Genomic DNA, 113264 nt, shown 5'->3' with positions numbered 1-113264 from the left:
CGTACCCCTTGAGCGCGTTCCAGGAGCAGGTGCGGCGCAGCTCCGAGTCCGTGGACGGGATCTCCTTGCCGGCCGTCTTGGCGCCCGGCACCAGCGACTCGATCGTCTTCTTGGCGACGCTCTCGCACGGGGCGGGCGCGGCCGAGTACGCCTTCGACACCGTCGACGTCGACGGGGCGGACGCGGACTGGGTCTCGGTCTTCTCCTCGGCCGGCTTGTGCTCGGCGGCCTGCGGCGCGGCGAACGGGCCGGACGACAGGGCCCAGCCCGCCGCGGCGAGCACCACCACCGGGGACAGACGGGCGGTCAGGGCGAGGGGCAGAGGTAGGGAACGCACGGCGCCCTTCTCGTGGGGGACGGAAGGTGCGGAGCGGGTCCGCACGGCGGACGGAACGACAGTGTCACACGAGTGTCTGTGGTGCGGAAGTGCGAACTCGCTCCGTGGCCGCGCGGTGACGGGGGCCCACCGTTCACCGTCCGGATTCGGCCAGTTGGGTGTCCGGTGGGTGGTTTGCGGCAGGTGCGCCCGTAGTCGCGGGGCTGGGATGGTTCCTGCCGAGAAGTGACCGCCCACCTGCGATCTTGCGAGGTTTTGCCAGACCTCCGGCAGGGGGAGGGGACGGGTGGCGTGCCCATGAGCGCATACGGCGACGAGAGATGAGAGGGCCGTATGTTCACGTCCCGCCCGACCCTCCAGGGCACCTTCGGCATGGAGGCCCCGGGGTCGGGTCGCTGACCTGGGCATTTGTTGCCCATTGAGTCCCTGACCTGCGGTGACCCTTCTTTCAGCGTCTTTCGGTGGGGTGCCGGCTTATGCCGCCGGAACTCCCCAGAGCCTCCCCCGGCGGCGACGAAAAACTCCCCAGCCGCTCCCCACGCGGAGCGGCGGGGAGTGCCAGCGGAAGGCCACTCACCTGGGGTCTCGGAGTTGGCAGGGGACATAGGTGAAGCAAAGTTCGTGGGCCATGACAGAGACCGATGCCAGGGCGGAACAGAATAAGTGAGGGGAGAAGCCGCGAGGATGTTCTTCGTCTGCTGGTGGTATGTCGACGGTCTCTGAACCCTGACCTCTCTGGGGTTGGTGAGCGGGGCGGGGGTGCACGGGGTGGGGAGCAGCGGCATGGCAGCGGGGGCCGGCCGGCCTGCGTTCGTGCTTGTGGAACAGGGGTCAGTCGTTCCAGTGCTCCAGGACACGTGCCTGGACTTCCTGCGGGAAGGCGAAGCGGAAGGAGCTGCGGGACTCGCGGCCTTCCTCGAGGGAGGGAAGCAGAGCGTCGTAGGTGACCTTCGGGCCTGCCCAGCCATGCCGTTCCTCGGGCGTGTAAACGGACAGTAGCGGGAGTACCTTGCCCTCGCGGACGATCCGTCGGCCGGTGGGATGCACCCGGGTGGCCAGCGCCCACGTCAGCTCCCCGGTGTCCGAGGTGTCCACGTCGTCGTCGAGGACGAAGATGCGAGGCACGACGAACTCGAAGCGCTGGGCGTCGATGACGTCGGTGATGCGCTGGGTGAGCTCGCCGGTGGACAGGCCCGGGAGCTTGTCGCGCCAGTCGGCGGCGACGCTGATCACCAGCACGTGCGAGGCGGCGTCGAACGGTTCCCACGCGGAGGTGACCGGCAGGCCCACTGAGCGCAGTGCGGTCAGGGCCTCGGCGGCGAGGGTGAGGCCGGTCGCGGTGTGGTACTCGTCGACGGGCTCGCCTTCGACCACGGTCGGCCAGATCGGGTCGTCGCGGTGGGTGATGGCCTCGATGGTGTAGACGGGCTGCAGTGAGGTCTCGCTCGGCTGGTAGCCGGCGAACTCGCCCATCGGGCCCTCGACGCCGGTGCGCTCGACGGACAGGTGCCCCTCGATGACGATCTCGGCGCTCGCCGGCACCTGGAGGTCGACGGTCTCGCACTGGACCAGCTCCAGTGGTTCGCCGAGCAGGGCGCCGAGGTAGCCGGCCTCCTCCACGCCGTCCGGCAGTGGCATGCCGGAGATGAAGGGAAGGGCCGGTTCGCCGCCCTGGACCAGGGCGAAGGGCATCGGCTCGCCGCGGTCGGCCCACTGCTGCCACACGTACGCGATGTGCTGGGGGTGCAGCACCAGGCCGGTCATGTGCTTGCCGTCGATCATCATGATCCGGGCGATCGACCAGTTGGTGAACGATCCGTCCGGGGTGCGGGCGATGATGGTGCCCCAGGTGTTGACATACGGGCCGCCGTCGCCGTCGTGCAGCAGCGGAGTCGGGAAGCGGTCCAGCGAGGCGTCCTCGCCCAGCAGGATGTTCTGCTTGCACGGCGCGCTTTCCACCAGCACGGGCGGGACCGGCTCGCGGGTGCGGGCGTCGGCGAGGGCGTCGACTATGTCGCGGGCGCTCGCGCCGGAGTCGAGACCGAGAGAGAGCGCGATGCGGGCCAGCGGCCGGCCGGGAGCGGAACTCAGGGCGCCGGGAGCGCCGAGCAGCCGGTGACCGGGTGCCGTGCCCTTGATATTGGTGAACAGCGGCGCGGGGGCGACGGTCTCGTAGGAGCGGCGGATGATCGCGCCCAGCTCCAGGTGGGGGTCGACGAACCGGTCCACGGTGTGCAGGTCGCCGAGTTCGGCGAGGGCGTCGAGGTAGGCGCGCAGGTCCTTGATACGGGCCATGGGGGTTCCTTTCCTTCAGGCCCGTCGGGGCACGCGGATGGGGCGCCCCGGCGGGAGTGCGTGGTTCAGCCCGCCGCTCGGTCGGCGGGGGAGAGGGGGAGGGGGCGGCTGGTGCGGGCGGTGGCGGGGCCTTCCCAGCGGACCGCGCGCTGGCTGTCCAGGCCGAACTGGTCCATCACGCGGGCGATGATGTGGTTGACGATGTCGTCCACGCTCGCGGGCCGGTTGTAGAAGGCCGGCATGGGAGGCAACAGCGTGACACCCATGCGCGACAGGGCCAGCATGTTCTCCAGGTGGATGGTCGACAGTGGGGTCTCCCGTACGACCAGCACCAGCCGCCGCTGCTCCTTCAGATGGACGTCGGCCGCACGCGCGATCAGATCGCTGCCGTAGCCGGCCCGGATTGCGGCGAGGGTCTTCGCGCTGCACGGGGTGACGATCATGCCGTCGGTGCGGAAGGATCCGCTGGAGATCGACGCCGCCTGGTCCTCCGGTCCGTGCACGACATCGGCGAGCCGGGCCACCTCGCGGGCCGTCCAGGTGGTCTCCAGCTCGACGGTGGCGCGGGCCCAGCGACTCATCACCAGGTGTGTCTCCACGTCGGGCTGCCGCTGAAGCTCCGCGAGCAGCCGGATACCCAGAACGGCCCCGGTGGCACCCGTCATTCCCACGACCAGTCGCCGCATGATTTCTCCCTTCGTGTACGAACCGTTCGTGTACGAAGATATGCGATGGGCTGGCAGAATCAAAAATCCACGCACGCGCCACTCAGTCCGGAGGTCTCCATCGCTACGCCGCAGACACCGCAGTACCTCGCGGACTCGCCTTTGCATCTGCTGCGGCGGGCCCTGCAGAGTTACACCGCCAAGTGGCAGGAGGCCGTCGGCGATGTCACGCCGCCCCAGTACGCCGTGCTGCTGACCGTCCACGCGTACCCGGGCATCGACCAGTCCCGGCTCGGCGAGACCACCGGCATCGACCAGGCCACCCTCGCGCCTCTCGTGCAGCGCCTCGAACTGCGGGGGCTGCTCGCGCGTGAGGTGGATCCCGTGAACCGCCGCCGCAAGCTGCTGACGCTCACCGAGGACGGCATGGTCACCGTGGACCGGATTCGGCCGCTTGCCGACGTGGTCGACGGCGACGTTCTCGGTGGCCTGCCCGGCGCGCAACGCGCCGCACTGATGGAGGCCCTGCGCTGGATCAGCGGCACCGGTCGGACTTCGGACTGAATGATCGGCGGGGGCGTGCACGTGGGCGGGCGGATCGGGCGGAATGCGGGCTATGGCCGGAGCCGGCGGCTCCGGCCTGCGCTTGAGGTGGTGACACGCCCTCGACCCCGACCAGTGCCTGATCGTCTGGGCCGCCCAGGGTTCTCCCGTGCGTGAACGGCTGGGGTTTTGGTGTCATGTTCCAATTTCGGCAACGGCTGTTTGGCCAACCGTGCCTGTTGGGCCAGCTCGGCCAGGGACAGGCCACTTCTCCGGGGTCGCGGCCGGCACCCCGTCCGGTACCGCCTGCCGTCCGCTCCGACCAGCCAGTCCCGGAACTCCGACAGCACCGAGAAGTCGAAGCCCGGATCGTCGAGCTGGGGTCCGAGCGCGTAGGCGAAGTTGAGTCCGGGCATCGTGCCTCCGCGGCTGGCGGTCGGTCAGCCCCTCCACGAACTGAAGCACCTCTACCGGTGCGAGCCCGGCGGGAGATCATGCAGGCCGGCACCGGGCAGCGAACAGATCCGCGAAGTCCTCGTCCCGCAAGAGCACCTCCGGTTCGTCCCTGACCCGGATAGCCAGACCTGCCTTCGGGGACTCCGCACGACGACCCGCACGTTCCTGTCGGAATCTCCCGCGGCCTCTTGGGCTGAATCGACATCGTCACCCGCCCCACACGACAACGTCGGTTCCACGACCACAACCAGGTCATGGAGACCGACGTCACGCGGGGGACCGGATTGCCAACAGCGTTCCGAGGTGGGCTCGGTCCCTTCCGCGAGTCAGTGGGTCAGTGACGGTCCATCACGGTGCGGGATGCGTCGGCGAGGTCAGCAGGGACCCTGGTCTGTGTTCGGCAGCCGGCGCCGGCGCCAGCCGCCCTGGCGGTGTCGGGGTAGGCGCAGATGGTCCGCTGGGCGCCCGCGGCCGTGTCGTTCTGGTCGAAGGACTTGGGTGCCTTTGCGTGTTCGGTCCAGGCTTCGAGAGCGTCAAGGAGCTGGGACATGGCGGGGGCTGAGCCGGTCAGAGCCGGGGGCTCATGGCCGACGTTGGGGAAGTAGAAGGTTCGTACGAAGGATCGGGTGCCTTCGACGCCGTACCGGTCGAACAGGCGCTGTTGGTAGTTGTAGGAGCCGAAGGGCACGATCAGAGGGTCGTTCGTGGGGACGTAGTAGAGGATCTTGCCTTTGTTGTTGCGGACGTCCGACAAGTCGGTGCTGTCGGTCGAGGCGGTTCCCGCGAACTTGCGGTAGGCGGCTTCGAATGTCTGGGGGAAGTTCTTGATAGTCAGGTGGGAGCGCCAGTCGTAGTCGGCGTCACCGACAGCTTGTCGAACGGGATCAGATCCGTCCTGTCGTACAGGTCCACGTGTCCGGCGTTCGGGACCACGTGGAATTCCTTGGGCTCCGCCGCCAGTTCATAGGCGTCCTCGCTGAAGTACCGCGAGTGAGCGTGCTCTCCCACAACGAACAGGATGGGGCGCGGCGAGATCGTCTCGATGTGGGTGAGCAGCGGGAAGTTCATGAACGACATCATGCTCGTCACGGTGAACTGGGTGATCGAGTTCGGATGGTATCCCCGCGGTGTGGAGTAGAACTCGCCGAACTCGCGACCGATGGGATCGGTGGTGTCGTCGAACCCGATCGGCGCCCCACGCGGGGTCAGCGCGGGGGCATAGCCCTCGAAGTCCACGTACCGCTGTTGTGCGATCGCATCGAGCATGCCGTTTCGTGCCTCATCGGTGAGCGAGTCCTGCCAGCCCTTCGAGGCGGCCCGGGAGATGTCGTACATGACGACGGTGGCGACTGCCTTGAGACGCCGGTCGACCTGTGCGGCGCTGAGCAGGAATCCGCCGCTGCCGCACATGCCGATCCCGCCGATGCCCTCCCGGTCGACGAAAGGACGCGTTCCGAGGTAATCCACGGCTGCGCTGAAGTCCTCGACGAAGAGCTCAGGGGAGGAGAGGTGGCGCGGCTCGCCACCGCTGTAGCCGTTGTACGAAGGGTCGAAGGTGAGAGCGACGAACCCGCGCAGGGCCAGGTTCTGGGCGTAGATGCCGGGGCCCTGCTCCTTGACGCCACCGTACGGTGCGCCGACGACGACCGCCTTGTGCTGCTGGGACTCGTCGAAGTTCTTCGGCCGGTAGAGGTCTGCCGCGATGGTGATCCCGAACCTGTTCTGGTACGACACCGACATGCGCGCGACGTTCTCGTCCAGGTCGAAGATGTAGTTGTCCGGCACTGGCATTTCCTGATCCTTCTTCCTGCGCTTGCTTATAGCCGTGGGGCGCTGCTGGCGGGCTCGGTGAGCCGGTGGTGCCGGCCGTGTCGGCCCCGTGCTCACAGGCGTGTGCGCCACACTGTTCAGGTAACCGGCGCTCCTTGTTGGCGGGGAGTCTCTGACAAGGGGTGTACTGGCAGTACATCCCTGCCGGCAGACGTCGGGCGTACCGTGCAGTGGTGGACCATCGTGAAGAGATCCGCGAGTTTCTGGTCTCGCGGCGAGCCAAGATCACACCCCAGCAGGCAGGGCTGCCCGTCGGCGGCAAGCGCCGCGTTCCCGGGTTGCGTCGCAGTGAGGTCGCCGCACTGGCCGACGTCAGTGTCGAGTACTACGCCAAGGTGGAGCGCGGCAACCTCGCCGGCGTATCCCCAGGTGTGCTGGAAGCGATCGCCCGTGCGCTCCAGCTCGACGACGCCGAACGCGCCCACCTCCTCCACCTGGCCCAGGTAGCCGGCGGCTCTGACACCCTCGCACGGCCCCGCCGCCGCGCCGCCAGGCAGTGGACCGCGCACCCGAGCCTGCAGTGGACCCTGGACGCCGTCACCGCGGGACCCTCCTTCGTCGGCAACCGGCGTATGGACCTGCTCGCCATGAACCAGCTCGCCCGCGCCTTCTACTGCGACCTGGCCACCCCCGGTCAGCGGCCACCGAACCTCGCCCGGTACGCCTTCCTCGACCCCGCCGCGCAGCGCTTCTATGCGGACTGGGAGCAGATCGCCGACCAAACCGTCGCCATCCTGCGCATCCAGGCCGGCCGGGACCCTTACGACAGGGGCCTTCACGACCTGGTCGGTGAACTGTCCACCCGTAGCGACGCATTCCGCACCCGCTGGGCTGGTCACAACGTTCGCCTGCACGGCACCGGAGCGAAGCGGTACCACCACCCGGTCGTCGGCGACCTCACCCTCTCCTGGGAGGGCCTGGAGATGATCGCCGCACCCGGCCTCGCCCTCACGATCTACACTGCCGAGCCGGGCTCACCCTCCGAGGAAGGGCTGCGTCTGCTCTCCTCGTGGGGCGCCACCCAAGAAGCCGCCTCCCCGACGCCACCGCCCACGGCAGGCTGACACGCCGCCCAGGCTGGCACCCGGGGCTCGATGCGGGCGCCGGCACTGTGGACCACCAGTGGGCGGTCGCCTCGAATCCTGCGGGTGGCTTCACCCTCGTCAACCCGCTGACCGGCGATTGCGTGCAGATCCCGGGAGCCTCCACCACCGGGCCCATGGGACAGCCTGAGCTGTGCCTGGGCTGGTGAAGATGCCGTTCCTGACGGTGCTCGATGCGGGTGGACGTCACAGGACGACCACGGAGCGGAGCACGTCACCCTTCTGCATCCGGGCGAAAGCGTCCTCGACGCCGTCCAAGGCGATCGTCTCGCTGACGAACGCGTCCAGGTCCAGGCGGCCCTGGAGGTACAGGTCGATCAGCATGGGGAAGTCGCGCGAGGGCAGGCAGTCGCCGTACCAGCTCGACTTCAGTGTGCCGCCGCGGCCGAAGACGTCCAGCAGTGGCAGCTCGAGCCGCGCCTGCGGGGCCGGCACCCCGACGAGGACGACTGTTCCGGCCAGGTCACGGGCATAGAACGCCTGCCGGTAGGTCTCCGGGTGGCCGACCGAGTCGATGACCACGTCCGCGCCGAAGCCGCCCGTCAGTCCGCGTACGGCCTCCACCGGGTCCGTCTCGCGGGAGTTCACGGTGTGTGTGGCGCCCAGCGACGCGGCTGTGGCGAGCTTACGGTCGTCGATGTCCACCGCGATGATCTTCGCGGCGCCCGCCAGCCGGGAGCCCATCACCGCCGCATCGCCGACACCGCCGCAGCCGATGACAGCCACGGAGTCACCGCGGCCGACCGCACCGGTGTTGATCGCCGCGCCGATGCCCGCCATCACTCCACAGCCCAGCAGCCCCGCGGCGGCCGGCGACGCGGCGGGGTCGACCTTGGTGCACTGTCCTGCCGCGACCAGGGTCTTCTCGGCGAAGGCACCGATGCCCAGTGCCGGAGACAGTTCGGTGCCGTCGATCAGCGTCATCTTCTGCCGGGCGTTGTGGGTGTCGAAGCAGTACCAGGGGCGGCCGCGCAGGCAGGCCCTGCACCGGCCGCACACCGCACGCCAGTTGAGGACAACGAAGTCGCCAGGTACCACTTCGCTCACGTCCGCGCCCACCGACTCGACCACCCCGGCCGCCTCATGTCCGAGCAGGAAGGGAAAGGCGTCGTTGATGCCGCCCTCACGGTAGTGCAGGTCGGTGTGGCACACCCCGCATGCCTGGATGCGCACCACGGCCTCCTGCGGGCCCGGGTCGGGGATCACGATCGTCTCGATGCCGACCGGCTCGCCCTTGGTCCGCGCGACGACGCCTCGTACCTGCTGGGACATTGCTGCGGTTCCTCTCCACAGGGCTGCGGATACATGAAGATCAGGCGGCCGGCTGCACGCGCACGGGCAGGGATGCCCACGAGCGCAGGGTGTTATTGGGGTGGCGGCGCGGTGTGCCGGTGAGGTGGATCCGCTTGACACGGCGGGCCAGAGCGGTCAGCAGGGCCTCGGCCTCCAGGCGTGCGACGTGCTGGCCGATGCACTGGTGGATGCCCATGCCGAAGCCGACGTGGCCGGAGGGGTCGCGGTAGGGATCGAAGTGGTCGGGCTCGTGCCAGCGGTCGGGGTCGCGGTTGGCCGCGCCGAGGAACATGAGGATCTTCGTGTCCGCCGGGATGAGCGTGCCGGCGATCGTGACGTCGGTGGTGGCGGTGCGGAAGAAGGTCTGCACCGGTGACTGCCAGCGGACCGCCTCGTCGAACGCTGTGCGCGCCATCTCTGGTCGTTCCCGCAGTTGTTGCCACTCCTCGGGGTGGGTGGCGAAGGCGTAGAGGCAGGCAGCCAGGCCATGCACGGTGGTGTCGACGCCGGCCGTGAGCAGCGAACGCACCACCAACGGCGCCTGCTCGTACGTCAGATCTCCGCGGTCGGCGGCCGCCCAGATCCGGGCACCGAAGCCGTCCTCGCTCAGCGCCCCCCGGGCGCATTGGGCGTTCACCCACACCGACAGCTCCGCCACCCGGTGCGCGTCCGCCTCGACAAGGTCGTTGCGTGGACCGAAGGAGTTGAAGGCCATCGTGCCGTACGGCAGAAGATTCTCCCGGCCGTCCGGGCCCAGACCCACCGCGTCCGGGAAGGCCCGCAGCGGGAACGCCTCCGCCAGTGCTGTCAGTCCGTCGAACTCGGTGCCCCCCGCGAGGACTTGATCGACGAGTTCCTCGGCGAGGGCGCCCCACGTCGTGCGCAGGCGGCGCAACGCGGGCGGAGCCAGGATCTCGCGCAGCACCCGGCGCGGGGCGTCGTGCAGCGGCGGGTCGGCCTCCAGCAGCACGCTCGGCGGACGCCACGACTTCTCGTGCCGGAAGTTGGCCAGACCCACGCCCGCCCCGGACTCGAATTTCTGCCAGTCCACCAGAGCGGCATGCACGTGCTCGTAGCGAGCCAGCGCGTGGACGTCGTAGCGCGACAGGTACACGACCGGACCAGCCTCGCGCAGGGCCTGGTGCAGCGGTTCGGGGTCCAGGAGGATTTCGTGGGCGAACGGGTCGGCGTCACTGACAGGCGGCACGACGGCACGCTCGAGTGCCTCGGTCATCACGGCTCCTTGGGGAAGTGAAGAGAGCTCCGAGATCGATGCGTCTCAGGGAGCGAAGTGAAGCGGTCTCAGAGATCGAGGATCAGACGGTCGCCGCAGGACCGTGACACGCACAGGAGCATGCAGTCGTTCGCCGCCCGTTCGTGGTCGGCCAGCACCGCATCCCGGTGGTCCGGCTGCCCTTCGAGCACAGGTGTCATGCAGGTCCCGCAGCTGCCCTGCTCACAGGAGGACAGCACGTCCGCACCGGCGCTTCGCACCGCGTCCAGTACCGAGACGTCCGGGGTGACGGTGACGGTGCGGCCCGTGCGCCGCAGCTCGACTTCGAAGGGCGCCTCCCGTACCGGTGCCGCCTGCGCTGTGGCGGTGAAGCGCTCGACGCGCAGTGCGTACGGCGGCCACGGCGTGCAGACCCTTTCGACGGCGGCGACCAGCGGGGCGGGGCCGCAGCAGTACACCTTGGTGTCCGCGCGCGGGGTGCCCAGCCAGGCGGCGAGGTCCAGAAGACCGAGCTCGTCCTGTGGGACGACGTGCACCCGCTCGCCGTACGCCGCAGTCAACTCCTCACGGAACGCCATCGACGCTCGGGTGCGGCCTCCGTACAGCAACTGCCATTCCGTGCCGAGCAGTTCGGCTTGGCGCACCATGGGCAGCAGTGGGGTGATGCCGATGCCGCCCGCGATGAAGAGGTACTTCTCCGACGGCACGAGGGGGAAGTGGTTGCGCGGGCCGCCGACGCCGACGCGGTCCCCGGGACTCAGCCGGTCGTGCACATAAGCGGATCCTCCCCGGCCTGAGGGCTCTCTCAGCACCGCGATCCGGTAGGTGTGCGCGTCCCACCGGTCGCCGCACAGGGAGTACTGCCGGGTCGTCCCGTCCGGCAGCACAAGGTCGATGTGAGATCCCGGCGTCCAGTCCGGCAGCCGGGCACCGTCGGGGTGCGCGAGCGTGAGTGACACGACACCCTCGGCCACCGGATCCTTGGCGGCGACCGTCAAAGTCGCCGCGTTCGCCACGATCAATGGGGTCTGCTGTCCCGCGCTGACACCCGACATGGCATCCGCAACTGCACTGGTTCCGACCACGTCGTCGCCTCCCGTCATTGGGTTGTAGGCAGGTTGCGCGGTCACCAGGTGCAGTCGCGACAGCATTCTCAATGAGTGAGAGACGAACTTCGGGCGCCTGTCATACGGCCGTCGCGCTGCCGTCACGGGCGTCACCCGTATCCTGAGGCCGACCCGAAGCGCCCGGGGCTCCCAGCGCATGGGAGACACCTCGTGCCGCGGTCCGAACCACCGGGACGACTGACGACGCCTCCGTCTCGTTGGGGACGATCACCGCCAGCGCGGCCACCACCTCACCCCGCGCGTCACGCACCGGTGCCGCGATGCCCAGGGCGTCCGGGTGCACGTACCCCGGGCAGTAGGCGTAGCCCTGTCTGCGGATCTCCGCCAGCTCAGCCCGCAGTCGCGTGGCGGTGGCGGGTGCGGTGGGCGTGTAGTGGTACAGGGGCCCGTCGAGCACCCGCTCGCGCAGGTCGGCGGGGCCGTGGGCGAGCAGGACCAGGCCGCTGGAGGAGACGTGCAGGGGCAGACGGCCCGCGATGCGCGTGTAGTTGATGACCGCGCCTGGTGCGGTCAGCCGCTCCAGGAACAGCACTTCACTGCCGTCCAGCACGCCGAGCTGCACGTGATGGCCGACGACGTCGTGGACGCCCTCCATGAACGGCATGGCCGCATTGCGCAGTGACAGGGTGGGCGAGGCCCGGGTGGCCAGCTCCCACAACCGCGTGCCGATACGGACCCGGCGATCGGCGGCCCGGGCCAGGAATCCGTGCGAGACCAGCTCGGTCACCAGTCGCGACGTGGTCGCCACGTGCAGCCCCGTACGACGGGCAATCTGCGAGACGGTCAGGGTCGGCTCTTCCGGTGTGAACGCATCGAAGATCCGGACGGCCCGCGCGAGAACCGACTCGCCGTTCTGTGTCCTCACCTCGCCATCATCGGATTCCGTCCTGGCACGTCAAGCCCTCGCGGCCCGGCACCGTGCCTGTACCTGGGCCGCTCAACAGCCGACCGCACCGAACTTGCGAGCGCAAAGTCGGATTTTGCTCGAACGTGACTGTCTTGTCGATGCGACCGTCTCTTTCCGGGAATCGGCCGGTCTCCGCCCAGCAGACCGAGGCTTGGCCTCGCGTGATCCCCGGCCGTCCAGGCGAGCAGTGACCGTCCGCCCTCACCAGCCGCGAGCAGGCCGGTGACCTGAACCGGGATACCGGCCGAGCAGGGTCCGACCGTCAGGGTGTGGAGGGACAGCTCGTGAGGTGGAGCAGGATGAGCTGTTCGGGGTGGAGGGTGGGGATCTGGATGCCGACGCGTTCCAGGACGCTGCCGGGCAGGGTGATGCCGCTCTTTGTGCACCAGGCGGGGGTTCCGCGTTCCATGCCGGGGGCCCTGTCGGCCGGGGACAGCGGGCGCAGGTGATAGGTGGCGTCGGGATCGAGGCCGCGCAGCCGTAGCGTGCCGGGGTGGGCGGTGACGGGCGTGGCCACTGCGGTCAACGCGAAGACGGCTTCAGTCCGGTCGTGGGAGACGACGCCGTGGGCCCATAGGGCCGGGTCGGGGTGGTCGACGCGGACGACGCGGCCGGTGTGCAGCAGGCCGCGGAGTTGCTTGTGGAGGGAGACCCAGCGGGCGAGTTCGGAGCGTTCGCTCTCGCTCGCGCGGGTGAGGTCCCATTCGATGCCGAGGTGGCCGAAGAGCGCGGTGCCGGCCTGGAAGGCGAGGTCGTGGGTGCGGCTGGTGGTGTGGGAGCGGGCGGCGCCGATGTGGGAGCCGACGAGTTCGGGCGGCAGGAGCAGACCGGTCCAACGGTTGATCGACTGGCGTTCCAGGGCGTCGTTGCAGTCGCTGGCCCAGACGCGGTCGGTGCGCTCCAGGATGGCGAGGTCGACGCGTCCGCCGCCGCTGGAGCAGGATTCGATCTCCAGGCCCGGGTGGCGTGCGCGCAGTTCGTCGAGCAGGGCGTAGACGGCGAGGGTCTGGGCGTGGACGGCGGGTTCGCCACCCGGTGAGTGGCCGGCGTCGACCAGTTCACGGTTGTGGTCCCACTTGAGGTAGGCGATGTCGTACTCGGTGAGCAGGGCGTCGAGCCGCCCAAGGATGTACGCGTACGCCTCGGGGTGGGTGAGGTCCAGGACCTGCTGGGAGCGGCGGTCGGCGGGAGTGCGGCCACCGGTGGCCATGATCCATTCGGGGTGGGCGCGGGCCAGGTCGGAGTCGGGGTTGACCATTTCCGGTTCGACCCACAGGCCGAACACCATCCCGAGGGCGCGGACATGGTCGATGAGGGGGTGGAGGCCGCTGGGCCAGAGGGTCTCGTCGACGTACCAGTCGCCGAGCCCCGCCCGGTCGTCGCGGCGGTGGCGGAACCAGCCGTCGTCCAGGACGAAGCGTTCCACGCCCACCTCCGCACCGAGGTCGGCGAGGTGGGTGAGCTTGTCGAGGTCGTGGTCGAAGTAGACGGCTTCCCAGGTGTTGAGCACCACCGGGCGGGGCCGGTGCGGATGCCCGGGCCGGGCGCGCAGGTGGTCGTGGAAGCGGGCGGACAGACCGTCCAGGCCCTGGTCGCTGTGGGAGCCGTAGAGCCACGGGCCGGTGTACTGCTCGCCGGGGCCGAGGACGGCCTCGCCCGGAAGCAGCAGTTCACCGGCGGCGACGACCGGGCGGCCGGTGGGCAGCCGCTCGGCCAGGATCCGGTGGTTGCCGCTCCAGGCGATGTGCAGCCCCCACACCTCCCCATGGCCGAAACCGAAGCCCGGCGTGCCGGCCGTCAGGACCAGGGCGGCGTCGGGACCGGTGCGCCCACTGCGGGTCTCGCGCAGCCAGGTGCCGGCGTTGAACGGATGGCGCTGCGGCGCGCGTTCACGGCACCAGCGACCGGTGAGGTCGAGCAGTTCGGTGGCGGCATCGGGGACCGGCAACGCGAGCATCAACCCGTCGAGCGTGTACGGCCGCACCGTGTCGTCGTTGCGTACGGCGGCCCGCATCCGCACCAGCCCGGACGGCGTGAGCCCGGCTTCCAGGACGAGACCGAGCCGGGCGGTGTTGTCGGCGGCCCGGATCCGTACCGAGAGGCCGTCCGTCTCGGCTGAGTCGGTGGCGAACAGGGGTGACCAGTCCGCACCCTGCCGGTGCCCGGTCAGACCGGGCCGGCCCGGCCATCCGGTGCCGTGCTCGGGCAGCAACGCGACACGTGGTACGACATCGTCGAACCCAGGCATGCTCGGCATGGTGACGGCCTGGGCCAGCTGCGACAGCTCCTCCTGGGTGAGGTCGCCGAGGTCGGCGCCCCAGTGGAGCACGGTGGGCAGGCCGCTGCCCCGCAGGTCCAGCACCAGGCTCACGCCTGCTGCCCGGAGATGGACGAGTCTTTCGGCTGCGGCATCGGTGGGGGTCTTCATGGCACGGATCGTCCTCAGCGTGTCAGGGGGATCAGGAGGTAGCCCGCGGCAGTTCGCGGGTCTGTGGGCCGTGGTACTGCTCGTCGGTGAACGGTCCGGCCCAGGTGGTTTCGGTGCAGCCGTCGTCCTTGGACTCCCACAGGGCGAGGTGCTCCATAAACCGGTCGGAGACGGCGCCGTGCCAGTGCTCCTCGCCGGGCAGGCAGGTGATCGTCTCGCCCGGGCGGGCCTCGGCGATCGTGCCGTCCCGGTTGCCGATCAGGGCGACACCGAAGACGACGTGCAGGGCCTGGCCCAGCACATGCGAGTGCCAGTTGGTGCGCGAGCCAGGTGAGAAACGGACCATGTCGACGCGCATCCGGGACGGCTCCTGGTCGGCGTGGATGACGTCCCACCACACGTCACCGGTGAACCAGTCCGACGGGGCCTTGCTGCTGGGCTGCTGCTGGACGAACCTCATGGCGCCTCACACATCCTTGCCTACGAGCGGGGTTCGGGGTGCTGGCCCGATGCCGACGTCGGGGCCGGTCCTTATCGGGCGACGTAGCCGCCGTCGATGGGGAGGGCGACGCCGACGACGAAGCCGGCTCCGGGGCTGCACAGCCACAGGACGGCCTGGGCGATCTCGTCGGCGGTGCCGAGCCGGTTGATGGGCTGGTCGGCCTCGGCTTCGGCGCGGTCGAGTTCTCCCTTGGCGATCATGTCGCTGACCATGGGGGTGTCGATGGTGCCGGGGCAGACGGCGTTGACGCGGATGCCGCGCGGGGCGTACTCCAGGGCCGCGCTGCTGGTCAGGCCGATCACGCCGTGCTTGGAGGCGTGGTAGGAGGCGCGGCCGGGCAGCCCGACCAGGCCGCCGAGCGAGGAGCAGTTGACGATGGCGCCGCTGCCCTGGGCGCGCATGTGCCGCAGCTCGTGCTTCATGCAGGCCCAGATGCCACGGAGGTTGATCGCGTTGACGCGGTCGAAGCGTTCGGCGGGTTCCTCGGCGGCGTCGCTGGGCGGGATCTGGATGCCGGCGTTGTTGTAGGCCATGTCGAGGCGGCCGAAGGTCTCAACCGTGCGGTCGACCGCGGCGGCGACCTGGTCCTCGTCGCTGACGTCGCAGGTCAGGGCGAGCACCCGGTGGCCTGCATCGGTGAGGCTCTTCGCGGCGGTGTTGAGGGCGGCTTCGTCGACGTCGGTGAGGGCGACGGCGGCCCCGGACTCGGCGAAGGCGCGGGAGGTCGCCAGGCCCATGCCGGCGCCAGCCCCCGTGACGAAGGCAACCTTGCCGGTGAAGTCGTAGGTGGGGTTCACGTCGTGCTCTCCGATCAAGGGCTGTTCTGTGGTCTGGGTCTCGTCTTGGGGTCGTGGCGCGGTTGGTGCGCGCGTTCGCGCATCCTGTCTGTGGTCGTGCTGCGGAGGATCCGCACGGCGTCGGTGCGGGCTCCTCGGGCGTACAGGGGCCGTGCGCCGGACCACGATCCACCCGAGTTGATGGAATGGGAGGCCGATGGGGCGCAGCCACCTTCAGATGGTTTGTCCGCCGTCGACGACCAGGGCGTGGCCGGTGGTGAAGGAGGCGGCGTCCGAGCAGAGCCAGAGCACGGCGGCGGCGATCTCCTCCGGTGTGCCGAGACGTCCGATCGGCTCGTCCGCGATGAGGGCCTCGCGGCCTCCGGGGGTGCTCTGTGCGAAGCGTTCGATCATCGCGGTATCGATGATGCCGGGGCAGATGGCGTTGATGCGGATGCCCGAGGCCGCATAGTCGAGGGCGGCCGAACGGGTCAAGCCGATGACGCCGTGCTTGGCCGCGGTGTAGGCCGCCGAGCCCTTGAAGCCCTTGACGCCTGCACCCGAGGAGGCGTTGACGATGGCGCCGGACTGCTGCTGTTGCATCAGGAGGATCTGGTGCTTCATACAGAGGAACGTGCCGGTGAGACTGACGCCGAGGACTCGGTCCCATTCGTCCTTGGTGACATCGACGGCGGGTTTCACCGGCTGCTCGATCCCGGCGCTGTTGAAGGCGGCATCGAGGCGGCCGAATGCCCGGACGGTCTCGTCCAAGGCGGAATTCACCGCGGCCTCGTCGGTGACGTCACACGTCAGTGCCAGGGCCTGGCCGCCCACTTCCCTGATCAGCCGTGCGCTCTCCTCGAGCCCTTCTGTGGACAGGTCGGCGAGTGCGACGCGGGCGCCCGCGCGGGCGAAGGCGAGGGCCGTGGCGCGGCCGATGCCGGACGCGGCTCCGGTCACGAAGGCCGCCTTGCCGGTGAACGCGTGGTCGTTGGCGCTCATGATCGATCCTCTCGTTCGGTACGGCGGGACACGGCGCCAGCTCGTGGCGGACGCTGGCGGACTCAGTGATGCGACGGCGTCCGTGCGGGTTGGTCACTCGGCGCGTGGGCCGGAGCGGTGCGCTGAGCTACGATGCGGCTCTTGCCGGAGGCGCCGCGGACGGCGAGGGCGATGAGTGGGAGCAGGGTGAGGGTGGCGATGACGGCGCCGACCAGGGGCGGTCCGGTCACGCCGAGGGAGGAGTCCAGGGCCGTACCCGCGATCCAGGACCCGCCGGCCACACCGACGTTGAAGGCGGAGGTGGTCAGCGCGGACGTCAGGGTCGGGGCGTCACCGGCGAAACGCATGGCGAGCGCCGTGACGACGGGGTTCACCGCGAAACCGGTCAGGCCCATGAGAAAGACCAGGATCGTGGCCGTGACCGCGCCGGCGGACAGCGGGATCATCAAGAACAGCACCAGAGCGGTGGCCGCGGCTGCGGTGAGGGTGGTGGCCATCGGACGGTGCTCGCCCAGCCGACCACCGGTGGTGGTGCCGCCCAGGGCACCGACGCCGAAAGCGATGAGGACGAACGGCACGGCGCCCGCCGGGATGCCGGCGCGGTCGGTCAGCAGCGGGGTGACGTAGCTGTACGTCGCCAGGACACCGCCCATGATGAACACGGCGGCGCTCAGCGCCAGCCACAGCCGACCCTGACGCAGGGCGCCGAACTCCGCGCGCAGCGAGACGGTCGCGCGCTCTTCCCGGGCGGGGATGAAACGGCCGATGAAGACGGCGGCGAGCGCGGAGAGAGCGGCCAGTGCCCAGAACGGGCCGCGCCAGCCCACGAACTGGCCGGCGAAGGAGCCGATGGGCACGCCGACGACGTTGGCCAGGGTCAGCCCACCGATCATGACGCCGGTCGCGCGGGTGGCCCTCTGTGGGCCCGCGGCGGCGGTGGCGACGACGAAACCGACGGACCAGAACGCTCCGGTCGCCAGCGCGGTGACGACGCGGGCGGCCAGGACGACGGTGAAGGAGGTGCTGAGGGCCGCCACCACGTGACCGAGGCTGAAGACCGACAGGGCCAGGATCAGCGTCTGGCGCTGGGGCAGGCGCAGGGTCGCCATCGCCATGGTCGGCGCCCCGATGATCATGCCGACGGCGAAGGCGGTGATCAGCAGCCCTGCCTGGGAGGTGCTCACACCCAGGCCGGTGGACAGTTCGGTCAGCAGTCCGGCGATGACGAACTCAGTGGTGCCCATCAGGAACGTCCCGGCGGCGAGCACCCAGACGACAATGGGGAGCTTGCCGGGGGTGGTCCCGGATGCGGAAGACATACGTGCGGTCTCTCCTTGAGCGAAATGGCGGATAGGGCGGGCCGGGGTGGGTGACGCGGAGGCCGCCGGAGCGGACGGCGGCCACGACTTTCACGGTTCCACGGCCGGAGGGTAGGAAAAGGGGAGGACGTTCTCCCCCTATGGGGCGCCGACCGGATGCTTGCAGTGGCTGCGGCCGGGTCAGGGGGCGGCTTCGACGGTGATGCGTGCGGCGTTGGCGAGCCGTTCGGTGTCGATGTCGAGGTGGCCGAGGATGATCAGGTCGGAGGAGGCGGAGCCGCCGTCGCGGTAGAACAGCGCCAGGTTGCCCCAGGGTGCGTAGTAGGCCAGGTTGCCGGCCTTCACTGGGGCCGGGTCCGGGGCGCTGGTGATGTCCAGCTTGCGGGGCAGGTAAGCGATCCGCTCCGTCTGATGGAAGTCCTCCAGATCGAGGCTGAGCGGCAGCAGGGAGGCGAAGTCGCGGGCTACGGCGTTGTCGTTCAGGGTGGCATCGACCGGTTGGCCGTCGATGGTGACCTGGATGTTCATTTCGGTATTCCTGTCGGATGATGCGGTGGCTGCCGCGTGTGTCGGCATCTGTTGCCGTCCGGAAGGGGACGACGCCGAGGGGGCGGAAGATGCGGCGGGTGCGTTGTCGGTGCAGGCGGTGACGGCAAGGAGCAGGGCCGCGGCTGCGGCGCCACGGGCCGCCAGGGTGGAGCGGGCGGTCGGCATCACAGGGCGTCCAGGTATTCAGTCGGGCAGGGGCTCGGAGTAGTGGCGGAAGCCGTCGCGCTCGGTATGGATGTCGTACAGGCGCCGGGCCAGAGCATCGGGGCTGCTGTGTTCAGCGTCGGGCCGAATGGCGCCGGGCACGATCAGCTGCGCGACATGGATGTTCTGCGGAGCGAGCGTGTCGTGGAGCATGCGGGCGTACGCGCTCTCGGCGGCGAAGGCGACTGAGGTGCCGGCCACCTTCGGGTTGGGGCGTACGGCGCTGGAGCCGTTGACGAACAGCACCGTGCCGCGGCCGAGGTCCCGCATGCCGGGCAGGACGGCGTTCACCGCGGCGACGGGGCCCTTGACGGAGAAGGCGAGGGGCGCGTCGAGATCGTCGGCGCCGGTGTCCAGGACCGGCTTCATGAAGTCGGCCCGGGGCACAGGGCTGTACTGGAGAATCTCGACGGTCCCAAGCGAGGTCCCGGCCGCGTACAGGGCGGCGGTGAGGGACTCGATGTCGAGGACGTCGGCGGCGAAGCCGCGTGCCTCGATGCCGTCACGGGCCAGCTCGGCCGTGAGGTCGTCCAGGCGCTGGGTGTTGCGGGCGATGAGAGCGACGCTGTGGCCGGCGGCTCCGAAGCGGCGGGCGGTGGCGAGCCCGAGGCCGGGTCCAGCGCCAATGAGGGCGAACGTGGTCACGGTGAGTCCTTAGTGTCGAGGGGCCGTGCCGGGGTCAGGCGTCGGATGCCCGGGGCCCAGCGGCGGGACGGGTTGTGGTCAGGGCTTCAGGAGGGCCTTGATGGCGCGACGCTCGTCCATCGCCTTGTAGCCCTCGGCGACCTGGTCCAGGGGGAGGGTGAGGTCGAAGACCTTGCCCGGATTGATCCGGCCGTCCAGGACCCGGTCGATCAGGTCGGGCAGGTAGCGGCGCACCGGGGCGGGACCGCCCCGCAGCCCGACCTGGGAGAAGAACAGTTCCTGCCCCTCGACCGAAACGTCGTGCGGGACGCCGACGAAGCCCACATTGCCGCCGGGGCGGGCGGAGTGCAGGGCCTGGCGCATGGACTCGGGGGTGCCGACACACTCCAGTACGGAGTCGGCGCCGATGCCGCCGGTGAGGTCCTTGACGCGGGCGATGCCTTCTTCGCCGCGTTCGGTGACGATGTCGGTGGCGCCGAAGTCGAGGGCCAGCTTCTGCCGAGACTCGTGGCGGCTCATGGCGATGATCCGCTCCGCGCCCAGTTCCCTGGCCGCGATGACACCGCACAGACCGACCGCTCCGTCGCCGACGACCACGGCCGTCGATCCGGGGGTGACCTCGGCGGCGAGGGCGGCGTACCAGCCGGTGCCCATCACATCGGAGACGGCGAGCAGGCTGGGCACGAACTCGGCGTCCGGGTGCTCGTCGGTGGCGACGAGGGTGCCGTGGGCGTTGGGTATGCGTACGTAGTCGGCCTGGCAGGTGCTCATGAACTCGCGGTGCAGGCAGGAGGACTGCCAGCCGTTGCGGCAGTTGGCGCAGGTGTTGTCCGAGGTGGCGAAGGAGCCGACCACGAACTGGCCGGGCTTGACGTGGATGACCTCGGTGCCGACCTCCTCGACGATGCCGACGTATTCGTGCCCCATGGGGTGAGGCTCGTCCACCGGCTCCGCGCCGCGGTAGGGCCACAGGTCCGAGCCGCACACGCAGGTGGCGACCGTGCGGATGATCGCGTCGGTCGGCCGGCTGATCTTCGGGTCGTCCAGGGTCTCGAAGCGCACGTCGCCGGGGGCGTGAATGACTGCTCCGCGCATGATGGGGTGCCTCCTTCGGTACGGGGGTCGGGATCGCAGCCGGTAATCCGGAACGGCTGCACGAAATCGAGCCTCACACGCGAGGGCGGATGCGATAAGCGGAGGAATCTATCCGGGGAGAGGAACATCCAGGGAGGAAATTCTCCCCCCTTCCGCGGGTGCGATCGATGTAATGCTGGGAAGCATGACCAGCAATGTCACCCTGAATGAACTGGGAGAATTCCTCAAGAAGCGCCGCTCACAGCTGAGCCCGCACACGGTCGGACTTCCGTCGACCAGCCGGCCCCGCCGGGTCGAAGGGCTGCGCCGCGAAGAGGTCGCCCAGCTCGCCTCCATCAGTACGGACTACTACACGCGTCTCGAGCAGGGCCGTATGCAGGCGTCGGCTCCAGTGCTGGACATCATCGCCCGCGTCCTCCACCTGGACGACGACGAGCGGGGCTACCTGTTCCAGCTCGCGGGCAAGACCACCGTGCGCACGCGGCGCCGTGGCGCGCAGAAGGTCCAGCCGCAACTGCAGCGGGTGCTGGAGGACCTCACCTCCGTCCCGGCCATCGTGCAGGGGCGGCGCGGGGACATTTTGGCGTGGAATGCGCTGGCTGCCGCGCTGGTCACGGATTTCTCCCGCGTTCCGGAGAAGCACCGCAACTATCCGCGGCTCCTCTTCACCGATCCGGCGATGCGCAGCCTGTTCGCCGACTGGGAGACAACTGCGCAGGTCACCGTGGCGCAGCTGCGGATGGAAGCGGCGAAGTATCCCGAAAGCCCTCGTCTGATCGCACTTGTGGGTGAACTGTCCATGCGGGACCAGCAGTTCGCCCGGTGGTGGGGCGACCACCGGGTTGCCGCCCGCACCGTGGGCACGAAGACCCTGATCCATCCGGTCGTGGGCGAGGTCACCCTCGACTGCGACACCCTCACCGCCAGCACCGACCCCGACCAGTACATGACGGTCTGGACCGCCGCCCCGGGCTCCCCCGCGCACGACCAGCTGCGCATCCTCACCTCCTGGGCCGCCGACCAGAACCTGCCGACCTCGTCAGGATGGGAAGCATGACCAGCAACGTTCCGCTCAATGAGCTGGGCGAGTTCCTCAAGAAGCGCCGCTCCGAACTGAGCCCGCGCACGGTCGGGCTGCCGGAGACCGGGGGTCCCCGCCGGGTGGACGGGCTGCGCCGTGAGGAGGTCGCCCAGCTCGCCTCGATCAGCACGGACTACTACACGCGTCTCGAGCAGGGCCGTATGCAGGCGTCCGCCCCCGTCCTGGACATCATCGCCCGCGTCCTCCACCTGGACGACGACGAGCGGGGCTATCTCTTCCAGCTCGCGGGCAAGACCACCACCCGCACCCGGCGCCACGGCAGGCAGAAGGTACAACCCCAGTTGCAACGCGTACTGGACGACCTCACCGCTACCCCGGCCATCGTGCAGGGCCGGCGCGGGGACATTCTCGCGTGGAACGCACTGGCCGCCGCCCTGGTCACCGACTTCTCCCGTATTGCGGAGAAGCACCGCAACTACCCGCGGCTCATCTTCACCGATCCGGCGATGCGCAGCCTCTACGCCGACTGGGAGGGCTCGGCGCGGATCGCCGTGGCGCAGGTGCGGATGGAGGCGGCGAAGTATCCCGAGGATCCCCGTCTCATCGAGCTGGTCGGTGAACTGTCCACACGGGACAAGCAGTTCGCCCAGTGGTGGGGCGATCACCGGGTCGCGGCCCGCACCGTGGGCACCAAGACCCTCAACCATCCGGTCGTCGGCGAACTCGTCCTGGACTGGGACACCCTCACCGCCAATACCGATCCCGACCAGCACCTGACCGTCTGGACCGCCGCCCCCGGTTCGCCCACCCACGAGCGACTGCGCATCCTCGCCAGCTGGGCCACCGAGCAGAACCTTTCGCCCTCTGCATCCCTCCGCTGACTGGTGCCGTGCCCAACCGAGGGATCCCGACCGGCTGTACCTCAGGCTCTGTCGCTCCGAGCGTGAGGTGCAGCCCGTGGGCGAGCCTTGCGTCAGCCGATGTCCTGAGTGCCGCACCGGATCGCCTGGTCTGCGGCTGTTCCTGGCTGAGGCGGGGGCGTATCGGAGCGGGTGGCGCGCATCAGCGCGAGCGCGGTCAGCGGTAGGAGAGTGAGGGCGGCCGCCACGGTGCCGACGAGCGGGGGCCCTGCCTGCTGCAGCGGTGAGGTCAGGGCGATGCCCGCCGTCCAGGAGCCGATGGCGATGCCCACGTTGGGCGCCGAGCCGCTGAGGCCGGAGACGAGGGTGGGCGCGGAACTGGAGAAGCGCAGGGCCAGTGCGCCGAGCACCGGGGTCGCGGCGAAGCCGGTCATCCCCATGAGTGTCACCAAGATGACGGCCGCCACGGGGTTCGGGGAGAGCAAGGTCAACAACAGCAGGACCAGTGTGGTAAAAGCGGCGGAGGTGATGAGCGTGGCGAGGGGTCGGCGGTCGCCGAGGCGGCCGCCGACCGTGGTGCCCAGCAGGGCGCCCAGGCCGTAGCCGGTCAGGACCATGGGCACGGCTGCGGCGGGGATGCCGGCCCGTTCGGTGAGCAGGGGCGAGATGTAGGTGTACGTAGCCAGGACCCCGCCCATCAGCAGCGTCATGGCACTGAGCGTCAGCCAGACCCGGACATCGCGCAGCGCTGCGAACTCGGCCCGGACGGACGGCGCTTCGCGTCGCTCGTCGGCAGGGATGTACCGGCCGATGACCGCCGCCGCGCCGGCTGACAGTACGGCCAGTACCCAGAACGGCCCGCGCCAGCCCGACAGCTGCCCCAGCCACGCGCCCAGAGGTACGCCGGCCACGGTGGCCACGGTCAGACCTCCCAGGAGCATGCCCAGGGCCCGTGACGTCGCTGCCGGTCCCGCCGCGGTCGTGGCCACGAGCGCGCCGACACACCAGAAGGTCCCGGTGGCCAGTGCGGTCACCACGCGGGCCGCGAGCACGAGCGCGAAGGACGAGCTGAGCGCGGCGACCAGGTGGCCCAGGGCGAAGACGGCGAGCGCGAGGATCAGCGTGGAGCGCCGGGGCAGGTGCAGCGTCGCGATCGCCATCACCGGCGCGCCGACGATCATGCCTGCTGCGAAGGCAGTGATCAGCAGGCCCGCATGGGACACGCTGACATTCAGATCGTCGGCGATCTCGGGCAGCAGGCCCGCGATGACGAATTCGGTGGTGCCCATGAGGAATGTTCCGGCGGACAGCACCAGGACGACGAAGGGCAATCTGTGGGGCCGGCCGTCGTGAATGGGTGACATTCGGTTTCATTCTCTTTTCAGGGCGATGTGCGACCGCTGCGGGGTGGGGACGCTGTAGAGCATCGCACCGCAAGGGCGTTCTGTGAGGGGGAGGAATTTCTCCCTGCTTCGTGAAGGACCGGCGAGTGATCTCCCCGGGGAACGATTCCCGATTTCCCCGCGACACCGCCAGGTTGTACGGGACGACGGTCGCGGGCAGCGTCTGCCTCGCCCCGCCGGCCTGGATCCTCGGACGGTCCACGCCAGCGACGATATGTGCGTTGGTCGTCATTAGGCCGTGGCCGTAGACGAAGTCGGCGACGTTCTCGCCGATTGTGAGCCATGTCGCTCCGTAGGAATTCAAGAAATACAGCGGCGAGCAGTGGGATTCCCCGTCCCGGGAAGGCTCCTATCCGAGGAGGGAATTTCTTACCCTCCGATCGCGGACATGGGGCGGCCCGGCTGGACGAACGTCGGGTCGTCCAGGCCCGCGCCCGCCTTCTTGCCCCACATCGCCTCGCGCCAGATGCGGGCGATCTCCTCGTCGGAGGCGTCGGAGCGCAGGGCCTCGCGCAGGTCGGTCTCCTCGCGAGCGAACAGGCAGGTTCGTACCTGGCCGTCGGCGGTGAGCCGGGTGCGGTCGCAGGCGGCGCAGAACGGACGGGTGACCGAGGCGATGACGCCCACGTTATGCGGGCCGCCGTCCACGAGCCAGCGCTCCGCCGGGGCCGAGCCGCGCTGCTCGGACCCCTCCTCGGTGAGCTCGAAGCGGGTGCGCAGGGAGGTCAGGATGTCCCCGGCGGTGATCATGCCGTCGCGCTTCCAGCCGTGCTGGGCGTCCAGGGGCATCTGCTCGATGAAGCGCAGCTCGTAGTCGTGCTCCACGGCCCAGGCCAGCAGTTCTGGCGCCTCGTCGTCGTTCAGTCCGGGCATCAGGACCGAGTTGGCCTTGACCGGGGTCAGGCCCGCCTCGCGGGCGGCGTACAGGCCCTCGATGACGTCCTTGTGGCGGTCGCGGCGGGTGAGGGTCTTGAAGACGTCCGGGCGGAGGGTGTCGAGGGAGACGTTGACCCGGTCCAGGCCCGCCGCCTTCAGGGCGGCCGCCGTGCGTTTGAGGCCGATGCCGTTGGTCGTGAGGGACATCTGGGGGCGCGGGTCAAGTGCCGCGACCTGCTCGACGATGCCGGCCAGGCCGGGGCGCAGCAAGGGCTCGCCGCCGGTGAAGCGGACCCCTTCGATGCCGAGGGTGGTGACGGCGATGTCGATCAGACGGACGATCTCGTCGTCCGTGAGCAGGTCCGGCTTGGCCAGCCACTCCAGTCCCTCCTCGGGCATGCAGTAGGTGCAGCGCAGATTGCACCGGTCGGTCAGCGAGACCCTCAGGTCGGTGGCCACCCGGCTGTAGGTGTCGATCAGCACGTTCCCGAGACCATTCCTTCCCGGTGCCGCGCTGTCTCCGGTACCGCCTGGGAAACGCGGTGGATCGGGCCGCTGACCCGGACCAGAGGCAAGCCGCTCCCTCGGCCCCGGTGGGCGATGATCTCCGCGGTGATGGAGATGGCCGTCTCCTCGGGGGTGCGGGCGCCGAGGTCGAGGCCGATCGGGGACCGCAGCCGGGCCAACTGCTCCGGTGTGGCGCCTACTTCGCGCAGACGGAGAAGGCGCTCTTTGTGGGTGCGCCGGGAGCCCATCGCGCCGACGTAGCCGACGGGTAGGTCGAGTGCCAGCTGCAGTAGGGGGATGTCGAACTTGGCGTCGTGGGTGAGCACACAGACGGCGGTACGGGCGTCCACGGCCGTCTGTGCCAGGTAGCGGTGGGGCCAGTCGACGACCACCTCGTCGGCGTGCGGGAAGCGTGCCTTGGTGGCGAAGACGGGGCGGGCGTCGCACACGGTGACGTGATAGCCCAGGAACCGGCCGGCTTGGGCGAGGGCGGCGGCGAAGTCGACGGCGCCGAAGATCAGCATGCGGGGGCGGGTGGCGGCCGCGTGGACGAGGACGGAGAGCTGCTCGGGGCAGGTGCCGACGTCTCCGCCGAGCGTGAGGAGTGCGGTGCGGCCGGTGCGCAGTTGGGCGGTGGCCCAGTCCGCCACCGCCCGGCCGGTCGGCCCGTCGCCGAGCGCGCTGTCGGCGATCCAACTGCCGCCGACGACACACAAAGTGGCGCCGAGCAATGCTTCAGGCCCGTCCACGACCTGGGCGACGGCGGCGGGCCGGCCCTCGACCGCCTCGGCGAGCGCCGCGCCGAGATGCGGCTGTGCGGCCGGGTCGATGCACTGGATGAGCACGTCGAGTTCGCCACCGCAGGTCAGTCCCACGGCGAAGGCGTCGTCGTCGGAGTAGCCGAACCGGGCACGCTGTGAAGGGCCTTGCTCTTGGAGCACCTGTTGGCACAGTTCGTACACCGCGCCTTCGACGCACCCGCCGGAGATGCTGCCGATGGCGTTGCCGTCCTCGTCCACCGCTACCGAGGTACCGATGGGCAGGGGTGCGCTGCCGGTGAGGTCGACGACGGTGGCCAGGGCGAAGGGGCGTTCCTCGCGGCACCAGCGGCGCAGTGCGTCCGCGATGTTGAGCATGGGGGACTCCAGAGCAGACGGTCGCTGTCGCAGAAGGCGGGCCGCTGCCGCGTTGACGGGGGCGCATGTGAGGCGGCGGCCCGGGAGGGTCCGGCAGCCGTACGGGGGGTTCGGCTGCCGGACCCGTCTAGGGAGGCGGTGGTGTCAGAGCAACGCCTCGGCGGTGATGGGCAGTTCACGGACCCGTCGGCCGGTGGCGTTGAAGACCGCGTTGCCGATCGCGGCCGCCACACCCACCTGGACGACCTCGCCGAGCCCCTTCACCCCCAATGAGTTGCCCGCGTTGTCCTCGCCGTCCAGGTAGATCGCCCGTACCTGGGGGACGTCGGCGTTGACGGGGACGAGGTAGTCGGCGAGGTTGGCGTTGACGATCCGGCCGTCGCGGTGGTCGGTGACCGTGTGCTCCAGCAGGGCCGTGCCGATGCCGCCCACGATGCCGCCGATGGCCTGGCTCTCGGCGAGCTTGGGGCTGATGATGCGGCCCGCGTCGTACACGCCGAGCATGCGCCGGACCCGCACCAGCCCCAGCGTCGCGTCCACCGCGACCTCGGCGAAGGTGGCGTTGTAGGCGTTGTAGGAGTTCCGTTCGGGAGTCGGCGGACCGGCATAGTTGCCGCGTGCTTCAAGGTGGGAGCGGCTGTGGCGGGCCAAGAGGCTGCGGTACGTCTCTCCGCGGGCCGGTGTGCCACGCACGTGCAGCCGCCCGTTGCGCACGACGACGTCGTCGGCCGGCACTCCGTGCAGAGGCGACTCTTCGTCCTCGACGGCCAGTCTGATCGCCTGCTGCCGCACCTTGTTGCAGGCGTCGACGACGGCGGAGCCGACGCTGGCCATGGTCGACGAGCCGCCGTGCGGGCCGGTCTGCGGATACAGGGAGTCACCGAGCCTGAAGGTCACCGTGCGCATGGTCAGCCCGAGCGCGTCCGCGGCCACCTGGGTCTGCGAGGTGTAGGTGCCCGGACCCATGTCAGTGGCGGCCGCCTCGACCACAGCGGTGCCGTCGGCGTGGAGGCGGGCCCGGGCCTGCGCGGGGAAACGCCCGGGGTCGTAGACGCCGGCCGCCATCCCCAGGCCGACCAGCCAGTCCCCGTCACGGGTGGAACGGGGCCTGGGATTACGGCGATCCCAGCCGAACTCACGGGCGCCGACCGTGTAGCACTCACGCAGCCGCCGGGTGGAGAACGGCAGGTTCTTCGCCTCGTCCTCGGACGGTTCGTTGCGTCGGCGCAGCTCGATCGGGTCGACGCCGAGCTTGTGGGCGAGCTCGTCCATCGCCGACTCGATGACGAACGAGGCCGACGCGAAGCCGGGGCCGCGCATCCAGATCGGCGTGTTCACATCCAGCGGCACCGTCCGGTAGGTCTGGCTGACGTGGGGCATGCTGTAGAGCATCTGCCCGGGCGCCATGACCCCTTCGGTGAACGTCTCGTACGACGAGGTCTCCGCGTCGATGTCGTGGGTCGCGGCGGTCAGCCGGCCGCGCCGGTCGCTGCCCAGTCGCAGCCGGTACTCGTAGGTGGGCCGGAAGCCGGTGCCGAAGTACATCTGCCGACGGCTGAGCACCAGCTTGACCGGCCGCTTCGTCTCCCGCGCGGCCACAGCGGCGACGATCGTGTGCGGCCAGCAGCGCAGCCCGCTGCCGAAGCCGCCCCCGACAAACGGATTGATCACCCGCACCGCATCCGCGGGCAGGTCGAACACGGCGGCGATCTCGTCGCGGGTGCCCATCACCCACTGCGTCTTGTCCCACACGGTGACCTTGTTGCCGTCCCAGCGGGCGATGGTGGCGTGCGGCTCCATCGGGTTGTGGTGGTTGCGCGCCAACCGGTACCTCAGGTCCAGGCGCACGGCCGAGGAGGCCAGCCCGGCGTCCGCGTCGCCGCGTGCGTAGTTCGTCGGCTTGTCCGGCTTGCCCTCGTGAAGGTCGGTCGAGGGCTGCTCGGCGTCGTACTCGACCTTGACCAGGCTGGCGCCGTGCTGGGCGGCCTCCAGGGTCGTGGCGACGACGACGGCGACGGGCTGGCCGTGGAAGAGCACCCGGTCGTCCTGGAACACCCGTAGCCTGCGCCCGGGCAGGTTGTTCGAGCCGGAGTTGTCGCGGTACGGCAGCTTCGGCGCGTTGCGGTGGCTGATCACCCGCAGCACGCCCGGGTGCTTTTCGGCGTCACGGGTGTCGAGGGAGGTGATGCGGCCGCGGCCGATACTCGCATCGACGATGACCGCGTGCACCGCGCCGTCGACATCGAACTCGGCGGCGTACCGCGCCTTGCCCGTGACTTTGAGCCGGCCATCCACACGGGACAGCGGAGCGCCCACGGCTGCCTGCGGCTGGGGACTCACTTGCTACCTCCTACGACGCGCAGCTGACGTTCCACGGTCCGCTTGAGCAACTCGACTTTGAACCGGTTGTGCCGAAGGGGCCGGGCGCCGTCCCGGGCTCGCTCGGCGGCGGCCGCCCACAGCGCATCCGAGGGACGCTGACCGACGAGGTGCCGTTCCACGGCGGGCAGCTTCCACGGCACGGTGCCCACTCCACCGGCGGCGACCTTCGCCTCCCGGATCACCCCGCCCCGCACGTGCAGCGCCACGGCCGCCGACGTCAGGGCGAACTCGTAGGACTGCCGGTCGCGTACCTTCAGATAGCCGGACTTCAGCGGGCGCGGAAGCGCGGGAACCTCCAGTCCGGTGATCAACTCGCCCCGCCTCAGGGCCTGTTCACGATTCGGTGTGTTGCCCGGACGCAGCAGGAAGTCGGCGAAGGGGACCTGGCGTTCCCCGTCCGGGCCCAGCAGATGCACCCGCGCTTCCAGTGCGGCGAACGCAACGGCCGCGTCGGAGGGGTGGGTGGCCACGCAGGCGTCGGAGGTTCCGAGGATGGCGTGCGTACGGTTGAAGCCCTTCAGCGCGGCGCAACCCGAGCCGGGCTCGCGCTTGTTGCAGTCGGCGGTGACGTCGCGGAAGTAGGTGCAGCGGGTGCGCTGCATGATGTTGCCGCCGATGGTGGCCATGTTCCGCAGCTGGGCGGAAGCGCTCAGTTCCAGCGCCTGGGAGATGACGGGGTACAGCGAGCGCACCTTGGGATGGGCGGCGGCCTCGGACATGGTCACCAGCGCGCCGATGCGCAAGCCGCCGCGCTCGGCGACCGTGACGTCGCGCAGCGGCAGGTCGCTGATGTCGACCAGGGTCTCGGGGCGCTCCACGGTCTCGCGCATCAGGTCGACGAGGGTGGTGCCGCCGGCGATGTAACGGCCGCCGTGGCGGCCCGCGTCGAGGGCGTCACGGGTGTTCGCGGCCTTCGTGAACGAGAAGGGATGCATGTCAGCGGCTCCTTACTTCCGGCCGGCGGTCTGCTCGAGGGCCCGCACGATTTTCACGTAGCAGCCGCAGCGGCAGATGTTGCCGCTCATCCACTCCCGGATCTCCTCCGGCGAACCGGTGTGCCCCTCCTTGATGCAGCCCACCCCGGACATGATCTGGCCGGGGGTGCAGTAGCCGCACTGGAAGGCGTCCTGGTCGACGAACGCCTGCTGCAGCGGGTGCAGTCGGTCACCGTCGGCCAGGCCCTCGATCGTGGTGACCTCGGCGCCCTCCAGGCGTGCCGCGAGCGTCAGGCAGGAGTTCACGCGCTGCCCGTCGACCAGGACCGTGCACGCCCCGCAGGCCCCGGCGTTGCAGCCCTTCTTGGAGCCGGTCAGCTCCAAGTGCTCGCGCAGCAGATCCAGCAACGAGGTGCGGTTGTCGACCGTGACCGTCCGCCGGGTGCCGTTCACCGTCAGGGACACACGGCTGGAAGGGGCCGTCCCCGTAGCGGGCGCTTCCTCGGCGCCTGCCAGGAGCGTTCCTCCAGCCACCACGACACCACCCACCGCGACACCGGTGGCGATGACGGTGCGCCGGCTGGGCCCCGAGGTGGACTCGCCGGCTCCGGAAGGCGGAGAAACAGCGGAATCAGGGAGTTCAGAGGACATACATTCGCCTTTGCATCACGGACGGATCAGTCGTGTACACCAGCGGGAGACCAGGCACGAGATCGACGTCACCGCGGGAAACTGGGTGACCGCTCGCCTCGACAGGGCGGCTGATCACGCGAAAGTCTTGCACCACAGGCGTCACTCATGGCAGGGAGAGTTTTGTCCCCCCTTGCTTTTCCTTGGCCTTCCCTTGGTTTTTTCGCCCACAAGTAAGCGCTAGGTGAAGGAGGGAGGGCCGTCGAAGGCGCGGCACGTCGCCGTCCCCGCGAGTTCACCGCAGAGATAACAACAGCAGGTCGGCGAGAGCCCCTGTTCCGGGCGAGAGGGCGCGTGCTGATCTCACAGGGCGTCGGTGTCTCGACCGGCCGTCGTGGCGTCGCTTGAGGTCTTCACGGCCTGCGTGTCCACCGTTGACGAAGCCCGGCGCTGCGGCCGCGTGCACAGGCGGCCTCGTCGCCCCGCATGTTGTGGAACCAGCGGGAGGTCGAGACCCGGTGCGGCGTCGGTGGCCGGGGTCGTAGGGAACATCCCCGCCAGATACCGGTGATGATCCAGGGCTTAAAAAGCACGGGTGCTTGAGTTTTTTTCTTTGGCTGCCACGCTCGCACCACACTGGCCGGGGAGCGATGACTAGCCGTACCGGACCGGCTTCCGCCGTGCGCATGCCGGTGTTCCCGGGAACGGACGTGGAGAGGAACGCCCATGGAGCTGGCCACCACCCTGGAGTACGCCGAGAACGACCCCCGCAAGGCCGTCGAGGAGATCGTGCGGCTGGAGAAGGCCGGGCTCGACGCCGTCTGGGTGGCCGAGGCATACGGCCGCGACAACCGCGTCACCGACAACTGACTTGCCTGGTGAACCGTCCATTCCGGCCGCGTCGAGGTCAGCGGCGATGTCTGTGAAGGACGTTGTCAGCGCCTCGGGGTATCGCGATCCTGGGCAACTTGCAGCTCCTCCACCTGCGGTACCCGGTTCGCGATCCTGGGGCGTCGTGAGTCGGCGAGAACGACGTGTTCGCGTAACGGAGCGGCAGCGTGCAACAGGAGATTTTGGCGCCCACCAAGGTGACCTGTTTCGCCAGGTGAGACGGGCTGCCGCTGATCCGTTGGGCACGTTGACTCCGCGAGCGCAACAGTTTCGGGCCGGAACAGACTGGCCAGGAAAGAGGAGGCAATGGGTCTACTGGAGCAGATGACCTCGCGGCTCATTCTCCCCAGCTTCTCCCCACGGCCCATTCTGGGCCGACCGACACACGTAAACACCGAGGTCAGGTATGCAATTCACGACGCGCCCCACCCTGAGCGGCACCTTCGGCATGGTGTCCTCCACTCACTGGCTCGCCTCGCAGTCGGCGATGGCCGTCCTGGAGAGCGGCGGCAACGCCTACGACGCGGCCGTGGCGGGCGCCTTCGTGCTGCACGTCGTCGAGCCGCACCTCAACGGCCCGGCCGGTGAGGTGCCGATCCTGCTCGCCCCGTCCGGCGGCGAGGTGCGGGTGCTGTGCGGGCAGGGCGTCGCACCGGCCGGCGCGACCGTCGCGCACTACCGGGGCCTCGGCCTGGACCTCGTCTCTGGCACCGGGCCGCTCGCCGCCGCCGTACCGGGCGCGTTCGACGCCTGGATGACGCTGCTGCGCGACCACGGCACACGGTCCCTCGAGGAGGTCCTGAAGTACGCCATCGGATACGCCGAGCACGGGCACGCGCCCGTGGAGCGCGTCGGCGAGACCGTCGAGACCGTGCGCGAGCTGTTCGAGACGGAGTGGACCTCGTCGGCGGACGTCTACCTGCCCGGTGGCAAGGCACCGCGCCCCGGCGAGCTCTTCGCCAACCCCGCACTCGCCGCCACCTGGAAGCGCCTGCTCGCCGAGACCGCCGGCGCGGGCGGCAGGGAGGCGCGGATCGAGGCCGCCCGGCAGGTCTGGCGCACCGGGTTCATCGCCGACGCCCTCGTCCGCCAGGCCGGTCGCCCCACCAGGGACACCAGCGGAGAACGCCACACCGGCACCCTTACGGCCGCCGACCTCGCCACCTGGTCCGCGACCTACGAGACACCGGCGACGTACGACTGGAACGGCTGGACCGTGTGCAAGCCCGGCCCCTGGAGCCAGGGCCCGGTCCTCCTCCAGCAACTCGCCCTGCTCCCGCCCGAACTGCCCCGTTACGGCTCGGCCGACTACGTCCACCTCCTCGTCGAGAACTGCAAGCTCGCCATGGCCGACCGGGAGGCCTGGTACGGCGACGCCTCCGACGTGCCCCTCGACGACCTGCTGTCCGACGCGTACAACACGGCCCGCCGCGCCCTCGTCGGCGAGTGGGCCGAGAACGGCCTGCGGCCCGGCAGCCCCGGCGGACGCATCCCGCGGCTGTGCGCGCACGCGCGCGGGGCGGCCGCCGCCCAGGAGGGCTACGACGCCCTGGGCGCCGGCGAGCCGACCGTCGCCAAGAGTCCGGCGTCCCCCGTGCCGGGCGAACCGGAGATCCTGGCCGACGGGACCACCCGCGGCGACACCTGCCACCTCGACGTCGTCGACCGCTGGGGCAACATGGTCTCGGCCACGCCCAGCGGCGGCTGGCTCCAGTCCAACCCGGTCGTGCCCGAACTCGGCTTCCCGCTCGGCACCCGGCTCCAGATGACCTGGCTGGAGGAAGGCCTGCCCAACACCCTCACCCCCGGCCGGCGCCCCCGCACCACCCTGACGCCCTCGATCGCCCTGCGCGACGGCGTGCCCGTCATGGCCTTCGGCACCCCCGGCGGGGACCAGCAGGACCAGTGGCAGCTGCACTTCCTCCTCGCGGTCGCGCTGCGCGCCCGGGTGCGCGGCGGCCCCGACCTCCAGGGCGCGATCGACGCCCCGAACTGGCACAACGACAGCTTCCCCGGCTCCTTCTACCCGCGCGGCATGCGCCCGGGCAGCGTGACCGTGGAGTCCCGCACCGACCCGGCCGTCGTCGCGGACCTGCGGCGCCGCGGCCACGACGTGACCGTGGGCGGCCCCTGGTCGGAGGGCCGGCTGTGCGCGGTCGCCCGGGACCCGGAGACGGGCGTGCTGTCGGCGGCGGCGAATCCGCGCGGGATGCAGGGGTACGCGGTGGGCAGGTGATCCGGCGGGCCGCTGTTCATCGCGAGGCCACCCGGAGTGCACCCGGCGGGCGGGCGTTGTCAGTGGCACGTGTTGTCATGGAGGAGTGATCGACATCAACGAAACCATCGAAGAGTTTCTCGCAGAGCACGCCTCCGACGTCGAAGAGACGATCCGCAAGGCCGCCGCCACCGAGATCATGCCGCGCTGGCGCCAGCTCGCAGCGCACGAGGTCGACCAGAAGAGCGGCCCGCACGACCTGGTGACCGACGCCGACCGCAAGGCCGAGCTGTACCTGACCGAGGCCCTGGCCGCCCTGCTGCCCGGTTCGGTCGTGGTCGGCGAGGAGGCGGTCCACGCCAACCCCGCGTCGTACGCGGCGATACGCGCGGACGCCCCGGTCTGGATCGTCGACCCGGTCGACGGGACGCGCCAGTTCGTGCGCGGCGAGGCCGGGTTCTGCACCCTGGTCGCGCTGGCCCACCGCGGCACCCTGCTCGCGTCCTGGACGTACGCGCCCGCCCGCGACCGGCTCGCCACCGCCCAGCGGGGCAAGGGCGCTCACCTCGACGGGGAGCGGCTGTTCGCCGGGGTGCCGGAGCCCGGCCGGGACCTGCGCGTGGCCACCTCCCACCCCGACTACACGACGGACGAGGAGAAGCACGCCCTGCTCGGCCTGCGCGCCGACGGGGTGGCACCGCGCCCGTGCGGCTCGGCCGGTCTGGAGTACCTGGCCATCGCCCGGGGCGAGTTGGACGCCGTCGCGTTCTCCTGGGAGGCCGCCTGGGACCACGCGGCCGGGCTGCTCCTGGTCGAGGAGGCCGGCGGCGCCCACCTGACACTCGCGGGGGAGCCGTTCCGTATCGCGGGCGGCAACACCCTGCCCTTCACCGCCGCCCGCGACGCGGCCACGGCCCGCCGGGTGGTGGGCCTGCTGTCGGGCGAGGCATAGACCCGAGGCCATTGCGTGGCGCACACAGTTGATCACCCAACGTGTGCGCGGGCGGATTCCAGCCGCCGCAAAGCGGTCTTCCGCACCGGAAATCACCGGCGGCCGGTGACTGTCAGTCTCCGGGCATATCCTGATCCTCAGTGGCCGTCGGCTGACGAAGGGGTCCGAAGGTGCCGTCGATGCTCGATGCCGTCGTAGTGGGTGCGGGGCCGAACGGACTGACCGCGGCCGTGGAGCTGGCCCGCCGCGGCTTCTCCGTCGCCGTCTTCGAGGCCCGGGGCACCGTGGGCGGTGGTGCCCGCACCGAGGAGCTCACCCTCCCCGGCTTCCGGCACGATCCGTGCGCCGCGGCCCACCCGCTCGCCATCAACTCACCGGCGTTCCGCGCCCTGCCGCTCGAGCGGTACGGCCTGGAGTGGCTGCACGCCGAGCTGCCCATGGCGCATCCCTTCCCGGACGGCACGGCGGCCGTCCTGGCCCGGACGGTCGGCGAGACGGCCGCCTCCTTCGGCCCGCGCGACGCCGGCGCGTACCGCAGGCTCATCGAGCCCTTCCTGCCCAAGTGGGACACCCTCGCCCGGGACTTCATGTCCCTGCCGATGACCGCGCTGCCCCGCGACCCGGTGACCCTCGCCCGCTTCGGCCTGGCCGGGCTGCCCCCGTCGACGCTGCTGATGCGCCGCTTCCGCGACGAACCGGCCAAGGCCTTGTTCTCCGGGCTCGTGGCCCATGTCATGGCACCCCTCGGCGGCTTCGCCACCGGCGCGATCGGCCTGGTCTTCGCCCTCGCGGCGCACGCCCGCGGCTGGCCCGTCGCCCGCGGCGGCTCCCAGTCCCTCTCCGACGCCCTCGCCGCCTACCTGAAGGACCTCGGCGGCAGCGTCCACACCGACTACGAGGTCAAGCGCCTCGACGATCTGCCGCCGGCCCGGGCGTACGTCTTCGACACCTCGCCCACCGCCCTGGCCCGCATCGCCGGCTTCGGCAACCACTACGCCGGCTACCGCTACGGGCCGGGCGTCTTCAAGGTCGACTACGCGCTGGACGGCCCCGTGCCCTGGACCGCGAAGGAGGCCCGCGCCGCCGGCACGGTGCAGGTCGGCGCGAGCAGCGCGGAGATCGGCGCCGCTCTGCGCGCGGCCTCCCGGGAGGGCCGGGCCCCCGACAAGCCGTTCCTGATCACGGTCCAGCCGAGCGTCGTCGACCCCACCCGGGCCCCGGCGGGCAAGCACGTCTTCTGGGCCTACGGGCACGTCCCGCACGGCTGGACCGGCGACCTCACCGACACCATCGAGCGCCAACTGGAGCGCTTCGCCCCGGGGTTCCGCGACCGCGTCCTGGCCCGCGCCACGGCGGGCCCGCCCGAACTCGCCGCCCGCAACGCCAACTACGTCGGCGGGGACATCGCCTCCGGCGCCGCCTCCGGCCTCCAGCTGCTGCTGCGCCCCAGGGCCACCCTGTTCCCCTACAACACCCCGCACCCGGCCGTCTTCATCTGCTCGTCGGCGACCCCGCCGGGCCCCGGAGTGCACGGCATGTCCGGGCACAACGCGGCGAAGGCCGTCTGGAAGCGGCTGAGGCAGACATGACCGCCATCGAACTGGTCCGGGGCGACCTCACCCGCGAGAGCGTCGACGCGATCGTCAACGCGGCCAACTCCTCACTGCTGGGCGGGGGAGGGGTCGACGGGGCGATCCACCGCCGCGGCGGACCCGCGATCCTGGAGGACTGCCGCCGGCTCCGCGCCGCGCACCTCGGCAAGGGCCTGCCCACCGGACAGGCGGTCGCCACCACCGCCGGCGAGCTGGACGCCCGCTGGGTCGTCCACACCGTCGGCCCGGTGTTCAGCGCTACCGAGGACCGCTCCGGCCTCCTCGCGTCCTGCTACCGCGAGTCGCTCCGCGTCGCCGGCGAACTCGGCGCCCGTACGGTCGCGTTCCCCGCGATCTCCACCGGCGTCTACGGCTGGCCGATGGACGACGGAGCCCGCATCGCCGTCGAGACCGTCGCGGCGGACACGACGGTCGAGGAGGTCAGGTTCGTCCTCTTCGACGAACGGGCCTACGAGGCGTTCGCCGCGCAGCTGCGCTGAGCCACGGCACGACGGGGCTCACACGGGCTCCGGCTCGAAGTGCCGCAGCAGGTCCCGGCCGGGCTGGACGACTCCGTAGGTGCTCTCCGGGACGGCGTTCCACACACCGGGGAGATCGCCCAGCGGCTCCGACACGACCAGCCGCGTCTCGTCGGAGACATGGTTCAGGAACCCCAGGTCGGGGTGGAGCGCTCGCACGTCCTCCACCCGGCTGCTGTAGTAGAGCGACCGCGACTTCCCCGCGCTGGAGTAGCGGAAGAACCACACCCGCTCCCCGTCGGTCACCGCGACCGTCATCTGCAGCGGCTGCGGCACCCCGTGCTCGTGGCCCAGGCGCTCGATGAGCCCCGTCATCCGCGCCACCGCACCCGGCGGATCGCCGTCCAGCCCGAAGGTGAGCGCCACGTGGAACATCACCTCCGAGTCCGTCGTGCCCTCCATCGACGGGAACAGCCCCGGGTCCACGGCCAGCATGAGATCCCGGCGCAGCTCGCGGAACCCGTCGATCGCCCCGTTGTGCATCCACATCCACCGCCCGTGGCGGAACGGATGGCAGTTCGTCTGCTGCACGGCCGAGCCGGTCGAGGCGCGCACATGCGCGAAGAACAGCGGCGAGCGGACGTGGTCGGCGATCTCCCGCAGGTTGCGGTTGCTCCAGGCCGGGCCGGTGTCGCGGATGACGGCGGGGGTGCGCAGGTGCCACGCGTACCAGCCGACGCCGAAGCCGTCGCCGTTGGTGGTCTCGACCCCCATCCGCGCGTGCAGGCTCTGGTCGATCAGCGAGTGCTCCGGGCGGTAGAGGACGTCGTCGAGGATCACGGGAGTGCCCGAGTAGGCGAGCCAGCGGCACATGGCCGATACCCCTGTTCCGAGCCGCCCCGGCCGGGCCGCGCGGCTCCGTAGGTGATGTGCGTGGACCCCAGCGAACCTCCCTCGCGCCCGGCACGCATCGCCCGCCGCGGGTGGTTACGGCCCTGGGCCGGGCGTGCGCGGCTGAATGAGCGCGGAGACCCGGAGCGGAGCGAGCGCCACTCGTGGTGGACGGACGCGGGGGTGACGGCTCCCCGGCGGAGGCGCCCCGCGTGGACCGGCGGCGGATGCCGGCCGGCCTCGTGTGGATCGGCGGGGATGCCGGCCGGCCTCGTGTGGATCGGGGGGGTGCCGACCCGCCTCGTGTGGATCGGGGGGATGCCGACCCGCCTCGTGTGGATCGGCGGTGGACGCCGACCCGCCTCGCCGGTCCCGAGGATTCGGGCGGTCACTCCGTCGCCGGGTGGATCCGGCCCGAGCGGGCCGCCGCGCCCAGTGCCTCGAAATCCCGCTCGTTCTGGTCGGCGTACGCCTGGGCGAACACGGTGAGCGCCCGGTCGAAGCGGTCGCCGCCGCCCAGATAGGCCGCGATGGCGATCGGATCGCCGGAACGGGCGTGGGCCCGCGCCAGACTCGCCCCGCACAGCCGCGCGAACAGGCGGAGCAGACCGGGGTCCATGGTCTCCGGCCGGGCGATGCCCTTCCAGTCCCGCAGCTGCCGTACGTAGAAGTCCCGCTCGTGCCCGTCGAGGCCCACCGTGTGTGTCCAGCCCAGCAGGATGTCGCTGGTCGTCTGGATCAGACGCTGCCCCGCCACCACGCGCCGGCCCTGGTTGTCGTAGCGGTCGCCGCCGCAATGGGCGGCGAGGACCGACTCCTGCGCCTCCTTGGCCTGGAGCAGCAGCGGATCGTCGTCGTCCCGGCCGAGCAGCAGCACGATCCAGCAGCGGGTGCCGACACTGCCGACCCCCACCACCTTGCGGGCGATGTCCACCGGGCGGTAGCGGCGCAGCAGGTGCCGCCGCTCGGACGACAGAGTCCTGGCGTAGCCCTCCAGAACGGCCCGCAGCTCCTTCTCCCGGAAGTGCGCGGAGTCGTCCTCCAGCAGGTCCCGCAGCGGGGTGATCAGCGGCGGGTCCGGTGTGATCCGCCGCCCCACGGCCGTGTCCCGGGTGAGCTTCTCGTAAGCCTGCATGTGGGTGCGGGTCCGGGCCTTCGCCGTGGCCTTCGTGGTGCGGCGCCGGGCCTCCTTGGACATCGACGCGGCCATCAGCTCCCGCAAGTGGTCGGTGTCATCCTGGGCGTACCAGATGTCCAGGGTGCGCATCCCGGCGAAGTCCCGCATCCGCCGCCGGTAGGCCTTGACGCACGTCTCCACCGCGCTGTTCTGCTCCGCCACCGAGAAGTCGTTGGCGCGGCCCGCGATGGCGAAGCTGGCCGCGAGCCGTTTGACGTCCCACTCGAACGGCCCGGCCAGCGTCTCGTCGAAGTCGTTGATGTCGAAGACCAGATGGCGCTCCGGCGAAGCCAGCAGCCGGAAGTTCAGCAGATGGGCGTCCCCGCACAGCTGCACCCGCAGCCCGGTGTCGGTGGTGGCCCCGAGATCCGCCGCCATGATCGCCGCCGCACCGCGGTAGAAGCGGAACGGGGACTCCAGCATGCGGCCGTAGCGGATCGGCACCAACTCCGGTACGCGGGTGGCGGACTGGCGCTCCACCACCTCGACGGGGTCGAACCGGTCGGGCCCGGCCTCGAACCCGGCGTGGGAGGAACGCGGCACCCGTCGCCGGGCGTTCCGGCCCGCGGCGGCCCGCTCGGCCGGTGACATGAAGGTGGTGAAGGGACTCGGTACGGTCATGGTTCAGCGCTCCGGCCGCGAGGGGAAGTCGTCCGAGGGCTCCCGGCCCTGCCGGCGCAGCGCCGCCTGCACCGCGCCGGCGAGGATCCGTGCCGCCACGCCCACCAGCAGCAGCCCGCCCGCCATCTGAATCATCGTCAGCACCCGCCCGGTCTGGGAGCGGGCCGTGATGTCGCCGTAGCCGACGGTGGTGAACGTGGTGAGCGTGAAGTACAGGGAGTCCGTCTTGGTCAACGGCTCGCTGAACGAGCCCGGGTTCGTGTGCTCCAGCAGGAAGTAGGCGCCCGCGAAGAGCAGCAGGAACAGCGCCAGCGTCGTGGCCAGGGCCTCGACGGCCTTCAGCCGGGGGTAGGGCGAGGTCACGATGGCCCGCACCTCCCACCAGAAGACCACGACCACCAGCAGCAGACCACAGGCCAGCAGCACCGAATCGCCGCTCGTGCCCCGCCCGTCCAGGGGCAGCACGTAGTAGACCGTGACGAGTCCGGCCGCGATCAGCGCGGCGCGTACGAGGGCCGTGACCGCCGCACGCCGGCGGCGCTCCGGCCGCCGCCGGTCGGGAACCTCCGCTGGATCGTCCATCGCATGTCTTCCGGTCTCGGTCCCGCCCCGGTGCCGGGGCGCCCCACAAGGCCTGCCCTACCACCTCAGCGTCCGGGCGCCTCGCACGGATCACCCGCCACGGGTGAGGCGGCCCGGCTCCGGTCCCGGGCACGCTGGTGCCGACGGGGACGACTGCCGGGCGTGCACCCGGGACGGAGGACTCACATGAGCGCGCAGAACTATCTGGCGTACGACTTTCCGCTGCTGAGCGCCTTCTGGTCGATGCTGTGGTTCTTCCTCTGGATCATGTGGTTCGTCCTGCTCTTCCGGGTGGTCCTCGACATCTTCCGCGACGATTCCCTGAGCGGCGGAGCCAAGGCCGGCTGGCTGGCCTTCTGCGTCCTGCTGCCCTTCCTGGGCGTGTTCGTCTACGTCCTCGCCCGCGGCCGGAACATGGGCCGCCGGGAGACGGACCGGGCCCGTGCCCAGCAGCAGGCCTTCGACAGCTACATCAGGGAGGCCGCCCGGGGCGGCGAGGACCGGTCCGGCAGCGTCGACGAGCTCGCCAGGCTGTCCGAGATCCGTTCCCGCGGCGACATCACGGACGAGGAGTTCCGCAGGGCGAAGGAACTGGTGCTCAGCGGCTCCGGAGCATCGGGCGCCTCGGCCGCCGGTACCCCCACCTCCGGTCGCTGACCGCGCCGGACGCAGCAGAATCGAGGAGCAGGATGACCGCCACACACCCGACGCACGGGACCTCGAGGACGAGGCACGGAACCGCCGCCGCAGGCCTGATGATCTTCGCAGCCGTGATGCTCATGCTCGCCGGGATTCTCGGCATCATGCGCGGCATCTCGGCGATCGCCGAGGACCAGGTCTTCGTCACGACCCCCAACTACGTCTTCGCCTTCGACACCACCGGGTGGGGCTGGATCCACCTCGCCCTGGGCGTGGTCGCCGTGCTCATCAGCCTGGGGCTGTTCCAGGCCTCCACCTGGGCGCGCGTCCTCGGCGTGGGGATCGCCGGACTCGTCCTCATCGCCAACTTCCTTTCCCTGCCGTCCTACCCGGTCTGGTCCGTGGTGATGATCGCGATGTCCGCGTTCATCATCTGGGCCCTGTGCACCGTGAAGAAGGGCGACGTCTGAGAGTCCGTCGGCCGTGTCTCGCCCGAAAGGGCCGGGCACGGCCGCGCCGCGCCCTCGGCTCCGGGCTCAGGCGCGGGTGCGGACCAGCAGCAGGGCGACGTCGTCGTCCGGTTCCGGGCTCAGCGCGCTGAGCAGGCTGTCGCTGGCGCGCTGCAGGCTGGGCCCCGCGTTCCCGAGCAGCCGGGTCAGGGTGTCCAGGCCGGTGTCGATCGACTCCCCGCGGGTCTCGACCAGCCCGTCCGTGTACAGGGCGAGCAGGGAGCCCGGGGCGAGTTCCACCTCCACCGTGCCGAACTCCACGCCGCCGACCCCGAGCGGGACCCCGCCCGGCACGTCGACCAGCTCGGCACGGCCGTCCGCCGCGGCGAGCACCGGCGGCAGATGCCCGGCGCTGGACAGCTCGCAGGTGCCGCGCCGCAGATCGCACACCGCGTACACGCACGTGGCGATCGCGTCGCCGAGGGAGCCGGCGATGTCGTCGAGGTGCCGCAGCAGCTCGGCGGGCGGCAGGTCCAGCCGGGCCAGCGCCCGCGTCGCCGTGCTCAGCTGCCCCATGATCGCCGCGGCCTGGACGCCCTTGCCCATGACGTCCCCGACGACCAGCCCGGTGCGTCCCGGGCCCAGCGGCAGCACGTCGTACCAGTCGCCGCCGACCTCGCTGAGGGCCGGGCGGTAGCGAGCGGCGATGTCCAGCCCCTCCCGCTCGGCGGGCGTGCTCGGCAGCAGGCTGCGCTGCAGGGTGAGGGCGGTGCCGCGCTCACGGCCGTAGAGGCGGGCGTTGTCTATGCAGATCGCGGCACGGGCGGCGAGTTCCGAGGCGAGCACCTGGTCCCGGTCGTCGAAGGGGCGCTCATTGACCGTGCGGTACAGCGAGAGCGTGCCGAGCACCTTGCCCCGGGCCACCAGCGGCAGCGCCAGGTAGGAGTGGGCGCCGGCCTCGTGCAGGGCCAGGGCGGCCCGTGAGTCCCGGGCCAGCCGCCGCAGCATCTTGCCGTCCACGCGCTCGACCAGGACCGGGCGGGCGCTGCGCACACACTGCGTGATGATCCGCGACGAGCCGTACGTGGCCAGCTCGCCCACCGGGTCGGCGGCGTGGATGGCGTCGGTGGGATATCCGGCCGCCACGGCCAGCGCCCGGAACTCGGCCGGGGAGCCGCCCGACACGGGCGTGATGGTGCCACGGGCCACGACCGACTCCAGGACGTCCACCGCGGCCAGGTCCGCGAGGTGCGGCACGACCACGTCGGCCAGCTCCCGGGCGGTCTGCTGGAGGTCCAGCGTGGTGCCGATCTTCATGCCCGCGTCGGCGATCACCGACAGGTGCTGGCGTGCCTGCGCGACCTCGGCCGCGGCCTGCTGGCGCTCGGTGACGTCCAGGACGGCCATCGCGAGCCCGAGCACCCGGCCGTCGGTGTCCTCGATGCGGTGGTAGGACTCCGAGTAGGCGCGCTCCTGCGCGTCCGCCGCCGTCCGCCCGACGGTCTGCTGGTCGAGCAGGGGCGCGCCGGTCTCCAGGACGTGCCGCATCCGGGCCTCGATGGCCTCCACATCGAGGTCGGGCAGCACCTCCCCGACCCGGCGCCCCAGCACCGCCTCCTCGGGCACGCCGTTGATCCGCTCCAGCGCGGGGTTGACCCCGACCCAGCGCAGGTCGTTGTCGAAGACGGCGATGCCGAGCGGGGTCTGGTTGACGAGGCTGTGCGAGAGGGCGAGGTCGCGCTCGACCTGCCGTACGGTCGTCGCGTCCGTGGCGAGTCCCAGCAGGTGGGGCTGCCCCTCGGGGTCGCGGAGGCGCATCGTGCGGAACTCCACGGCGCGTTCCGTGCCGTCGCGGTGCCGCAGCGGGAAGACACCTGCCCAGCGGGCACCCGTACTGACCTGGGCGAACAGCTCCCTGCCCCGGGGCCGGTTCTCGGGGGAGACCAGGAGGGTGTCGGCGCGCTGGCGCAGGGCCTCCTCCGCGGTCCAGCCCAGCAGCTGCTCGATCTCGGGGCTCCACAGCGCGATGTGCCCGCCGGCGTCCAGGACCACCGCCGCGACCTTCAGCAGATCCAGCAGCCCGCCGGGCGCGGCCGTGACGGCGTCGCGGTCCGAGGTCGCATACCCGTTCATGCGAGCCGCTCCTTCCGGCGCGGCAAAGGTACCGCCATGATCTGTTGCGCGGGCTGTCCGATGAGGTCACATTACGGTCGGAGGAGCGGCACTGTCGCGCCGAAATGACAAAAAACCGCGGGTCGGTGCCCGTGGTGGGAGGGAGTGGCGTCTTGGAGGCCTGGACCTTACGGGAGAGCCTGGTCACCGCGTCGGGGAACGTGCGCTGGGACCGGCTGGGCGAGCCGGGTGGCGAGCCGGTCGTGCTGCTGCACGGGACGCCCTTCTCGTCATACGTGTGGCACGAGATCGCACCCGCCCTCGCCGCGGTCGGGTATCAGGTGCACGTCTGGGACATGCCCGGTTACGGCGCCTCCGCCATGCACCCCGGCCAGGACGTCTCACTGGGCGCCCAGGGCGGAATCCTCGCCGAGCTGCTCGCGCACTGGGGGCTTCGGGAGCCGTCCGTGATCGCGCACGACTTCGGTGGGTGCGTGGCACTGCGGGCCCACCTCCTGCACGGGGCCCGCTTCCGGCGGCTCGCTCTGGTCGATCCGGTGGCCCTGCGGCCCTGGGGCTCCCCCTTCTTCCGCCTGGTCGGGGAGCACAGCCGGGTCTTCGAACAGCTCCCGTCGGCGCTCCACGAGGTCCTGGTGCGCGAGTACGTCTCCTCCGCGAGCCATGCCGGTCTGCGCCCCGCCACGCTCGACGCGCTGGTCGGGCCGTGGACGACCGAGGAGGGCCAGGCCGCCTTCTACCGGCAGATCGCGCAGGCCGACCAGCGCTTCACCGACGAGATCCAGCCGCTCTACCCGTCGATCGACCTGCCCGTCACGGTCTGCTGGGGCACCGAGGACACCTGGATCCCGTTCGCCAGGGGACAGGAACTCGCCGCCCTGATCCCGGGGGCGCGGCTGGTGCCCGTTCCAGAGGCCGGGCATCTCGTCCCGCTGGACGCGCCCGCCCGGCTGACGAGCGAGCTGCTCGCCTTCCTCACGGCCTGAGAAACCGTCCGGCATCGGGGAACCCTCAGGACCGCACAAAGTCCGACGGGGTCATTGCTTCGATTGTGTTCGAGTCCTAGGGTGTGCCTGCTCAGCAGTTGCTCAGTCACCGTCAGTTGCACGCGTCCCAACAGAACCGCCCATCACGGATGGGCGGTTGGGGATCCCCTCTGACGTGCCCTCAGTCCGTGCAGCACCCTGTCGAACCGAGGAAGGCCACGGTCATGCCGTACCCGCACCCGCACCCCTCTCCCGCCGACCGGCCGGTCGTCAGCCGTCGCCGACTGCTGGAGGGAGGAGCCGCCGTGCTCGGCGCGCTCGCCCTGTCCGCGTCGCCCGCCGCGGCGCACGCGGCCGGCCGGCGCCCGGCGGCGGACGGCCCGCCCGAGTGGAACGACGGCCTGAGCGTCTACCGGGTCGGCACCGAGCCGCCGCACACCACCCTCATGCCCTACGCGGACCTCGGACAGGCCCTGAAGGGCGACCGCGAACGCTCGCCGTACCGGCTGAGCCTCGACGGCACCTGGAAGTTCGCCTACGCGGACCGCCCCGACGACCGGAACAAGGACTTCCACGGCACCGACGTCGACGACTCCGGCTGGGACACCATCCCCGTGCCCTCGGCCTGGCAGATGCACGGCTACGACTTCCCGATCTACGTCAACATCACCTACCCCTGGTGGGGTCCCAACGGCGGTGGCGAGGACGCCCAGCCGCCGGCCGCCCCGACCCGCTACAACCCCGTCGGCCAGTACCGCCGCACGTTCACCGTGCCCCGCACCTGGTCCGGCCGCCGCACCTTCCTGCACTTCGAGGGCGTCAAGTCCGCCCACTACGTGTGGATCAACGGCGAACTGGTGGGCTACCACGAGGACTCCTACACCTCCGCCGAGTACGACATCACGCCCCATCTCAAGCCGGGCACCAACCAGATCGCCGTCGAGGTGTACCGCTACTCCGACGCGGAGTGGCTGGAGGACCAGGACATGATCCGGCTGAGCGGCATCTTCCGCTCGGTCCACCTCTACTCCACGCCGAGCGTGCACCTGCGCGACTTCCGCCTGGACACCCCACTCGGCGACGGCTACACCACCGCCGAACTCAAGGTCACCGCGCACGTCCGCGACTACGGCGGCAAGGGCGCCGGCCGCTACACCGTCGAGACCCAGCTGTACGACGCGCACGGCCACGCCGTCTGGTCGCGGCCCCTGAACCGGCCCGTCGACGTCCCCGACGGCGACGAGGCCACCGCCGAGGCGTCCAGAGCCGTCCCCTCGCCGAAGCTGTGGTCGGCCGAGCACCCGAACCTCTACACCGCCGTGCTCCGCCTGCGCGACCCGGCCGGCAAGGTCGTCGAGACCCTCTCGCACCGGGTCGGCTTCCGCGAGTTCGCGCTCAAGGACGGCCTGATGCGCATCAACGGAAAACCGGTCTCCTTCCGCGGCACCAACCGGCACGAGATGCACCCCGTCACCGGCTCGGCGCTCACCCGCGCGCAGATGGTCGAGGACATCGGGATCATCAAGCGGCTCAACATCAACAGCGTCCGCACCTCGCACTACCCCAACAACCCGCTCTGGCTCGAACTCGCCGACGAGTACGGCCTGTACCTCGTCGACGAGACCAACCTCGAGACCCATGGCATCCGCGACAAGTTCCCCGGCAGCGGCCACCCGGAGTGGACCGAGGCGTGCGTGGTCCGCGCCCAGAACATGGTCCACCGCGACAAGAACCACGCCTCGGTGGTCATCTGGTCGCTCGGCAACGAGGCGGGCGGCGGCACCACCTTCAACGCCATGCACGACTGGATCCGCTCCTACGACTCCACCCGCGTCATCCAGTACGAGGGCGACGACCGCCCGGGCATCAGCGACATCCGCTCCGAGATGTACGACAGCCCGCAGCGGGTCGAGCAGCGCGCCAAGGACACCGGCGACACCCGGCCGTACGTGATGATCGAGTACTCCCACGCGATGGGGAACTCCAGCGGCAACTTCAAGAAGTACTGGGATGTCGTCCGCCGCCACGACGTCCTCCAGGGCGGCTGGATCTGGGACTTCGTCGACCAGGCTCTGGCCTGGCCCACGCCCACGCGGAAACTGCTCACGGAGACCGGGCCCGGCGGGATCCGCGGTGAGGTCATCAACCCCAGCGGCACCTTCGACCGCGCCAAGGGCGTCTCCGGCGGCACCGTCTTCGCCCGCGACACCGGCCTCGACCTCACCGGTTCCCTCACGCTGGAGGCATGGGTCACCCCGCACGTGACCGGCTTCCACCAGCCGATCCTCGCCAAGGGCGACACTCAGTACGCCCTCAAGCAGACGGACGAGAACCTGGAGTTCTTCATCCACGGCGGCGGCCAGTGGGTCACCGCGAGCTGGGCGCTGCCCGACGGCTGGACCGGCGAGGAGCACCACATCGCCGGCGTCTTCGACGCGGACGCGGGCACGCTCACCCTGTACGTCGACGGCCAGGTGCGCGGCACCAGGACGACCACCCGGCGCCCCGCGAACAACACCGCGTCCCTGTCGCTCGCCACCGACATCGACAACCCGACCCGGGAGTTCAGCGGCACCATCCGCCGGGCCCGCGTGTACGCCCGCGCGCTGGGCGCCGCCGAACTGGCCTCGGTCACCCGCGCGCCGGGCGACGAGGGCGTGCGCTTCTGGTTCGACGCCGCCACCGCCGGCTTCACCGAGAAGCGCCCGCGCGACAAGACGTTCTACGCCTACGGCGGCGACTGGGGCGACAACCCCAACGACGGCGCCTTCTCCGGCGACGGCATCGTCACCGCCGACCGCGGCCTCACCGGCAAGTCCGCCGAGGTCAAGCAGGTCTACCAGGCCGTCAACGCCACGGCGGCCCCGGGCGGCCCCGGCGCCGTCACCCTCACCAACGAGTACCTGTTCACCAACCTCCGCGAGTTCGACGGCCGTTGGTTCCTCGTCGCCGACGGCGAGGTCGTCCAGCGCGGCCGGCTGACCCGCGACCAGCTGAACGTCGCCCCGCTCGGCAGCAAGGACATCAAGATCCCGGTGCGGCTCCCGGCGAAGCCCGCGCCCGGCACGGAGTACTTCCTCCAGCTCTCCTTCACCACCAAGGAAGCCACCCCGTGGGCCAAGGCCGGCTTCGAGGTGGCCAAGCAGCAACTCGCCCTCGACGCGGGCAGCCCGGCCGTGAAGCCCGCGCCCCTGCGCGGCGTGCCCGCCCTGAGCCACACCGACGGGGACAAGACCGTCAGCGTGAAGGGCAGGGGCTTCGCCGTCACCGTCGACAAGGGCACCGGGACCATCACGTCCTACGAGGCGGGCGGCACCCGTCTCCTCACCTCCGGACCCGTCCCGAACTTCTGGCGGGCGCCCACCGACAACGACCGCGGCAACGGCCAGCACACCCGCAACCAGACGTGGCGCGACGCCGGAGCGAAGCGGAAGGTCACCGACGTACGGGTACGGCCCCTCGACGACCGGGCCGTCGAGGTCACCGTCACCGGCACGCTGCCCACCGCCACCGAGTCGACGTACAGCACGACCTACACGGTCTTCGGCAACGGCGAGATCAAGGTCGACAACACCCTGCACCCGGGCGCGGCCGGCCTGCCGTACATCCCGGAGGTCGGCACCCTGCTGTTCCTGCCGCGGAGCCTGGACCGGCTGCACTACTACGGCCGGGGCCCCGAGGAGAACATGTGGGACCGCAACAACGCCACCGACGTGGGCCTGCACTCCGGCACCGTCTCCGGGCAGTGGACCTCCTACCTGCGCCCCCAGGAGAACGGCAACAAGACCGATGTCCGCTGGGCCGCGCTGACCGACGGCCGGGGACGCGGGCTGCTCGTGACCGGTGAGCCGCTGCTGGAGGTCAACGCCTCGCACTTCACCCCCGAGGACCTGTCCGTCGGGACCCGGCACGACTACCAGCTCACCCCCAGGGACGCGGTGGTCCTGCGGCTCAACCACCGCCAGATGGGCGTGGGCGGTGACAACAGCTGGGGCGCGCACACGCACGACGAGTTCAAGCTGCTCGCGAACCGCGACTACGCGTACGGCTACCGGCTGCGTCCGCTGGCGCGCGTGAGCGAGGCGATGGCGGCCTCACGCCGGCCCACCGCCACCGAGTAGCACGAGCGGCGGGTCAGCGGCGCCGCCTCAGTCGGTGGCGTCGCTGATCCCCAGGCGCAGATGCTCCACGTGGTACACGGCCTGGTCGAGCAGCTCGGCGACATGGTGGTCGTGCAGCGCGTAGACCACCGAACGGCCCTGCCGCTCGCCCACGACCAGGCCCAGATTGCGCAGCAGCCGCAGCTGGTGCGAGCAGGCCGACTGCTCCATCCCCACCTCGGCGGCCAACTCCGTGGCCGGCAGCGGGCCTTCGCGCAGCCGCGCCAGGATCAGCAGCCGGGAGGGCGTGGACAGGGCCTGGAGCGTGGTGGCGACCTTCGCGACGTTGTCCGCGTCCAGGCGTACGCGCTCGGCGGCTTCCTGCACGGGGGTGACGGCTCCATGACCCATGGTGTCATCGTACCGGCCCCGTGCGCATACATGAATGAATCTTCATCTATCTCGGTCCGATGGCGGGGCGCGGGCACGTCGATGTCGGATTCTCGCCAGCCCCGCACCGGGCCGGTGCCGGATGCTGGACCCATGCAGATGGGGATGCACACCGACACCGAGCGCTGCGTGCGCGCCGTCCGGTCCAAGGACGCGCGGTTCGACGGCTGGTTCTTCACGGCCGTCCTGACCACCGGCATCTACTGCCGCCCCAGCTGCCCGGTGGTGCCGCCGAAGCCGGAGAACATGGTCTTCCACCCCAGCGCGGCGGCCTGTCAGCAGGCCGGGTTCCGGGCCTGCAAGCGCTGCCGGCCCGACACCAGCCCCGGCTCCCCGGAGTGGAACCAGCGCGCCGACCTCGTGGCCCGCGCCATGCGGCTGATCGCCGACGGCGTCGTGGACCGCGAGGGCGTGCCCGGCCTCGCCGGACGGCTCGGCTACAGCACCCGGCAGGTCGAGCGGCAGCTCCTCGCCGAGCTGGGCGCGGGCCCCCTCGCGCTCGCCCGCGCCCAGCGCGCCCAGACGGCCCGGCTGCTCATCGAGACGACCTCCCTGCCCATGGCGCAGATCGCCTTCGCCGCCGGCTTCGCCTCGATCCGCACCTTCAACGACACGGTCCGCGAGGTCTTCGCCCTGCCCCCGAGCGAGCTGCGCGCCCGCGCCCCGAAACGGCAGGGCGCGAGCACCCCCGGAGCGCTCTCCCTGCGGTTGCCGTTCCGCGCCCCGCTCAACCCCGACAACCTCTTCGGCCACCTCGCCGCGACGGCCGTACCCGGCGTGGAGGAGTGGCGCGACGGCTCCTACCGCCGCACCCTGCGCCTGCCGTACGGCCACGGCATCGTGGCCCTCACCCCGAACCCGGACCACATCGCCTGCCGCCTCACCCTCAGCGACCTGCGCGATCTGACCGTCGCCATCAGCCGCTGCCGCCGCCTGCTCGATCTGGACGCCGACCCCGTCGCCATCGACGACCAGCTCCGCACCGACCCGGTCCTCGCACCACTGGTCGACAAGGCGCCCGGCCGGCGCGTGCCGCGCACGGTCGACGAGGCCGAGTTCGCCGTCCGGGCCGTGCTCGGGCAGCAGGTCTCCACGGCCGCCGCCCGCACCCACGCGGCCCGCCTGGTCACCGCCCACGGCGAACCGGTCGAGGACCCCGAGGGCGGCCTCACCCACCTCTTCCCGGCCCCCGAGGCCCTCGCGGCGCTGGACCCCGAGTCGCTGGCGATGCCCCGCACCCGCCGCGCCACCTTCACCACCCTGGTCCACCGGCTCGCCGACGGCGAGCTGCGCCTCGGCGTCGAGAGCGACTGGCCGCAGACCCGCGCCCAGCTCCTCGCGCTGCCCGGCTTCGGCCCCTGGACGGTGGACGTCATCGCCATGCGCGCCCTGGGCGACCCCGACGCCTTCCTCCCCACCGACCTCGGCATCCGCCGCGCCGCCCGGGAACTGGGCCTGCCGTCCACACCCGCCGCGCTCACCGCACGCGCCGCCGCCTGGCGCCCCTGGCGGGCCTACGCGGTCCAGTACCTCTGGGCGACCGACAGCCACCCGATCAACTTCCTTCCGGTATAGGGACGTCCGATGAAGCAGCACACCGTGACCGACAGCCCGTACGGCCCGCTCACCCTCGTCGCCGAGGACGGCGTCCTGTGCGGCCTCTACATGACCGACCAGCGCCACCGCCCGCAGCAGGAGACCTTCGGCACCCGCGACGACACCCTCTTCGCGGAGACGGAGGAGCAGCTGAAGGCCTACTTCGCGGGTGAGCTGAAGGAGTTCACCGTCGAACTGCGCCTGACCGGCACCCCGTTCCAGCGCGCCGTCTGGGAGGAACTGCGCCGCATCCCCTACGGCGAGACCCGCACCTACGGCCGGCTCGCCGACACCCTCGGCACCCCCACCGCCTCCCGCGCGGTCGGCCTCGCCAACGGCCGCAACCCCATCGGCATCATCGTCCCCTGCCACCGCGTCATCGGCGCGAGCGGCAGCCTGACCGGCTACGGCGGCGGCCTGGAGCGCAAGCAGCGCCTGCTGGACTTCGAGCGGGGCGCGGCCCTGTTCTAGGGGGTGCCCACGAGGCCGCGCAACAGCTCCGGCAGCGCCGTGCCGATGGGATCGCGGACGATCTCGTCGGCGCGGTCGTCGTACGGGGTCGGCTCGGCGTTGACGATGACCAGACGGGCGCCGTGGTCGGCGGCCACACCGGCGAGACCGGCGGCGGGCTGCACCTGAAGGCTCGTGCCGACGGCGACGAAGACCTGGCAGGCCTTGCTGACGGCGGCCGCCTCACCGAGGACGACGGGGTCGAGCCGCTCGCCGAACATCACCGTCGCCGGCTTCAGGATCCCGCCGCACTCGAGGCACGGCGGGTCCTCCTCACCGGCCTCGACCCGGGCCAGCGCGTCCGCCATCGGGCCGCGGGCGTGGCAGCCGGTGCAGACGACACTGCGGGCCGACCCGTGCAGCTCGAACACCTTGCGGGCGGGCATCCCGGCGAGCTGGTGCAGCCCGTCCACGTTCTGCGTGATCACCCGCACCGGCACCCCGGACCGCTCCAGCTCCGCCACCGCCCGGTGCGCGGCGTTGGGCTCGGCCCGCAGCGCCCCCGTCTCGCGCCGCATCAGCCAGGAGCGGCGGCGGATCTCGGCATCGCCCATGTAGTACTCGTACGTGACGAGCTTCTCGGCCTCGGGATCCCGTCGCCACAGCCCGTTGGGCCCGCGGTAGTCAGGGATCCCGGAGTCCGTGCTGATACCGGCGCCGGTGAGCAGCGCGACGAGGGGCTTGGCCATGTCGGCGAGCGTAGGCCGGGCGGCGGGGCGACGGCGAGCGGATATCGGACCGGACGCCGAGGGGTGAGCCGCCGACCGGTCAGAACACCCGCCGGCCGTTCTCCAGCTCCGCCGTCCCCGAGCCGTCCGCCAGGACGTCGAGTGCGGTCAGCACGCGGCCGCCGAGGGCGCCCGGCAGGTAGTCGGCCAGCTCCTCGCGCGGGACCAGACACCAGGACAGCAGCTCCTCCTCCTGGAGGCGGATCGCCTTGAACTCGTCCTCGCTCAGCACCCCGCCGTCGTACAGGTATGCCACCACCGGCGGCCGGCCCGTGCCGTGCACCCAGTCGACGGCCAGCAGCCGACCGGGTTCCCGGTCCAGGCCGGTCTCCTCGGCCGTCTCGCGTCGCGCGCCCTGCCGCGGGGTCTCGCCGGTGTCGGACTCGACGGTGCCGCCGGGCAGCACCCAGCCCTCCCGGTAGTTGGGCTCGACGAGCAGCACACGGCCCTCGCGGTCCCGGAAGAGCGTGGCGGCGCCGGCCAGGACGCGGGGCAGGGAGGCGATGTAGGCGGCGTAGTCAGGAGAGGTGGTCATCGGTGCAGGGTAACCACCGGGGCCCGTCGCATCCCCCACCCGCGCGGTCAGGCCGGCGTGGCCTCCGCCAGCCGCAGCGTCCGTTCCGCCAGCTCGCTGATCCGCACCCCGTCGAAGCCGAACACCGCGCTGCGGACCGTGTCCTCCAGCGGGGTCTTCCACTGGTCGGCTATGGCCGCGGCCCCGCCGAACACACCGGCCACCGAACCGGCCGTCGCTCCGTTGGAGTCGGTGTCCAGGCCGCCGCGGACGGTCAGGGTGATGGTGCGGGTGAAGTCGCCGTCGCCGTAGAGCAGACCGGCGGTGAGGACGGCGGCGTTCGGGACGGTGTGGATCCAGCCCATGCCCGTGGTCTCCTCGGCGACCGTGGTGAGCGTGTCCTCCCAGGACATCCGGGTGTCGTGCAGCGAGACCACCCGCCGCACCGTGCGGGCGAGGCGGCTGCTCGCCGGGATCACCGCCAGGGCCTCGTCGACGGCGTGCCGCACGGTGGGCGCCGTGAACGCGGCCGCGATCAGCGCCGCCGCCCACATCGCCCCGTAGACCCCGTTGCCGGTGTGCGACAGCACCGCGTCGCGGCGGGCCAGGGAGGCGGCCCGGCGCGGGGCGCCCGGGCAGGTCCAGCCGTAGACGTCGGCGCGGATGAGGGCGCCGATCCACTCCTGGTACGGGTTGTCGTACGTCGCCGTCAGCGGCGGCTTCAGTCCGTTGGCGAGATTGCGGTACGCCGCCCGCTCGGCGGTGAACGTCTGCAGATACGGCAGCCGCAGCAGCCACAGGTCGCCGACCTGCTCGGTGCTGAAGCCGAAGCCGTGGGTCTCCAGCAGGTCGAGGCCGAGGATCGCGTAGTCGACGTCGTCGTCACGGCAGCTGCCGTGGATGCGGCCGCGCACGCACTGGCGCCACTCGGGGCGCAGCTCGAACCCGTCGTGCTCGCTGATCGGCTCCGGCAGGTAGTCGGTGAGGGGGAGCGCCGCGGCCTGTCTGAGGTAGCGGTCGATGCGGTCGCGGGTCCATACCTCGCCCTGTTCGACCGGCTTGCCGAGCATGTTTCCCGCGATGCGGCCCGTCCAGCCGCCGAGGATGCGGCCGGCCAGGTCTGTGTCGGTGTACGCAGGGGCCATGGTTACGGTCTACCCGCTCCGGCGGCCGGGGGCGCGTCGTCCGCGGTGTGGGCAGATGCTGACGGCTGGGGCGTCCGCCGGTTAAGGTCGCAGCGGCGCGACTGGCCTTGACATGTGTGAGGGCCCGGAGAGCAAGGGGAGTGCAAGTGGCGGACGCTGCAGTGAGCGGCACCCGGACGACACAGCGGGTGCTCGTCGCCGCGGACAAGTTCAAGGGGTCGCTGACGGCCGTCGAGGTCGCCGAGCGGGTCACGGCCGGACTGCGCCGGGTCCTGCCCGGCCTCGAGGTCGAGGCGCTGCCCGTGGCCGACGGCGGCGACGGGACCGTGGCCGCGGCCGTCGCGGCCGGGTTCGAGCGCCGGGAGGTACGGGTCGCCGGTCCCCTCGGCGACGAGGTGACGGCGGCGTACGCGCTGCGCGAGGGCACCGCGGTCGTGGAGATGGCCGAGGCGAGCGGGCTGCAACGGCTGCCCGCCGGGGTGTTCGCCCCGCTCACGGCGTCCACGTACGGCTCCGGCGAGCTGCTGCGGGCGGCCCTGGACGCGGGCGCCCGCACGATCGTCTTCGGGGTCGGCGGCAGCGCCACCACCGACGGCGGCGCCGGGATGCTGTCCGCGCTGGGCGCCCGGTTCCTGGACGCCGAGGGTGAGCCGGTGCCTCCGGGCGGCGGCGGACTGGCCGAACTGGCCACGGCCGACCTGTCGGGACTGGACCCGCGCCTCAGCGAGGTCGAGCTGGTCCTCGCGAGCGACGTCGACAACCCGCTGACCGGCCCGAAGGGCGCACCCGCGGTCTACGGCCCGCAGAAAGGCGCCGCGCCCGACGACGTGGCGGCCCTGGACACCGCCCTCGCGCACTTCGCGAAGGTGCTGGAGGGCGCGGCCGGCCCCAAGGCCGCCGAGTACGCGGCCTCCCCGGGTGCCGGTGCGGCGGGCGGCATCGGCTACGGCGCCCTGCTGCTGGGCGCCCGGTTCCGCCCCGGCATCGAGGTGATGCTCGACGTCCTGGGCTTCGCACCCGCCCTGGACCGCGCCGACCTGGTCATCACCGGCGAGGGCTCCCTCGACGAGCAGACCCTGCACGGCAAGGCACCGGCCGGCGTCGCCGCGGCGGCCCGTGCCGCGGACAAGGACGTCGTGGCGGTCTGCGGCCGCCTGGCACTGCCGCCCCAGACCCTGGGCCGAGCCGGTTTCCGCCGGGCCTACCCCCTCACGGACGCGGAACCGGACGTGGCGAAGTGCATCGCCGAGGCGGGCCCGATCCTGGAGCGGGTGGCGGAGCGGATCGCCAGGGACTTCCTGACCTGAGCCGCGCGCTCGCGTCGTCCGAGGCACGAAGAAGGCCCCGAGCTCTCGGCTCGGGGCCTTCTTCCTGGTGGTACGGCCGCCACTACGGCAGCTGCGCCGCCCGTGCCTCGCGGCGGTTGCCGCGGAAGTTGTTCACCCGGCGAGCCGTCGCGAACAGCGGAATCACCGCGCCCATGACCAGCTGGAGCGCGCACCCCGTCTGGAGCAGCAGCTGGCCGCTCGGCGCGTCGAAGGCCCAGGCGGCCATCAGGCCCATGCCCAGCACGATCCACGACAGCATCGCCACGGCGAGCCGGCCCCGCGGCTTCGGGTACTCCACGCGGCTCACCATCAGCCACGCCGTCCCCAGGATCGCCAGCAGCGTCGCCACGAAGGGCAGCTCCAGCAGCACGATGGACACGACCGTCAGTGCGCCGAACGGCGACGGCATGCCCTGGAAGGTGCCGTCCTTGACCGTGACGCACGAGAACCGGGCAAGCCGTAGCACCACCGCCAGCAGCACCACGATCGCCCCGACCGCCGCGACCCGCTGGTACGCGCCCTCCGCCACCATGCCGTAGACGAGGACGAAGTACGCCGGCGCCAGGCCGAAGCTGATCAGGTCGGAGAGGTTGTCCAGCTCGGCGCCCATGGGGGAGGAGCGCAGCTTGCGCGCCACCAGGCCGTCGAACAGGTCGAAGACCGCCGCGCACAGCATCAGGATGACCGCCGTGGCCGCGCTGTTGCGCGCCATGCCGGACTCCTGGCTGCCCATGAGGTCGGGGATCAGGATGCCGGTGGTGGTGAAGTACACCGCCATGAAGCCGCACGTGGCGTTGCCGAGCGTCAGCGTGTCCGCTATCGACAGACGAAGAGAGAGGGGCATCTCCTCTTCTTCGTCGACCTCGTCGGCCTCCGGGACCCAGCCGGCCTTGGTATCAGGATCAATCACGGTCAATGCGAGTCACCCCAGCCACGGTCTTCTGACCCACCTCGACCGCGACCTCCACGCCCTCGGGCAGGTAGAGGTCGACACGCGAGCCGAAGCGGATCAGGCCGATCCGCTCGCCCTGCTCGACCTTCGTGCCCTGGGGCAGGTAGGGGACGATGCGACGGGCGACCGCGCCGGCGATCTGGATCATCTCGATGTCGCCGAGCTCGGTGTCGAAGTGCCAGACGACACGCTCGTTGTTCTCGCTCTCCTTGTTGAAGGCGGGAACGAAGCCACCGGGTACGTGCTCGACCGACGTCACCGTGCCCGCGAGGGGCGCGCGGTTGACGTGGACGTTCAGCGGGCTCATGAAGATCGCGACGCGCGTGCGGCCGTCCTTCCACGGCATGATGCTCTGCACCACACCGTCGGCGGGCGAGATGACCCGGCCCTGGGTGATCTCGCGCTCGGGGTCGCGGAAGAACCACAGCATCCCCGCCGCGAGCGCGGTGGCGGGAACGGCGACGGCCTTGGCGGCGCCGGAGCGCCGGGCCCGGGCCAGGCTGAGGGCTGCGGTGGCGACGGTCGGAAGGAGCCACGGCGATGCTCCGCGCGCGAGGCGTACGCCGGCCCGGCTGTCGCGTGGTGCAGAGGTTTGGCTGTGGGGCATGGATGACCTTCGTAGCGGATGATGCCGCACTCTGACGGGGGACGGCGGCTTTCCGGCGATCGTAGCGGCTCGGAGCCGTAACTGGGTAAGCCAGGCTGCCGAGTCGGCGGCAGAAGAGTGTTCACGGGGTGTGATCTTCTTCTCCAAGAAAACACCCCGTATCCGGACATCTAGCCCTGGAATCGATACTCTTCGAGCAGCCGCCTGCCGATGATCATTTTCTGGATCTCGGCGGTACCTTCACCGATGAGCAGCATCGGAGCCTCACGGTAGAGGCGCTCGATCTCGTACTCCTTGGAGAAGCCGTAGCCGCCGTGGATCCGGAAGGCGTCTTCGACGACCTCCTTGCAGTACTCGGAGGCGAGGTACTTCGCCATCCCAGCCTCGAGGTCGTTTCGCTCCCCGGAGTCCTTTTTGCGTGCTGCGTTCACCATCATCGCATGGGCGGCCTCGACCTTGGTAGCCATCTCGGCCAGCTTGAACTGGATCGCCTGGTGCTGGGCGATCGCCTTCCCGAAGGTGTGACGCTGCTGCGCGTACTGGACACCCAGTTCGAACGCACGCTGAGCGACGCCACAGCCACGCGCCGCCACGTTGACGCGGCCGACCTCGACGCCGTCCATCATCTGGTAGAAACCGCGGCCGGTGACCCCGCCGAGCACGCGGTCGGCGGGAATCCGCAGGCCATCCATGATGAGCTCGGTGGTGTCGACCCCCTTGTAGCCCATCTTGTCGATCTTGCCGGGGATCGTGAGGCCGGGACGCACCTCGCCGAATCCGGGCTCCTTCTCGACAAGGAAGGTCGTCATCGACTTGTGGGGCGCCGTACCCTCGGGGTGACCTTCGTCACTCTTGACCAGAACGGCCACCAAAGACGACGTTCCGCCGTTCGTCAGCCACATCTTCTGGCCGTTGAGGACGTACTCCTCACCGTCCTTCACCGCCTTCGACGAGATCGCCGACACGTCCGAGCCGAGCGCCGGCTCGGACATCGAGAACGCGCCCCGGATGTCGCCGGCCGCCATCCTCGGCAGGAAGTGGTCCTTCTGCTCCTGCGTGCCGTGCTGCTTGAGCATGTACGCCACGATGAAGTGGGTGTTGATGATGCCGGACACCGACATCCACCCGCGGGCGATCTCCTCCACGCACAGCGCGTAGGTCAGGAGCGACTCGCCCAGACCCCCGTACTCCTCGGGGATCATCAGGCCGAACAGGCCCAACTCCTTCAGTCCGTCGACGATCTGCTGCGGATACTCGTCGCGGTGCTCCAGCTCCGTGGCGACCGGAAGGATCTCCTTGTCCACGAAGTCCCGGACGGTGGACAGGATCTCCTGCTGGATGTCCGTCAGACCGGCGGTCTGGGCGAGTCGCGCCATGGCTACTTCTCCTGCTCCCTGAGCTCGGGGCGGCCGGGCTGCTCGCCGCCGCGCTCCTTGATGTACGTCTCGGTCGGCACCATCACCTTGCGGCGGAACACGCAGACCAGCGTGCCGTCCTGCTTGTAGCCCTTGGTCTCGACGTAAACGATTCCGCGGTCGTTCTTGGACTTCGACGGCCACTTGTCGAGCACGGTCGTCTGGCCGTAGATCGTGTCGCCGTGGAAGGTCGGCGCCACGTGCTTCAGCGACTCGATCTCCAGGTTGGCGATCGCCTTGCCGGAGATGTCCGGTACGGACATGCCGAGCAGCAGCGAGTAGATGTAGTTCCCGACGACGACGTTCTTGCCGAAGTCCGTCGTCTTCTCCGCATAGTTCGTGTCCATGTGGAGCGGGTGGTGGTTCATGGTGAGGAGACAGAACAGGTGGTCGTCGTACTCGGTGACCGTCTTTCCCGGCCAGTGCTTGTACGTCGCCCCGACCTCGAACTCCTCGTAGGTGCGCCCGAACTGCATCGCGCTCAGCGCCTCTCTAGTCGGTGGGGATCTCGAACTTGCCGGTGCGCTGCATGCCCGCCGCGCGGCCCTTGCCGGAGATGACGAGCGCCATCTTGCGGCTGGCCTCGTCGATCATCTCGTCGCCGAGCATCGCCGAGCCCTTCTTGCCGCCCGCCTCGGACGTGTAGTAGTCGTACGCGTCCAGGATCAGCTCGGCGTGGTCGTAGTCCTCCTGCGACGGCGAGAAGATCTCGTTGGACGCCTCGACCTGGCCCGGGTGCAGCACCCACTTGCCGTCGAAGCCGAGGGCCGCGGCCCGCTGGGCTACCTCGCGGTAGCCGTCGATGTTGCGGATCTGCAGGTAGGGGCCGTCGATCGCCTGGAGGTTGTTGGCGCGGGCGGCCATCAGGATCTTCATGAGGATGTAGTGGTAGGCGTCCGCCGGGTAGCCGGGCGGCTGCTCGCCCACGACCAGCGACTTCATGTTGATGGACGCCATGAAGTCGGCCGGGCCGAAGATGATGGTCTCGACGCGCGGGGAGGCCTGCGCGATCTCGTTGACGTTGTTCAGGCCCTGCGCGTTCTCGATCTGCGCCTCGATGCCGATCTTGCCGACCTCGAAGCCCATCGTCTTCTCGATCTGCGTCAGCAGCAGGTCCAGGGCGACGACCTGCTGGGCCGTCTGCACCTTCGGCAGCATGATGCAGTCGAGGTTCTGGCCGGCGCCCTCGACGACCGTGACGACGTCGCGGTACGTCCACTCGGTCGTCCAGTCGTTGACACGCACGACCCGCGTCTTGCCCGTCCAGTCGCCCTCGTTGAGGAACTTGACGATGGTGTGCCGCGCCTCGGGCTTGGCGAGCGGCGCGCACGCGTCCTCCAGGTCCAGGAAGACCTGGTCCGCCGGGAGGCCCTGCGCCTTCTCCAGGAAGCGGGGGTTGCTTCCCGGCACCGCGAGACACGAGCGGCGGGGACGCAGACGGTTGACGGTCATGCGGGGACCTCCAGGGGGTCGAGCTTGTTCGCTTTCCGGATCTCGTCGACGATGCGGCCGATGATTCCGGTGATGTCGAAGTCCTTCGGGGTGAAGACCGCGGCCACTCCGGCTGCCCTGAGCTGCTCGGCGTCACCATTCGGGATGATGCCACCGGCGATCACGGGTATATCTGTGGCACCGGCCACACGCAGCCGTTCGAGGACGTCCGGCACCAGCTGGGCGTGCGAGCCGGACAGGATGGACAGGCCCACCGCGTGCACGTCCTCGGCGAGGGCCGCGTCCACGATCTGCTCCGGCGTCAGCCGGATGCCCTGGTAGACCACCTCGAAGCCGGCGTCCCTGGCGCGCACCGCGATCTGCTCGGCGCCGTTGGAGTGCCCGTCCAGGCCCGGCTTGCCGACCAGGAAGCGCAGCTTGCCCACGTTCAGGTCCTTGGCCGTGAGGTCGACCTTGCGGCGGACCACGGCGAGGGCGCTGCCCTCCTCGACCGGAACGGCCACCGGCGCCGAGGAGACACCCGTGGGCGCCCGGAACTCGCCGAACACCTCGCGCAGGGCCCCGGCCCACTCGCCGGTCGTCGCCCCGGCGCGCGCGCACTCCAGGGTGGCCTCCATGAGGTTCTCGTCGCCGCGCGCGGCCTCCTTCAGCCGCTCCAGGGCCTTGCAGGGCCGCGGGTGGTTGAAGGGCGGCTGGTAGCGGCTGTCGCGCCACTGCTCCAGCCCGGCGATGACCCGGGCCTCGACCGCCGGGTCCACCGTCTGGATCGCGGTGTCCAGGTCGGCGGTCAGCGGGTTCGGCTCGGTGCCCTCGAAGGCGTTGACACCGATGATCTTCTCCTGGCCCGACTCGATCCGCCCGCGGCGCTCGGCGTGCGAGGCGACCAGTTGCGACTTGAGGTAGCCGGACTCGACGGCCGCCATCGCGCCGCCCATCTCCTGGATGCGGTCGATCTCGGCGAACGACGCCTCGACCAGCTGCTCCACCTTCGCCTCGATCACCTTCGAGCCCTCGAAGATGTCCTCGTACTCCAGCAGGTCGCTCTCGTACGCCAGCACCTGCTGGATGCGCAGCGACCACTGCTGGTCCCAGGGGCGGGGCAGCCCGAGGGCCTCGTTCCAGGCGGGGAGCTGCACGGCGCGCGCGCGGGCGTCCTTGGAGAGGGTGACGGCCAGCATCTCCAGCACGATCCGCTGGACGTTGTTCTCCGGCTGCGCCTCCGTCAGGCCCAGGGAGTTGACCTGGACGCCGTAGCGGAAGCGGCGCTGCTTGGCGTTCTCGATGCCGTAGCGCTCGCGGGTGATGCGGTCCCAGATGCGGCCGAACGCCCGCATCTTGCACATCTCCTCGACGAAGCGGACGCCCGCGTTCACGAAGAACGAGATGCGGGCCACGACGTCGCCCATGCGCTCCTGCGGCACCTGGCCGGAGTCGCGCACGGCGTCGAGGACGGCGATCGCGGTGGACATCGCGTACGCGATCTCCTGGACCGGCGTGGCGCCCGCCTCCTGCAGGTGGTAGCTGCAGATGTTGATCGGGTTCCACTTCGGGATGTGGGAGACCGTGTACGCGATCATGTCCGTCGTCAGGCGGAGGCTCGGCCCCGGCGGGAACACGTGCGTCCCGCGGGACAGGTATTCCTTGACGATGTCGTTCTGGGTCGTGCCCTGAAGCTTGGTGATGTCCGCGCCCTGCTCCTCGGCGACGACCTGGTAGAGCGCCAGCAGCCACATGGCGGTGGCGTTGATCGTCATCGAGGTGTTCATCTGCTCCAGGGGGATGTCCTGGAACAGCCGGCGCATGTCACCGACGTGCGCGATCGGCACGCCGACCCGGCCGACCTCGCCGCGGGCGAGGATGTGGTCGGAGTCGTAGCCGGTCTGCGTCGGCAGGTCGAACGCCACCGACAGACCTGTCTGGCCCTTGGCGAGGTTGCGCCGGTACAGCTCGTTGGACGCCTCGGCCGTGGAGTGACCGGCGTACGTGCGCATGAGCCACGGCCGGTCCTTCTCCCGCACACCTTCGGCGGGCTGACGCTCAGTCATCTATGACCTCGGCTGTCTCAGATGTTGCGGAAGCGGTTGATGGCGTCGATGTGCTTGGCGCGCTTCTCGTGGTCGCGCACGCCCAGGCCCTCCTCGGGGGCCATGCACAGGACGCCGACCTTGCCCTGGTGGAGGTTGCGGTGCACGTCGAACGCGGCCTGGCCGGTGTCCTCGAGGGAGTACACCTTCGACAGGGTGGGGTGGATCTTGCCCTTCGCGATGAGCCGGTTGGCCTCCCAGGCCTCGCGGTAGTTGGCGAAGTGCGAGCCGATGATCCGCTTCAGCGACATCCACAGGTAGCGGTTGTCGTACTCGTGCATGTAGCCCGAGGTCGAGGCGCAGGTGGTGATGGTGCCGCCCTTGCGCGTGACGTAGACGCTCGCGCCGAAGGTCTCGCGGCCGGGGTGCTCGAAGACGATGTCGATGTCCTCGCCGCCGGTGAACTCGCGGATGCGCTTGCCGAAGCGCTTCCACTCCTTCGGGTCCTGGGTGTTCTCGTCCTTCCAGAACTTGTAGCCCTCGGCGCTGCGGTCGATGATCGCCTCGGCGCCCATCGAGCGGCAGATCTCCGCCTTCTGCTCGCTGGAGACGACACAGATCGGGTTGGCGCCGCCGGCCAGCGCGAACTGGGTGGCGTAGCTGCCGAGTCCGCCGCTCGCGCCCCAGATCAGGACGTTGTCGCCCTGCTTCATGCCGGCGCCGTTGCGGGAGACCAGCTGGCGGTAGGCGGTGGAGTTGACCAGGCCGGGGGCGGCGGCCTCCTCCCACGACAGGTGGTCGGGCTTCGGCATCAGCTGGTTGGACTTGACCAGGGCGATCTCGGCGAGGCCGCCGAAGTTGGTCTCGAAACCCCAGATGCGCTGCTCGGGGTCGAGCATCGTGTCGTTGTGGCCGTCGCTGGACTCCAGCTCGACGGACAGACAGTGCGCGACGACCTCGTCACCGGGCTGCCAGGCGTTGACGCCCGGGCCGGTGCGCAGGACGACGCCCGCGAGGTCGGAGCCGATGATGTGGTACGGCAGGTCGTGGCGCTTGGCCAGCTCGTTGGTGCGGCCGTAGCGCTCCAGGAAGCCGAAGGTGGACAGCGGCTCGAAGATCGACGTCCACACGGAGTTGTAGTTCACCGAGGAGGCCATGACGGCCACCAGCGCCTCGCCCGGGCCGAGCTCGGGCAGCGGAACCTCGTCCAGGTGGATCGACTTGCGGGGGTCCTTGTCGCGCGTGGCGAGTCCGGCGAACATCTCCGTCTCGTCCTTGTGCACGGTGATCGCGCGGTACGACTCGGGGATCTGGAGGGCGGCGAAGTCCTCCGACGTGGAGTCGGGCGACTGGATCGCGGCCAGGATGTCCTTAACGGTCACGGTGTTGCCTCCGGCGGTGAGCGCCCTGAGGGAGGGGCGCCGATGGTTACGTCGGTGCTGCTGAGGGTTGAGGGTGTGCCGTCGGTTCGGCGGTGGTGCTGATCGGCAGCGCTGGGTGGCGCGGGAGGTTGCCTGTGACGCAGGCGCCCGGGCGGGCAAGCGGGTGAGCTTGCCGGGACGTCGCTCGGACCTCTTCAACGTATGACACCGCGTGTCACCCCGCAAGGCACTGAGTGCCAGAACTTGATCTCAGATGAAATCTTTACGTAACAAATGAGCGATGATCGATCGAACGGGCTCTTCAAGGGCCTGCAAAACGGCCCCTGACATGCCAAAACGGCCACCCCGAGGGGTGGCCGTCATCACACGGGTGAAGGGGCGCTCAGCGCTCCTTGAGGGCCTGCTCGATCGTCCGCATGACCTCGTCGAGCGGTGCGTCGGTGCGGGCGACGGTCACCAGTACCTCGCCCTGCGTGGAGGCCGTGGCCACGGCCGGCTGCGGCTCCGTCGAGCGGCCGGCCCCGATGCCCGAGCCGAAGGTCTTGCGCACGATCGCGAAGGCGTGGTCCAGCTGCGCCTCCACGTCCCCCTGACCGCCCGCGCGCAGCCAGCGCCGCAGGACGTGGTTGTGGGCGGTGACGACCGCGGACGCGGCGACCTCCGCCAGCAGCGGGTCGTCGTTGGCGTCGTCGGCGTGCGCGCGCTCGTCGAAGTGGCCGAGGAGATAGCGGGTGAAGAGGCGCTCGTAGCGGGCCACCGAGGCGATCTCCGCCTCGCGCAGGGTGGGCACCTCGCGCGTCAGCTTGTAGCGGGCGACGGAGATCTCCGGCCGGGCCGCGTACATCCGCATGACTTCCTTGATGCCGCGGCACACCGTGTCGAGCGGATGCTCGTGCGCGGGCGCGGCGTTGAGCACCGCCTCGGCGCGGATCAGGGTGTCGTCGTGGTCGGGGAAGATCGCCTCTTCCTTGGAGCGGAAGTGGCGGAAGAACGTGCGGCGGGCGACCCCGGCCTGGGCCGCGATCTCGTCGACGGTGGTCGCCTCGTACCCCTTGGTCGCGAACAGCTCCATCGCGGCGGCCGCCAGTTCCCGGCGCATCTTGAGCCGCTGGGCGGCGGCGCGAGAGCCGGCGGCACTCTCCGGCGCGTCGGCCGTGGCGGGTGTACGTGAGGACTTGGCGGGCTGGGGCATGCCCTGAACGTACTGCATGTGCGCAGCTCGCCGCGCGTGGCCCGGTTCTCCCCCGCCGCCGGAGGGCGGGCCGGGGGCGGCCCGGCCGGCCGGGTGGAACCGGTCCGGGCCGAGCAGGCCGCCCCACTCCGCGCCGGACCGGAACCAGTCGCCGGGACGCTCAGCGCTTGGCATATTCGCGGAAGCCACGGCCGGTCTTGCGGCCGAGGCAGCCCGCGGCCACCAGGTGCTCCAGCAGCGGCGCCGGAGCGAGCCCCGGGTCGCGGAACTCGCGGTGCAGGACCTTCTCGATGGCGAGCGAGACATCCAGCCCGACGACGTCCAGCAGCTCGAACGGGCCCATCGGGTAACCGCCGCCCAGCTTCATCGCCGCGTCGATGTCGTCGAGCGACGCGTAGTGCTCCTCGACCATCTTGATCGCGTTGTTCAGGTACGGGAACAGCAGCGCGTTCACGATGAAACCGGCCCGGTCACCGCAGTCGACCGGGTGCTTCCTGATCCGGCCGCACACCTCGCGGACCGTCGCGTGGACGTCGTCGGCGGTCAGCACGGTACGGACGACCTCGACGAGCTTCATGGCCGGCGCCGGGTTGAAGAAGTGCATGCCGATCACGTCCTGCGGGCGCGAGGTGGCCCGGGCGCAGGCGACGACCGGCAGCGACGAGGTCGTGGTGGCCAGGATCGCGCCCGGCTTGCAGACCTTGTCCAGGGCCGCGAACAGCTGCCGCTTGACCTCCAGGTCCTCGGCGACCGCCTCCACGGCCAGGTCGACGCCGGCGAAGTCGTCGTAGGTGCCCGTGGCGGTGATGCGGTCCAGGGTCTCGGCGGCCGCCTCCGCGGTCATCCGGCCCTTGTCGACCGAGCGGGCCAGGGACTTGCCGATCCGGGCCTTCGCGTTCTGCGCCTTCTCCGCGCTGCGGGCGGCGATGACCACCTCGTACCCGCCCTTGGCGAACACCTCGGCGATACCGGAGGCCATGGTGCCCGAGCCCGCGACACCGACCGAGCGGATCTCCCGGCCGGGAACCAGGTCGCCGCCCTCCAGCGGGGTCAGCGCGTCCCGCACGACGACCGGGCTGCCCGGCGCCTCGTAGGTGTAGAAGCCGCGCCCTGCCTTGCGGCCGGTCAGACCCGCCTCGCTCAGCTGCTTGAGGATCGGCGCGGGGGCGTGCAGCCGGTCGCGGGAGGAGGTGTACATGGCCTCCAGGACCGTGCGCGCGGTGTCGACGCCGATCAGGTCGAGCAGCGCCAGCGGGCCCATGGGCAGTCCGCAGCCCAGTCGCATCGCGGCGTCGATGTCCTCGCGGGAGGCGTACTTCGCCTCGTACATCGCTGCGGCCTGGTTGAGGTAGCCGAACAGCAGGCCGTCCGCGACGAAACCGGGCCGGTCGCCGACGGCGACGGGCTCCTTGCCCAGGTCGAGCGCGAGGTCGGTGACCGCGGTGACGGCCGCCGGCGCGGTCAGCACCGAGGAGACCACCTCGACCAGCTTCATGGCCGGCGCGGGATTGAAGAAGTGCAGGCCCAGCACCCGCTCCGGACGGGAGGAGTCGGCGGCCAGCCGGGTCACCGACAGGGCGTTGGTGCCGGTCGCCAGGATCGTCTCCGGGCGCACGATCCCGTCCAGCTCCCGGAAGATCTGGTGCTTGACCTCGTACGACTCCGGGGCCACCTCGATGACCAGGTCGGCGTCGGCCGCGGTGCGCAGGTCGGCGGAGGTGCGGACACGGCCGAGGATCTCGGCGCGCTCCTGCTCGGTCAGCCGGCCGCGCTCGACGCCGCGGGCGGTGGAGGCCTCCAGGGCGGCGACGCACTTCGCGGCCTGGGTCTCGCTGATGTCGATGCCGACGACCGTGCGGCCGGCCTTGGCGAGGACCTCGGCGATGCCGGTGCCCATCGTGCCGAGGCCGACGACGGCGATGGTCTGCAGCGGGGACTGGGACGGGTCGGACAGGGGAGTGGCCATCGCGGGACTCCAGGATGAGGGTGACGACGGGGAACGCGCTCCGGGTGCGCCGGAGTCGGTCCGGCAGGGGCCGGACCACGGGCGCACCGGGTGCGTGGTGAAATGCGGGTGTTGGCCGGGCTGCGAAGCGCACACGCCCGGTGCCGCGCCCCGGGCGTGCACACGCCCGGAAGGGAACGGCGGTTCCGACCGGCCCTGTCCCGGGGCCGAGCCGTACTTGCGGTACCTGAGGCACCGAACCGACTGCTCCCGCGACAGCCGCGTCACCAGACCGCCGCGAGGAAATACGAGTGGGTAACTCGCTCGTCTGAGCTTAACCGGCGGGTAACGAGCGCGCCAGCCCCCGGGTTTGTGATGTACGTCCCGCGCAGCTCGCGCCGCCCCTAACCTCTGAGTCATGGACGAAGAGTTGCGATCACTCACGGAGCGCTTACGGCAGGAGTCCGGGGCGCCGCCCGCGTTCGAGCGGCTCGTGGCGACCGACGACCTCGACGCCCTGGCGGCGGCGCTGACCGAACCCGGTCAGCACCTGTGGGCGAGGGAGCTGGCCGCGTTCCGGCTGGGGCTCGCGCGGGACCCGCGGGCCTTCGAGGCCCTGGTGCTGCTGCTCAACCACCGTGACCCCCCGCGCTGTGCCTCCGCCGCCCATGCCCTGGCCCGGCTGGGAGATCCGCGCACCGCCCGCGCGGCCGCCGCCCTCGCCACCAACGAACTGCGCGTCGCCTACGCCCTGCACCCGGTGCGGCTCCTGGTCGAGCTGCGTGCCCCGGAGGCGGTGCCCGCGCTGATCACCACGCTCCAGCGGCGGCTGCGCCCGCACGACCCGTACCGCCGCGTGGCGCTGGCCTGCGTGGACGGACTCGGGGCGCTGGGCGACGCCCGGGCCAGAGCCGTCCTGAACGAGGCGCTCGCGCATCCGGCGCTGGCCGAGGCGGCGGTGCGGGCGCTGGGGCGGATCCCGAAGCAGAGGTGACGACAGCGCGGGAGGGGCCCGCCGTACCGCGACGTCAGCAGGGGGAGGAGCCCGCCCTACCGCGACGTCAGCGGGCGAGGGGCCTGGTGTACCGCACCTCGGGGACCGCGACCCCGTCCACCTCGAAGGGCTCCTCGGCGCCGTCCGCCCGGAAGCCGGCCCGTTCGTAGAAGCGGCGGGCCCGGTCGTTCTCCTTGAGCACCCACAGCAGGAGACGGCCGTGGCCCGCGGCGGAACAGCGCGCGACCGACTCCGTGAGCAGCGCCCGCCCCACGCCCCGCCCCACCTGATCCGGGTGCACGTAGATGGCGTACAACTCGGCGTCCTCGGTGCGGACTTCCCCGTCCCGGTACGGGCCGTGGCACGCCCAGCCGACGATCTCGCCACCGGTGTCCTCGGCGACCAGGTTCACCACACTGCCGTCAGCCTGCGCGAGGTGCGTACGACGCCACTCGGCGTCCTCCTCGACGCTGAGCCGGTCCAGGTAGGACTGCGGCATCAGGCCCCGGTAGGCGCTGCGCCAGCCGCCGACACGGACCTCCGCGACGCCCTCGCAGTCGGCGAGCGTCATCTCCCGTATCCGCGGGCCCCTCATGGCGCGACCACCGCGAACGCCTCGACCTCGATGAGGCACTCGGGCCGGACCAGCGCGGCGACCTGCACCGCCGAAGCGGCGGGCAGCCGGTCGTCGGGTATGTGTTCGGCGCGCGCCGCGCGGACGGCCGGCATATGGGCCATGTCCGTGACGAAGTAGGTGAGTTTGACGACGTCCTCGAAGGTCGCGCCGGCGGCCGCCAGACAGCGCCGGAGGTTCTCGAAGACCTGGCGCGCCTGCGCCGCCGGATCGCCTTCGCCGACCGGCCGCCCGCGCTCGTCGAGCGCGAGCTGACCGGCGATCGCCACGAAACGGCCGGTGCCCAGGACGACATGGCTGTACTGGGCCGCGGCGGCGACGCCGTCGGGGGCGGGAATTCTCGTCAGCTCACTCATGGGTTCATGGTGGACCACGGGACTGACACTCCCCGCCCCAGGCGTCTCGTCAGCCCGCTCAGTGCCGGAAGCCGAGCAGGCCGTGCAGCGCCGAGCCGTTCGACGGGGCCGACGCCGCCGTCCCGGCCGCCGCGGGCTTCGGATCCGGCAGCGCCTCGCACACCGCGTCCGCCTCGCCGTACCCGCGCGGCACGGTGCCGTCCGTCAGATACGCCGCCAGGTGTTTGTCCAGGCAGGCGTTGCCGCTCAGAGTGATGCCGTGGTTGCCGCCGCCCTGTTCGACCACCAGGCTGGAACGGGCCAGCAGGCGATGCACGGTGACACCGCCCTCGTACGGCGTGGCCGCGTCACCGGTCGCCTGGAACAGCAGGACCGGCGGCAGCTGGCCGTTGGCCACGTTCACCGGGCGCAGCGAGTCCGTCGGCCAGAACGCGCACGGCGCGTTGTACCAGGCGTTGTTCCAGGTCATGAACGGCGCCTTCTCGTAGACCGCCCAGTTGTCCTCACGCCACCGCCGCCAGTCGCGCGGCCAGCCGGCGTCCCGGCACTGTACCGAGGTGTAGACGCTGTAGCCGTTGTCGCCGGAGGCGTCGACCGCGCCGAAGTCCTCGTATGCCTCGACCAGCGGCTCGGGGTCCTTGTCGTGCACGTACGCCGCGAACGCCTCCGCGAGGATCGGCCAGTAGCCGTTGTAGTAGCCGCCCGGGAGGAAGGTGTCCTCCAGCTCGGAGGCGCCCACCGTGCCGCCGGCCGGCTTCCTGGCGAGGGTCGCGCGCATCGCGTACCATGTGGCCTCGATCTTCTCAGGATCGGTGCCCAGCCCGTACGTGCCGTCGTGCTCGGCGACCCAGGCCAGGAAGGCGCGGTGGCGGTCGTTGAAGGCCACGTCCTGGTTGAGGTTGGCCTCGTACCAGACGTCCGTCGGGTCGACGACGGAGTCCAGGACCAGGCGCCGGACCCGCTCGGGGAAGAACCTGGCGTAGACGGCGCCCAGGTAGGTGCCGTACGAGTAGCCGAAGTAGTTGATCTTCTTCGCGCCCAGGGCCTGCCGGATCGCGTCCATGTCGCGGACGACGCCGGCGGTGTCGATGTACGGCAGCAGGTGCGCGTACTTCTTGCCGCAGGCGGCGGCGAAGGACTTGGCGCGGGCGAGGTTGGCCTTCTCGATCGCGGGCGTCGTCGGCAGGGAGTTCGGGCGGACCGGGGCGAAGTGCCCCGGCCTGCAGTCCAGCGCGGGCTTGCTCGCTCCCACGCCGCGCGGGTCGAAGCCGATGACGTCGTACCGGGCCGCGACCTTCGCCGGCAGCGAGCGCGCGACGAACCCGGCGAGCGTCAGGCCGCTGCCGCCGGGGCCCCCGGGGTTGACCAGCAGCGGGCCCTGGTAGGCCCGGGCTGTGTGCGGGACGCGGGACAGGGCGAGGGTGATCTTCTCCCCGTGCGGCCTGCGGTGGTCGAGCGGCACTTTCAGGGACGCGCACTGCAGCGTCGGGTAGTTCTTGGTGGCGCAGCTCTTCCAGGTGAGCTTCGCGGCCTGGATGGTGCTGGTCGCGGTGCTGGGTGCGCTCGCCTCGGCGGGAACGGCCGTGAAGGTCCCGGCCATGACGACGGCGGCGCCGCACAGCGCGGCTGCGCGTTTTCTCACGGAGTCCTCCCAGGACGGCGGGATGGAGGACCGCGAGGGTCGCCGTCCTCGCCGCATCGTCCCGGAAACCGGTCCTGGAAGAACTCATTCGGTAAAGCTCATGACCCGATTGGATCTCAGATGCGCTCGAATGCTCGCCATGGGGCGCAGGTCTCGCGTGCTCCTGGAGTGGCTCGAATTCTCCTAGAGGAGCGAGAGTTGGGTCGGTCCCGTCACCGGCGGCTCCTCGGCCGCCTCGGAGGGCCGGATCCGCCGCGGCATCCCCGCGCGCGTGGGCCCGATGCCGTACTCCTCGGCCAGCTCGTGCACCTGACGGGTGATCCGCCGCTGGTACCACTTCGGGGCGTAGGAGCCCTCCGCGTACAACCGCTGGTAACGGGCCACCAGGTACGGGTGGTGCTGCTCCAGCCAGGCCATGAACCACTCCCGGGCGCCGGGCCGCAGATGCAGCACCAGCGGCGTCACGGACGTGGCGCCGGATGCCGCGATCGACCGTACGGTGGCGCGGAGTTGGGCGGGCGTGTCGCTCAGGAACGGGATCACCGGCGCCATCAGCACCCCGCAGCCGACGCCGTGTTCGGCCAGGGTGCGCACGACCTCCAGGCGCCGCTCCGGCGCGGGCGTGCCGGGCTCTACGGTGCGCCAGAGCTCCTGCTCGGTGAAGCCGACCGACACGGAGACGCCGACGTCGGTCACCTGCGCCGCCTGTGTGATCAGGTCCAGGTCGCGCAGGATGAGCGTGCCCTTGGTCAGGATCGAGAAGGGGTTCGCGTGGTCGCGCAGCGCCGCGATGATGCCCGGCATCAGGCGGTAGCGGCCCTCGGCGCGCTGGTAGCAGTCGACGTTGGTGCCCATCGCGATGTGCTCGCCCTGCCAGCGGCGCGAGCCGAGCTGCCGGCGCAGCAGCTCCGGCGCGTTGGTCTTGACGACGATCTGGCTGTCGAAGCCGAGGCCCGTGTCGAGGTCCAGGTAACTGTGCGTCTTGCGCGCGAAGCAGTACACGCACGCGTGCGAGCAGCCCCGATAGGGATTGACCGTCCACTGGAACGACATCCGTGAGACCGCCGGCACCCGGTTGATGATCGAACGGGCCCGGACCTCGTGGAAGGTGATCCCGCTGAACTCCGGAGTGTCGAACGTGCGGGTCGTGACCGCGTCCGCGCCGAACAGCGCGGCATCGGCCCGGCTGTGTTCGGAGTCCGATGTGAGGTTCTCCCAGCGCATGACGCCTCCTCGGTAGCACTGACCACAGAATAGAACACATGTTCCCTTGATCGTGCGAGGGTGTTTTCCGAACGTGTTCGACCGGGTTGCGCCACCCCGATTTGGGGGGCCGGGCGGCGGGGTGGTTGGCTTGCCCCGACCCCCGAGCAACCAGTCCTGGAGGAAAGCGATGGCGCAGGTCGAGGCCACTACGGAGCGGATCGTCGCGGCGGACGCGGAGACGGTGTTCGACGCCCTCGCCGACTACAGCGGCACGCGCGCGAAGCTGCTGCCCGAGCAGTTCAGCGAGTACGAGGTCCGGGAGGGCGGTGACGGCGAGGGCACCCTCGTCCACTGGAAGCTCCAGGCCACCAGCAAGCGTGTGCGCGACTGCCTCCTGGAGGTGAGCGAGCCCACCGACGGCGAGCTGGTCGAGAAGGACCGCAACTCCTCCATGGTCACCACCTGGCGGGTCACCCCGGCCGGCGAGGGCAAGTCCCGGGTCGTCGTCACCACCACCTGGACCGGTGCCGGCGGCATCGGAGGCTTCTTCGAGAAGACCTTCGCGCCCAAGGGCCTCGGCCGGATCTACGACGCGATGCTCGCCAAGCTCGCCGCCGAGGTCGAGAAGTAGCCCGCCCCAAGGTTCAGATACTCAGGGGCTGTTGCCCCCCCCTCACCGGTTCGAGTGATCTCCGTACGGCTCGCTCCTGTGCCGTAACTCGTCGCGCTTGCTCGTAGTTGTCGCTTTTACGCGGGAATTGTGCGGCAGCGCGACGAGGGGAGCGGTGAGTGGGCGGGATCACTCTGGCGCAGGACGAACCGGCGGTAGCGCCCCCCGACACCCCCGCACCCCTGCCGGATCCGGACACCGGACCGAGCCCGCGCCGGGTGCGGCTGGTCTTCTTCGCTCTCATGCTGGCCCTTCTCCTGGCCGCCCTGGAGCAGATGATCGTCGCCACCGCGCTGCCGAAGATCGTCGGTGAACTGCACGGCCTGGACCGGATGTCCTGGGCGATCACCGCCTACCTGCTCACCGCCACCGTCGGACTGCCGATCTACGGCAAGCTCGGCGACCTGCTGGGCCGCAAGGGCGTCTTCCAGTTCGCGATCGTCGTCTTCGTCGCCGGCTCCGCGCTCGCGGGCCGGGCTCAGACCATGGACCAGCTGATCGCCTTCCGCGCCCTGCAGGGCGTCGGCGCGGGCGGCCTCATGATCGGCGTCCAGGCGATCATCGCGGACATCGTGCCGCCCCGGCAGCGCGGCCGCTACATGGGCCTGATCGGCGCCGCCTTCGGCCTCGCCTCCGTGGCCGGACCGCTGCTCGGCGGCTACTTCACGGACCACCTCTCCTGGCGCTGGTGCTTCTACGTCAACGTCCCCTTCGGTCTGGTCACCCTGGCCGTCGTCGCCGTCACGCTGAAACTCCCCAAGCCGGCCGTCCGGGCCCGGCTGGACGTCCTCGGCGCGCTGCTGCTGACCGCCGCCTCCACCTGCCTGGTCCTGCTGACCAGCTGGGGCGGCACCGAGTACGCCTGGGACTCGCGCATGATCCTCGGCCTCGCGGCCGGAGCGGCGGCGGCGACCGTCCTCTTCCTCGTCGTCGAGCACTTCGCCGTCGAACCCCTCATCCCCCTCAGGCTGTTCAGGGACTCCGTCTTCAACGTCACCGGCCTGGTCGGCCTGGTGATCGGGGTGGGCCTGTTCGGCGCCGCCAGCTATCTGCCGACGTACCTGCAGATGGTCGACGGGGCCTCCGCCACCGAGTCGGGCCTGCTCATGCTGCCGATGATGGCCGGCATCGTCGGCGCCTCGATCATCGCCGGCCAGCTCATCAGCCACACCGGCCGCTACAAGGCCTACCCGATCCTCGGCGGCGCCCTCTCCGTCACCGGCATGTGGCTGCTGTCGCGCCTGGAGGTCGGCACGCCCCGGCTGCACTACAGCATCTGGATGGCCGTCCTCGGCGCCGGCATCGGCATGGTGATGCCGGTGCTGATCCTCGCCGTGCAGAACTCCGTGCGCCCCGCCGACCTCGGCACCGCCACCAGCGCCAACAACTACTTCCGGCAGATCGGCGGCAGCGTCGGAGCCGCCGTCTTCGGCACCCTGTTCGCCGACCGGCTCGCCGACGCCCTCGCCGACCGGCTTCCCCCAAGGGCCGGGCTGCCGGACCCCGAGTCCCTCACCCCGCAGCTCGTGCACGCGCTGCCCCCGGCCCTGCGGGACGACTACATCCGGGCGTACGCCGACGCCATGCCGCGGATCTTCCTCTACCTGGTGCCGGTGCTCGTCCTCGGACTGGTCATCGCCCTCTTCCTCAAGGAGCAACCCCTGGTGTCCCACAACGCCTCCGTCACCGACCCGGGCACGGCGCCGGGGACGGCCCCGGTCCCGCAGGCCCGCGCCGCGCACGCCGCGGGCGTGCCCGTGTGCGGCTCGGTGCAGCACCCTGACGGGACCGTCGTGCCCCGCGCGGCGCTCACGCTCATCGACGTCACCGGGCAGCAGACCGGGCGCGGCGCGAGCGGCGAGGACGGGCGCTACGCGCTCGCCACCCCGGGCCCGGGCTCGTACGTGCTGATCGCCGCGGCGGGCGGCCATCAGCCGCAGGCGGTCACCGTGACCGTCGGCGAACGCCCCGTCGAGCTCGACATCGTCCTCGGCGGCGCCGGAAACCTGATCGGCACCGTGGTCACCGCCGACGGCACGCCCGTGCGGGACGCCACCGTCACGCTCACCAACGTGCACGGCGAGGTCGTCGCCACCACCCGCAGCGGCCGGGAGGGCGGCTACGTCATCACCGAGCTCGTCGCCGGCGAGTACACCCTCGCGGCCAGTGCGCCCGCCTTCCGCCCGGCCGCGCTCCCCGTCACCGTCCAGGCCGCACGCGAGACCCGCCGGGACATCGAACTGGCCGGCGGAGCCGTGCTGCGCGGCACCGTCCGGGCAGGCGGCGGCAGGCCCGTCGAGGACGCGCGCGTGACGCTGCTCGACGTGGCGGGCAACGTCGTCGACACCCTCACCACGGGCGCCGACGGCACGTTCCGCTTCGTCGACCTGTCCTCCGGCGAGTACACCGTCATCGCCGCCGGATACCCGCCCGTCGCCACCGTGCTCCAGGTCGCCGGAGGAGGCCGTACCGAGCGGGATCTCCAGCTGAGCCACGAGGACTGAACGGGCACCGGCCGCAGGCTGAACGAGCAGCGGCACGCGGGGTCGTGCGCCGGTGCGAACCCCGCGCGGGCAATTCCCGCATTGCCTCACATCGCCACCGGCGGGAGCCGTACGGTGGAGACACCGGCACAGATCTTGCGTCCGTGGGGAGAGAGGGCCTGGCCATGGACCATGGCACCGACAGGGCTGGGCAGGGCACGGTGAGCGAACCCGCCGCGCCCGGCCGCGTCCCCCTGGCCGTCGTCGTGGTCGACCGCGACGGCCTCGTGTCCCACTGGAGCCGCGGCGCACGGCGCCTGTTCGGTGTCCCCAAGGACGAGGCGATCGGCCGCACCGCCCTCGACCTGCTCCCCGTCTCCGGCGCCCTGCCCGACGAGCGGGACACCACCCCGTACGCCGCCGGTGACGGTCTCGGCCCCGACCTCGAATCCTCCCTCGACGGCGGGCTCTCCTACCCGGCCGCGGGCCGCGCCCGGCTCACCGCCTCCGGGGACGGCCGGGTCGACGTCCTGTGGTGGGCCTACCCGCTGGTGGGCCCCGGGCCCGAGCGGCTGCTCGTGCTGGCCGCCGACGCCGAGGGACTGCGCGCGGGCAGCGGGGCGGGCGAGCGGATCGCGCCCGGCTTCGCGCTGCACACCGACTTCCCCGGGGCGGAGGACCTCGCCCGCCGGCTCCCCGAGATCCTGCCCAGCATGAGCGTCGGCGAGAGCGCCCGCATCGTCGCGCAGATCCTCGAACTCGGCTATCCCGTCCTGGAGTTCAGTCAGAACGACCGGGTGCCCGTCACCCCCGACTGGGGCGTCGCCCGGCGCGCCGAACGCAAGGCACGCCGCGACCGGGCCGCGCGGGCCCTGGCCGCCGGCGAGCCCGTGCCGGCGGAACTGCGGGACGAGGGCGAGGACCTCGAGTACGCCGCCGTCCGTGAGCGCCTGGAGTTCCTCAACGAGGTCAGCGGCCGCATCGGCACCTCCCTCGACCTGTCCCGGACGATCATCGAGGTCAGCAGGGCCGTCGTGCCCCGCTTCACCGATGTCGCCGGGACGTACCTGCGGGAACAGGTCGTCGCCGGCGAGGGGTTCGAGGACGGCGTGCCCGACACCACCACGATGTGGCACCGGGTCGCTCTGGAACACACCGACGAACCGGGCCGCTGGGACGACGTCGTCCCCGTCGGCGAGGCCATGCCGTTCCCGGCGCACACGCCGTTCTTCCAGTGCATGACCAGCGGCGAACCCGTCCTCGTGCCGCGCATCAGCGAGGAGATGGGGCACGCCATCGCCGCGCAGTTCGAGAAGCGCGACATCCGGCCCCTCATCACCGGCCGCTCGATGCTGGTCGTGCCGCTGAAGGCCCGCAACGTCGTCCTCGGCTTCATGATCCTGCTGCGGCACCCGGAGCGGCCCGTCTTCAACGACATGGACCGCGTCACCGGCGCCGAACTCGCGGCCCGCGCGGGCCTCGTACTGGACAACGCGCGCATGTACACCTTCCAGGAGAACGTCGCCGAGACGCTCCAGGACAGCATGCTCCCGCACATCCCGCCCCGCATGACCGGCTGCGACATCGCCACCCGCTATCTGCCCGGCACGCTGCTCGGGCGGGTCGGCGGTGACTGGTTCGACGCGGTGAAGCTGCACGGCGGGCGCACGGCCCTCGTCGTCGGCGACGTCATGGGCCACGGCCTGAACTCGGCCGCGATGATGGGCCAGTTGCGGACGGCCGTGCAGACCATGGCCGGGCTCGACCTGCCGCCCGCCCAGCTGCTGCGCAACCTCGACGACCTCGCACAGCGCCTCGGCGACAGCTACCTCGCGACCTGCCTCTACGCCGTCTACGACCCGATCGCGAGCCAACTCCACCTCGCCAACGCCGGGCACATCCCGCCCGTCCTGGTCCGTGCCGACGACGGCCGCAGCGAACTGCTGGACCTGCCCACGGGCGCGCCCATCGGAGTCGGGGGAGTGCCCTTCGAGGCGATCCGGGTGCGCGTCGAGCCCGGCGACCGGCTGGTGATGTGCACCGACGGACTGGTCGAGGTGCGCGGCGAGGACATCGGCGTGGGCCTTGCGACGCTCTGCGAGTCGGCCGCTCACCCGGCCGCCTCCATGGACGACGCCTGCGACACCATCATCCGCGCCCTGGCTGTGACATTTGCCGAAGCGGGTCGCGGCGGCCGCAAGGACGACGTGGCGCTGCTGATGGCCCGCCTGGGCGGCATCGAGCCGGACGACGTGGCCGAATGGCGCCTCGCCCTCGACCCGTCCGAGGTGAGCCGGGCCCGCGCGGCGGTGCGCGAGCAACTGCACGAGTGGGGCCTGGCGAAACTCGTCGCGCCCGCCGAGCTGATGGCCGGCGAACTCGTCACCAACGCCGTACGGCACTCGCACGCCCGGCCCGTCGCACTGCGTCTGGTCCGCGGCGACACCCTGCTGTGCGAGGTGGACGACGACGACCACGAGCTGCCGACCCTGCTCAGCGCGGGCCCGCTCGACGAGGCGGGACGCGGTCTGCGCGTCGTCAGCACGCTGTCCCGCGAGTGGGGGACCAGCCGGACCAAGAGCGGCAAGACGGTGTGGTTCGAGCTGACGCTGCCGCGCCGCTGAACACCCCCGCGCCGAACGGGGCGTGAAGGTACGTGCCGCGTTCTTGTGGCCGGGGCCGGGGCGCGATACACCGTACTCGCCCGCCGCATGGCGGGATTCGTTCGCACCCTGGGGAGTGGGCCATGAGCGTGACGAGTCGGTACCGGGAGGCGTGGGAGGCGTTCTGGCGGGAGGCGCCCGCCGAACCGGGGGCGGTGTTCTGGGACGCGGAACCGGTCCTGACCGTGGGCCCGCATCTCGCCCTGTTCGAGCCGTACCTGGCCGATCCCGCACTGCCGATGGTGGACCTCGGCTGCGGCAACGGCACCCAGACCCGCTATCTCGCCGACCGTTTCCCGCGGGTCCTGGGCGTCGACCTGTCCGCCGCGGCCCTCGACCACGCCCGGCGCTCCGACCCGGCGGGTCAGGCCGCCTACCGGCAGCTGGACGCCGCCGGGAAGGACGAGGCCCAGGCCCTGCACGCGGAGCTCGGCGACACCAACGTCTATGTGCGGGGCGTCCTGCACCAGTGCGAGCCGGACGACCGGCAGTCCCTCGTCGACGGGATCGCCACGCTGGTCGGCGACCGGGGCCGGGCCTGCCTGGTGGAGCTCTCGGGCGCCGCGAAACAGGTCCTGACGGGTCTGGCGGGCGGCCCGGACGGCCCGCCGCCCAAGCTCGCACCGGTCTTCCGGCACGGCCTCACTCCCGGCGACGTCTCGGACGAGGCCGTGCCCGAGTATCTGCGCTCGGCCGGTCTCACCGTCCTGGCGAGCGGCCGGCTGCCGCTGAGGACCACGGAGTACCGCCCGGACGGCACGCGCATCGAGCTGCCCTCCACCTGGCTGGTGGCGGGGCGCACGGCCTGAGGCGAGCGGCCGGGGGCGTGGGGCGTGGTCTGGTGGGCGACGGATTTGTCGGTGTACGGTCACTCTGCCCCCGTCCCGTGCACCTCCCTCGCCCTCGCGGAGGACAGCCATGCCGATGCCCTGGTTACGGATACTGGTCGCGTCAGCGGTCTCGACGGTGCTGGTCGGCACGGCCGCCGTCACGACCGTCGCCGCACCGGAACCCCGCGCGGTACGGGACGGCGTGCACACCGCGGGGCGGGTCAAGGACGCCGGTGACGTGCTGCAGTACAGCTGGCCCGGCGTCTACTTCGAGGGCCGGATCCGGGGCACCGGCGTGGGCGTCGTGCTCGACGATCCGGCCGCCGACTACGACGTCCAGGTCGACGGGGCCACCGTCGCGACCCTCGTCACGCCGGGGAAGACCACCCACTGGGTCAGGGGTCTGCGCGACGGCGTGCACACCGTCCGGCTCGTCAAGCGCAACGACACCCCGTGGAGCACCAGCTCCTTCGGCGGCTTCGTCGCCGCACCCGGCGGTGCCGTCCTGGCCCGGCCCGCCGCCCGCAGCCGCCAGGTCGAGTTCATCGGCGACTCCCTCACGGCCGGGTACGGCAACCTCTCCACCTCCCGCGACTGCGACGGCGAGCAGCTGAGGCGCACCACGAACGCCGACGTGAGCTACGGCGCCCTCACCGCCCGGGGGCTGCGCGCCGACTACCAGCTCAACGCGTACTCGGGCCAGGGCATGGTCCGCAACTACAACGGAGGCTCGCCGGAGGTGAACTACCGCACCTTCTACGACCGTGCGCTGCTGAACGTGCCCGGCGACGTCTGGCAGAACCCCGGCACCTGGCGGCCGCAGCTCGTGGTGGTCCACCTCGGAACGAACGACTTCTCCACCCCGGTCAACCCGGGCGAGCCCTGGACGGACGAGAGCCTCGCGGCCGCCTACCGCAGCGCCTACAGCGGCTTCCTCGCGAAACTACGGCAGCGCTACGGGGCCTCGACGACCCTCCTGGCCGTCGGCACGGGCCCGTTCGCCGGCCATGTCGAACACGTCGTCCGGGAACGCACCGGCGCGGGCGACCGCCGGGTCCGCTACTGGCCCCTCGATGCCACCGGCCTCGACTACACAGGCTGCCACTGGCACTACTCGGCCCGTGACCACCGCCTCCTGGCCGACCGCCTCACGGCGCTCGTCGCCGACCTGCCGATCCGATGGTGACCACCTCGTAGCCCGTTCCGCCCACAGCGCGTAACGTGACGAACCATGAAGATCTCCGCCCTGGACGGCTCGTCATGAGAATCCTCATCAGCGCCGACATGGAGGGCGCCACCGGCGTCACCTGGCCCGACGACGTGGTGCCGGGCGCCTCCCAGTGGGAGCGCTGCCGGTCGCTGTTCACCTCCGACGTCAACGCCGCCGTCCTCGGCTTCCACGACGGCGGCGCCGACGAGGTGATCATCAACGAGGCACACTCCACCATGCGCAACCTGCTGCTGGAGCAGCTCGACGACCGCGCCCAGATGCTCACCGGCCGGCACAAGGCGCTGTCCATGGTCGAGGGCGTGCAGCACGGAGACATCGACGGCATCGCGTTCGTCGGCTACCACGCGGGCGCCGGCATGGAGGGCGTCCTCGCGCACACCTACCTCGCCAACTCGATCACGGGCGTGTGGCTGAACGACGTACGGGCGAGCGAGGGGCTGCTCAACGCCCATGTCGCGGCCGAGTACGGCGTGCCGGTCGTGCTGGTCACCGGGGACGACGTCGCCTGCGAGGACGCCCTCGGGTACGCACCCGAGGCGCTGAAGGTCGCGGTGAAGGACCACGTGTCGCGCTACGCGGCCGTGTGCCGCACACCCGGTCGCACCGCGGCCGACATCCGGGCGGCGGCCAAGGAGGCCGCCGCACTGGCGGTGCGTCACGAACCCGTGCACGGCGGCCCGTTCACCGTGGCCGTCGAGTTCGACGCCGAGCACCTCGCGATGGCCGCCACCGTCGTCCCGGGTGTGGAACGGATCGGGGAGCGGAAGGTGGCGTACACGAGCGGGACCATGTACGAGGGCATCCGCGCCTTCAAGGCGGTCACCACGATCGTCTCGGCCGCGGTGGAGGAGCAGTATGGCTGAGCAGGTGGACGAGCAGGCGCTGGACGAGGTCGTGACGTACACGTCCGACCTCATCCGCATCGACACCACCAACCGGGGCGGGGGCGACTGCCGGGAGCGGCCCGCCGCCGAGTACGCCGCCGCCCGGCTCGCCGACGCCGGGATCGAACCGACCCTGCTGGAGCGCACCGAGGGGCGGACCAACGTCGTCGCCCGCATCGAGGGCGCCGACCCCTCGGCCGGGGCGCTCCTGCTCCACGGGCATCTGGACGTCGTGCCCGCGGCGGCCGCCGACTGGAGCGTGCACCCGTTCTCCGGGGAGATCCGCGACGGGGTCGTCTGGGGGCGCGGCGCCGTCGACATGAAGAACATGGACGCGATGATCCTGGCCGTCGTGCGCGGCTGGGCACGGCAGGGCGTCCGGCCCCGCCGGGACGTCGTCATCGCGTTCACCGCCGACGAGGAGGCCAGCGCCGAGGACGGCTCCGGGTTCCTCGCCGACCGGCACCCCGGCCTGTTCGAGGGCTGCACCGAAGGGATCAGCGAGTCGGGCGCCTTCACCTTCCACGACGGCAACGGGCGGCAGATCTACCCGATCGCGGCCGGGGAACGCGGCACCGCCTGGGTGAAGCTCACCGCCCGCGGACGCGCCGGGCACGGCTCCAAGGTCAACCGCGACAACGCCGTGACCCGCCTCGCCGGCGCGATCGCGCGGATCGGCGCGCACGAGTGGCCGCTCAGGCTGACCCCGACCGTGCGCGCCGCCCTGACCGAACTCGCCGCGCTCTACGGCATCGAGAGCGACCTCACCGACGTGGACGCGCTGCTGGAGAAGCTCGGCCCGGCCGCGAAGCTCGTCGAGCCGACCCTGCGCAACAGCACCAACCCGACCATGCTGGACGCCGGTTACAAGGTCAACGTCATTCCGCGCGAGGCCGTGGCACACGTGGACGGCCGGTACATGCCCGGCGGCGAGGAGGAGTTCCGCAGCACCCTCGACCGGCTCACCGGGCCCGACGTGGACTGGGAGTTCCACCACCGCGAGGTCGCCCTGGAGTCGCCGGTGGACTCGGCGACCTTCGCGGGCATGCGGGCCGCCATCGAGGAGTTCGCGCCCGAGGGGCACGTGGTGCCGTTCTGCATGTCCGGCGGCACCGACGCCAAGCAGTTCTCCCGCCTCGGCATCACCGGCTACGGCTTCACCCCGCTGAAGCTGCCGGACGGCTACGACTACGCGGCCATGTTCCACGGGGTCGACGAACGGGTACCGGTCGAGGCGCTGCACTTCGGTGTCCGCGTACTCGACCGGTTCCTGCGGACGGCCTAGGAGAGTGGGGGAGACGGTGCGGACGCTGGCCTACGGGGCGTGGCCCTCGCCCATCGACGCGGCCCTGACCGCCGCGCACGACGGGCACCCGGAGTACGTGGGCTTCGTCGGCGACGAGGTGTGGTGGACCGAGCCGCGCCCCGCCGAGGGCGGCCGGCGCACCCTGGTGCGGCGGCACGCCGACGGCAGGGAGGAGTCGCTGCTGCCCGCACCGTGGAACGTGCGCAGCCGGGTCATCGAGTACGGCGGGCACCCGTGGGCCGCCGTCGCGGGGGACACCGGTCCGCTGGTGGTGTTCGTGAACTTCACCGACCAGCGGCTGTACCGCTGCGCGCCGGGCGGCGAACCCCGACCGCTGACCCCCGTGTCCTGCGTCGGAGCCGGCCTGCGCTGGGCCGAACCGCTGCCGCTGCCCGAGCGGGGCGAAGTGTGGTGCGTACTGGAGGAGTTCACCGGTGACGGACCCACCGACGTGCGCCGTGTCCTGGCCGCCGTCCCGCTGGACGGATCCGCCGCCGAGGACCGGGACGCCGTACGGGAGCTCACCGACGGGCGGCACCGGTTCGTGACCGGACCGAAGCTCTCGCCCGACGGACGGCGGGCCGCCTGGCTCGCCTGGGACCATCCCCGCATGCCGTGGGACGGCACCGAACTGCTCCTCGCCGACCTCACCCCCGAGGGCACCCTGCGCGACGCCCGGACCGTGGCCGGCGGGCCCGGCGAGGCCATCGCCCAGGCCGACTGGACCCACGACGGCCGCCTGCTGCACGCGAGCGACCGCACCGGCTGGTGGAACCTCTACCTCGACGGGGAACCGGTGTGCCCGCGCGAGGAGGAGTTCGGCGGAGCCTTGTGGAAGCTGGGTTCGCGATGGTTCACGCCGCTGGAGAGCGGTCTGATCGCCGTCGTGCACGGCCGGGGCGCCACCGCCCTCGGCGTACTCGATCCCGAGACGGGCGAGGTCGTCGACGCGGCCGGACCCTGGACCGAGTTCGCCCCCACCCTCGCCGCCCACGGCGAACGGGTCGTGGCCGTGGGCGCCAGCCCGCGCAGCGCCTACGAGGTCGTCGAGCTGGACGCCCGCACCGGCCGGGCCCGTGTGGTCGGCGCCGAGCACGACGACGCCGTCGATCCCGCGTACTACCCCGAGCCGCAGATCCGCACCTTCACCGGCCCCGACGGGCGCGACATCCACGCCCACATCTATCCGCCGCACCACCCCGGCTGCGTCGCGCCCGGCGACGAGCTGCCGCCCTACGTCGTCTGGGCGCACGGCGGGCCCACCGGCCGCGCGCCGCTCGTGCTCGACCTGGAGATCGCCTACTTCACCTCGCGCGGCATCGGCGTCGCCGAAGTGAACTACGGCGGCTCCACGGGGTACGGCCGCCCCTACCGCGAGCGGCTGCGCGAGCAGTGGGGCGTGGTCGACGTCGAGGACTGCGCCGCCGTCGCCCTGGCCCTCGCCGACGAGGGCACGGCCGACCGCGGCCGGCTCGCCGTCCGGGGCGGCAGCGCGGGCGGCTGGACCGCCGCCGCCTCGCTCACCACCACCGACGTTTACGCCTGCGGCACCATCAAGTACCCGATCCTGGACCTGGCCGGCTGGGGCACGGGGGAGACCCACGACTTCGAGTCGCGGTATCTGGAGGGCCTCATCGGGCCGCTCGCCGAGGTGCCCGCCCGGTACGCGGAACGCTCGCCCGCCGCCCACGCCGACCGCCTCACCGTGCCGTTCCTGCTGCTCCAGGGCCTCGACGACGTGATCTGCCCGCCCGTCCAGTGCGAGCGGTTCCTGGCCCGGCTGGAGGGCCGGAAGGTGCCGCACGCGTATCTCGCCTTCGAGGGGGAGGGGCACGGGTTCCGCAGGGCGGAGACCATGGTGCGCGCCCTGGAGGCCGAACTCTCCCTCTACGCCCAGGTGTTCCGCCTGGACCCGCCCCGCACCCCCACTCTGGAGCTCAGCAAGTGAACCAGCTCGTCCGACCTCCCCGGCTCGCCCCCGGCGCCCGCATCGCCGTCGTCGCGCCCAGCGGGCCGGTGCCCGAGGAGCGGCTCCAGGCCGGGCTCGACATCCTGCGCGGCTGGGACCTCGACCCCGTGGTGACACCCCATGTGCTGGGCAGACACGGGGAATTGGACTACCTCGCCGGCACGGACGAGCAGCGCGCCGCCGACCTCCAGAACGCCTGGTGCGATCCGTCCGTCGCCGCCGTGCTGTGCGCCCGGGGCGGCTACGGGGCGCAGCGCATGGTCGACCTGCTCGACTGGGCGGCGATGCGGGCGGCGGGCCCGAAGGTGTTCGCCGGGTTCAGCGACGTCACCGTCCTGCACCAGGCCTTCGCCACCCGCCTGGGCCTGGTCACCCTGTACGGGCCCGCGGCCGCCGGCGTCGACTTCCTCAAGAACGCCCGCGCCCAGGAGCACCTGCGGGCCACCCTTTTCGAGCCGGAGTCCGTGCGGACCGTCACGGCCGTGCCCCCGGGCGGCACCGCTCTGGTCCCCGGCCGCGTCCGGGGCGTCACCCTGGGCGGCTGCCTCAGCCTGCTCGCGAGCGACCTCGGCACCCCGCACGCCCACCCCGGGGCGCGGGGCGGGCTGTTGCTGGTGGAGGACATCGGCGAGAGCCCGTACCGCCTGGACCGGTACCTCACCCAACTCCTGCGCACCGGCTGGCTCGACGGGGTCGCCGGGATCGTCCTCGGGTCCTGGGCGGGGTGCGGCCCGTACTCGGAGTTGCGTACGGTCCTCGCCGACCGGCTCGGCGGCCTGGGCGTCCCGGTCGTGGAGGAGTTCGGGTTCGGGCACGGCGAGGGCGCGCTGACCATGCCTCTCGGGGTCGGGGCCGAACTGGACGCCGATACAGGCACGTTGAGGCTGGACGAACCGGCCCTGAGCTGAGCGGCCCGCTACTGAAATCCTGTCAAGAAACCCTCGTTTCGGTGATTGACCGCTCTTGACACGTGTCACACCATGACAACCAGCCGGTACCTACTGGTCGGTATCCGGGTTGCCCTCACCGTGGAGGTCCGTGTGTCCCGACGCGTGCCCAGAACCCGCGCACTCCTCGCTCTCGCTCTGGGCGCCGCCCTGGCCGTGCCCCTCACCCTCACCCCACCCGCGACCGCCACCGACGCCTACACCGTCACGCCGCTGACGTTCACCGTGCGGGCGGGCGGCCGCGCCTGCACGGTCGACGCCGACCTGTACCGTCCCAGCGGCGTGGACCGCGACCATCCGGCGCCCGCCGTGCTCGGCACGAACGGCTTCGGTGGCAGCAAGGCGGACGGCTCGACCGACACCATCGGCAAGGCCTTCGCTCAGCGCGGCTACGTCTCGCTCGTCTACTCCGGGCTCGGCTTCGGCCGCAGCGGCTGCCTCGTCTCCCTCGACGACCCGGACATCGACGGTGCCGCCGCCTCGCGACTGGTCGACTTCCTGGGGGGCACCCGCTCCGCCGACGACGGCACCACCGCGGACTTCGTCACCCGTGACGCACCGGGCGACCCGCGCGTCGGCATGATCGGCGGCTCCTACGGCGGCGCCGTCCAGCTCGCCACCGCCGCCGTCGACGACCGCCTCGACGCGCTCGTCCCGATGATCACCTGGAACGACCTGGCGTACTCGCTCGACCCCAACAACGCCGTCGGCAGCGGCGGTGTCCCGGGCGTCTTCAAATGGCAGTGGACGAACGGCTTCTACCTCATCGGCGAGGGCCAGCCGCTGCTGAAGCCGAGCCTCGACCCGTCCCGCATCAACTCCCTGGCCTGCCTGCACTTCGTCACCGAGGCCTGCCGGACCGTCCACACCCTCAACTCCGGGAGCTACCCGGCTGCCCGGACCGCCGAGCTGCTGGCCTACGCGCACCGCGTCTCCCCGGTGTCGTACCTCCACCGTGTCCGCACGCCCACCCTGCTGGTCCAGGGGCAGGCCGACACCCTGTTCAACCTCAACGAGGCCACGGCGACGTACCGGACGCTCAAGGCCCAGGGTACGTCCGTCAAGATGATCTGGCAGTCCTGGGGCCACAGCGGCGGCCTCACCGGCCCGGCCACTGGTGAACTCGACCTCTCCCAGGGCAACCTGGAGACCAGCTACGTCGGCCGGCGCGTCCTCGCGTGGTTCGACCGCCATCTGCGCAGGCAGACCCACGCCGACACCGGACCGGCCTTCGCCTACCACCGCGACTGGATCACCGACCCCGACCGCACCTACGCCACCGCGAGCCGCCTCCCCGCCATCGGCCGCACCCTGTATCTGTCCGGTGACGGGAAACTCGTGGACCACCGGGGCGACGTGGCCCGCGGCAGCCGCGTCTACACCAACTGGCTGACCCCCACGAGCCATTCGGAGGGCTCCCTCTCCGGACTCATCGGCCTGCCGGACACACCGCCGCGCGACACCAAGGGCACTCACCTCGACTGGACGAGCGCGCCGCTCAAGCAACCACTCGACGTCGTCGGCGCACCCCGGGCCACGCTCAAGGTCGTCTCCCCGAAGGCCGAGCGCACCCAGAACTCCGCCGACGCGGCCGACAAGCTCGTCCTGTTCGCCAAGCTCTACGACGTCGCCCCCGACGGCACCCGCACCCTGGTGCGCCGCCTGGTCGCCCCGGTGCGCGTCCCGGACGTCACCAAGAGCTTCACCGTCACCCTGCCCGGCATCGTGCACCGGTACGAGACCGGGCACCGGCTGCGGTTCGTGATCGCCGCCAGCGACGACGCGTACTTCGGCAACCGGGGGATCAAGCCGGTGACCGTGGTCAGCGGGCCGCGCGACACCGGAGTGCTCCGGCTGCCGGTCGCCGGCTCCTGACGCCCCGACTGGGGACACACCGGCAGCGCGGTTACTGTGGCGGGGTGCCGCACCACGCATCCCGCCACCTCGCCGAAGGCCCCCGGGTGGGGATACGCCACTTCACCTATGAGGACGGTGCCGAGTTCACCGCCCGCGCCCGGGAGAGCAAGGACCTGCACCAGCCGTGGCTCTTCCCGCCCACCACGGCGCAGGCCTACACCGCCTACGCGGGCCGGCTGATCGTGGACCCCTCCAAGGCCGGCTTCCTGGTCTGCGAGAAGGGCGACGGGGCCATCGGCGGGTTCATCAACATCAACAACATCGTCGAGGGCGGCTTCCAGTCCGGCGCCCTGGGCTACGGGGCCTTCGCGCACGCCGCCGGGCGGGGGCTGATGCGCGAAGGGCTGGACCTCGTCGTGGGTTACGCGTTCGGCCCGATGCGGCTGCACCGGCTGGAGATCAACGTCCAGCCGGGGAACGCCGCGTCGGTCGCCCTGGCCCGCGCCTGCGGGTTCCGTCTGGAGGGCTTCTCGCCGAAGATGCTCTTCGTCGACGGGGCCTGGCGCGACCACGAACGCTGGGCGATCACCACCGAGATGATCACCCCGCCGGGCCGGCACTGAGCCCCGGCGGCGACACCTACGCCTGGCGGTCCACGTACTCGTAGATCGAGCCGTCCGGATGCAGGGCGATCAGGTTGCGGCCCGCCGGTGAGGCGATCGGGCCCGCCACGATGTGGGCCCCCAGTTCGGTCAGCACCTTGTGGGTCTCCTCGACGTCCGTCACGGCGATCGTCGCGGCGACCTTGCGCAGTACCTCGAGTTCGGCCGGGGGACCGCTCATCAGCAGGAAGCAGCCGATCGCCGCCACCTGGACACCTCCCCGCTCGAAGCGCTGGGCGCTGCCGCCCGCCAGCCGCTCGTAGAAGGGGATCGCGGTCTCGAGGTCGTCGACGCAGACGCGCAGTGTGGCACCCAGAATCTCCATGCCACCGAGCCTAGTTACGCGCACGGGGGTGAGGGTACCCGGCCGGGCATGAAGCCGTTGGATCACCTGGAGCATCTGGACAAGCATCTCGTCGACGAGCTGGCACAGGTGGCGCGCGAGACCGTGCGGGACGAACTGCGCGAGCAGACGCGCAAGCAGCGCCGCAAGGCCGCGCTGTACGCCGCGTCCGGCGCGCTCGCCCTGTACGCGGGCGCGGCCCTCGCGCTCGCCGTGGGACTGGCTCTCGCCCTCGGCCTGCCCGACTGGGCGGCCGCGCTGATCACCGCCGTGATCCTGGGAGCCCTGGCCTACGTGCTGCGCGGCATGGCCCGGCCGTCCCGGCCGGGAGCGGACCACGCGGCCGCCATGGCACCGGGCGGGGACAGCGCCCGTCAGACCGCGGCCGGGGTGGTCGGCGGCATGCCGTATCCGCCCGTGCCGCCGGCCCCGCCCGCCGGAGCGGACGCCCCCGGCCCCGTGCCCCCGCGACCGTCGCAGGCCCCGGACGTCCCCCACCGCGGGGCGTGATGCCGGGTGCGCACAGCAGGACCCCCGCACCAGCGCGGCCGTGTGGTCGTGGTGACCGGAGCCGGCGGCGGGGTCGGACGGGCCACCGTCCGGGCCTTCGCCGCCCGCGGCGACAAGGTCGCCCTGCTCGCCCGCGGGCGTGAGGGACTCGCCGCGGCGGCGGACGAGGTGGAGCGCGCCGGGGGCGAGGCGCTCGTCATCCCCGTGGACGTCTCCGACGCCAAGGCCGTCGACGCCGCCGCCCAGCAGGTCGCCGACGCGTACGGCCACATCGACGTCTGGGTCAACAACGCCTTCACCGGCGTGTTCGCGCCGTTCACGGAGGTCGACCCGGACGAGTTCCGGCGCGTGACCGAAGTGACGTACCTGGGCTATGTGTTCGGCACCCGGGCAGCCCTGCGGCACATGCTTCCGCGCGACCGCGGCACCATCGTGCAGGTCGGCTCCGCGCTCGCCTACCGGGGCATTCCGCTGCAGTCGGCGTACTGCGGCGCCAAGCACGCGATCCAGGGATTCAACGAGTCGCTGCGCTGCGAACTGCTGCACGCGCGCAGCGGGGTACGGACGACGATGGTGCAGCTGCCGGGCCTCAACACCCCGCAGTTCGACTGGGTGCTGAACCGGATGCCCGGGCGGGCGCGGCCCGTGGCGCCCGTGTACCAGCCGGAGGTCGCGGCCCGGGCGATCGTGCACGCGTCGTCGCACGCGCGGCGCCGGGAGTACTGGGTGGGCGGCTCCACGGTCGCCACGCTCCTCGCCAACGCCGTGATCCCCGGACTGCTGGACCGCTACCTGGCCCGCACCAACGTCGACGCCCAGCAGGAGGAGGGCCGGCCCGAGGGTCCCGCGAACCTCTGGTCCCCGGCGGACGGCCCGCACGGGCGGGACTTCGGCGCGCACGGGCGCTTCGACGACGAGTCCACGGCCGGCGGCCCGCAGCAGTGGCTGTCGCGCAACCGCGGCCGGCTGGGCGCGGCCCTCACCGCGGGAGCGGGCGCCCTGGCGCTCCGCAGACTGGCCGGGCAGGCCCGCCGCTAGTTCGCTACGCGTCTGCGGCGACGTCCTCGGCTTTGTCTTCGGCGCCGTCGAGGAACCGCAGCAGCACCGCCGCCTCCGCCCGGAGCCGTTCGGCCCGGGCGGCATGCGCGGGCGCGGTCAACTGCGCGGCCGCCTCCAGCCGTTCGGACGCCTCGGCCCGCACGATGCCCACCACGTCCTGCTCTCCGAGCTCGCGCCGGGCCGCCTCGGTGGCGCCGGCACCGACCGGGGAGGCTTCCAGGGCGCCGGCGCGGGGGACGGCCTCGACGGGTACCGCCTCGGCGTTGTCCAGCGCTGCCAGAGTGGCGCGCAGGGCACTCACCGCGGCCTTGTCCCGGGCCCGCATCGCTTCCGGCAGGGCCTCACGCATACGTAGACGAACAGACATGCGGGCGACTCTAGGCGACCCGGCACGCCCCCCGCTCGGGAACGTCAGACGGCCTGCTGGAGCTGCGGCAGCACCTTCGTGCGGTAGAAGTCGAAGAAGCCGCGCAGGTCCGGGCCGATCTGGTTCACGTAGACCCGGTCGAAACCCGCGTCGGCGAACTGCTTCAGCTCCGACACGTGCTCGTCCAGGTCGCCGCCGCACACCCGGTTCCCGCGCACCATGTCCTCGGTGACGAGCTGCTGCGCCTGTTCGAAGTGCTTGGGGGAGGGCAGCACCTGGCCGAGCTCGCCCGGCAGCTGCTCGTTGGCCCAGAGCCGGTGGACGGTCCGTACGGCCTCGTCCTTGTCGGTGTCGTAGCAGACCTTGGTGCCGCCGCTGACGAGCTTCCCGCCGCCCCCGCCCTTGCGGTACTGCTCCACCATCGCCTCGTCCGGCGTCACGGTGATGTAGCCGTCGCCGACCCGGGAGGCGAGCTGCGTCGCGGCGGGGCCGAACCCGGAGATGTCGATCGGGATGGGCTCGTCCGGGACGGTGTACAGCCGGGCGTTCTCGACCGTGTAGTGCGGCCCGTGGTGGTTCACCTCCTCGCCGGTGAACAGCCGGCGCATCACCTGGACCGCCTCCTCCAGCATGTCCAGCCGGATGTGGGCCGGCGGCCAGTGGTCGCCCAGGATGTGCTCGTTGAGCGCCTCGCCGGAGCCGACGCCGAGCCGGAAGCGGTTGCCGGTCATCACCGCACTGGTCGCCGCGGCCTGCGCCACCACCGCCGGGTGCATGCGCACGGTGGGGCAGGTGACCGCCGTCTCGATCGGCAGGGACACCGCCTCGGACAGCGCGCCGATCACCGACCACACGAACGGGCTCTGGCCCTGCTCGTCGTTCCACGGGTGGTAGTGGTCCGAGATCCACAGCGCCTGGAAACCGGCCTGCTCGGCCATCCGCGCCTGCTCGATCAGCTCGGCGGGTCCGTACTGCTCGCACGAGAGGAAGTATCCGTACTCGGGCATGGGGGAGTGCCTCCGCGACGTCGGCGGTCCGTGTCCCGCACCGGGTACCCGGGCGGGAGGCCGGAAACCGGCGGCGTCCGGGTCGGCGAGCCCCGGCCGACGTTTGGGTGCCCCGGCCAGGGGGACGCGGAAGGCTCCCGAGCCACGCGACAGCGCCGGAGGCGAGCGACCGTGAGTCGACCCCGCATCCTGATCGTCGGTGCCGGCTTCGCCGGGTACCGCACCGCCCGCTCCCTGTCCCGGCTCACCCGGGGCCGGGCCCACATCACCCTGCTCAACCCGACCGACTACTTCCTGTACCTGCCCCTGCTGCCCCAGGTCGCCGCCGGCATCCTGGAGCCGCGCCGGGTCACGGTCTCCCTCTCGGACTCGCTGCCGGACGTCCGGCTGGTGCTGGGCGAGGCCGACCGGATCGACCTCGACGACCGCACCCTGCACTACACCGGACCCGAGGGCGAGGGCGGCACCCTCGCCTACGACCGGCTGGTGCTCGCCGCGGGCAGCGTCAACAAACTGCTGCCGATCCCCGGCGTCGCCGAGCACGCGCACGGCTTCCGCGGTCTTCCCGAGGCGCTGTACCTGCGCGACCACGTGACCCGGCAGGTGGAACTCGCGGCGTCCTCGGACGATCCCGGCACGTGCGCAGCGCGGTGCACCTTCGTCGTGGTCGGTGCGGGATACACCGGCACGGAGGTCGCCGCGCACGGGCAGATGTTCACCGACGCGCAGGTGCGCAAGCACCCGCTGCGGCGGGGGATGCGACCGCGCTGGATGCTGCTGGACGTGGCGCCGCGGGTGCTGCCCGAGATGGACGAGAAGCTGTCCGCCACCGCCGACCGGGTGCTGCGGCAGCGGGGCGTGGATGTGCGCATGGGGACCTCCGTGAAGGAGGCCACGCACGACGGGGTCCTGCTGACCGACGGCGAGTTCGTCGAGACCCGGACGCTGGTGTGGTGCGTGGGCGTGCGCCCCGACCCGCTGGTCGAGTCCCTCGGGCTGCCCATGGAGAAGGGGCGGCTGCTGGTCGACCCGCATCTGCGGGCGCCGGGCCGGCCGGAGCTGTTCGCCTGCGGGGACGTGGCCGCCGTACCCGACCTGGAGAATCCCGGCAGCTATACGCCGATGACCGCGCAGCACGCCTGGCGGCACGGCAAGGTCGCGGCGGAGAACGTCGCCGCGTCACTCGGTCTCGGCGGTGCGCGCACGCCCTACCGCCACCGCGATCTGGGCTTCGTCGTCGACCTGGGCGGGGCGAAGGCCGCCGCCAGCCCGCTCGGCGTGACCCTGTCCGGCGTACCGGCCGGCGCGGTGACCCGGGGCTACCACCTCGCCGCGATGCCCGGCAACCGCGTCCGGGTCGCGGCCGACTGGCTGCTGGACGCCGTACTGCCGCGCCAGGCCGTGCAGTTGGGGCTCGTACGGTCCTGGTCGGTGCCGCTGGACACGTCGTCGCCCGAGGTGGCCCGGGTGCCGGGCGGGCCCGGGCAACGCCAGGACGCGAGCGCCCGGTCCGGGCCGGGGGCGGCGCTCGCGGCCGACACCGGCGACGGGGGCACCGGCGCCGGAGGGCCGGGCCGTGCCCGGCCCCACGATGAGCCCGCGAAGGGGCAGCCCGGATCCGGACCGACGCAGGTACGGCCCGGATCCGGGGCCGCGGAACCCCGCTCCGAGTGGGAAACGGCCAAGGGCCGCCCGACCACGGGCCGACCTGGCTCCGGGCCCGCGGAGTTGCGGTCGGAGGCCGAGACGGCGAAGGGCCGCCCGGCCACCGGACCCGGCCGCGAACCGGGCAGGAACCAGGCGGTGGGCGTTGAGCCTGTGCGGAACCAGCCGGGTGGTGAGCCCGCCAAGAACCATTCCGGTGGTGAGCTCGCCGGAAACCGACCCGATGGCGAACCGGCCAGGAATCAGCCGGGTGGAGAGCCGGAGCCGGCGCGGAACCAGCCGGGTGGTGAGCCCGCGAAAAACCAGCCCGGTGGCGAACCTGCGAAGAAGCAACCCGGCGGCGGGCCTGCCAAGAACCAACCCGGCGGCGAGCCCGCGAAGAAGCAGCCCGCCCCCGCACCCCCGCCCGGCCATCCGCCTCCTGGCCACCCCGCCCCCGGCCCCGTCAAACGAACCGACGTCCCGGACGACGACTCCGCGAAAGGAGACTCATGAACACCGGTGAACTCACCGACCTCGGACAGCAGCTGCGGGTGGACAGTGTCCGCGCCGCCGCCGCGGCGGGCTCCGGGCACCCGACGTCCTCGATGTCGGCGGCCGACCTGATGGCCGTCCTGCTCGCGCACCACCTGCGCTACGACTTCGACCGCCCCGCCCACCCCGGCAACGACCGCTTCGTCCTCTCCAAGGGCCACGCCTCCCCGCTGCTGTACTCCGCGTACAAGGCGGCCGGCGCCATCGACGACGAAGAGCTGCTCACCTTCCGCAAGCTGGGCAGCCGCCTCGAAGGACACCCCACCCCGCAGCGCCTGCCGTGGGTCGAGACGGCCACCGGCTCGCTCGGGCAGGGCCTGCCCGTCGGGGTCGGCATCGCGCTGGCCGGCAAGCGGCTCGACCGCACCGGCTACCGCACCTGGGTGCTCTGCGGCGACAGCGAACTGGCCGAGGGATCCGTGTGGGAGGCCGCCGAGCACGCCGGGTACGAGCACCTGGACAACCTCACCGTGATCGTCGACGTCAACCGGCTCGGCCAGCGCGGCCCCACCCGGCACGGCCACGACCTGGACGCCTACGCCCGCCGCTTCCAGGCCTTCGACTGGCACACCATCGAGGTCGACGGCCACGACGTGGACGCCGTCGACCGCGCCTACGGGGAGGCCGCCTCCACCAAGGGCCAGCCCACCGCCATCCTCGCCCGCACCCTCAAGGGCAAGGGCGTCGAGGGCGTCCAGGACCGCGAGGGCCTGCACGGCAAGCCGCTGCCGGAGGCCGAGGAGGCCATCACCGAACTCGGCGGCCCGCGCGACATCCGGGTTCAGGTGCAGGAGCCGCCCGCCGCCCGCATGCTGCACTCCGTCCACACCGGGAACCTCGAACTCCCCAAGTGGGACAAGGGCGAGGAGGTCGCCACCCGCAACGCCTTCGGCGAGGCGCTCGCCGCCCTCGGCACCGGCCGCGGCGACATCGTCGCCCTGGACGGCGAGGTCGGCGACTCCACGCGCGCCGAGTTCTTCGCCAAGGAGCACCCCGACCGCTACTTCGAGTGCTACATCGCCGAGCAACAGCTCGTGGCCTCGGCAGTCGGGCTCGCGTCCCGCGGCTGGGTGCCGTACGCCGCCACCTTCGCGGCCTTCCTCACCCGCGCGTACGACTTCATCAGGATGGCGTCCGTCAGCGGCTCCGGCATCAACCTCGTCGGCTCCCACGCGGGCGTCGCCATCGGCCAGGACGGGCCCAGCCAGATGGGCCTGGAGGACCTGGCGATGATGCGGGCGGTGCACGGTTCGACCGTGCTGTACCCGTGCGACGCCAACCAGACCGCCCGGCTCGTCGGCGCGATGGCCGGCCTGGAGGGCGTCCGCTACCTGCGCACCTCGCGCGGCGAGAGCCCGGTGATCTACGCCCCCGGCGAGGAGTTCCCGGTCGGCGGCAGCAAGGTGCTGCGCTCCTCGGGCCGGGACCGGCTGACCCTCGTCGCCGCGGGCGTCACCGTGCACGAGGCGCTGGCCGCAGCCGAGGCCCTGGAACAGGAGGACATCGCGGTGCGGGTGATCGACCTGTACTCGGTGAAGCCCGTCGACCGGGCCACCCTGCGCCGGGCCGCCGAGGAGACCGGCTGCCTGGTGACCGTGGAGGACCACCACCCCGAGGGCGGCATCGGGGACGCGGTCCTCGACGCCTTCACCGACGGACGCCCCGTACCGCGCCTGGTGCGGCTCGGCGTGCGGAGCATGCCCGGTTCGGCCTCCCCGGAGGAGCAGCTGCGCGCCTCGGGCATCGACGCGGAGTCCATCGCGGCGGCCGGGCGGCTGCTGGTGGAGGAGGCGGTCGTGCGGTGAGCGGCGGCGACGGCACGCGCAGGGTGCGGGCGGGCCGCCGCACGGTGGAGGTGCACCGGCCGGACAAGGTGCTCTTCCCCGGCGGCGGCGACGCCAAGGAGTACACCAAGGCCGACCTGGTGGACTACTACCGGGCCGTCGCGCCCTTCATGCTGCCGCACCTGCGCGGCCGGCCGCTGATGCTGGAGAGGCACCCCGACGGCATCGACGGCCCGATGTTCATGCAGAAGAACACCCCGGACCACTACCCCGAGTGGATCGAGCGCGTCGACCTGGCCAAGGAGGGCGGCACCGTCCGCCACACCGTCTGTGACGACACCGCCGCCCTCCTCTACCTGGCCGACCAGGCGAGCATCACCCTGCACCGCTGGCTGTCCCGCTCCGATCGCATCGACCACCCCGACCGGCTGGTCTTCGACCTCGACCCTCCCCCAGTGCCTGAAGGGCCTGGGGGGACCCCCGGGGACGCTTTCGAGGCCGTACGGGGGGCCGCCCGGCTGCTCGGGGAGCTGCTCGACGAGCTGGAGCTGCCCTCGGCGCTGATGACCACCGGCTCGCGCGGGCTCCATGTCATCGTGCCGCTCAACGGGCGGCACGACTTCGACGAGGTGCGCGCCTTCGCCCGGGACGTCGCCGACACCCTCGCCGGCGCCCACCCCGACCGGCTCACCACCGCCGCCCGCAAGAAGGAACGCGGTGATCGGCTCTACCTCGACATCCAGCGCAATGCCTATGCCCAGACCGCCGTTGCGCCCTACACGGTCCGGCCCCGCCCGGGCGCGCCCGTGGCCACCCCCATCACCTGGGACCGGCTGGACGACCCGGAGCTGCACGCCGGCCGCTGGACCGTCGCCGACGCCGTCGAGCAGGCCCGCACCAACCCCTGGTCAGGCCTGCTGAGCCGCGGCCGGGCGCTGGGACCGGCCCGGCGGCGGCTGATCGCTCTGCGCGGCTGAGACCCCACCGGCGATCTCCCGGTGGGTGGCAGATGCATGGGCCCGTAGAGGTTTGGCGAACACTCTTGCGGCCACACGGAGGGGGAGGTGGCCATGTCGAACACAAAAAACACGCAAGAGTCACAGGATTCACAGGAGTCCCAGAACTCCCGGAACTCGAGCAAAACGAACGACAAGCAGACGGCCAAGAGCCGGCCGAGCCCGATGGAAGTGCTGCGTCAGGCGCGCGGCCAGCTCGCGGAGCTCACCGGCATGGAAGCCGAGTCCGTGTCGTCCTTCGAGCAGACGGAGGAGGGCTGGGCGCTGGAGGTCGAGGTCCTCGAACTCGAGCGCGTGCCCGACACGATGAGCCTGATGGCGAGCTACCAGGTGGAGCTCGACGCAGAGGGGCAGCTCACGGGTTACCGGCGCGTCCGCCGCTACGAACGCGGGCGGTCCGACGCGCGCAGGTCCGGCGGCCGCTAGGCCGCCCGACCGGACCCGCACCCACACACGAGGAGGAACACCCGGCATGACAGTCGTACCGGCACAGCAGTCCGGCGGCGGAGGCGGCAGCAGCGGTCTCTACGACGTGCTTGAGCTCGTCCTGGACAGGGGGCTCGTCATCGACGCATTCGTGCGAGTCTCCCTGGTCGGCATCGAGATCCTCAAGATCGACGTACGCGTCGTCGTCGCCAGCGTCGACACCTATCTGCGCTTCGCCGAGGCGTGCAACCGACTCGACCTGGAGGCCGGGCCGCGCAAGGACCCGGGCCTGCCCGACCTCGTCGGGGAGATGACCGAGTCCGGCGCCCGCGGCAAGTCCAAGGGGGCCCTGTCCGGCGCCGCCGAGACCATTTCCGACGCCTTCAAGCAGGCGCGTGACGACGGTTCCGAGCGCCAGGGGGAGTCCCGTCCGCGCGCCCGCAAGAGCACGTCGTCCCGCCGTAAGGAGGAGCAGGAGTGAGCACTTACGTCTATGGCATCGCTGCGAGTTCGCACCCCGGCCTCCCCGAGGGCATGAGCGGTGTCGGCGACCCGCCCCGCCCGGTGCGCATCCTGCGCGAGGGTGACCTGGTGGCTGTCGTCAGCGAGGCGCCCGACGGACTGCGGCCCAAGCGCAAGGAGCTGCTCGCCCACCAGAACGTGCTCAGCGAGGCCGGCGCGGCCGGCTGTGTGCTGCCCATGCGGTTCGGCAGCGTGGCCCCGGACGACAACTCCATCACCGCGGTGCTCGCCGAGCGCGCCGAGCACTACAAGGAGCGACTGCAGGCCCTGGACAACCGGGTCGAGTACAACGTCAAGGCCAACCACGTCGAAGAGGCCGTCCTGCACCAGGTGATGGCCGAGAGTCCCGACATCCGTGGGCTCGCGGAGGCCAACCGGCAGGCGGGCGGCGGCAGTTACGACGACAAGATCCGGCTCGGCGAGCTGGTCGCGGCCGCGGTCAAGGCCAAGGAGGCCGACGACGGCGCCGCCGTGCAGCGCGCCCTTGCGTCGGCCGCCGACGACGTGAGCGCGGGGCCCGAGTCCACGGGCTGGCTGGCCAACGTCTCGTTCCTGGTGGACCGGGACTCGGCCGAGTCCTTCCTGGCCGCGGTCGAGCAGCTCCGCAACGACATGCCGCACCTGGAAGTGCGGGTCAACGGACCGCTGCCGCCGTACAGCTTCGTCGAGCCCGGCCCGGCCGAGCCCGCGGGCACCGTGGCGAGCGGAACGGACACCGGAGCGGGGTGATGACGTGGGCCTGATCTCTGAGGTGCTGCTGCTGCCGTTCGCACCGGTACGCGGCAGCGCCTGGGCCATCAAACAGGTGGTGCAGGAGGCCGAGCGAATCTACTACGACCCAGCCACGATCCGGGCCGAACTGGCCCGGCTCGAGGGGCAGATGGAGGCCGGAGAGATCACGGAGGAGGAGTTCGACCGTCTCGAGGACGAACTCCTCGACCGGTTGGAGATCGCTTCGCGCGGTAGCGCGGGAACGGGCAACGGGACAACACCATGAACCGAGTGGGACTGGGTCTCGCCATAGGGGCCGGATACCTCCTGGGGCGTACCAAAAAGCTGAAGATGGCGGCGGCCGTCGGTGGCCTGGTCGCCGGGAAGAAGCTGAACCTGAGCCCGCGCATGGTCGCGGATCTGGTCCAGCAACAGCTGCGGGACAACCCGCAGTTCAAGGAGATCGGCGACCAGCTGCGGCAGGATCTGCGCGGTGTCGGCAAGGCCGCGTCCGGTGCCATGGTCGAGCGGCAGATCGACGCCCTCGCCGACCGGCTGCACGGTCGTACCGCCAAGGTGCGCGACCAGCTGGCGGGCGTGGTGCCCGGCCAGGACGACGACGCCGAGGACGCGGAGTACGAGGACGCCGAGGACGAGGAACCCGAGGACGAGGAACCCGAGGACTCCGGATTCGACGAGGACGAGGACGAGGAGCCCGAGGAGGACGAGGAGCCCGAGGCGTCCGACGAGGAAGAGGAAGAAGAGGAGGAGGACGAGGAGCCCGAGGCGTCCGACGAGGAAGAAGAGGAAGAGGAAGAGGAAGAGGAGCCCGAGGCGAAGAAGGCCCCCGCGAAGAAGGCTCCCGCCAAGAGGGCCCCCGCCAAGAAGGCGCCGGCGAAGAAGGCGGCGGCGAAGAAGGCCCCTGCCAAGAAGGCCCCCGCCAAGAAGGCTCCGGCGAAGAAGACCGCGGGCCGCAAGGCGGCGGCGAAGAAGGCCACGCCCGCCAAGAAGGCGACCTCCGGGAGCAGGGGCGGCAGCGCCAGGTCCCGGCTGCCGAAGGGAGGCGGTGAGGGATGAGTGACACTCTCGGCTCGGCGAAGTCCGCCGCCAACGGAGCGACGAAGAACCCGCTCACAGACCTGGCCCACAGCGAGGCCGCCGACCGGCTGAAGGCCGAACTGCAGGAGTACCTCGCCGCTCAGGCCACCCGCATGCTGACCGGCGTGGGCCACAAGCTAGGCGAGACCACCGGCAAGCTGAACGACATCGCCGAGGGCAACAGTCCCGGCTTCGCCAAGCTCGCCCTCGAAGGCGGCCGCAAGATCGCCGAGGGCAAGGGGCCGCTGCGCTCCGCGCTGGAGATGGGCGGCTCGCGCATCAAGGACAAGGTCACGGGCGCCTTCAAGGGCCTGGGCGGCAAGGGCAAGGGCAAGGGCCGTTCCGGCAACAAGCCCACGGTCATCATCGAGCACATCGATGTCGGCGTACCGCTGCGCACGGCGTACGACCAGTGGACCCAGTACCAGGACTTCAGCACCTTCGCGAAGGGTGTCAAGGCTGCGAGCAAGGCCGACGACACCACCTCCGACTGGCAGTTGAAGGTCTGGTGGTCCAACCGCAGCTGGAAGGCGACCACGACCGAGCAGGTCCCCGACGACCGCATCTCCTGGACCTCCGAGGGGGCCAAGGGCACGACGAAGGGCGTCGTCTCCTTCCACCGGCTCACCGACAACCTGACCCGCGTCCTGCTGGTCATCGAGTACTACCCCTCCGGCTTCTTCGAGAAGACCGGCAACATCTGGCGCGCCCAGGGCCGCCGGACCCGGCTCGACCTCAAGAACTTCGTTCGCTTCATCACCATCAAGGGCGAGGCGGAGGACGGCTGGCGCGGCGAGATCCGCGACGGCGAGGTCGTCCGCAGTCACGAGGACGCGCTCGCCGAGGAGGAGTCCGAGGACGAGTACGAGGACGAGGAGGAGCCGGAGGAGGAGGAAGAGCCCGAGGGCGAGTACGAGGACGAGGAGGAGCCCGAGGAGGAGGAAGAACCCGAGGGCGAGTACGAGGACGAGGAGTACGAGGACGAGGATGAGGAAGTCGAGGCAGGGAGCCGGCGATGACGACGCCCAGCAGGATGCCCGAACCCTACGGTCAGGGAAGCAGTGCCAACCTCGCCGACATCCTTGAACGGGTCCTGGACAAGGGCATCGTGATCGCGGGCGACATCCGGATCAATCTGCTCGACATCGAACTCCTCACCATCAAACTGCGGTTGATCGTCGCCTCGGTGGACAAGGCGAAGGAGATGGGCATCGACTGGTGGGAGACCGACCCGGCACTGAGCTCGCGGGCGCGCCGGGACGAACTGACCCGTGAGAACGCCGAGTTGCGCGAGAGGCTGGCCCGGCTGGAGGAACTGGAGCCCGGCCGCGCGGAGAAGAAGGAGGCCCCGTGACCGGACTGCGGTACGTCTACGCCGTCTGCCGCCCCTTCGGAACCCCGCTCCAGGCCCAGTTGACGGGTGTGGCGGGCGACCCGCCCAGGGCGCTGACTCACCACGGCCTGGTGGCCGTGGTGAGTCACGTGCCGGAGCGGGACTTCGCGGAGGAGCCGCTCCGGGCCCATCTGGAGGACCTCGACTGGCTCACCGAGACCGCCCGCGCCCACCAGGGCGTGATCGACGCGCTCACCACCGTCACCACACCGCTGCCGCTGCGGCTCGGCACCGTCTTCCACGACGACAGCGGCGTACGGACGATGATGGAGGCCCGCGAAGAGGACTTCCAGCGCACCCTCGACCGGCTGGAGGGCCGGGTCGAGTGGGGTGTGAAGGTGTACGCCGAGTCCGAACCGCAGGAGAGCGCCCGGCCCGCGCCAAAGCCCGCGTCGGGCCGGGACTACCTGCGGCAGCGGCGTATGCAGACCAGGTCCCACGAGGAAATGTGGCAGAAGGCAGAGGCTTTCTCGACCCGACTGCACGAGGAGCTTTCCGCATTCGCGGAGGATTCCCGGACGCATCCCCCGCAGAACCCCCAGCTTTCCAAGGTGACCGGGCGGAACGTACTGAATGCCGCCTATCTCGTTCCGCGTGCGAATTCCGAGGAATTCGTGGAACTGGTCGACCGCACGAAGGGTGAGGTGCCCGGAATGCGCATCGAACTCACCGGTCCCTGGGCGGCCTATTCGTTCGCCGGGGAGACCACATGAACAGCGGGGAGAATCCGTGACCGTAGTGGAACGACGCGAGATCGCCCTCGTGGACCTGCTCGACCGGCTGCTCGCCGGCGGCGTCGTGATCACGGGGGACATCACCCTGCGCATCGCCGACGTCGACCTCGTCCGTATCGACCTCAACGCGCTGATCAGCTCGGTGAACGCCCAGGTGCCCTCACCGTTCGAGGAGCTGCTGTGACCACCCCCGACGACCACCATCCCCGGTCCCGCCGCAAGCACATGGATCTGGAGCCCGACACGGTCGAGCGCGACCTGGTCAAACTCGTGCTGACGGTGGTGGAGCTGCTGCGCCAGCTCATGGAGCGCCAGGCGCTGCGCCGGTTCGACGTGGGGGACCTGAGCGAGGAGCAGGAGGAGCGGATCGGGCTCACGCTCATGCTGCTCGACGAGCGGATGACGGAACTGCGCGACCGCTACGGACTGCGGCCCGAGGACCTCAACCTGGACCTCGGGCCGCTCGGACCGCTGCTTCCGCGGGACTGACTCGCACACGCGTCGCCCCGGGTCCTGATCCAGGCCCGGGGCGACGCGTGCATTTTCACCACCTGTACCAGCGGCCCCTGCCGCCGGTTGCCGACGTGCCGCGGACGAAGAATCCCAGCAGCCACAGGACGAGAACCGCGAGTGCGATCCACCAGAGAATCTTTACTGCAAATCCGGCGCCGAACAGAACCAAAGCCAGAAGCAGCACCAGCAGGATGGGAACCATAATTCGAACCTCCTGCTTTCAGGGTGTCCCGGAAAACGCGGTTCAGGCTTCCTTGCGGCAGAGAATTTCTCCGTGCAGCACGCTGAACCACCCGTCCTCCCGCGCGCCCCACTCCCGCCAGGCCTCGGCCACGCCCCGCAGCCCCGCCTCGTCGGCGTGCCCGCCCTCGACGGCCCGGTCCGCGTAGGCCGAGGCCAGGGTGCGGTCGGCCCACAGCCCGCTCCACCAGGCCCGCTCCTGCGGCGTGGCGAAGGTCCAGGTGCCGGAGGTCGCCGTGATGTCCGTGAGACCGGCCCGCAGCGCCCAGGCCTTCAGCCGTCGCCCGGCGTCCGGCTCGCCGCCGTTGGCCCGGGCCACCCGGCGGTAGAGGTCCAGCCAGCCGTCGAGACCCTCGGACGCCGGGTACCAGGTCATGGCCTCGTAATCGGCGTCCCGTACGGCGATGAGACCGCCCGGCCTGACGACGCGCTTCATCTCGCGCAGCGCCCGCACCGGGTCGCCCACGTGCTGGAGCACCTGGTGGGCGTGGACCACGCAGAACGTGTCGTCCGGGTAGTCCAGGGCGTGCACGTCGGCGACCGCGAAGTCGACGTTGTCCAGGCCCCGTCCGGCCGCCGTGGCCCGCGCCTGCTCCAGGATCCCCGGCACCCGGTCGACGCCGGTGACCCGCCCGTCGGGCACGAGTTCGGCCAGGTCGGCGGTGATGGTGCCGGGCCCGCAGCCGATGTCCAGGATCCTCATGTGGGGTTTGAGCGAAGGCAGCAGGTACGCGGCGGAGTTGGCGGCGGTGCGCCAGGTGTGCGAGCGCAGGACGGACTCGTGGTGCCCGTGGGTGTAGACGGCGGTCTCCCGGGGTTCCGGCATGGCGGATCCCACCCCTTCCGGTCGGGTCGGCATGAGATCACCGTACTCAGATCGGCCGCATGTTGAGACCATGTATCTCGCAATACGGACTGGCGATGGGTCAGTAGCCGGTGATCGGCCGGTACACGGTGAGCGCCGCGGGGAGCTTCTCCAGCGTCACGCGGCCCTCCGCCTCGGTCACCCCGCCGTCGTAGGCGAGCAGCGTGCCGGGCGCAACGTGGTCCACGCGCGGCCGTCCCACCTGGACGGCCGCGTGGGCGGGGGAGCGGGTCAGGGGGCCCGCGAGGGCGGCGGCGAGCAGCCGCGCGGCGGGCCGGCGGCCCCCGTGCTCGACCCGCACGTCGAGCTGCCCGTCCGCGAGGTCGCGCCGCCGCCCGGACGAGAGTCCCATGCCGGTGATGGGTGCCGTTCCTGCCGTTCCCCGCGAACAGCAGCACAGCGGGCGCGTACGGCCCCGCAACTCGGCCTCGAGGGGTGCCTGCCGGTCCGCAGCACGCGCAGCGCCGCCGGCATCCAGGTCGGGGGCGTCATGCCGTGCGGCTGCCCGGAGGGGGTGGACACACCGTCGCTCCCGGGGCAGGCTCGGGACTGATCATCATCCGCACCAGGGGGAACCGAGAGATGAACGCGCACGTGACGGCGGTCAGCAGCAACGGGGAGTACTCGTTCACCAAGCCGAACCGGGACAGCATCACGCTGCTCGCCGGTCTCGGGGTGGAGGGGGACGTGCACGCCGGGGTGACGGTCAAGCACCGCTCGCGCATGGCGCAGGACCCCACCCGGCCGAACCTGCGGCAGGTCCACCTCATGCACGAGGAGCTCTTCACCGAGGTCGGCGAGGGCGGGTTCGAGGTGGCGCCCGGCGAACTCGGCGAGAACATCACCACCCGGGGCATCGACCTGCTGACCCTGCCGACCGGCACACTGCTGCACATCGGTGACAGCGCGGTCCTGGAGGTCACCGGGCTGCGCAACCCCTGCCTCCAGATCGACCTCTTCCAGGACGGGCTGCTGAAACAGGTCGTCGGACGTGACGAGGCGGGGAACATCGTGCGCAAGGCCGGGATCATGAGCGTGGTGCGCGAGGGGGGCGTGGTCCGCCCCGGCGACACGATCCGGGCGGAGCTTCCCAGCGAGCCGCACCGGCCGCTGGAACGGGTCTGACCGGCACCCCCGTACCCGAAACCCGTTTGCCCCGGACCCCCGCGCCCCCACAGAATCGCGCCCATGGGACACCTCGAAGCCGCGCACCTGGAGTACTACCTGCCCGACGGAAGGGCGCTGCTGGGTGATGTCTCGTTCCGGGTGGGGGAGGGGGCCGTGGTGGCCCTCGTGGGACCCAACGGCGCCGGGAAGACCACGCTGCTGCGGATGCTCGCCGGTGAGCTCAAGCCGCACGGTGGGTCCGTGGTCGTCGGCGGCGGGCTCGGGGTCATGCGGCAGTTCGTGGGATCCGTACGCGACGAGACGACCGTGCGGGACCTGCTCGTGTCCGTCGCGACGCCCCGCATCCGCGAGGCCGCCAAGGCCGTCGACGACGCCGAGCACGCCATCATGACCGTCGACGACGAGGCAGCCCAGCTGAAGTACGCGCAGGCCCTCGCCGACTGGGCCGAGGCCCGCGGGTACGAGGCCGAGACGCTGTGGGACATGTGCACCACGGCCGCGCTCGGGGTGCCGTACGACAAGGCGCAGTTCCGGGAGGTCCGCACCCTCTCCGGCGGCGAGCAGAAGCGGCTCGTCCTGGAGGCGCTGCTGCGCGGCACCGACGAGGTGCTGCTCCTCGACGAGCCCGACAACTACCTCGACGTCCCCGGCAAGCGGTGGCTCGAGGAACGGCTGAAGGAGACCCGTAAGACGGTTCTGTTCGTCTCCCACGACCGCGAACTCCTCGCCCGTGCCGCCGAGAAGATCATCTCTCTGGAGCCCGGGCCCGCGGGTGCCGACGCCTGGGTGCACGGCGGCGGCTTCGCCACCTTCCACGAGGCCCGGCAGGAGCGCTTCGCCCGCTTCGAGGAGCTGCGCAGGCGCTGGGACGAGAAGCACGCCCAGCTGAAGAAGCTGGTGCTGACGCTGCGTCAGGCCGCCGCGGTCAGCCATGAGATGGCCTCCCGCTACGCGGCGGCGCAGACGCGCCTGCGCAAGTTCGAGGAGGCCGGGCCGCCCCCGGAGCCGCCGCGCGAGCAGGACATCAGGATGCGGATCAAGGGCGGCCGCACCGGCGTCCGGGCCGTCACCTGCGCGAGCCTGGAACTCACCGGCCTGATGAAGCCTTTCGACCTGGAGGTCTTCTACGGCGAGCGCGTCGCCGTCCTAGGCTCGAACGGCTCCGGCAAGTCCCACTTCCTGCGCCTGCTCGCCGGTGACGACGTGGCGCACACGGGGGACTGGAAGCTGGGCGCGCGGGTCGTGCCCGGTCACTTCGCGCAGACGCACGCGCACCCGGAACTGGAGGGCCGCACGCTCCTCGACATCCTGTGGAAGGAGCACGCGCAGGACCGCGGCGCCGCGATGTCCCGCCTGCGCCGCTACGAGCTGACCCAGCAGGCGGAGCAGACGTTCGAGCGTCTCTCCGGCGGCCAGCAGGCCCGTTTCCAGATCCTGCTGCTGGAGCTCCAGGGCGTGACGGCGCTGTTGCTGGACGAGCCGACCGACAACCTCGACCTGGAGTCCGCCGAGGCGCTCCAGGAGGGCCTGGAGGCCTTCGACGGCACGGTCCTCGCGGTCACCCACGACCGCTGGTTCGCCCGTTCCTTCGACCGCTTCCTGGTCTTCGGCAGCGACGGCCGGGTCCGGGAGACCCCGGACCCGGTCTGGGACGAACGACGGGTGGAGCGGGCCCGCTAAGGCCGCGGCCCCGGGGACCGCGGCCCCCAGGGGCGCTGGGAACTGCGCGACCAGCCACCGCAGGCCGGCACGCGCGATGCGTGAGGGATCCCCGCGGCGGCTGGGCGCGGCCCCCCGGTCACTTCCAGCGCAGCAGCGCCCCGAGGCCCCCCACCGGCACCTCCTCCTGGGAAACCGCCAGCGCGGGCGCGTCCGTGGCCACCGCGGAGCGGATCAGCGCGTCGTCCGCCCGGGCCGGCCACGAGTGCTGCTCGCCCAGGACCTTCAGGTCCGTGCGGCGCACCGCGAGCTGGTCGGGATCCTCCCCGATCCACACCTCGCGGTGCGCGTCGGGCCCGTCCGTCCTGATCAGCAGCTCGTCGATGCGGTGCTCACGCGCCGCCTCGACCAGCGCGGGCACGCCCTCGGCGGCCCCGGCCCGGCCCTCGCCGTCCGGGGTGCGGGCGGCACGGAACCGCTCCAGCTCCGCCTCGGCCCGCCGCCCCACGTGCTCGTCCCGGGCCCGCTCCACGTCCTCGTCGAGCAGCCGGCTGCCGGTGCCGTGAGGCGCCTCGGCCACCAGGTCGTGCAGCCGCTTGGGCAGCCGCTCGTGCACGGACCGCCGCTCCCGGTCGTCACCGACGAGAACCAGCAGGTCGGCCTTGGTCTCCTCCTGGCACACGGCGAGCGCGTCGGCGATCTCCGCGGCGTTGTGCTCCCAGGTGTTCTCCACCCGCAGCTGGAAATGCCGCTCGGACCAGTCCGCGGAACTCGTCCGGTGCACCGGCCACCGCCGGCCGGTGACGCTCCCGGCGCCCTCCCGGCCCAGCGCGCTGCGCAGCTCGAAGTCGGCGCCCTTGCGGTCGACGTACGCCACCACGCACACCGGGTCCTCCCCGGCCAGCTCCAGCAGCGGCGCGACCCGGGGCAGCGGCGCCCATTCGGCCCAGTCACCGCCCTGCGGCGGACGGACCAGCGGCGGGTCGAGTACGACCTCGCCGGCGCGTGCGAACAGGGCCCGGCCGTGCGGTTCGGAGGAGTGCCGCAGCTCCTCGATCGCGCTCTGCACGGCCCGGCACGTCGCCTCGTCCGCTCCCTGTGCGGCCAGCTCCCTGGCCATCGCCTGGGCCGTCAGCTCCCGCTCGTGGGGAGTGCCCTCCGTGTGCCGTGAGGTGTCGACGTACACGGAGGCCCAAGGCCCGGGGTGTTCGTACAGTGGGTGCAGAAAGGCGAGATCCATGGTTCCTCCCGGATGCCGCTCGGGGTAGTGCTCAGGTGCTCCGGGGGCGGGTACCCGGACGGCATGGACGAACACGAGGAGCGGGGCGACACGATGACCGGAGTGGACCCTGACCGGCTGGACGACCAGCAGCTCATGAAAGAGCTGGAGACCATCCACCGCACGCGCCACGACACGCTGCTCTACGGCTCGAATGACGCGCTGCGCGCCCACAACGAGCGCATGGCGCAGCTCGAGGGCGAGTTCCTGCGCCGCAATCCGCGCCGCCCCGTGGCCGCGGGCCGCACACGCGAAGGGGCCCGGGAGCGGGGGAGCGGGGAGTCGGCGACTCCCTCCGCCCCCGGCACCTGAGCCCCGGGAGGGACACGACCGGAACGGAACCGACGCGCCCCGTGATCGGCGGGGGACGCCTTCAGGCGTCCTTCGGCGCGAGGTCCCTCGCGCTCACGCGGCTTCCTGGGCGAAGACGTCCAGGAAGGTCTCGCAGAACGCCTTCAGATCGTCCGGCTTGCGGCTGGTGACCAGCTTGTTCGCCCCGTGGTCACAGACCTTGACCTGCTTGTCGACCCAGGTGCCGCCCGCGTTGCGGATGTCCGTCTGCAGGCTCGGCCACGATGTGAGCTCCCGGCCGCGTACGACGTCCGCCTCGACCAGCGTCCACGGCGCGTGGCAGATCGCCGCCACGGGCCGGCCGTGCTCGAAGAAGTCCCGGACGAACGCGACGGCCTTGTCGTCCATCCGCAGGAAGTCCGGGTTGGCGACGCCGCCCGGCAGCACGAGAGCACCGAACGAGTCCGGCGAGGTGTCGCCCACGACCTCGTCCACGGGGAACGTGTCCGCCTTGTCGAGGTGGTTGAAGGCCTGGATCTCACCCGTTTGCGTCGACACCAGGACCGGCTCGTGGCCCGCGTCCTTCGCGGCCTGCCACGGATCGGTCAGCTCGACCTGTTCGACGCCCTCGGGTGCGACCAGAAACGCGATACGCATGATGTTCAACGTCCTTTCCTGTTGCGCTTGTCCTTCTTGCGGCCCGCGCGCACGCACCGCAGCAGTTCCTCGCCGTACGGCAGCAGCACGCACGTGCCGATGGCGGCGCCGATGCCCGCCAGGTGGCCGGCATCAACGCGTGGATCAGGGACTCCTTGGTCCTCGCGGTGTCCTCGATGCGGGTCCGCCGGTGCATCACCCAGTCCGCCACGCCGGGCACGAGGCAGCTGGGCGGCAGCCCGGAGAGCAGAGATACCGGGTCGTGGCGTCACCGACGTCGACGGTGACGTCCATGGTGTCGATCCGCCCCGCCCGGTCCGTGCTCATGCATCACCCCGGGCGTCGGGATCGGCCCGGCTGATGTCGGCGAGCGCGGACGCGGGGTCCTCGGCCTCGGCCACGTCGCCGAGGCTCACGATCCCCACCGGCAGGCCGTTCTCCACCACCGGCAGCCGGCGCACCGCGTGCTCGCGCATCAGCGTCACCGCGGTCGCCACCCGGTCGTCCGGTGTCACCGTCACGGGATTGCGGGTACACGCCGTCTGCGCGCTGACCGTCATCGGGTCGACGCCGTCCGCGACGGCCCGTACCGTGATGTCACGGTCGGTGAGCACGCCGATCACGTCCTGCCCCTCGGCCACCACCACGTCGCCGATGTTCTGCGTGCGCATCAGCAGCGCCGCCTCGACGAGCGAGGCGTCCGGGCGCACGGCGACCACACCCGCTGTCATCACGTCCTTGACGTACTCGGCCATCACTGGCGCCTTCCCTCCGTTCCCGGTCCGGTGGGGGCGTCGCGGCATCCCGCGACGCCCCGACACGGTCCTTACGCGTACTCCTCCGGCCCGGTCTCACGGGCCCGGATCAGGGCCTGGGCCAGTTCCTGGACATTGCCGTAGCGCTCCTGGCGCGGCAGGTCCTCCAGGGCCTCGACGAGGGCGTCGGGCGCCTGGTGGCCGCGCAGCTCGCGGGCCAGTTCGCGCGCGTTCGCGGGGAACGCCCTGCGGCCCAGGATCCGGGCCAGCTCCAGCCGCACCGACTCCAGGGACGTCGGCGCACGGCTCGGCGTCACCGGCCCGTGGGCGACCTCGGGGTCGTCCTCGGCGGCCGGCTCCGGGTCGTGCCACTCCTCACTGCGCGTCGGGTGCCCTGACCTGAGCAGGCCCTGCAGTTCGTGCTTCATCTCGTCGTCCCGGTGGACGCTCAGCCGGTCGCTGCCTCGCTGCATGTCTCCCTCCAGACGTTCGGGGGCCCGCACCGCGTACCCGTACACCGGAGGGCGACACAGGTTCCGCCGGCCCGATCGCCGCCGTCCGCACTGGTTTGCGCCATGCCCTGCGGGAGACCCGGTTCCCACCCCCCACACCTCTCTGGGGAAGGACACGTCATGGCGATACTCGCTGTGCTCATCCCGCTGCTCATGCTCGGAGTGGTGCTGGTGCTGGGCCGATACGAGGAGTTGCTGCTGCCGCAGGAGGAGGCCGACCGGCGCGAACCGGCCGGCGTACCCCCCGCGGCCGCGGTGTCGGACGAGAGAAAAGAGTTCAGGGGCTGGGGCTCTGACCTGGGCACTGAACTCATTTCTGCGCAGCTGGAATCGGGGAAAAGCGCACTGATCTGTTCAGTGCGCAGACCCTGGTGGGTGCTTTCCGAGGCACAGCCGCCAATCCGGCCTGTGGAAAGTTCCGGTCCGGTCCTGGACGCCGAAGCGGCTCGGGGTGCACCCGGCCATCCCGCGGTATCCCGCCCGCGCGGACGGCACCGGCTTCGTGCTCCGTACGTACACAGGGCCTCGGCAAGGTTTGGATTTGACCGGCTTGTCCGGCTCTGCGGTGCAGGCCGTCCAGGTGTGAAGCAGGCACGGCTTCCAGGATCATGGAGTTCTCTACGCCCCGTGATCCCGCTGGAAGACCGTGCCTGCCGCTGCGTCATCTCCGGCCCCACCCGCCCTTGACCAACTCCGCGACCAGCCGCCGACCGGGCCAGGCGAGCGCCCTGGCCTGCTGGAACGACTCACCGAGGTACCCGACCCTCGTGATCCGCGCGGGGTGCGCCACGCTCTGTCGTACGTGCTCGCCCTGGCTGCTACCGCCGTACTGGCCGGAGCGACTTCGCTGCTGGCGATCAGGGAGTGGGCCGCCGACCTTCCGCCCGATGTCCTCGGCACGCTCGGAGCCCGGCGTGATCCGCTGACCGGATGCCATCCGGCGCCGGACGAGGCGATCATCCGCCGGGTCCTGGCCCGGGTCGACGGTGATGCGCTCGACCGCGCGGTGGGACGCTGGCTCGCCGACCGGCGGTCGAAGGCCCTCCCGACCAAGGGACTGTGCGCGGTCGCGGTCGACGGGAAGAGCCTGCGCGGCGTCGCCCGCGCGGACGGCTGGAAGATCCACCTGCTCGCCGCCCTCGACCACACCACGAGCAGCGTCCTCGCCCAGCTGGATGTCGGAGAGAAGACGAACGAGATCACCTGCTTCCAGCCCCTGCTCGACACCATCGCCGGCCTCGCGGGCGCGGTGGTGACCAGCGACGCGATGCACACCCAGCGCAAGCACGCCGACTACCTGGTCACCGACCGGTCCGCGCACTACATCGTGATCGTCAAGGGCAACCAGAAGAAGCTCCGCCAGCAGCTCAAGTCCCTTCCCTGGCGGCAGATCCCGTTACAGGGCCGCACCCGCGAGAGCGGCCACGGACGGGGCGAGATCCGCCGGGTCTCAAGGTCGCTACCGTGAACAACCTGCTCTTCCCATACGTCCGCCAGGCGATCCAGCTCAAACGCCGCCGCGTGAACCGCAGAACCGGCAAGGTCACGATCAAGACGGTCTACGCGGTCACCAGCCTGCCCGCCGACCGCGCCACCGCCACCCAGCTCGCCGCCCTGGTCCGCGGCCACTGGTCCATCGAGGCACTTCACCACATCCGCGACGTGACCTCAACGAGGACGCCGCCCAGCTCCGCACCGGCAACGCACCCCGAGCGATGGCCACCTGGCGCAACCTCACCATCGGCGCGATCCACCTCGCAGGGATCCACGGCATCGTCGCCGCCTTGCGACGCAGCGCCCGCGACCCGAAGCGCCCGCTTGCCCTCCTCGGGCTCACGTGATCGCAACGGGCATCCCACCACTTTGCCGAGACCCTGGGCCGCGAGCGGGCCCGCCGGCAGTAGGTCAGTCGTCTCGCCCCGGATCAGTGCTCTCCTGGCCGCCCATTACATCGCTAAGCTTTTCGTGACCGGCGAGCTTCCAATAGAGGATGAAGTACATCAGGAACCCCGCGGCCAGTCCGATGCAGTACCACGCGAAGACGCGCGGATTGGCGAACAGCCCGGTGACCGCTGCTCCTCCGACGGCTCCGATCACGCTGGCGATGTCTGACACTGCGGCTCCGCTGGCTTTGCGGATCAGTGTCCGGTAGGTGATCCATCCGATCACGATTCCGAAGCAGAGGGCGCCGACCTCTTCGATCGTCATGATGGTTCTCCTCTCACTACAGTGCGAGGGCCAGATCCATGGAGCAGAACGAGGTGTAGACGAGTCCGCTGATGTTGCCTTTCCGCAGTAGGTCGATTCGGGTTTTGCGGAGCGCCTCGCCTACTGAGGCGTTCTCCGGGCCAGCGAACCTGCGGTAGAAGCCGAGTGCGACTTCCGCTGCTACTGCCTGTGAGACAGGGATTTCTGTTCCAACGACTCCGGCGGCGTGCAGGCCGGCGAAGGCGTCGACGAAGGTCAGCATGTCCGCCGGCAGGAGGTTCGCCGTCCCGCAGCCGTTGAGGAAGATTAGCGGCGCCGTGTCGCGCCAGTGTTCGGGGCCCCAGCCGCCGTCTATGTGCCAGGCTGCGAACGCTCCAGGCGATATCTTGACGCCGTCGCCGATCTCCAGGTACGGCGTCAGTATGTCGGCCTTAAGCTCCGACTTGCCATGGCAGTAGAAGTACGCCAACGGGAGGCGCGGGTCGGCGAAGGCCCGCTTTAGCTCCTCTCTGGTGTCGCAGCGCACCATCCTGAAGCGTTCGGCGAGGCATTCGTTCAGTGCCGTGAAGTGCCTCTGCGCCAATGCGGGATCGGCGAGGGTGCCGGACCCGGACGCGGCCGCCTGTGCTTGCTGAGCGACTCGGATCTCCTGCCTGAGCAATCCACTGCGCACGGGCAACGGCTGTTCGATGAGGTGACGGAACCCCCAGAAACCGTATGGGCACACGACGTTCAATCGATGCTTGCCCTGGTCACCGAACGGGCATGTCGGCGGGTACTCGTTGAGCAGCCCCCGGTTGGTGTCCCAGTCCTTCACCAGAGGGCAAAATATCGCGTCCTCGTCCGGATCACGCTCGATGTCGTAGACGAGGCTCCAGGGAAACGTCGCTGCTGTGGTGCGGCTGATCTGGATCTTCGCCTGCCCGCTGAGTTGCGCGCGAAGGTAATCGCGATCGGCGACGTCCGGGACGAGCGTTTGCCACATCGCCGTTCCGCTGTAGGCCAGCTTCTTGAGGTCCCGGAGGAAGGCCGAGGTCTTCTTCGCGTTCCGACTGTCGTACTGGGACCGCCTTCCCCTCGATCCCAGAGTGAGCACGGTCATGCGTGTGCGCGCCGCAGTCAGCGCCTCGGCTGCCCTGGCGTCGCTCAGGCTCGCGATGATCGGATGTTCGCCGTCGTTGACCACGATCTTGTGTGTGCCGCTTGGTCCCTCGTTCGTGAGGATGTTGGCTCGGCGTTCTGGCAGGCGGTCTGCTCGGGCTACGTCGTCGGCCAGCGCGTAGTCAATTCGGCCCTGGATGCCTGCCGCCCCCGTCGTGCCGACGGTGAAGTCCACCACGGCTGACTGGATGACGTTGTTGCGGTGGTAGAGCGTGACCCTCAAACTCGCGGGCCCGTTGCGACGGCCAGACTGGAACGGGACGTACAAATTCTGGCTACGGCCTACCAGCGGGAGCCACATTCGGTGCAGTTCGGGTTCGACCTGCACGTCCGGGCTGCTTACGATCACTTCGAACGGGTAGCCGTCGCTCGAGGGGTGGAGGTTCTCCTCGCGAATGGGCATGGGAGTGACGATGACGGTGTCCTCCAGGACCGGTCCTATGTCGATTCGCACCGCGTACGCCGTGTTGGTCGCCAGCGCATCGGATGCCGGCAGCGTGTTGTGCCGATCGTCTGTCAGGGCGAAGTTCAGCACGCGCGGCGCCGCTGTCAGCGGTTGCTGCACGGAGTCCGAGGGTGCGGCGCCGATGAATGTACTTCCGTGACGAGCAGGAGGCTCATCGGGGAATAGCAGGGGTTCAGGCGGCCCGAACGCGCCTCCGCCATGTCCTTCACCAGCGCGGGAAGTACCAGGTCCGGGTGGGTTCTCTTCTGCCCTATCTCCGGTCCACGGGAGCACGCTGTTGCCAAAGTCGCGACCCTGAACTATCGGGCTCGTGAAATGCGAGTCCGACTCTATGTTCATCCCGCGCTCGACGTCGCGCCGCGCCTCCGTGCCGAAAGTAGTCGCGTCATCGAGGATTTTGGTGACTTGGCCGGCGCCGACGGTCCGGCCACCCTCACGGATGGCGAACTTCAGGCCCTCCTCCATGGCGACGGGCTGGATGAGCTTGACCTTCATCTCAGTGTTGTCGCCCGGCATGACCATCTCGGTGCCCTCGGGGAGGGTCACAACACCGGTCACGTCCGTCGTACGGAAGTAGAACTGCGGACGGTAGTTGTTGAAGAACGGTGTGTGGCGGCCACCCTCGTCCTTGGACAGGATGTACGCCTGGGCCTCGAACTGGGTGTGCGGCGTGACCGAGCCCGGCTTGATGATGACCTGGCCGCGCTCGACGTCCTCGCGCTTGATGCCACGGAGAAGCAGACCGACGTTCTCACCGGCCTGGCCCTCGTCGAGCAGCTTGCGGAACATCTCGATGCCGGTGACGGTGGTGGTGGTCTTCTCCTGCTTGATGCCCACGATGTCAACGGTCTCGTTGACTTCGAGGACACCACGCTCGATACGGCCGGTGACGACCGTACCGCGACCGGTGATCGTGAAGACGTCCTCGATGGGCATGAGGAACGGCTTGTCGACGTCACGCTCGGGCTGCGGGATGTTCTCGTCGACGGCCTTCATCAGGTCGAGGACGGACTGGCCCCACTCCGGGTCGCCCTCGAGGGCCTTGAGCGCCGAGACCTTGACGACCGGCAGATCGTCGCCCGGGAACTCGTACTCGGAGAGGAGCTCACGAACCTCGAGCTCGACGAGCTCCAGGATCTCCTCGTCGTCCACCATGTCGGCCTTGTTCAGGGCGACGACGATGTAGGGAACGCCGACCTGGCGGGCCAGGAGCACGTGCTCCTTGGTCTGCGGCATCGGGCCGTCGGTGGCGGCGACCACGAGGATGGCGCCGTCCATCTGCGCCGCACCCGTGATCATGTTCTTGATGTAGTCCGCGTGACCGGGGCAGTCGACGTGGGCGTAGTGACGCGTCTCGGTCTGGTACTCGACGTGCGCGATCGAGATGGTGATACCGCGCTGGCGCTCCTCGGGAGCCTTGTCGATCTGGTCGAACGCCGAGGCCTCGTTCAGGTCCGGGAACGCGTCGTGCAGCACCTTGGTAATGGCGGCCGTGAGGGTCGTCTTACCGTGGTCGATGTGACCGATGGTGCCGATGTTGACGTGCGGCTTAGTCCGCTCGAACTTCGGGGTTATTGCTTCTTTGCCAGTATCACTCATGTGATGCCCTTATTGCTAAGAGGGGGCATGTTGTCCGCCGGAAGCTGTCGCGCTTCACTGCGCTCACCTCGGCGGAGGTCTGCTTCTCCTAGCAGACGCGGGGACGGCGCTCTCCCTGCTGTGGCTCCAACAGCCTGGTCCGGGACTGCTCAGCTCCGTACGGAGCGGCGGCGGGTGGCCTCCTCTGTCCATCGTGGCACCCATCGACCTGGCCAGCCTGGCGCCGCTCTGCTCTGGCTGACGGCCAGGTCGGCGTCGTTGGGGGATCGGTCCCCGTTGATCGTGATGCTGCGGGTGGTGACTGGACCCATGGCGGCTGCAGGGACGGACCTTGCGGACTGGGGCAGCATCCCGCCCCGTGCCGTCGAGCGCGTTAAGGCAGCCGCCGACCGCGCCGACGCCGCCGCCCAGGCCCTCCTCGCCGCTCGCCCCGCCTGACCGTTTTTCCAGGAGCGCCACGCTCTCGTCGAGCCGACGCCCTGGTGCAAGCCGGCAAGGGTCACGACCAGCGAGCGAGAGACCCACAACCTGGGCTGCCTCACCGCCTACGGTCGGGCCGTGAACCCGCTCGACGCGCACCCAGCGCGGCACTGAGTTGCCGCGACCTTGGCAGGCCGGGGCAACCTTGCCTGCCTGCCAGCCAGCCTGTTGCGACCCCAACGACGCTGGGCGGTTCGCCGGCCTGCACGCCGCCGGAGTCGTTGGAACAGAAATCCCTGTCTCACAGGCAGTAGCAGCGGAAGTCGCACTCAGCCTCTACCGCAGGTTCGCTGGCCCGGAGAACGCCTCAGTAGGCGAGGCGCTCCGCAAAACCCGAATCGACCTACTGCGGAAAGGCAACATCAGCGGACTCGTCTACACCTCGTAACATCCGCTGATGTACCTTATGTCACTGAACAGTTCACTGCGCTGCTGAACTATGTGCTGAACTCTTCTCTGCATGGAAGGAAGTAGCGACCCTCGCGCGGAACAGTTCAGTGCGCAGACCACGATCGCGCCGGGCCATCCACGGCACCAGCGGCTCTCGGGTCAGGCTGAGACCCAGTTCCCCTCTCGTCCAGCCATTCCAGCCCCCACAGCGTCATTGCCCTGGCGGCGGATTCCGGAACGCATTCGTGGAACTTCCGCCGGGCTTGGGTCACCGAGGCCGGGCTCAGTCCCTCCCAGCCTCCGGCGTAGACGGGGGAGTCCTGGGCTGGACTGCCGGTGAGGGCTTGCCAGATCCATGCTGCGGCGTGCCGTTGCCGCTGGCGAGTAACACCCATCCGTGCTGGACGGAAGATCGAGAACAGGGTGTCATAAGGGACCTCAAGAAGTTCGGATAGCGCTCTCCGGCGAGCGGCGTAGTCAATTGCTCCTCGTTTCCGCAGCAGATCGGCCAAATGGCGAATGCCGTTCCAGAA

General features: G+C 71.0%; 105 protein-coding genes and 3 pseudogenes (2 of these 108 only partly in view). 49 read left to right on the top strand and 59 right to left on the bottom strand.

The window, feature by feature from the left end; all coding sequences use genetic code 11:
• The 3 genes from IE153_RS04855 to IE153_RS04845 all read right to left on the bottom strand — a co-directional run.
• Positions 1-337 carry the 5' portion of a hypothetical protein gene (locus IE153_RS04855; protein WP_189588490.1) on the bottom strand. Its footprint begins 332 nt before the window's first position, so the window shows 337 of its 669 coding nt (coding positions 1-337); its start codon is at positions 335-337; its stop codon lies off the left edge, out of view.
• Positions 338-1168: 831 nt separating this feature from the next.
• Positions 1169-2632 carry a UbiD family decarboxylase gene (locus IE153_RS04850; RefSeq protein ID WP_189588489.1) on the bottom strand — a complete coding sequence of 488 codons (1464 nt, stop codon included), beginning with the start codon at positions 2630-2632 and terminating at the stop codon, positions 1169-1171.
• A 65-nt stretch (positions 2633-2697) separates the two neighbouring features.
• On the bottom strand, positions 2698-3318 hold the full coding sequence (locus IE153_RS04845) for a non-oxidative hydroxyarylic acid decarboxylases subunit B (protein WP_189588488.1): 621 nt from the start codon (positions 3316-3318) through the stop codon (positions 2698-2700).
• A gap of 45 nt (positions 3319-3363) precedes the next feature.
• Here IE153_RS04845 and IE153_RS04840 point away from each other — a divergent pair, with 45 nt between their 5' ends.
• Entirely contained in the window at positions 3364-3861 is a 498-nt protein-coding gene (locus tag IE153_RS04840) for a MarR family winged helix-turn-helix transcriptional regulator (RefSeq protein WP_189588487.1), read from the top strand.
• 239 nt (positions 3862-4100) lie between these two features.
• On the opposite strand, the pseudogene IE153_RS41475 reads toward IE153_RS04840, so the two are convergent.
• From IE153_RS41475 to IE153_RS04830, 3 genes and pseudogenes are all read right to left on the bottom strand, one after another.
• Positions 4101-4501: pseudogene (locus IE153_RS41475) on the bottom strand (transposase); the annotation flags it as partial.
• A gap of 129 nt (positions 4502-4630) precedes the next feature.
• Entirely contained in the window at positions 4631-5125 is a 495-nt protein-coding gene (locus tag IE153_RS04835) for a tannase/feruloyl esterase family alpha/beta hydrolase (protein WP_229828805.1), read from the bottom strand.
• 2 nt (positions 5126-5127) lie between these two features.
• Positions 5128-6087 carry an alpha/beta hydrolase gene (locus IE153_RS04830; protein ID WP_189588486.1) on the bottom strand — a complete coding sequence of 320 codons (960 nt, stop codon included), beginning with the start codon at positions 6085-6087 and terminating at the stop codon, positions 5128-5130.
• A 212-nt stretch (positions 6088-6299) separates the two neighbouring features.
• Here IE153_RS04830 and IE153_RS04825 point away from each other — a divergent pair, with 212 nt between their 5' ends.
• Positions 6300-7190, top strand: a complete 891-nt coding sequence (locus tag IE153_RS04825; RefSeq protein WP_189588485.1) for a helix-turn-helix transcriptional regulator — start codon at positions 6300-6302, stop codon at positions 7188-7190.
• Between the two features lie 225 nt (positions 7191-7415).
• On the opposite strand, the gene IE153_RS04820 is transcribed toward IE153_RS04825, so the two are convergent.
• From IE153_RS04820 to IE153_RS04765, 12 genes are all read right to left on the bottom strand, one after another.
• Complete coding sequence (locus IE153_RS04820) at positions 7416-8501, bottom strand: S-(hydroxymethyl)mycothiol dehydrogenase (RefSeq protein WP_189588484.1); 1086 nt, start codon at positions 8499-8501, stop codon at positions 7416-7418.
• A gap of 40 nt (positions 8502-8541) precedes the next feature.
• A complete protein-coding gene (locus IE153_RS04815) occupies positions 8542-9756 on the bottom strand; it encodes a cytochrome P450 (protein ID WP_189588483.1) in 1215 nt (404 codons plus the stop codon).
• A gap of 68 nt (positions 9757-9824) precedes the next feature.
• Positions 9825-10811 carry a PDR/VanB family oxidoreductase gene (locus IE153_RS04810; RefSeq protein WP_189588482.1) on the bottom strand — a complete coding sequence of 329 codons (987 nt, stop codon included), beginning with the start codon at positions 10809-10811 and terminating at the stop codon, positions 9825-9827.
• Positions 10812-10941: 130 nt separating this feature from the next.
• Positions 10942-11748, bottom strand: a complete 807-nt coding sequence (locus IE153_RS04805; protein WP_189588481.1) for an IclR family transcriptional regulator — start codon at positions 11746-11748, stop codon at positions 10942-10944.
• Positions 11749-12052: 304 nt separating this feature from the next.
• Positions 12053-14218 carry an alpha-galactosidase gene (locus tag IE153_RS04800; protein WP_189588480.1) on the bottom strand — a complete coding sequence of 722 codons (2166 nt, stop codon included), beginning with the start codon at positions 14216-14218 and terminating at the stop codon, positions 12053-12055.
• A 31-nt stretch (positions 14219-14249) separates the two neighbouring features.
• Entirely contained in the window at positions 14250-14678 is a 429-nt protein-coding gene (locus IE153_RS04795; protein ID WP_189588479.1) for a (R)-mandelonitrile lyase, read from the bottom strand.
• Between the two features lie 71 nt (positions 14679-14749).
• Positions 14750-15517, bottom strand: a complete 768-nt coding sequence (locus IE153_RS04790; RefSeq protein ID WP_189588562.1) for an SDR family NAD(P)-dependent oxidoreductase — start codon at positions 15515-15517, stop codon at positions 14750-14752.
• Between the two features lie 213 nt (positions 15518-15730).
• Positions 15731-16498 (bottom strand): SDR family oxidoreductase, encoded by a 768-nt coding sequence (locus IE153_RS04785; RefSeq protein WP_189588478.1) that lies wholly within the window; start codon positions 16496-16498, stop codon positions 15731-15733.
• A gap of 62 nt (positions 16499-16560) precedes the next feature.
• Positions 16561-17817: an MFS transporter gene (locus tag IE153_RS04780; RefSeq protein ID WP_189588477.1), complete on the bottom strand. Its 1257-nt coding sequence runs from the start codon at positions 17815-17817 to the stop codon at positions 16561-16563.
• A 180-nt stretch (positions 17818-17997) separates the two neighbouring features.
• Entirely contained in the window at positions 17998-18345 is a 348-nt protein-coding gene (locus IE153_RS04775; protein WP_308432127.1) for a cyclophilin-like fold protein, read from the bottom strand.
• A gap of 204 nt (positions 18346-18549) precedes the next feature.
• Entirely contained in the window at positions 18550-19215 is a 666-nt protein-coding gene (locus tag IE153_RS04770) for an SDR family NAD(P)-dependent oxidoreductase (protein WP_189588475.1), read from the bottom strand.
• A 78-nt stretch (positions 19216-19293) separates the two neighbouring features.
• Entirely contained in the window at positions 19294-20310 is a 1017-nt protein-coding gene (locus tag IE153_RS04765; RefSeq protein ID WP_189588474.1) for a zinc-dependent alcohol dehydrogenase family protein, read from the bottom strand.
• A gap of 172 nt (positions 20311-20482) precedes the next feature.
• Between IE153_RS04765 and IE153_RS04760 the strand changes: the two genes are divergently transcribed.
• Both IE153_RS04760 and IE153_RS04755 read left to right on the top strand, forming a co-directional pair.
• Positions 20483-21367, top strand: a complete 885-nt coding sequence (locus tag IE153_RS04760) for a helix-turn-helix domain-containing protein (protein ID WP_189588473.1) — start codon at positions 20483-20485, stop codon at positions 21365-21367.
• Positions 21364-22233 (top strand): helix-turn-helix domain-containing protein, encoded by an 870-nt coding sequence (locus IE153_RS04755; protein ID WP_184588616.1) that lies wholly within the window; start codon positions 21364-21366, stop codon positions 22231-22233. Before IE153_RS04760 ends, IE153_RS04755 begins: the two co-directional genes overlap by 4 nt.
• 92 nt (positions 22234-22325) lie before the next feature.
• Here the strand turns inward: IE153_RS04755 and IE153_RS04750 are convergent, their stop codons facing one another.
• The 6 genes from IE153_RS04750 to IE153_RS04725 form a co-directional block, all read right to left on the bottom strand.
• The gene (locus tag IE153_RS04750) at positions 22326-23576 is read right to left on the bottom strand and encodes an MFS transporter (protein ID WP_189588472.1); all 1251 of its coding nucleotides are present in this window, start codon (positions 23574-23576) and stop codon (positions 22326-22328) included.
• 408 nt (positions 23577-23984) lie between these two features.
• Positions 23985-24974, bottom strand: a complete 990-nt coding sequence (gene moaA, locus IE153_RS04745) for a GTP 3',8-cyclase MoaA (protein ID WP_189588471.1) — start codon at positions 24972-24974, stop codon at positions 23985-23987.
• Positions 24968-26134 (bottom strand): XdhC family protein, encoded by a 1167-nt coding sequence (locus tag IE153_RS04740; protein WP_189588470.1) that lies wholly within the window; start codon positions 26132-26134, stop codon positions 24968-24970. Before IE153_RS04740 ends, moaA begins: the two co-directional genes overlap by 7 nt.
• 144 nt (positions 26135-26278) lie before the next feature.
• Entirely contained in the window at positions 26279-28474 is a 2196-nt protein-coding gene (locus IE153_RS04735; protein WP_189588469.1) for a xanthine dehydrogenase family protein molybdopterin-binding subunit, read from the bottom strand.
• Positions 28471-29451, bottom strand: coding sequence for an FAD binding domain-containing protein (locus IE153_RS04730; protein WP_189588468.1), 981 nt, complete (start codon positions 29449-29451; stop codon positions 28471-28473). Before IE153_RS04730 ends, IE153_RS04735 begins: the two co-directional genes overlap by 4 nt.
• Positions 29452-29463: 12 nt before the next feature.
• On the bottom strand, positions 29464-30102 hold the full coding sequence (locus tag IE153_RS04725; RefSeq protein ID WP_189588467.1) for a (2Fe-2S)-binding protein: 639 nt from the start codon (positions 30100-30102) through the stop codon (positions 29464-29466).
• A 705-nt stretch (positions 30103-30807) separates the two neighbouring features.
• Here IE153_RS04725 and IE153_RS04720 point away from each other — a divergent pair.
• The 5 genes from IE153_RS04720 (at position 30808) to IE153_RS04700 (ending at position 36231) form a co-directional block, all read left to right on the top strand.
• On the top strand, positions 30808-30951 hold the full coding sequence (locus IE153_RS04720; RefSeq protein WP_189588466.1) for a hypothetical protein: 144 nt from the start codon (positions 30808-30810) through the stop codon (positions 30949-30951).
• 427 nt (positions 30952-31378) lie between these two features.
• On the top strand, positions 31379-33208 hold the full coding sequence (locus IE153_RS04715; RefSeq protein WP_189588465.1) for a gamma-glutamyltransferase family protein: 1830 nt from the start codon (positions 31379-31381) through the stop codon (positions 33206-33208).
• An 85-nt stretch (positions 33209-33293) separates the two neighbouring features.
• Positions 33294-34139, top strand: coding sequence for an inositol monophosphatase family protein (locus IE153_RS04710; RefSeq protein ID WP_189588464.1), 846 nt, complete (start codon positions 33294-33296; stop codon positions 34137-34139).
• 179 nt (positions 34140-34318) lie between these two features.
• Positions 34319-35728 carry a phytoene desaturase family protein gene (locus IE153_RS04705; protein WP_189588463.1) on the top strand — a complete coding sequence of 470 codons (1410 nt, stop codon included), beginning with the start codon at positions 34319-34321 and terminating at the stop codon, positions 35726-35728.
• Positions 35725-36231: an O-acetyl-ADP-ribose deacetylase gene (locus tag IE153_RS04700; protein WP_189588462.1), complete on the top strand. Its 507-nt coding sequence runs from the start codon at positions 35725-35727 to the stop codon at positions 36229-36231. The genes IE153_RS04705 and IE153_RS04700 overlap by 4 nt, the downstream gene beginning before the upstream one ends.
• An 18-nt stretch (positions 36232-36249) precedes the next feature.
• Here the strand turns inward: IE153_RS04700 and IE153_RS04695 are convergent, their stop codons facing one another.
• The 3 genes from IE153_RS04695 to IE153_RS04685 all read right to left on the bottom strand — a co-directional run bounded on the left by IE153_RS04695 (position 36250) and on the right by IE153_RS04685 (position 39481).
• Positions 36250-37083 carry a class II glutamine amidotransferase gene (locus IE153_RS04695; RefSeq protein WP_031112351.1) on the bottom strand — a complete coding sequence of 278 codons (834 nt, stop codon included), beginning with the start codon at positions 37081-37083 and terminating at the stop codon, positions 36250-36252.
• Positions 37084-37489: 406 nt separating this feature from the next.
• Positions 37490-38899 carry a DUF2252 domain-containing protein gene (locus IE153_RS04690; protein ID WP_189588461.1) on the bottom strand — a complete coding sequence of 470 codons (1410 nt, stop codon included), beginning with the start codon at positions 38897-38899 and terminating at the stop codon, positions 37490-37492.
• A 3-nt stretch (positions 38900-38902) separates the two neighbouring features.
• Positions 38903-39481 carry a potassium channel family protein gene (locus tag IE153_RS04685; protein ID WP_189588460.1) on the bottom strand — a complete coding sequence of 193 codons (579 nt, stop codon included), beginning with the start codon at positions 39479-39481 and terminating at the stop codon, positions 38903-38905.
• Between the two features lie 186 nt (positions 39482-39667).
• Between IE153_RS04685 and IE153_RS04680 the strand changes: the two genes are divergently transcribed.
• Together IE153_RS04680 and IE153_RS04675 are read left to right on the top strand one after the other, a co-directional pair.
• Positions 39668-40138, top strand: coding sequence for an SHOCT domain-containing protein (locus tag IE153_RS04680; RefSeq protein ID WP_189588459.1), 471 nt, complete (start codon positions 39668-39670; stop codon positions 40136-40138).
• A gap of 32 nt (positions 40139-40170) precedes the next feature.
• The gene (locus tag IE153_RS04675) at positions 40171-40590 is read left to right on the top strand and encodes a DUF7144 family membrane protein (protein WP_031104396.1); all 420 of its coding nucleotides are present in this window, start codon (positions 40171-40173) and stop codon (positions 40588-40590) included.
• Between the two features lie 66 nt (positions 40591-40656).
• Here the strand turns inward: IE153_RS04675 and IE153_RS04670 are convergent, their stop codons facing one another.
• Positions 40657-42702 carry a SpoIIE family protein phosphatase gene (locus tag IE153_RS04670; RefSeq protein ID WP_189588458.1) on the bottom strand — a complete coding sequence of 682 codons (2046 nt, stop codon included), beginning with the start codon at positions 42700-42702 and terminating at the stop codon, positions 40657-40659.
• 152 nt (positions 42703-42854) lie between these two features.
• Here IE153_RS04670 and IE153_RS04665 point away from each other — a divergent pair, with 152 nt between their 5' ends.
• Positions 42855-43685, top strand: coding sequence for an alpha/beta fold hydrolase (locus tag IE153_RS04665; protein ID WP_229828745.1), 831 nt, complete (start codon positions 42855-42857; stop codon positions 43683-43685).
• A 224-nt stretch (positions 43686-43909) separates the two neighbouring features.
• On the top strand, positions 43910-47806 hold the full coding sequence (locus IE153_RS04660; RefSeq protein ID WP_189588456.1) for a glycoside hydrolase family 2 TIM barrel-domain containing protein: 3897 nt from the start codon (positions 43910-43912) through the stop codon (positions 47804-47806).
• Between the two features lie 27 nt (positions 47807-47833).
• Here the strand turns inward: IE153_RS04660 and IE153_RS04655 are convergent, their stop codons facing one another.
• Complete coding sequence (locus IE153_RS04655) at positions 47834-48196, bottom strand: ArsR/SmtB family transcription factor (RefSeq protein WP_189588455.1); 363 nt, start codon at positions 48194-48196, stop codon at positions 47834-47836.
• A gap of 144 nt (positions 48197-48340) precedes the next feature.
• Here IE153_RS04655 and IE153_RS04650 point away from each other — a divergent pair, with 144 nt between their 5' ends.
• On the top strand, positions 48341-49810 hold the full coding sequence (locus tag IE153_RS04650) for an AlkA N-terminal domain-containing protein (RefSeq protein ID WP_189588561.1): 1470 nt from the start codon (positions 48341-48343) through the stop codon (positions 49808-49810).
• A gap of 9 nt (positions 49811-49819) precedes the next feature.
• A complete protein-coding gene (locus IE153_RS04645; protein ID WP_189588454.1) occupies positions 49820-50302 on the top strand; it encodes a methylated-DNA--[protein]-cysteine S-methyltransferase in 483 nt (160 codons plus the stop codon).
• On the opposite strand, the gene IE153_RS04640 is transcribed toward IE153_RS04645, so the two are convergent.
• The 3 genes from IE153_RS04640 to IE153_RS04630 form a co-directional block, all read right to left on the bottom strand.
• Positions 50299-51030: an SIR2 family NAD-dependent protein deacylase gene (locus IE153_RS04640; RefSeq protein ID WP_189588453.1), complete on the bottom strand. Its 732-nt coding sequence runs from the start codon at positions 51028-51030 to the stop codon at positions 50299-50301. The genes IE153_RS04645 and IE153_RS04640 overlap by 4 nt on opposite strands.
• A gap of 79 nt (positions 51031-51109) precedes the next feature.
• On the bottom strand, positions 51110-51604 hold the full coding sequence (locus IE153_RS04635; protein ID WP_189588452.1) for an NUDIX domain-containing protein: 495 nt from the start codon (positions 51602-51604) through the stop codon (positions 51110-51112).
• Between the two features lie 47 nt (positions 51605-51651).
• Positions 51652-52728 (bottom strand): ADP-ribosylglycohydrolase family protein, encoded by a 1077-nt coding sequence (locus tag IE153_RS04630; RefSeq protein ID WP_189588451.1) that lies wholly within the window; start codon positions 52726-52728, stop codon positions 51652-51654.
• A 188-nt stretch (positions 52729-52916) separates the two neighbouring features.
• Here IE153_RS04630 and IE153_RS04625 point away from each other — a divergent pair, with 188 nt between their 5' ends.
• The gene (locus IE153_RS04625) at positions 52917-54035 is read left to right on the top strand and encodes a glycerate kinase (protein WP_189588560.1); all 1119 of its coding nucleotides are present in this window, start codon (positions 52917-52919) and stop codon (positions 54033-54035) included.
• Positions 54036-54117: 82 nt separating this feature from the next.
• On the opposite strand, the gene pssA is transcribed toward IE153_RS04625, so the two are convergent.
• From pssA to IE153_RS04580, 9 genes are all read right to left on the bottom strand, one after another.
• Complete coding sequence (pssA, locus tag IE153_RS04620; RefSeq protein ID WP_097223278.1) at positions 54118-54900, bottom strand: CDP-diacylglycerol--serine O-phosphatidyltransferase; 783 nt, start codon at positions 54898-54900, stop codon at positions 54118-54120.
• Between the two features lie 58 nt (positions 54901-54958).
• Positions 54959-55615 carry a phosphatidylserine decarboxylase gene (locus IE153_RS04615; protein WP_030843916.1) on the bottom strand — a complete coding sequence of 219 codons (657 nt, stop codon included), beginning with the start codon at positions 55613-55615 and terminating at the stop codon, positions 54959-54961.
• A gap of 170 nt (positions 55616-55785) precedes the next feature.
• On the bottom strand, positions 55786-56991 hold the full coding sequence (locus IE153_RS04610) for an acyl-CoA dehydrogenase family protein (protein ID WP_189588450.1): 1206 nt from the start codon (positions 56989-56991) through the stop codon (positions 55786-55788).
• Positions 56992-56993: 2 nt separating this feature from the next.
• The gene (locus tag IE153_RS04605; protein ID WP_030843910.1) at positions 56994-57506 is read right to left on the bottom strand and encodes a MaoC family dehydratase; all 513 of its coding nucleotides are present in this window, start codon (positions 57504-57506) and stop codon (positions 56994-56996) included.
• A 16-nt stretch (positions 57507-57522) separates the two neighbouring features.
• Positions 57523-58482 carry an HpcH/HpaI aldolase/citrate lyase family protein gene (locus IE153_RS04600; protein ID WP_189588449.1) on the bottom strand — a complete coding sequence of 320 codons (960 nt, stop codon included), beginning with the start codon at positions 58480-58482 and terminating at the stop codon, positions 57523-57525.
• Entirely contained in the window at positions 58479-60527 is a 2049-nt protein-coding gene (locus tag IE153_RS04595; protein WP_189588448.1) for a protein meaA, read from the bottom strand. Before IE153_RS04595 ends, IE153_RS04600 begins: the two co-directional genes overlap by 4 nt.
• A 17-nt stretch (positions 60528-60544) precedes the next feature.
• Positions 60545-61888 carry a crotonyl-CoA carboxylase/reductase gene (ccrA, locus tag IE153_RS04590; protein WP_189588447.1) on the bottom strand — a complete coding sequence of 448 codons (1344 nt, stop codon included), beginning with the start codon at positions 61886-61888 and terminating at the stop codon, positions 60545-60547.
• A gap of 382 nt (positions 61889-62270) precedes the next feature.
• Positions 62271-63098 carry a TetR family transcriptional regulator gene (locus IE153_RS04585; protein ID WP_185006715.1) on the bottom strand — a complete coding sequence of 276 codons (828 nt, stop codon included), beginning with the start codon at positions 63096-63098 and terminating at the stop codon, positions 62271-62273.
• 142 nt (positions 63099-63240) lie between these two features.
• Positions 63241-65046, bottom strand: coding sequence for a 3-hydroxyacyl-CoA dehydrogenase family protein (locus tag IE153_RS04580; protein WP_189588446.1), 1806 nt, complete (start codon positions 65044-65046; stop codon positions 63241-63243).
• A gap of 397 nt (positions 65047-65443) precedes the next feature.
• Between IE153_RS04580 and IE153_RS04575 the strand changes: the two genes are divergently transcribed.
• Positions 65444-66019: an adenylosuccinate lyase gene (locus IE153_RS04575; RefSeq protein ID WP_189588445.1), complete on the top strand. Its 576-nt coding sequence runs from the start codon at positions 65444-65446 to the stop codon at positions 66017-66019.
• 67 nt (positions 66020-66086) lie between these two features.
• Here the strand turns inward: IE153_RS04575 and IE153_RS04570 are convergent, their stop codons facing one another.
• From IE153_RS04570 to IE153_RS04555, 4 genes are all read right to left on the bottom strand, one after another.
• Positions 66087-66614: a GNAT family N-acetyltransferase gene (locus tag IE153_RS04570; RefSeq protein ID WP_189588444.1), complete on the bottom strand. Its 528-nt coding sequence runs from the start codon at positions 66612-66614 to the stop codon at positions 66087-66089.
• Positions 66611-67009, bottom strand: coding sequence for a RidA family protein (locus IE153_RS04565; protein WP_189588443.1), 399 nt, complete (start codon positions 67007-67009; stop codon positions 66611-66613). The genes IE153_RS04570 and IE153_RS04565 overlap by 4 nt, the downstream gene beginning before the upstream one ends.
• Before the next feature lie 58 nt (positions 67010-67067).
• Positions 67068-68651 carry an alpha/beta hydrolase gene (locus tag IE153_RS04560; protein ID WP_189588442.1) on the bottom strand — a complete coding sequence of 528 codons (1584 nt, stop codon included), beginning with the start codon at positions 68649-68651 and terminating at the stop codon, positions 67068-67070.
• A 183-nt stretch (positions 68652-68834) separates the two neighbouring features.
• Entirely contained in the window at positions 68835-69875 is a 1041-nt protein-coding gene (locus IE153_RS04555) for an Rv2578c family radical SAM protein (RefSeq protein WP_189588441.1), read from the bottom strand.
• A gap of 169 nt (positions 69876-70044) precedes the next feature.
• Between IE153_RS04555 and IE153_RS04550 the strand changes: the two genes are divergently transcribed.
• The 11 genes from IE153_RS04550 (at position 70045) to IE153_RS04500 (ending at position 85320) form a co-directional block, all read left to right on the top strand.
• Complete coding sequence (locus tag IE153_RS04550) at positions 70045-70488, top strand: SRPBCC family protein (protein WP_097221814.1); 444 nt, start codon at positions 70045-70047, stop codon at positions 70486-70488.
• Positions 70489-70646: 158 nt separating this feature from the next.
• Positions 70647-73031 (top strand): MFS transporter, encoded by a 2385-nt coding sequence (locus IE153_RS04545; RefSeq protein ID WP_189588440.1) that lies wholly within the window; start codon positions 70647-70649, stop codon positions 73029-73031.
• A gap of 164 nt (positions 73032-73195) precedes the next feature.
• A complete protein-coding gene (locus tag IE153_RS04540; protein ID WP_189588439.1) occupies positions 73196-75634 on the top strand; it encodes an ATP-binding SpoIIE family protein phosphatase in 2439 nt (812 codons plus the stop codon).
• 122 nt (positions 75635-75756) lie between these two features.
• Positions 75757-76482 (top strand): class I SAM-dependent methyltransferase, encoded by a 726-nt coding sequence (locus tag IE153_RS04535; protein WP_189588438.1) that lies wholly within the window; start codon positions 75757-75759, stop codon positions 76480-76482.
• A 109-nt stretch (positions 76483-76591) separates the two neighbouring features.
• Positions 76592-77689, top strand: a complete 1098-nt coding sequence (locus IE153_RS04530) for an SGNH/GDSL hydrolase family protein (RefSeq protein ID WP_229828742.1) — start codon at positions 76592-76594, stop codon at positions 77687-77689.
• Positions 77690-77763: 74 nt separating this feature from the next.
• Positions 77764-78597 (top strand): M55 family metallopeptidase, encoded by an 834-nt coding sequence (locus tag IE153_RS04525; protein WP_189588436.1) that lies wholly within the window; start codon positions 77764-77766, stop codon positions 78595-78597.
• Positions 78590-79903, top strand: coding sequence for a M20/M25/M40 family metallo-hydrolase (locus tag IE153_RS04520; RefSeq protein WP_189588435.1), 1314 nt, complete (start codon positions 78590-78592; stop codon positions 79901-79903). Before IE153_RS04525 ends, IE153_RS04520 begins: the two co-directional genes overlap by 8 nt.
• 4 nt (positions 79904-79907) lie before the next feature.
• On the top strand, positions 79908-81872 hold the full coding sequence (locus IE153_RS04515) for a prolyl oligopeptidase family serine peptidase (RefSeq protein WP_189588434.1): 1965 nt from the start codon (positions 79908-79910) through the stop codon (positions 81870-81872).
• The gene (locus IE153_RS04510; protein ID WP_189588433.1) at positions 81869-82801 is read left to right on the top strand and encodes a S66 peptidase family protein; all 933 of its coding nucleotides are present in this window, start codon (positions 81869-81871) and stop codon (positions 82799-82801) included. Before IE153_RS04515 ends, IE153_RS04510 begins: the two co-directional genes overlap by 4 nt.
• Positions 82802-82921: 120 nt before the next feature.
• A complete protein-coding gene (locus IE153_RS04505; protein ID WP_438817898.1) occupies positions 82922-84715 on the top strand; it encodes a CocE/NonD family hydrolase in 1794 nt (597 codons plus the stop codon).
• A gap of 44 nt (positions 84716-84759) precedes the next feature.
• Positions 84760-85320 (top strand): GNAT family N-acetyltransferase, encoded by a 561-nt coding sequence (locus tag IE153_RS04500; protein WP_189588431.1) that lies wholly within the window; start codon positions 84760-84762, stop codon positions 85318-85320.
• Positions 85321-85336: 16 nt separating this feature from the next.
• Here the strand turns inward: IE153_RS04500 and IE153_RS04495 are convergent, their stop codons facing one another.
• Positions 85337-85684, bottom strand: a complete 348-nt coding sequence (locus IE153_RS04495; protein ID WP_189588430.1) for a VOC family protein — start codon at positions 85682-85684, stop codon at positions 85337-85339.
• A 48-nt stretch (positions 85685-85732) separates the two neighbouring features.
• Between IE153_RS04495 and IE153_RS04490 the strand changes: the two genes are divergently transcribed.
• Together IE153_RS04490 and IE153_RS04485 are read left to right on the top strand one after the other, a co-directional pair.
• Positions 85733-86212 (top strand): phage holin family protein, encoded by a 480-nt coding sequence (locus IE153_RS04490; protein WP_189588429.1) that lies wholly within the window; start codon positions 85733-85735, stop codon positions 86210-86212.
• A 6-nt stretch (positions 86213-86218) separates the two neighbouring features.
• Positions 86219-87250 carry an SDR family oxidoreductase gene (locus IE153_RS04485; RefSeq protein WP_189588428.1) on the top strand — a complete coding sequence of 344 codons (1032 nt, stop codon included), beginning with the start codon at positions 86219-86221 and terminating at the stop codon, positions 87248-87250.
• 4 nt (positions 87251-87254) lie between these two features.
• On the opposite strand, the gene IE153_RS04480 is transcribed toward IE153_RS04485, so the two are convergent.
• A complete protein-coding gene (locus tag IE153_RS04480) occupies positions 87255-87596 on the bottom strand; it encodes a GatB/YqeY domain-containing protein (protein ID WP_189588559.1) in 342 nt (113 codons plus the stop codon).
• Positions 87597-87682: 86 nt separating this feature from the next.
• Positions 87683-88645, bottom strand: a complete 963-nt coding sequence (locus IE153_RS04475) for an LLM class F420-dependent oxidoreductase (protein ID WP_189588427.1) — start codon at positions 88643-88645, stop codon at positions 87683-87685.
• Positions 88646-88816: 171 nt separating this feature from the next.
• Between IE153_RS04475 and IE153_RS04470 the strand changes: the two genes are divergently transcribed.
• From IE153_RS04470 to IE153_RS04410, 13 genes are all read left to right on the top strand, one after another.
• The gene (locus tag IE153_RS04470) at positions 88817-90805 is read left to right on the top strand and encodes an NAD(P)/FAD-dependent oxidoreductase (protein WP_189588426.1); all 1989 of its coding nucleotides are present in this window, start codon (positions 88817-88819) and stop codon (positions 90803-90805) included.
• Positions 90802-92649 (top strand): transketolase, encoded by a 1848-nt coding sequence (locus IE153_RS04465; protein WP_189588425.1) that lies wholly within the window; start codon positions 90802-90804, stop codon positions 92647-92649. Before IE153_RS04470 ends, IE153_RS04465 begins: the two co-directional genes overlap by 4 nt.
• Complete coding sequence (gene ligD, locus IE153_RS04460) at positions 92646-93605, top strand: non-homologous end-joining DNA ligase (protein ID WP_189588424.1); 960 nt, start codon at positions 92646-92648, stop codon at positions 93603-93605. Before IE153_RS04465 ends, ligD begins: the two co-directional genes overlap by 4 nt.
• 93 nt (positions 93606-93698) lie before the next feature.
• Positions 93699-94070, top strand: a complete 372-nt coding sequence (locus tag IE153_RS04455) for a gas vesicle protein GvpO (RefSeq protein ID WP_189588423.1) — start codon at positions 93699-93701, stop codon at positions 94068-94070.
• 46 nt (positions 94071-94116) lie between these two features.
• Entirely contained in the window at positions 94117-94551 is a 435-nt protein-coding gene (locus IE153_RS04450) for a gas vesicle structural protein GvpA (RefSeq protein WP_184851842.1), read from the top strand.
• Positions 94548-95321, top strand: coding sequence for a GvpL/GvpF family gas vesicle protein (locus tag IE153_RS04445; protein WP_189588422.1), 774 nt, complete (start codon positions 94548-94550; stop codon positions 95319-95321). The genes IE153_RS04450 and IE153_RS04445 overlap by 4 nt, the downstream gene beginning before the upstream one ends.
• A 4-nt stretch (positions 95322-95325) precedes the next feature.
• Positions 95326-95589 carry a gas vesicle protein GvpG gene (locus IE153_RS04440; protein ID WP_097221835.1) on the top strand — a complete coding sequence of 88 codons (264 nt, stop codon included), beginning with the start codon at positions 95326-95328 and terminating at the stop codon, positions 95587-95589.
• Positions 95586-96380 carry a DNA primase gene (locus IE153_RS04435; protein WP_189588421.1) on the top strand — a complete coding sequence of 265 codons (795 nt, stop codon included), beginning with the start codon at positions 95586-95588 and terminating at the stop codon, positions 96378-96380. Before IE153_RS04440 ends, IE153_RS04435 begins: the two co-directional genes overlap by 4 nt.
• Positions 96377-97420 (top strand): SRPBCC family protein, encoded by a 1044-nt coding sequence (locus IE153_RS04430; RefSeq protein ID WP_189588420.1) that lies wholly within the window; start codon positions 96377-96379, stop codon positions 97418-97420. Before IE153_RS04435 ends, IE153_RS04430 begins: the two co-directional genes overlap by 4 nt.
• Positions 97417-97755: a gas vesicle protein gene (locus IE153_RS04425; RefSeq protein WP_053673813.1), complete on the top strand. Its 339-nt coding sequence runs from the start codon at positions 97417-97419 to the stop codon at positions 97753-97755. Before IE153_RS04430 ends, IE153_RS04425 begins: the two co-directional genes overlap by 4 nt.
• Positions 97752-98507: a GvpL/GvpF family gas vesicle protein gene (locus tag IE153_RS04420; RefSeq protein ID WP_189588419.1), complete on the top strand. Its 756-nt coding sequence runs from the start codon at positions 97752-97754 to the stop codon at positions 98505-98507. The genes IE153_RS04425 and IE153_RS04420 overlap by 4 nt, the downstream gene beginning before the upstream one ends.
• A gap of 16 nt (positions 98508-98523) precedes the next feature.
• Positions 98524-98712 carry a gas vesicle protein gene (locus tag IE153_RS04415; protein ID WP_103813386.1) on the top strand — a complete coding sequence of 63 codons (189 nt, stop codon included), beginning with the start codon at positions 98524-98526 and terminating at the stop codon, positions 98710-98712.
• Between the two features lie 41 nt (positions 98713-98753).
• Positions 98754-99017 carry a gas vesicle protein K gene (locus tag IE153_RS04410; protein WP_030843810.1) on the top strand — a complete coding sequence of 88 codons (264 nt, stop codon included), beginning with the start codon at positions 98754-98756 and terminating at the stop codon, positions 99015-99017.
• A gap of 55 nt (positions 99018-99072) precedes the next feature.
• On the opposite strand, the gene IE153_RS04405 is transcribed toward IE153_RS04410, so the two are convergent.
• From IE153_RS04405 to IE153_RS04395, 3 genes and pseudogenes are all read right to left on the bottom strand, one after another.
• Positions 99073-99243, bottom strand: a complete 171-nt coding sequence (locus IE153_RS04405) for a hydrophobic protein (RefSeq protein ID WP_189588418.1) — start codon at positions 99241-99243, stop codon at positions 99073-99075.
• 42 nt (positions 99244-99285) lie between these two features.
• Positions 99286-100107 carry a methyltransferase domain-containing protein gene (locus IE153_RS04400; protein ID WP_189588558.1) on the bottom strand — a complete coding sequence of 274 codons (822 nt, stop codon included), beginning with the start codon at positions 100105-100107 and terminating at the stop codon, positions 99286-99288.
• Between the two features lie 100 nt (positions 100108-100207).
• Positions 100208-100614 (bottom strand): annotated as a pseudogene (locus IE153_RS04395) (diacylglycerol kinase family protein); the annotation flags it as partial.
• Between the two features lie 114 nt (positions 100615-100728).
• Between IE153_RS04395 and IE153_RS04390 the strand changes: the two are divergent.
• Both IE153_RS04390 and IE153_RS04385 read left to right on the top strand, forming a co-directional pair.
• Positions 100729-101271 (top strand): MOSC domain-containing protein, encoded by a 543-nt coding sequence (locus tag IE153_RS04390; protein WP_189588417.1) that lies wholly within the window; start codon positions 100729-100731, stop codon positions 101269-101271.
• 63 nt (positions 101272-101334) lie between these two features.
• Entirely contained in the window at positions 101335-102954 is a 1620-nt protein-coding gene (locus IE153_RS04385; RefSeq protein WP_189588416.1) for an ATP-binding cassette domain-containing protein, read from the top strand.
• A gap of 118 nt (positions 102955-103072) precedes the next feature.
• Here IE153_RS04385 and IE153_RS04380 read toward each other — a convergent pair whose 3' ends face one another.
• Positions 103073-104173, bottom strand: a complete 1101-nt coding sequence (locus tag IE153_RS04380) for a baeRF2 domain-containing protein (protein WP_189588415.1) — start codon at positions 104171-104173, stop codon at positions 103073-103075.
• A 63-nt stretch (positions 104174-104236) separates the two neighbouring features.
• Between IE153_RS04380 and IE153_RS04375 the strand changes: the two genes are divergently transcribed.
• On the top strand, positions 104237-104524 hold the full coding sequence (locus tag IE153_RS04375; protein WP_189588414.1) for a DUF6158 family protein: 288 nt from the start codon (positions 104237-104239) through the stop codon (positions 104522-104524).
• 93 nt (positions 104525-104617) lie between these two features.
• Here the strand turns inward: IE153_RS04375 and IE153_RS04370 are convergent, their stop codons facing one another.
• The 3 genes from IE153_RS04370 to IE153_RS04360 form a co-directional block, all read right to left on the bottom strand.
• On the bottom strand, positions 104618-105160 hold the full coding sequence (locus IE153_RS04370) for a type 1 glutamine amidotransferase domain-containing protein (RefSeq protein ID WP_189588413.1): 543 nt from the start codon (positions 105158-105160) through the stop codon (positions 104618-104620).
• 323 nt (positions 105161-105483) lie between these two features.
• On the bottom strand, positions 105484-105915 hold the full coding sequence (locus tag IE153_RS04365; RefSeq protein ID WP_189588412.1) for a CBS domain-containing protein: 432 nt from the start codon (positions 105913-105915) through the stop codon (positions 105484-105486).
• Positions 105916-105986: 71 nt separating this feature from the next.
• Positions 105987-106388 (bottom strand): DUF2795 domain-containing protein, encoded by a 402-nt coding sequence (locus IE153_RS04360; RefSeq protein ID WP_189588411.1) that lies wholly within the window; start codon positions 106386-106388, stop codon positions 105987-105989.
• An 820-nt stretch (positions 106389-107208) separates the two neighbouring features.
• On the opposite strand from IE153_RS04360, the gene IE153_RS41470 reads away from it, so the two are divergent.
• A complete protein-coding gene (locus IE153_RS41470; protein ID WP_229828735.1) occupies positions 107209-107895 on the top strand; it encodes an ISAs1 family transposase in 687 nt (228 codons plus the stop codon).
• Between the two features lie 247 nt (positions 107896-108142).
• The gene (locus IE153_RS42305; protein ID WP_268251711.1) at positions 108143-108268 is read left to right on the top strand and encodes a hypothetical protein; all 126 of its coding nucleotides are present in this window, start codon (positions 108143-108145) and stop codon (positions 108266-108268) included.
• A 64-nt stretch (positions 108269-108332) separates the two neighbouring features.
• Here the strand turns inward: IE153_RS42305 and IE153_RS04350 are convergent, their stop codons facing one another.
• The 3 genes and pseudogenes from IE153_RS04350 to tuf form a co-directional block, all read right to left on the bottom strand.
• The gene (locus IE153_RS04350; RefSeq protein ID WP_189588410.1) at positions 108333-108635 is read right to left on the bottom strand and encodes a hypothetical protein; all 303 of its coding nucleotides are present in this window, start codon (positions 108633-108635) and stop codon (positions 108333-108335) included.
• A gap of 16 nt (positions 108636-108651) precedes the next feature.
• On the bottom strand, positions 108652-109620 hold the full coding sequence (locus IE153_RS42300) for a CHAT domain-containing protein (RefSeq protein ID WP_268251719.1): 969 nt from the start codon (positions 109618-109620) through the stop codon (positions 108652-108654).
• Between the two features lie 1035 nt (positions 109621-110655).
• A pseudogene (tuf, locus tag IE153_RS41460) lies at positions 110656-111861 on the bottom strand (elongation factor Tu); the annotation flags it as partial.
• Positions 111862-112170: 309 nt separating this feature from the next.
• Here tuf and IE153_RS42295 point away from each other — a divergent pair.
• Positions 112171-112299 (top strand): hypothetical protein, encoded by a 129-nt coding sequence (locus tag IE153_RS42295; RefSeq protein ID WP_268251710.1) that lies wholly within the window; start codon positions 112171-112173, stop codon positions 112297-112299.
• Positions 112300-112835: 536 nt separating this feature from the next.
• Here the strand turns inward: IE153_RS42295 and IE153_RS04340 are convergent.
• A protein-coding gene (locus IE153_RS04340; RefSeq protein WP_189588408.1) for a TniQ family protein crosses the window boundary here: on the bottom strand, positions 112836-113264 show its 3' end. The gene runs 1461 nt beyond the window's last position; 429 of the gene's 1890 nt are visible here — the last part of the coding sequence; the start codon falls outside the window, past its right edge; it ends in the stop codon at positions 112836-112838.

The sequence above is a fragment of the Streptomyces massasporeus genome (assembly GCF_014648995.1).
Lineage (GTDB): Bacteria > Actinomycetota > Actinomycetes > Streptomycetales > Streptomycetaceae > Streptomyces > Streptomyces massasporeus.
The sequence above is the reverse complement of the archived record's forward strand: the minus strand, read 5'-3'. Positions and strand labels throughout refer to the sequence as shown.

Excerpts from the sequence above, each read along its gene's own strand:
- IE153_RS04850 (WP_189588489.1), bottom strand. The coding sequence starts at position 2,632 with ATGGCCCGTATCAAGGACCTGCGCGCCTACCTCGACGCCCTCGCCGAA.
- IE153_RS04845 (WP_189588488.1), bottom strand. The coding sequence starts at position 3,318 with ATGCGGCGACTGGTCGTGGGAATGACGGGTGCCACCGGGGCCGTTCTG.
- IE153_RS04840 (WP_189588487.1), top strand. The coding sequence starts at position 3,364 with ATGGGCTGGCAGAATCAAAAATCCACGCACGCGCCACTCAGTCCGGAG.
- IE153_RS04830 (WP_189588486.1), bottom strand. The coding sequence starts at position 6,087 with ATGCCAGTGCCGGACAACTACATCTTCGACCTGGACGAGAACGTCGCG.
- IE153_RS04820 (WP_189588484.1), bottom strand. The coding sequence starts at position 8,501 with ATGTCCCAGCAGGTACGAGGCGTCGTCGCGCGGACCAAGGGCGAGCCG.
- IE153_RS04815 (WP_189588483.1), bottom strand. The coding sequence starts at position 9,756 with ATGACCGAGGCACTCGAGCGTGCCGTCGTGCCGCCTGTCAGTGACGCC.
- IE153_RS04810 (WP_189588482.1), bottom strand. The coding sequence starts at position 10,811 with ATGTCGGGTGTCAGCGCGGGACAGCAGACCCCATTGATCGTGGCGAAC.
- IE153_RS04800 (WP_189588480.1), bottom strand. The coding sequence starts at position 14,218 with ATGAAGACCCCCACCGATGCCGCAGCCGAAAGACTCGTCCATCTCCGG.
- IE153_RS04795 (WP_189588479.1), bottom strand. The coding sequence starts at position 14,678 with ATGAGGTTCGTCCAGCAGCAGCCCAGCAGCAAGGCCCCGTCGGACTGG.
- IE153_RS04785 (WP_189588478.1), bottom strand. The coding sequence starts at position 16,498 with ATGAGCGCCAACGACCACGCGTTCACCGGCAAGGCGGCCTTCGTGACC.
- IE153_RS04780 (WP_189588477.1), bottom strand. The coding sequence starts at position 17,817 with ATGTCTTCCGCATCCGGGACCACCCCCGGCAAGCTCCCCATTGTCGTC.
- IE153_RS04775 (WP_308432127.1), bottom strand. The coding sequence starts at position 18,345 with ATGAACATCCAGGTCACCATCGACGGCCAACCGGTCGATGCCACCCTG.
- IE153_RS04765 (WP_189588474.1), bottom strand. The coding sequence starts at position 20,310 with ATGCGCGGAGCAGTCATTCACGCCCCCGGCGACGTGCGCTTCGAGACC.
- IE153_RS04760 (WP_189588473.1), top strand. The coding sequence starts at position 20,483 with ATGCTGGGAAGCATGACCAGCAATGTCACCCTGAATGAACTGGGAGAA.
- IE153_RS04755 (WP_184588616.1), top strand. The coding sequence starts at position 21,364 with ATGACCAGCAACGTTCCGCTCAATGAGCTGGGCGAGTTCCTCAAGAAG.
- IE153_RS04750 (WP_189588472.1), bottom strand. The coding sequence starts at position 23,576 with ATGTCACCCATTCACGACGGCCGGCCCCACAGATTGCCCTTCGTCGTC.
- IE153_RS04740 (WP_189588470.1), bottom strand. The coding sequence starts at position 26,134 with ATGCTCAACATCGCGGACGCACTGCGCCGCTGGTGCCGCGAGGAACGC.
- IE153_RS04730 (WP_189588468.1), bottom strand. The coding sequence starts at position 29,451 with ATGCATCCCTTCTCGTTCACGAAGGCCGCGAACACCCGTGACGCCCTC.
- IE153_RS04725 (WP_189588467.1), bottom strand. The coding sequence starts at position 30,102 with ATGTCCTCTGAACTCCCTGATTCCGCTGTTTCTCCGCCTTCCGGAGCC.
- IE153_RS04720 (WP_189588466.1), top strand. The coding sequence starts at position 30,808 with ATGGAGCTGGCCACCACCCTGGAGTACGCCGAGAACGACCCCCGCAAG.
- IE153_RS04715 (WP_189588465.1), top strand. The coding sequence starts at position 31,379 with ATGCAATTCACGACGCGCCCCACCCTGAGCGGCACCTTCGGCATGGTG.
- IE153_RS04705 (WP_189588463.1), top strand. The coding sequence starts at position 34,319 with ATGCTCGATGCCGTCGTAGTGGGTGCGGGGCCGAACGGACTGACCGCG.
- IE153_RS04700 (WP_189588462.1), top strand. The coding sequence starts at position 35,725 with ATGACCGCCATCGAACTGGTCCGGGGCGACCTCACCCGCGAGAGCGTC.
- IE153_RS04695 (WP_031112351.1), bottom strand. The coding sequence starts at position 37,083 with ATGTGCCGCTGGCTCGCCTACTCGGGCACTCCCGTGATCCTCGACGAC.
- IE153_RS04690 (WP_189588461.1), bottom strand. The coding sequence starts at position 38,899 with ATGACCGTACCGAGTCCCTTCACCACCTTCATGTCACCGGCCGAGCGG.
- IE153_RS04685 (WP_189588460.1), bottom strand. The coding sequence starts at position 39,481 with ATGGACGATCCAGCGGAGGTTCCCGACCGGCGGCGGCCGGAGCGCCGC.
- IE153_RS04680 (WP_189588459.1), top strand. The coding sequence starts at position 39,668 with ATGAGCGCGCAGAACTATCTGGCGTACGACTTTCCGCTGCTGAGCGCC.
- IE153_RS04675 (WP_031104396.1), top strand. The coding sequence starts at position 40,171 with ATGACCGCCACACACCCGACGCACGGGACCTCGAGGACGAGGCACGGA.
- IE153_RS04670 (WP_189588458.1), bottom strand. The coding sequence starts at position 42,702 with ATGAACGGGTATGCGACCTCGGACCGCGACGCCGTCACGGCCGCGCCC.
- IE153_RS04660 (WP_189588456.1), top strand. The coding sequence starts at position 43,910 with ATGCCGTACCCGCACCCGCACCCCTCTCCCGCCGACCGGCCGGTCGTC.
- IE153_RS04655 (WP_189588455.1), bottom strand. The coding sequence starts at position 48,196 with ATGGGTCATGGAGCCGTCACCCCCGTGCAGGAAGCCGCCGAGCGCGTA.
- IE153_RS04650 (WP_189588561.1), top strand. The coding sequence starts at position 48,341 with ATGCACACCGACACCGAGCGCTGCGTGCGCGCCGTCCGGTCCAAGGAC.
- IE153_RS04645 (WP_189588454.1), top strand. The coding sequence starts at position 49,820 with ATGAAGCAGCACACCGTGACCGACAGCCCGTACGGCCCGCTCACCCTC.
- IE153_RS04640 (WP_189588453.1), bottom strand. The coding sequence starts at position 51,030 with ATGGCCAAGCCCCTCGTCGCGCTGCTCACCGGCGCCGGTATCAGCACG.
- IE153_RS04635 (WP_189588452.1), bottom strand. The coding sequence starts at position 51,604 with ATGACCACCTCTCCTGACTACGCCGCCTACATCGCCTCCCTGCCCCGC.
- IE153_RS04630 (WP_189588451.1), bottom strand. The coding sequence starts at position 52,728 with ATGGCCCCTGCGTACACCGACACAGACCTGGCCGGCCGCATCCTCGGC.
- pssA (WP_097223278.1), bottom strand. The coding sequence starts at position 54,900 with ATGCCCCTCTCTCTTCGTCTGTCGATAGCGGACACGCTGACGCTCGGC.
- IE153_RS04615 (WP_030843916.1), bottom strand. The coding sequence starts at position 55,615 with ATGCCCCACAGCCAAACCTCTGCACCACGCGACAGCCGGGCCGGCGTA.
- IE153_RS04610 (WP_189588450.1), bottom strand. The coding sequence starts at position 56,991 with ATGGCGCGACTCGCCCAGACCGCCGGTCTGACGGACATCCAGCAGGAG.
- IE153_RS04605 (WP_030843910.1), bottom strand. The coding sequence starts at position 57,506 with ATGCAGTTCGGGCGCACCTACGAGGAGTTCGAGGTCGGGGCGACGTAC.
- IE153_RS04600 (WP_189588449.1), bottom strand. The coding sequence starts at position 58,482 with ATGACCGTCAACCGTCTGCGTCCCCGCCGCTCGTGTCTCGCGGTGCCG.
- IE153_RS04595 (WP_189588448.1), bottom strand. The coding sequence starts at position 60,527 with ATGACTGAGCGTCAGCCCGCCGAAGGTGTGCGGGAGAAGGACCGGCCG.
- IE153_RS04585 (WP_185006715.1), bottom strand. The coding sequence starts at position 63,098 with ATGCAGTACGTTCAGGGCATGCCCCAGCCCGCCAAGTCCTCACGTACA.
- IE153_RS04580 (WP_189588446.1), bottom strand. The coding sequence starts at position 65,046 with ATGGCCACTCCCCTGTCCGACCCGTCCCAGTCCCCGCTGCAGACCATC.
- IE153_RS04575 (WP_189588445.1), top strand. The coding sequence starts at position 65,444 with ATGGACGAAGAGTTGCGATCACTCACGGAGCGCTTACGGCAGGAGTCC.
- IE153_RS04570 (WP_189588444.1), bottom strand. The coding sequence starts at position 66,614 with ATGAGGGGCCCGCGGATACGGGAGATGACGCTCGCCGACTGCGAGGGC.
- IE153_RS04565 (WP_189588443.1), bottom strand. The coding sequence starts at position 67,009 with ATGAGTGAGCTGACGAGAATTCCCGCCCCCGACGGCGTCGCCGCCGCG.
- IE153_RS04555 (WP_189588441.1), bottom strand. The coding sequence starts at position 69,875 with ATGCGCTGGGAGAACCTCACATCGGACTCCGAACACAGCCGGGCCGAT.
- IE153_RS04550 (WP_097221814.1), top strand. The coding sequence starts at position 70,045 with ATGGCGCAGGTCGAGGCCACTACGGAGCGGATCGTCGCGGCGGACGCG.
- IE153_RS04540 (WP_189588439.1), top strand. The coding sequence starts at position 73,196 with ATGGACCATGGCACCGACAGGGCTGGGCAGGGCACGGTGAGCGAACCC.
- IE153_RS04535 (WP_189588438.1), top strand. The coding sequence starts at position 75,757 with ATGAGCGTGACGAGTCGGTACCGGGAGGCGTGGGAGGCGTTCTGGCGG.
- IE153_RS04530 (WP_229828742.1), top strand. The coding sequence starts at position 76,592 with ATGCCGATGCCCTGGTTACGGATACTGGTCGCGTCAGCGGTCTCGACG.
- IE153_RS04525 (WP_189588436.1), top strand. The coding sequence starts at position 77,764 with ATGAGAATCCTCATCAGCGCCGACATGGAGGGCGCCACCGGCGTCACC.
- IE153_RS04520 (WP_189588435.1), top strand. The coding sequence starts at position 78,590 with ATGGCTGAGCAGGTGGACGAGCAGGCGCTGGACGAGGTCGTGACGTAC.
- IE153_RS04495 (WP_189588430.1), bottom strand. The coding sequence starts at position 85,684 with ATGGAGATTCTGGGTGCCACACTGCGCGTCTGCGTCGACGACCTCGAG.
- IE153_RS04490 (WP_189588429.1), top strand. The coding sequence starts at position 85,733 with ATGAAGCCGTTGGATCACCTGGAGCATCTGGACAAGCATCTCGTCGAC.
- IE153_RS04480 (WP_189588559.1), bottom strand. The coding sequence starts at position 87,596 with ATGCGGGCCCGGGACAAGGCCGCGGTGAGTGCCCTGCGCGCCACTCTG.
- IE153_RS04475 (WP_189588427.1), bottom strand. The coding sequence starts at position 88,645 with ATGCCCGAGTACGGATACTTCCTCTCGTGCGAGCAGTACGGACCCGCC.
- IE153_RS04465 (WP_189588425.1), top strand. The coding sequence starts at position 90,802 with ATGAACACCGGTGAACTCACCGACCTCGGACAGCAGCTGCGGGTGGAC.
- IE153_RS04455 (WP_189588423.1), top strand. The coding sequence starts at position 93,699 with ATGTCGAACACAAAAAACACGCAAGAGTCACAGGATTCACAGGAGTCC.
- IE153_RS04450 (WP_184851842.1), top strand. The coding sequence starts at position 94,117 with ATGACAGTCGTACCGGCACAGCAGTCCGGCGGCGGAGGCGGCAGCAGC.
- IE153_RS04435 (WP_189588421.1), top strand. The coding sequence starts at position 95,586 with ATGAACCGAGTGGGACTGGGTCTCGCCATAGGGGCCGGATACCTCCTG.
- IE153_RS04430 (WP_189588420.1), top strand. The coding sequence starts at position 96,377 with ATGAGTGACACTCTCGGCTCGGCGAAGTCCGCCGCCAACGGAGCGACG.
- IE153_RS04425 (WP_053673813.1), top strand. The coding sequence starts at position 97,417 with ATGACGACGCCCAGCAGGATGCCCGAACCCTACGGTCAGGGAAGCAGT.
- IE153_RS04410 (WP_030843810.1), top strand. The coding sequence starts at position 98,754 with ATGGATCTGGAGCCCGACACGGTCGAGCGCGACCTGGTCAAACTCGTG.
- IE153_RS04405 (WP_189588418.1), bottom strand. The coding sequence starts at position 99,243 with ATGGTTCCCATCCTGCTGGTGCTGCTTCTGGCTTTGGTTCTGTTCGGC.
- IE153_RS04400 (WP_189588558.1), bottom strand. The coding sequence starts at position 100,107 with ATGCCGGAACCCCGGGAGACCGCCGTCTACACCCACGGGCACCACGAG.
- IE153_RS04390 (WP_189588417.1), top strand. The coding sequence starts at position 100,729 with ATGAACGCGCACGTGACGGCGGTCAGCAGCAACGGGGAGTACTCGTTC.
- IE153_RS04385 (WP_189588416.1), top strand. The coding sequence starts at position 101,335 with ATGGGACACCTCGAAGCCGCGCACCTGGAGTACTACCTGCCCGACGGA.
- IE153_RS04380 (WP_189588415.1), bottom strand. The coding sequence starts at position 104,173 with ATGGATCTCGCCTTTCTGCACCCACTGTACGAACACCCCGGGCCTTGG.
- IE153_RS04375 (WP_189588414.1), top strand. The coding sequence starts at position 104,237 with ATGGACGAACACGAGGAGCGGGGCGACACGATGACCGGAGTGGACCCT.
- IE153_RS04370 (WP_189588413.1), bottom strand. The coding sequence starts at position 105,160 with ATGCGTATCGCGTTTCTGGTCGCACCCGAGGGCGTCGAACAGGTCGAG.
- IE153_RS04365 (WP_189588412.1), bottom strand. The coding sequence starts at position 105,915 with ATGGCCGAGTACGTCAAGGACGTGATGACAGCGGGTGTGGTCGCCGTG.
- IE153_RS04360 (WP_189588411.1), bottom strand. The coding sequence starts at position 106,388 with ATGCAGCGAGGCAGCGACCGGCTGAGCGTCCACCGGGACGACGAGATG.
- IE153_RS42305 (WP_268251711.1), top strand. The coding sequence starts at position 108,143 with ATGGCCACCTGGCGCAACCTCACCATCGGCGCGATCCACCTCGCAGGG.
- IE153_RS04350 (WP_189588410.1), bottom strand. The coding sequence starts at position 108,635 with ATGACGATCGAAGAGGTCGGCGCCCTCTGCTTCGGAATCGTGATCGGA.
- IE153_RS42300 (WP_268251719.1), bottom strand. The coding sequence starts at position 109,620 with ATGTGGCAAACGCTCGTCCCGGACGTCGCCGATCGCGATTACCTTCGC.
- IE153_RS42295 (WP_268251710.1), top strand. The coding sequence starts at position 112,171 with ATGGCGGCTGCAGGGACGGACCTTGCGGACTGGGGCAGCATCCCGCCC.